The 114398-nt window shown below is 65.6% G+C and carries 100 protein-coding genes, 2 pseudogenes and 1 CRISPR repeat array (1 of these 103 cut by a window edge); of the genes and pseudogenes, 42 read left to right on the top strand and 60 right to left on the bottom strand.

Translation table 11 applies throughout. The annotated features are described in order from the left end of the window. Positions 1-47: 47 nt before the first annotated feature. Positions 48-326 carry a mycothiol system anti-sigma-R factor gene (gene rsrA / locus JZY91_RS02225; RefSeq protein ID WP_234948366.1) on the bottom strand — a complete coding sequence of 93 codons (279 nt, stop codon included), beginning with the start codon at positions 324-326 and terminating at the stop codon, positions 48-50. Then, entirely contained in the window at positions 326-910 is a 585-nt protein-coding gene (locus tag JZY91_RS02220) for a sigma-70 family RNA polymerase sigma factor (protein WP_304504131.1), read from the bottom strand. The genes rsrA and JZY91_RS02220 overlap by 1 nt, the downstream gene beginning before the upstream one ends. Positions 911-968: 58 nt before the next feature. On the opposite strand from JZY91_RS02220, the gene JZY91_RS02215 reads away from it, so the two are divergent. After that, positions 969-1442 (top strand): aminoacyl-tRNA deacylase, encoded by a 474-nt coding sequence (locus JZY91_RS02215; RefSeq protein WP_234948364.1) that lies wholly within the window; start codon positions 969-971, stop codon positions 1440-1442. Here JZY91_RS02215 and JZY91_RS02210 read toward each other — a convergent pair. Further along, on the bottom strand, positions 1415-2074 hold the full coding sequence (locus tag JZY91_RS02210; RefSeq protein ID WP_234948363.1) for an SOS response-associated peptidase: 660 nt from the start codon (positions 2072-2074) through the stop codon (positions 1415-1417). The two genes, JZY91_RS02215 and JZY91_RS02210, sit on opposite strands and share 28 nt — an antisense overlap. Positions 2075-2086: 12 nt before the next feature. On the opposite strand from JZY91_RS02210, the gene aroA reads away from it, so the two are divergent. Both aroA and rsgA read left to right on the top strand, forming a co-directional pair. Further along, entirely contained in the window at positions 2087-3367 is a 1281-nt protein-coding gene (gene aroA / locus JZY91_RS02205; protein WP_234948362.1) for a 3-phosphoshikimate 1-carboxyvinyltransferase, read from the top strand. Further along, positions 3367-4392 (top strand): ribosome small subunit-dependent GTPase A, encoded by a 1026-nt coding sequence (gene rsgA / locus JZY91_RS02200; protein ID WP_234948361.1) that lies wholly within the window; start codon positions 3367-3369, stop codon positions 4390-4392. Before aroA ends, rsgA begins: the two co-directional genes overlap by 1 nt. On the opposite strand, the gene JZY91_RS02195 is transcribed toward rsgA, so the two are convergent. Both JZY91_RS02195 and JZY91_RS02190 read right to left on the bottom strand, forming a co-directional pair. Next, positions 4366-4860: a hypothetical protein gene (locus tag JZY91_RS02195; protein WP_234948360.1), complete on the bottom strand. Its 495-nt coding sequence runs from the start codon at positions 4858-4860 to the stop codon at positions 4366-4368. The two genes, rsgA and JZY91_RS02195, sit on opposite strands and share 27 nt — an antisense overlap. Continuing rightward, the gene (locus tag JZY91_RS02190; protein ID WP_234949019.1) at positions 4860-5273 is read right to left on the bottom strand and encodes an HAD-IA family hydrolase; all 414 of its coding nucleotides are present in this window, start codon (positions 5271-5273) and stop codon (positions 4860-4862) included. Before JZY91_RS02190 ends, JZY91_RS02195 begins: the two co-directional genes overlap by 1 nt. Positions 5274-5423: 150 nt before the next feature. Between JZY91_RS02190 and JZY91_RS02185 the strand changes: the two genes are divergently transcribed. Further along, positions 5424-5801 carry a hypothetical protein gene (locus JZY91_RS02185; protein WP_234948359.1) on the top strand — a complete coding sequence of 126 codons (378 nt, stop codon included), beginning with the start codon at positions 5424-5426 and terminating at the stop codon, positions 5799-5801. Positions 5802-5828: 27 nt separating this feature from the next. Here JZY91_RS02185 and secA read toward each other — a convergent pair whose 3' ends face one another. From secA to JZY91_RS02140, 9 genes are all read right to left on the bottom strand, one after another. Next, on the bottom strand, positions 5829-8393 hold the full coding sequence (gene secA / locus JZY91_RS02180) for a preprotein translocase subunit SecA (RefSeq protein ID WP_234949018.1): 2565 nt from the start codon (positions 8391-8393) through the stop codon (positions 5829-5831). 146 nt (positions 8394-8539) lie between these two features. Then, the gene (gene hpf / locus JZY91_RS02175; RefSeq protein WP_234948358.1) at positions 8540-9250 is read right to left on the bottom strand and encodes a ribosome hibernation-promoting factor, HPF/YfiA family; all 711 of its coding nucleotides are present in this window, start codon (positions 9248-9250) and stop codon (positions 8540-8542) included. A 120-nt stretch (positions 9251-9370) separates the two neighbouring features. Next, the gene (locus tag JZY91_RS02170) at positions 9371-9874 is read right to left on the bottom strand and encodes a ComF family protein (protein WP_234948357.1); all 504 of its coding nucleotides are present in this window, start codon (positions 9872-9874) and stop codon (positions 9371-9373) included. A gap of 117 nt (positions 9875-9991) precedes the next feature. Beyond that, positions 9992-11707, bottom strand: a complete 1716-nt coding sequence (gene lpqB, locus JZY91_RS02165; protein WP_234948356.1) for an MtrAB system accessory lipoprotein LpqB — start codon at positions 11705-11707, stop codon at positions 9992-9994. Further along, the gene (gene mtrB, locus JZY91_RS02160; protein ID WP_370639237.1) at positions 11697-13352 is read right to left on the bottom strand and encodes an MtrAB system histidine kinase MtrB; all 1656 of its coding nucleotides are present in this window, start codon (positions 13350-13352) and stop codon (positions 11697-11699) included. The genes lpqB and mtrB overlap by 11 nt, the downstream gene beginning before the upstream one ends. A gap of 8 nt (positions 13353-13360) precedes the next feature. Next, entirely contained in the window at positions 13361-14044 is a 684-nt protein-coding gene (mtrA, locus tag JZY91_RS02155; RefSeq protein WP_234948355.1) for an MtrAB system response regulator MtrA, read from the bottom strand. A gap of 11 nt (positions 14045-14055) precedes the next feature. Further along, complete coding sequence (locus JZY91_RS02150) at positions 14056-14670, bottom strand: dTMP kinase (protein WP_234948354.1); 615 nt, start codon at positions 14668-14670, stop codon at positions 14056-14058. 27 nt (positions 14671-14697) lie between these two features. Continuing rightward, positions 14698-16131 (bottom strand): adenosylhomocysteinase, encoded by a 1434-nt coding sequence (ahcY, locus tag JZY91_RS02145; protein WP_234948353.1) that lies wholly within the window; start codon positions 16129-16131, stop codon positions 14698-14700. An 88-nt stretch (positions 16132-16219) separates the two neighbouring features. Then, positions 16220-16579, bottom strand: a complete 360-nt coding sequence (locus JZY91_RS02140; RefSeq protein ID WP_234948352.1) for a DUF4259 domain-containing protein — start codon at positions 16577-16579, stop codon at positions 16220-16222. 197 nt (positions 16580-16776) lie between these two features. Here JZY91_RS02140 and JZY91_RS02135 point away from each other — a divergent pair, with 197 nt between their 5' ends. After that, positions 16777-17538, top strand: a complete 762-nt coding sequence (locus JZY91_RS02135) for a hypothetical protein (protein WP_234948351.1) — start codon at positions 16777-16779, stop codon at positions 17536-17538. An 18-nt stretch (positions 17539-17556) separates the two neighbouring features. On the opposite strand, the gene manA is transcribed toward JZY91_RS02135, so the two are convergent. The 4 genes from manA to JZY91_RS02115 are packed head-to-tail and all read right to left on the bottom strand — an operon-like array spanning position 17557 to position 21683. Next, positions 17557-18774, bottom strand: coding sequence for a mannose-6-phosphate isomerase, class I (manA, locus tag JZY91_RS02130; RefSeq protein ID WP_234948350.1), 1218 nt, complete (start codon positions 18772-18774; stop codon positions 17557-17559). A 58-nt stretch (positions 18775-18832) separates the two neighbouring features. Further along, positions 18833-19840 (bottom strand): hypothetical protein, encoded by a 1008-nt coding sequence (locus JZY91_RS02125; RefSeq protein ID WP_234948349.1) that lies wholly within the window; start codon positions 19838-19840, stop codon positions 18833-18835. Positions 19841-19864: 24 nt separating this feature from the next. After that, a complete protein-coding gene (locus JZY91_RS02120) occupies positions 19865-21235 on the bottom strand; it encodes a phosphomannomutase/phosphoglucomutase (protein ID WP_234948348.1) in 1371 nt (456 codons plus the stop codon). A gap of 10 nt (positions 21236-21245) precedes the next feature. Continuing rightward, the gene (locus JZY91_RS02115) at positions 21246-21683 is read right to left on the bottom strand and encodes a DUF3499 family protein (protein WP_234948347.1); all 438 of its coding nucleotides are present in this window, start codon (positions 21681-21683) and stop codon (positions 21246-21248) included. Between the two features lie 285 nt (positions 21684-21968). Between JZY91_RS02115 and JZY91_RS02110 the strand changes: the two genes are divergently transcribed. Further along, positions 21969-22373 carry a metallopeptidase family protein gene (locus tag JZY91_RS02110; protein ID WP_234949016.1) on the top strand — a complete coding sequence of 135 codons (405 nt, stop codon included), beginning with the start codon at positions 21969-21971 and terminating at the stop codon, positions 22371-22373. A 67-nt stretch (positions 22374-22440) separates the two neighbouring features. On the opposite strand, the gene JZY91_RS02105 is transcribed toward JZY91_RS02110, so the two are convergent. The 3 genes from JZY91_RS02105 to JZY91_RS02095 all read right to left on the bottom strand — a co-directional run bounded on the left by JZY91_RS02105 (position 22441) and on the right by JZY91_RS02095 (position 25017). Continuing rightward, positions 22441-22689, bottom strand: a complete 249-nt coding sequence (locus JZY91_RS02105) for a WhiB family transcriptional regulator (protein WP_187370955.1) — start codon at positions 22687-22689, stop codon at positions 22441-22443. A 307-nt stretch (positions 22690-22996) separates the two neighbouring features. Beyond that, entirely contained in the window at positions 22997-24100 is a 1104-nt protein-coding gene (locus tag JZY91_RS02100; RefSeq protein ID WP_234948346.1) for a sugar phosphate nucleotidyltransferase, read from the bottom strand. An 11-nt stretch (positions 24101-24111) separates the two neighbouring features. Next, on the bottom strand, positions 24112-25017 hold the full coding sequence (locus tag JZY91_RS02095) for a glycosyltransferase family 2 protein (RefSeq protein WP_234948345.1): 906 nt from the start codon (positions 25015-25017) through the stop codon (positions 24112-24114). 98 nt (positions 25018-25115) lie between these two features. Between JZY91_RS02095 and JZY91_RS02090 the strand changes: the two genes are divergently transcribed. The 5 genes from JZY91_RS02090 (at position 25116) to JZY91_RS02070 (ending at position 30976) form a co-directional block, all read left to right on the top strand. After that, a complete protein-coding gene (locus JZY91_RS02090; protein WP_234948344.1) occupies positions 25116-26723 on the top strand; it encodes an LCP family protein in 1608 nt (535 codons plus the stop codon). Positions 26724-26743: 20 nt separating this feature from the next. Continuing rightward, positions 26744-27403, top strand: coding sequence for a TIGR03089 family protein (locus JZY91_RS02085; protein WP_234948343.1), 660 nt, complete (start codon positions 26744-26746; stop codon positions 27401-27403). 124 nt (positions 27404-27527) lie between these two features. Further along, the gene (locus tag JZY91_RS02080) at positions 27528-28838 is read left to right on the top strand and encodes an ABC transporter substrate-binding protein (protein ID WP_234948342.1); all 1311 of its coding nucleotides are present in this window, start codon (positions 27528-27530) and stop codon (positions 28836-28838) included. Positions 28839-28949: 111 nt separating this feature from the next. Beyond that, positions 28950-30158, top strand: a complete 1209-nt coding sequence (locus JZY91_RS02075) for a carbohydrate ABC transporter permease (RefSeq protein ID WP_234948341.1) — start codon at positions 28950-28952, stop codon at positions 30156-30158. Beyond that, positions 30155-30976, top strand: coding sequence for a carbohydrate ABC transporter permease (locus JZY91_RS02070; protein WP_234948340.1), 822 nt, complete (start codon positions 30155-30157; stop codon positions 30974-30976). Before JZY91_RS02075 ends, JZY91_RS02070 begins: the two co-directional genes overlap by 4 nt. Before the next feature lie 4 nt (positions 30977-30980). Here the strand turns inward: JZY91_RS02070 and JZY91_RS02065 are convergent, their stop codons facing one another. The 4 genes from JZY91_RS02065 to JZY91_RS02050 form a co-directional block, all read right to left on the bottom strand. Next, the gene (locus tag JZY91_RS02065) at positions 30981-32099 is read right to left on the bottom strand and encodes an HNH endonuclease signature motif containing protein (protein ID WP_234948339.1); all 1119 of its coding nucleotides are present in this window, start codon (positions 32097-32099) and stop codon (positions 30981-30983) included. Between the two features lie 158 nt (positions 32100-32257). Further along, positions 32258-32737 carry a YdcF family protein gene (locus JZY91_RS02060; protein ID WP_234948338.1) on the bottom strand — a complete coding sequence of 160 codons (480 nt, stop codon included), beginning with the start codon at positions 32735-32737 and terminating at the stop codon, positions 32258-32260. Continuing rightward, positions 32730-33230, bottom strand: a complete 501-nt coding sequence (purE, locus tag JZY91_RS02055; RefSeq protein ID WP_234948337.1) for a 5-(carboxyamino)imidazole ribonucleotide mutase — start codon at positions 33228-33230, stop codon at positions 32730-32732. The genes JZY91_RS02060 and purE overlap by 8 nt, the downstream gene beginning before the upstream one ends. Positions 33231-33234: 4 nt before the next feature. Further along, a complete protein-coding gene (locus tag JZY91_RS02050; protein ID WP_255695747.1) occupies positions 33235-34419 on the bottom strand; it encodes a 5-(carboxyamino)imidazole ribonucleotide synthase in 1185 nt (394 codons plus the stop codon). 97 nt (positions 34420-34516) lie between these two features. Between JZY91_RS02050 and budA the strand changes: the two genes are divergently transcribed. Then, positions 34517-35245 carry an acetolactate decarboxylase gene (gene budA, locus JZY91_RS02045; RefSeq protein ID WP_234948336.1) on the top strand — a complete coding sequence of 243 codons (729 nt, stop codon included), beginning with the start codon at positions 34517-34519 and terminating at the stop codon, positions 35243-35245. A gap of 11 nt (positions 35246-35256) precedes the next feature. Here budA and JZY91_RS02040 read toward each other — a convergent pair whose 3' ends face one another. The 3 genes from JZY91_RS02040 to JZY91_RS02030 are packed head-to-tail and all read right to left on the bottom strand — an operon-like array spanning position 35257 to position 36863. Next, positions 35257-35718 (bottom strand): hypothetical protein, encoded by a 462-nt coding sequence (locus JZY91_RS02040; protein WP_234948335.1) that lies wholly within the window; start codon positions 35716-35718, stop codon positions 35257-35259. Positions 35719-35732: 14 nt separating this feature from the next. Beyond that, entirely contained in the window at positions 35733-36455 is a 723-nt protein-coding gene (locus JZY91_RS02035; RefSeq protein ID WP_234948334.1) for a biotin--[acetyl-CoA-carboxylase] ligase, read from the bottom strand. A 30-nt stretch (positions 36456-36485) separates the two neighbouring features. Continuing rightward, the gene (locus JZY91_RS02030) at positions 36486-36863 is read right to left on the bottom strand and encodes a holo-ACP synthase (protein WP_234948333.1); all 378 of its coding nucleotides are present in this window, start codon (positions 36861-36863) and stop codon (positions 36486-36488) included. A 46-nt stretch (positions 36864-36909) separates the two neighbouring features. Between JZY91_RS02030 and JZY91_RS02025 the strand changes: the two genes are divergently transcribed. Both JZY91_RS02025 and JZY91_RS02020 read left to right on the top strand, forming a co-directional pair. Next, positions 36910-38493 carry an acyl-CoA carboxylase subunit beta gene (locus tag JZY91_RS02025; protein WP_234948332.1) on the top strand — a complete coding sequence of 528 codons (1584 nt, stop codon included), beginning with the start codon at positions 36910-36912 and terminating at the stop codon, positions 38491-38493. A gap of 19 nt (positions 38494-38512) precedes the next feature. Then, a complete protein-coding gene (locus tag JZY91_RS02020) occupies positions 38513-47599 on the top strand; it encodes a type I polyketide synthase (RefSeq protein ID WP_234948331.1) in 9087 nt (3028 codons plus the stop codon). A gap of 32 nt (positions 47600-47631) precedes the next feature. On the opposite strand, the gene JZY91_RS02015 is transcribed toward JZY91_RS02020, so the two are convergent. Continuing rightward, positions 47632-48648, bottom strand: a complete 1017-nt coding sequence (locus JZY91_RS02015) for a hypothetical protein (protein WP_234948330.1) — start codon at positions 48646-48648, stop codon at positions 47632-47634. Between the two features lie 65 nt (positions 48649-48713). Between JZY91_RS02015 and JZY91_RS02010 the strand changes: the two genes are divergently transcribed. Next, complete coding sequence (locus JZY91_RS02010) at positions 48714-49121, top strand: hypothetical protein (protein WP_234948329.1); 408 nt, start codon at positions 48714-48716, stop codon at positions 49119-49121. Further along, a complete protein-coding gene (locus JZY91_RS02005) occupies positions 49070-49558 on the top strand; it encodes a PD-(D/E)XK nuclease family protein (RefSeq protein ID WP_234948328.1) in 489 nt (162 codons plus the stop codon). Before JZY91_RS02010 ends, JZY91_RS02005 begins: the two co-directional genes overlap by 52 nt. Before the next feature lie 57 nt (positions 49559-49615). Here JZY91_RS02005 and JZY91_RS02000 read toward each other — a convergent pair whose 3' ends face one another. Next, positions 49616-50908, bottom strand: coding sequence for a hypothetical protein (locus JZY91_RS02000; RefSeq protein WP_234948327.1), 1293 nt, complete (start codon positions 50906-50908; stop codon positions 49616-49618). A gap of 152 nt (positions 50909-51060) precedes the next feature. On the opposite strand from JZY91_RS02000, the gene JZY91_RS01995 reads away from it, so the two are divergent. The 6 genes from JZY91_RS01995 to JZY91_RS01970 are packed head-to-tail and all read left to right on the top strand — an operon-like array spanning position 51061 to position 54862. Further along, positions 51061-51474: a hypothetical protein gene (locus JZY91_RS01995; protein WP_234948326.1), complete on the top strand. Its 414-nt coding sequence runs from the start codon at positions 51061-51063 to the stop codon at positions 51472-51474. Next, positions 51467-51730 carry a DUF3253 domain-containing protein gene (locus JZY91_RS01990; RefSeq protein ID WP_350354620.1) on the top strand — a complete coding sequence of 88 codons (264 nt, stop codon included), beginning with the start codon at positions 51467-51469 and terminating at the stop codon, positions 51728-51730. The genes JZY91_RS01995 and JZY91_RS01990 overlap by 8 nt, the downstream gene beginning before the upstream one ends. 32 nt (positions 51731-51762) lie before the next feature. Beyond that, positions 51763-53223: an acyl-CoA carboxylase subunit beta gene (locus JZY91_RS01985; protein ID WP_234948325.1), complete on the top strand. Its 1461-nt coding sequence runs from the start codon at positions 51763-51765 to the stop codon at positions 53221-53223. 17 nt (positions 53224-53240) lie between these two features. Further along, on the top strand, positions 53241-53486 hold the full coding sequence (locus JZY91_RS01980) for an acyl-CoA carboxylase subunit epsilon (RefSeq protein ID WP_234948324.1): 246 nt from the start codon (positions 53241-53243) through the stop codon (positions 53484-53486). 7 nt (positions 53487-53493) lie between these two features. After that, a complete protein-coding gene (locus JZY91_RS01975; protein ID WP_234948323.1) occupies positions 53494-54096 on the top strand; it encodes a nucleoside triphosphate pyrophosphatase in 603 nt (200 codons plus the stop codon). Between the two features lie 10 nt (positions 54097-54106). Beyond that, positions 54107-54862: a hypothetical protein gene (locus JZY91_RS01970; protein WP_234948322.1), complete on the top strand. Its 756-nt coding sequence runs from the start codon at positions 54107-54109 to the stop codon at positions 54860-54862. An 87-nt stretch (positions 54863-54949) separates the two neighbouring features. On the opposite strand, the gene JZY91_RS01965 is transcribed toward JZY91_RS01970, so the two are convergent. After that, positions 54950-56014: a Cj0069 family protein gene (locus tag JZY91_RS01965; protein ID WP_234948321.1), complete on the bottom strand. Its 1065-nt coding sequence runs from the start codon at positions 56012-56014 to the stop codon at positions 54950-54952. A 279-nt stretch (positions 56015-56293) separates the two neighbouring features. Here JZY91_RS01965 and JZY91_RS01960 point away from each other — a divergent pair, with 279 nt between their 5' ends. Together JZY91_RS01960 and JZY91_RS01955 are read left to right on the top strand one after the other, a co-directional pair. After that, complete coding sequence (locus JZY91_RS01960) at positions 56294-57187, top strand: sulfurtransferase (RefSeq protein ID WP_234948320.1); 894 nt, start codon at positions 56294-56296, stop codon at positions 57185-57187. Between the two features lie 89 nt (positions 57188-57276). After that, a complete protein-coding gene (locus tag JZY91_RS01955) occupies positions 57277-59055 on the top strand; it encodes a biotin carboxylase N-terminal domain-containing protein (protein WP_234948319.1) in 1779 nt (592 codons plus the stop codon). 6 nt (positions 59056-59061) lie between these two features. On the opposite strand, the gene JZY91_RS01950 is transcribed toward JZY91_RS01955, so the two are convergent. Continuing rightward, positions 59062-59970 carry a S1 family peptidase gene (locus JZY91_RS01950; RefSeq protein ID WP_234948318.1) on the bottom strand — a complete coding sequence of 303 codons (909 nt, stop codon included), beginning with the start codon at positions 59968-59970 and terminating at the stop codon, positions 59062-59064. A 36-nt stretch (positions 59971-60006) separates the two neighbouring features. On the opposite strand from JZY91_RS01950, the gene JZY91_RS01945 reads away from it, so the two are divergent. After that, positions 60007-60486, top strand: coding sequence for a GNAT family N-acetyltransferase (locus JZY91_RS01945; RefSeq protein WP_234948317.1), 480 nt, complete (start codon positions 60007-60009; stop codon positions 60484-60486). A gap of 62 nt (positions 60487-60548) precedes the next feature. Here the strand turns inward: JZY91_RS01945 and JZY91_RS01940 are convergent, their stop codons facing one another. The 4 genes from JZY91_RS01940 to prpD all read right to left on the bottom strand — a co-directional run bounded on the left by JZY91_RS01940 (position 60549) and on the right by prpD (position 67884). Continuing rightward, positions 60549-63971 carry a pyruvate carboxylase gene (locus JZY91_RS01940; protein ID WP_234948316.1) on the bottom strand — a complete coding sequence of 1141 codons (3423 nt, stop codon included), beginning with the start codon at positions 63969-63971 and terminating at the stop codon, positions 60549-60551. Positions 63972-64241: 270 nt separating this feature from the next. Beyond that, a complete protein-coding gene (locus JZY91_RS01935; protein ID WP_234948315.1) occupies positions 64242-65396 on the bottom strand; it encodes a bifunctional 2-methylcitrate synthase/citrate synthase in 1155 nt (384 codons plus the stop codon). Between the two features lie 35 nt (positions 65397-65431). Then, on the bottom strand, positions 65432-66373 hold the full coding sequence (gene prpB, locus JZY91_RS01930; protein WP_234948314.1) for a methylisocitrate lyase: 942 nt from the start codon (positions 66371-66373) through the stop codon (positions 65432-65434). After that, positions 66373-67884 carry a 2-methylcitrate dehydratase PrpD gene (gene prpD / locus JZY91_RS01925; RefSeq protein ID WP_234948313.1) on the bottom strand — a complete coding sequence of 504 codons (1512 nt, stop codon included), beginning with the start codon at positions 67882-67884 and terminating at the stop codon, positions 66373-66375. The genes prpB and prpD overlap by 1 nt, the downstream gene beginning before the upstream one ends. 191 nt (positions 67885-68075) lie before the next feature. On the opposite strand from prpD, the gene JZY91_RS01920 reads away from it, so the two are divergent. Next, positions 68076-69359, top strand: coding sequence for a short-chain fatty acyl-CoA regulator family protein (locus JZY91_RS01920; RefSeq protein ID WP_370639236.1), 1284 nt, complete (start codon positions 68076-68078; stop codon positions 69357-69359). A gap of 24 nt (positions 69360-69383) precedes the next feature. Here the strand turns inward: JZY91_RS01920 and JZY91_RS01915 are convergent, their stop codons facing one another. The 4 genes from JZY91_RS01915 to upp all read right to left on the bottom strand — a co-directional run bounded on the left by JZY91_RS01915 (position 69384) and on the right by upp (position 73306). Then, complete coding sequence (locus JZY91_RS01915) at positions 69384-70790, bottom strand: NAD(P)H-quinone dehydrogenase (RefSeq protein WP_234948311.1); 1407 nt, start codon at positions 70788-70790, stop codon at positions 69384-69386. A gap of 78 nt (positions 70791-70868) precedes the next feature. After that, positions 70869-72077: an amidohydrolase gene (locus JZY91_RS01910; protein ID WP_234948310.1), complete on the bottom strand. Its 1209-nt coding sequence runs from the start codon at positions 72075-72077 to the stop codon at positions 70869-70871. Positions 72078-72155: 78 nt separating this feature from the next. After that, on the bottom strand, positions 72156-72593 hold the full coding sequence (locus JZY91_RS01905) for a helix-turn-helix transcriptional regulator (protein WP_234948309.1): 438 nt from the start codon (positions 72591-72593) through the stop codon (positions 72156-72158). 77 nt (positions 72594-72670) lie between these two features. Then, positions 72671-73306: a uracil phosphoribosyltransferase gene (upp, locus tag JZY91_RS01900; RefSeq protein WP_234948308.1), complete on the bottom strand. Its 636-nt coding sequence runs from the start codon at positions 73304-73306 to the stop codon at positions 72671-72673. A gap of 56 nt (positions 73307-73362) precedes the next feature. On the opposite strand from upp, the gene JZY91_RS01895 reads away from it, so the two are divergent. Genes JZY91_RS01895 through JZY91_RS01875 form a run of 5 tightly spaced genes read left to right on the top strand, consistent with a single transcriptional unit; the run spans position 73363 to position 78399 of the window. Continuing rightward, positions 73363-73644, top strand: coding sequence for a hypothetical protein (locus JZY91_RS01895; RefSeq protein ID WP_234948307.1), 282 nt, complete (start codon positions 73363-73365; stop codon positions 73642-73644). 38 nt (positions 73645-73682) lie between these two features. Then, positions 73683-74828: a C40 family peptidase gene (locus JZY91_RS01890; protein ID WP_234948306.1), complete on the top strand. Its 1146-nt coding sequence runs from the start codon at positions 73683-73685 to the stop codon at positions 74826-74828. A gap of 22 nt (positions 74829-74850) precedes the next feature. Continuing rightward, complete coding sequence (locus JZY91_RS01885; protein ID WP_234948305.1) at positions 74851-76089, top strand: hypothetical protein; 1239 nt, start codon at positions 74851-74853, stop codon at positions 76087-76089. A 46-nt stretch (positions 76090-76135) separates the two neighbouring features. Continuing rightward, positions 76136-77131 carry a trimeric intracellular cation channel family protein gene (locus JZY91_RS01880; protein WP_234948304.1) on the top strand — a complete coding sequence of 332 codons (996 nt, stop codon included), beginning with the start codon at positions 76136-76138 and terminating at the stop codon, positions 77129-77131. A 2-nt stretch (positions 77132-77133) separates the two neighbouring features. Next, positions 77134-78399 (top strand): D-alanyl-D-alanine carboxypeptidase family protein, encoded by a 1266-nt coding sequence (locus tag JZY91_RS01875; RefSeq protein WP_370639235.1) that lies wholly within the window; start codon positions 77134-77136, stop codon positions 78397-78399. Here JZY91_RS01875 and JZY91_RS01870 read toward each other — a convergent pair. Together JZY91_RS01870 and trpS are read right to left on the bottom strand one after the other, a co-directional pair. Beyond that, positions 78396-79484 (bottom strand): YhjD/YihY/BrkB family envelope integrity protein, encoded by a 1089-nt coding sequence (locus tag JZY91_RS01870; RefSeq protein WP_234948303.1) that lies wholly within the window; start codon positions 79482-79484, stop codon positions 78396-78398. The genes JZY91_RS01875 and JZY91_RS01870 overlap by 4 nt on opposite strands. Positions 79485-79539: 55 nt before the next feature. Next, positions 79540-80547 (bottom strand): annotated as a pseudogene (trpS, locus tag JZY91_RS01865) (tryptophan--tRNA ligase). A 17-nt stretch (positions 80548-80564) separates the two neighbouring features. Between trpS and JZY91_RS01860 the strand changes: the two are divergent. From JZY91_RS01860 to JZY91_RS01835, 6 genes are all read left to right on the top strand, one after another. After that, positions 80565-81257, top strand: coding sequence for a type 1 glutamine amidotransferase (locus JZY91_RS01860; RefSeq protein ID WP_234948302.1), 693 nt, complete (start codon positions 80565-80567; stop codon positions 81255-81257). Between the two features lie 95 nt (positions 81258-81352). Next, complete coding sequence (locus JZY91_RS01855; RefSeq protein ID WP_234948301.1) at positions 81353-81850, top strand: CAP domain-containing protein; 498 nt, start codon at positions 81353-81355, stop codon at positions 81848-81850. 64 nt (positions 81851-81914) lie between these two features. After that, positions 81915-82268 carry a GntR family transcriptional regulator gene (locus JZY91_RS01850; protein ID WP_234948300.1) on the top strand — a complete coding sequence of 118 codons (354 nt, stop codon included), beginning with the start codon at positions 81915-81917 and terminating at the stop codon, positions 82266-82268. After that, positions 82265-82954 carry an ABC transporter ATP-binding protein gene (locus JZY91_RS01845; RefSeq protein WP_234948299.1) on the top strand — a complete coding sequence of 230 codons (690 nt, stop codon included), beginning with the start codon at positions 82265-82267 and terminating at the stop codon, positions 82952-82954. The genes JZY91_RS01850 and JZY91_RS01845 overlap by 4 nt, the downstream gene beginning before the upstream one ends. Then, positions 82951-83637, top strand: coding sequence for a hypothetical protein (locus tag JZY91_RS01840; protein WP_234948298.1), 687 nt, complete (start codon positions 82951-82953; stop codon positions 83635-83637). The genes JZY91_RS01845 and JZY91_RS01840 overlap by 4 nt, the downstream gene beginning before the upstream one ends. Positions 83638-83922: 285 nt before the next feature. Beyond that, positions 83923-84267: a type II toxin-antitoxin system PemK/MazF family toxin gene (locus tag JZY91_RS01835; RefSeq protein ID WP_234949012.1), complete on the top strand. Its 345-nt coding sequence runs from the start codon at positions 83923-83925 to the stop codon at positions 84265-84267. Between the two features lie 18 nt (positions 84268-84285). On the opposite strand, the gene JZY91_RS01830 is transcribed toward JZY91_RS01835, so the two are convergent. Together JZY91_RS01830 and bioB are read right to left on the bottom strand one after the other, a co-directional pair. Beyond that, positions 84286-84489 carry a hypothetical protein gene (locus JZY91_RS01830; protein WP_234948297.1) on the bottom strand — a complete coding sequence of 68 codons (204 nt, stop codon included), beginning with the start codon at positions 84487-84489 and terminating at the stop codon, positions 84286-84288. After that, positions 84489-85559, bottom strand: coding sequence for a biotin synthase BioB (bioB, locus tag JZY91_RS01825; protein ID WP_234948296.1), 1071 nt, complete (start codon positions 85557-85559; stop codon positions 84489-84491). Before bioB ends, JZY91_RS01830 begins: the two co-directional genes overlap by 1 nt. A 359-nt stretch (positions 85560-85918) precedes the next feature. On the opposite strand from bioB, the gene JZY91_RS01820 reads away from it, so the two are divergent. The 3 genes from JZY91_RS01820 to JZY91_RS01810 all read left to right on the top strand — a co-directional run bounded on the left by JZY91_RS01820 (position 85919) and on the right by JZY91_RS01810 (position 87063). Further along, positions 85919-86311, top strand: a complete 393-nt coding sequence (locus tag JZY91_RS01820) for a type II toxin-antitoxin system VapC family toxin (protein ID WP_234948295.1) — start codon at positions 85919-85921, stop codon at positions 86309-86311. Between the two features lie 82 nt (positions 86312-86393). Beyond that, on the top strand, positions 86394-86663 hold the full coding sequence (locus tag JZY91_RS01815) for a type II toxin-antitoxin system Phd/YefM family antitoxin (RefSeq protein WP_234948294.1): 270 nt from the start codon (positions 86394-86396) through the stop codon (positions 86661-86663). Further along, positions 86647-87063: a type II toxin-antitoxin system VapC family toxin gene (locus JZY91_RS01810; protein WP_234948293.1), complete on the top strand. Its 417-nt coding sequence runs from the start codon at positions 86647-86649 to the stop codon at positions 87061-87063. Before JZY91_RS01815 ends, JZY91_RS01810 begins: the two co-directional genes overlap by 17 nt. Here JZY91_RS01810 and JZY91_RS01805 read toward each other — a convergent pair. The 10 genes and pseudogenes from JZY91_RS01805 to JZY91_RS01760 form a co-directional block, all read right to left on the bottom strand. Further along, positions 87060-87407 (bottom strand): annotated as a pseudogene (locus JZY91_RS01805) (exodeoxyribonuclease III); the annotation flags it as partial. The gene JZY91_RS01810 and the pseudogene JZY91_RS01805 sit on opposite strands and share 4 nt — an antisense overlap. 30 nt (positions 87408-87437) lie before the next feature. After that, a CRISPR array of direct repeats spans positions 87438-92718; the repeat unit is 28 nt; unit sequence GGCTCATCCCCGCTAGCGCGGGGAGCAC. Positions 92719-92806: 88 nt separating this feature from the next. Further along, on the bottom strand, positions 92807-93175 hold the full coding sequence (gene cas2e / locus JZY91_RS01800; RefSeq protein ID WP_234948292.1) for a type I-E CRISPR-associated endoribonuclease Cas2e: 369 nt from the start codon (positions 93173-93175) through the stop codon (positions 92807-92809). Beyond that, positions 93172-94110 carry a type I-E CRISPR-associated endonuclease Cas1e gene (cas1e, locus tag JZY91_RS01795; RefSeq protein WP_234948291.1) on the bottom strand — a complete coding sequence of 313 codons (939 nt, stop codon included), beginning with the start codon at positions 94108-94110 and terminating at the stop codon, positions 93172-93174. Before cas1e ends, cas2e begins: the two co-directional genes overlap by 4 nt. Continuing rightward, a complete protein-coding gene (gene cas6e / locus JZY91_RS01790) occupies positions 94107-94793 on the bottom strand; it encodes a type I-E CRISPR-associated protein Cas6/Cse3/CasE (RefSeq protein WP_234948290.1) in 687 nt (228 codons plus the stop codon). The genes cas1e and cas6e overlap by 4 nt, the downstream gene beginning before the upstream one ends. Next, entirely contained in the window at positions 94790-95503 is a 714-nt protein-coding gene (gene cas5e / locus JZY91_RS01785) for a type I-E CRISPR-associated protein Cas5/CasD (RefSeq protein ID WP_234948289.1), read from the bottom strand. The genes cas6e and cas5e overlap by 4 nt, the downstream gene beginning before the upstream one ends. After that, positions 95503-96651: a type I-E CRISPR-associated protein Cas7/Cse4/CasC gene (gene cas7e / locus JZY91_RS01780; protein ID WP_234948288.1), complete on the bottom strand. Its 1149-nt coding sequence runs from the start codon at positions 96649-96651 to the stop codon at positions 95503-95505. Before cas7e ends, cas5e begins: the two co-directional genes overlap by 1 nt. Positions 96652-96681: 30 nt before the next feature. Continuing rightward, positions 96682-97338, bottom strand: coding sequence for a type I-E CRISPR-associated protein Cse2/CasB (gene casB / locus JZY91_RS01775; protein ID WP_234948287.1), 657 nt, complete (start codon positions 97336-97338; stop codon positions 96682-96684). After that, on the bottom strand, positions 97335-98999 hold the full coding sequence (gene casA / locus JZY91_RS01770; protein WP_234948286.1) for a type I-E CRISPR-associated protein Cse1/CasA: 1665 nt from the start codon (positions 98997-98999) through the stop codon (positions 97335-97337). Before casA ends, casB begins: the two co-directional genes overlap by 4 nt. Positions 99000-99038: 39 nt before the next feature. Continuing rightward, the gene (cas3, locus tag JZY91_RS01765) at positions 99039-101849 is read right to left on the bottom strand and encodes a CRISPR-associated helicase Cas3' (protein WP_234948285.1); all 2811 of its coding nucleotides are present in this window, start codon (positions 101847-101849) and stop codon (positions 99039-99041) included. Between the two features lie 280 nt (positions 101850-102129). Continuing rightward, positions 102130-103044, bottom strand: a complete 915-nt coding sequence (locus JZY91_RS01760; protein ID WP_234948284.1) for an exodeoxyribonuclease III — start codon at positions 103042-103044, stop codon at positions 102130-102132. Between the two features lie 77 nt (positions 103045-103121). Between JZY91_RS01760 and JZY91_RS01755 the strand changes: the two genes are divergently transcribed. Next, the gene (locus tag JZY91_RS01755) at positions 103122-105311 is read left to right on the top strand and encodes an NADP-dependent isocitrate dehydrogenase (protein ID WP_234948283.1); all 2190 of its coding nucleotides are present in this window, start codon (positions 103122-103124) and stop codon (positions 105309-105311) included. A 229-nt stretch (positions 105312-105540) separates the two neighbouring features. On the opposite strand, the gene JZY91_RS01750 is transcribed toward JZY91_RS01755, so the two are convergent. From JZY91_RS01750 to ppc, 4 genes are all read right to left on the bottom strand, one after another. Then, positions 105541-105789 carry a hypothetical protein gene (locus JZY91_RS01750; protein WP_234948282.1) on the bottom strand — a complete coding sequence of 83 codons (249 nt, stop codon included), beginning with the start codon at positions 105787-105789 and terminating at the stop codon, positions 105541-105543. A 114-nt stretch (positions 105790-105903) separates the two neighbouring features. Beyond that, positions 105904-106518, bottom strand: a complete 615-nt coding sequence (gene ccmA, locus JZY91_RS01745; RefSeq protein WP_234948281.1) for a heme ABC exporter ATP-binding protein CcmA — start codon at positions 106516-106518, stop codon at positions 105904-105906. Next, entirely contained in the window at positions 106515-108503 is a 1989-nt protein-coding gene (locus tag JZY91_RS01740) for a hypothetical protein (RefSeq protein WP_234948280.1), read from the bottom strand. The genes ccmA and JZY91_RS01740 overlap by 4 nt, the downstream gene beginning before the upstream one ends. A 587-nt stretch (positions 108504-109090) precedes the next feature. Further along, positions 109091-111745: a phosphoenolpyruvate carboxylase gene (gene ppc, locus JZY91_RS01735; RefSeq protein ID WP_234948279.1), complete on the bottom strand. Its 2655-nt coding sequence runs from the start codon at positions 111743-111745 to the stop codon at positions 109091-109093. 401 nt (positions 111746-112146) lie between these two features. Here ppc and JZY91_RS01730 point away from each other — a divergent pair, with 401 nt between their 5' ends. Continuing rightward, positions 112147-113304, top strand: a complete 1158-nt coding sequence (locus tag JZY91_RS01730; protein ID WP_234948278.1) for a homoserine O-acetyltransferase — start codon at positions 112147-112149, stop codon at positions 113302-113304. Here the strand turns inward: JZY91_RS01730 and JZY91_RS01725 are convergent. Both JZY91_RS01725 and JZY91_RS01720 read right to left on the bottom strand, forming a co-directional pair. Continuing rightward, the gene (locus tag JZY91_RS01725) at positions 113301-113960 is read right to left on the bottom strand and encodes a metallophosphoesterase (RefSeq protein WP_234948277.1); all 660 of its coding nucleotides are present in this window, start codon (positions 113958-113960) and stop codon (positions 113301-113303) included. The genes JZY91_RS01730 and JZY91_RS01725 overlap by 4 nt on opposite strands. Positions 113961-114060: 100 nt before the next feature. Further along, positions 114061-114398, bottom strand: the 3' portion of a protein-coding gene (locus JZY91_RS01720) for a DUF3017 domain-containing protein (protein WP_234948276.1). It continues 7 nt past the right edge of the window; the window shows 338 of its 345 coding nt (coding positions 8-345); its start codon lies beyond the right edge, outside the window; the stop codon is at positions 114061-114063.

The following is a 114398-nucleotide window of genomic DNA, read 5'->3' as shown; positions in this document are numbered from 1 at the left end:
CACCGCGCGCTGGCGAGCCGCAGCGGGGGCGCGGCAACGCGGCGGAGCTAACGGAACCTGATCTCCGTGTAGGTGACAGAGGTGATGGACGCGATAATGCGCTGGCGCAGCGGCTCCGGGGCGTGCGCGTTGCCGCAGCAGTCCCGCACCAGGTGGCGCACTGCCTGCTCGGACTCAAGCCGGCTCACGCAGTGCGGGCACCCGGCGAGCGTGGAGCGCACCTCGGTGGCGCGCTCTGCTGATGTCTCCGGATCAAAGAGCTCGCAGAGTAGATCCTGCGTGGTGTGGGACTTGCCGTTACCGCACGTACATTCTCCGGCGCCCATTACTTCTCCTCCGTATCACGGTCGAGTCCAATGCCTTGCTCATTAGCTACGTCCTTCAACATCTCCCGGAGTTGTTTTCTTCCCCGGTGGAGCCGACTCATCACCGTTCCCAAAGGAATGTCCATCACTTCCGCGATTTCCTTGTATGCGAGCCCCTCCACGTCGGCGTAGTAGACCACCATGCGGTAATCCTCGTTCAACGCGTTGAGCGCCTCGGAGATCCGTGAGTTTGGCATGAGTTTCAGCGCCTCCACCTCCGCGGACTCCAGCCCAGTAGAGTCGTGCGAGCTGGAGGTGTACAACTGCGAATCCGTGACGTCCTCCGCAGACGTCACCAGCGGGCGGCGCTGCTTCTTGCGGTAAGAGTTGATGTACGTGTTCGTCATAATGCGGTACAGCCACGCCTTCAGGTTGGTGCCTGGGGTGAAGCTATCGAACGCGTTGTACGCCTTGAGGTAGGTTTCCTGCACCAGGTCCTCCGCGTCCTGCGGGTTGCGGGTCATCCGCAGCGCGCCGCCATAGAGCTGATCCAAAAGCGGCATCGCTTCCTCGGTGAAGCGCGTTTTGAGGTCGGTGTCAGGCATAGTGGCCATTGTAAAGGCACCCGGTTGAGGTGCTCGCCCGCCCCCGAGAGGAGCCCCCATGGCCGCCCGCACCCGCGCCATCGCCGCAGTGGAAGATACGCCCCACCGTGTGTTGGAGTACGCGCCCAGCCAGGACCATTTCGGCGACCACGCCGCTGCCGAGCTGGGCATTGACCCCGCTGCAACGCTGAAGACACTGGTCATCGCCCGCGCTGGCGCGCCACGGGACATGGCGCTGTGCTGCGTGCCGGTCGCCGGCCACTTGGCGCTGAAGGCCGCGGCGAAGGCGCTCGGCTGGAAGCACGCGGAGATGGCGGACCCGGCGAAAGCCCAGCGCGCCACGGGCTACGTTGTCGGCGGCATCTCCCCCCTTGGCACGTTGAGCCCGCTTCCCACGCTTCTCGACGCCTCAATAGAGCACCTCGACGCCGTCTACGTCTCCGCCGGCCAGCGCGGCCTCTCGCTGGAAATCGCGCCGGCAGATCTGGCGCGCCTGGCGGGGGCTCAGTTCGCGGACATCAGCTCCGCGTAATCGTTGCGCACATTGCCCACGGCCTTGTCCGCTTCCTGCCAGCGCAGCGTGCCCGCCACCCGGGACGGCGTGAGCAGCTCGGCAGCGTCTTCCGGGCTGCCGTCTACCCACTGGCGGATCTCATCCTGTGCGAGGAAGAGCGGCAACCGGTGGTGCAGCCAGGCGGTTTCCTCGGGTGCGGCGGTGGTGACCATCGTCGTCGATAAGCGCGAAAGCCCCGTGTCCCAGAGCGCCGCAGCGTAGAGCAGACCCGACTCCGGCGCAACGTAGTAGGGCTGCTTGCCGTCATCGGTGGCCAGCCACTCGTAGTAGCCGTCCAGCACCATCAGGGCGCGGCGGGATTTGAACGCGGAGCGGAACGACGGCTTCTCCGCCACCGTCTCCCCGCGCGCGTTGAACAGCGGCGGGCCGGTCTCATCCTTCTTCCACGCTGGCAAAAGGCCCCAGCGGGCGGGGTTGAGGTGGGCCTCAGTGCCGTCGAAACGCACAAGCGGCACCTGCTGCGTGGGGGCGATGTTGTAGCGCGGCGGCGGGGTGCCGTCCGGCGCCACTACGGAGCCGACGCCGGGCAGGCCCGCAACCTCGTCGAAAAGGTCCTGGCCGGAAGTAAAGAGCACGAAACGTCCGCACATAGCTCCATTATGATGAAACGCATGACCAACCTGTGGCCGGCCCCGTACTCCCCGACCCCGATCACCCACACAGTTGCGGTACCGGGGTCGAAATCCATGACCAACCGGGCGTACATTCTCGCCGCCCTTGCGGACGGAGAATCCACCATCGTCGGCGCGCTACGCTCCCGCGACACCGACCTGATGGAAGCGGCGTTGGCCTCCATGGGCGTCGGATTCGCGCACGAGGACGGGCGCATCCGCGTCACCCCGGGCGAACTCACCGGCGCGAAGATCGACTGCGGGCTGGCGGGCACCGTCATGCGGTTCGTGCCGCCCGTTGCGGCGTTCGCCCAGGGCCCCGTGCTTTTCGACGGTGACCCTTACGCGCGCAACCGGCCCATGGCGACGATTTTGGAGGCCTTGCGCGCCCTCGGTGTCGCCGTTGCGGGCGATAGCTTGCCGTTCACGGTGCACGGGCGCGGCAGTGCGGAGGGCGGCGTGGTGGACATCGACGCGTCCGGCTCCTCCCAGTTCGTGTCCGGGCTGCTGCTGTCCGCCGCCCGCTTCGACCGTGGCGTGACCGTGCGCAACACGGGCGGGACGCTGCCGTCCATGCCGCACATCGAGATGACGGTGCAGATGCTGGAACAGGCCGGCGTTGCCGTGCAGGCGGAGGGCCACACCTGGCGGGTGGAGCCGCAGCCGATTCGCGCAACCAGGTTCACCATCGAGCCCGACCTGTCCAACGCCACCCCGTTCCTGGCGGCGGCGGCCGTGACCGGCGGTGTGGTGCGTGTGCCGCACTGGCCGGTGGACACCACGCAGCCGGGCGACGTGATCCGCCACATCCTGGAGCGCATGGGCTGCGAGGTGGAGCTGTGCGCCGACGGGGTCGGCCACACCCTCGAGGTGCGCGGTCCGGCGCGCGGCAACCTGCGCGGCATTCGCCTGGATATGAGCGATATCGGGGAGCTCACGCCCACCGTCGCCGCGCTGGCCACGCAGGCGTCGAGCGTCTCTGAGCTGACTGGCATCGCGCACCTGCGCGGCCACGAAACGGACCGGCTGGCGGCGCTGACCACGGAGATTAACAAGCTCGGCGGGCACTGCGAAGAGCTGGGCGACGGGCTGCGGATTCACCCCGCGCGGCTAAGCGGCGGCACCTGGGCTTCGTACGACGATCACCGCATGGCCACCGCCGGCGCCATCATCGGCTTGACGACGGAGGAGGTCGAGGTGGAGAACATCGGCACCACCGCGAAGACGCTGCCGGACTTCGAGCAGATGTGGGCTGAGATGGTGCGCGGCTAATGGCGGGACGCTCATTCGGGGACTACGACGAATCTGATGTCCGCGTCCGCCCCTCCAAGGGCTCGCGACCGCGGTCCAAGGATCGCCCGACGCACGACGACGCGGAGCACGGCATGGTCGTGTCCAAGGACCGCGGGCGCTGGGGCGTCATGCTGGATTCCGGCACGCTGGTGACCTGCATGCGGGCCCGCGAGCTGAAGCGCGTTTCCGTCGAGGTAGGCGACCGCGTGGGCGTGGTCGGCGACACGTCCGGGCAAAAGGACACCTTGGCGCGGATTGTGAAGCGCGAGGAACGCACCAGCGTGCTGCGGCGCACGGCGGATGACACCGACCCCTACGAGCGAATCATTGTGGCCAACGCAGAGCTGATGCTGATTGTGGTGGCGGCCGCCGACCCGCCTCCGCGCACCGGCTTTGTGGAGCGAGCGCTGGTTGCGGCGTTCGACGGCGGGGTGACCCCGGTCGTGTGCATGACCAAATCAGACCTCGCGGACCCGGCCGAATTCCAGCGCGAGATCACCGACTTGGACGTGGAGGTCTACGAGGTTGGCATCGAGGAGCCCATCGACGACCTGGTGGAGCGGATTGCCGGCCACGTTTCCGCGCTGATCGGCCACTCCGGCGTGGGTAAATCCACGCTGGTCAACCGCATCGTGCCGGATGCGGACCGCGCGACGGGGGAGGTCTCCGGCGTTGGCAAAGGCCGCCACACATCAACCCAGTCCGTGGCGCTTCCGCTTGCGGGCGGCGGCTGGGTCATCGACACCCCCGGCATCCGCTCCTTCGGCCTCGCCCACGTGTCACCCGGGGACATCATCGACGTGTTCCCCGAGCTCGCCGAAGCTGCGGAAGCGTGTCCGCGCGGCTGCACCCACCTCGGCCCGCCGGCGGACCCGGAGTGCGCCTGGGATCGGATCGACCCTGATTCCCCGCTCGGGCGCCGGGTTCAGGCGGTGAGGCGCCTACTCAGCGCACTGCACTCCAACAACGAGTGGGACTTAAAGCAGCTCGACGAGAAACGGTAGCTCGGACGGATCGTAAAACGCCATGTAATTGTCCTGCGCGTCCCCGACAGCAAGCTCCGCGTCCTCATCCCCCAAGTCCGCGGCGTCGATGTGCTCGATCGCGCGCGCCGTGGCCTCTTCCGCTTCCTTCACATCCACGTGGATGGCGGCAACGTCCTTCAGCTCGATCGGGCCGGCCAGCTTCACCACGGATTCCCCCATGTCCGGCGCACCCGTAGCTTCGGCGTCCGCGGACACCACGACGCGGCGGTGCGGGAAACGCTCCTCATCCCCGATCGCCAACAGGCGGATTGAGGCCAGCGAAGCATCGTCGAAAGCGATAGCCTCGATCTCCTCCTGATCGCCGGAGGTGAAAAACTCCGTCAGCTCCGGGGTTGCCGCGAATGCCCAGCCGTTGCGGGCGTGCAGCACGCCGTGGTCCTGCAACGATTCCAACATTGCGAACGTAGCCGGGATGTATACGCGCACTAGAATTCGCCCTCAACATCGAACAGGGACTGGATCTCCACCGCCGTGCGCTCGAACGCCGTGTGAAGGATGCCGATCATGCCGTATTCTACGGCGGCGCGGACGTTCATAATGTCATCGTCAATCATCACGCAGTCATTCAACGGCACATCGATCGCGTCCGCCGCAGCCTGGAACGCCTCCCGCTCCGGCTTATCCACCCCGACCTCGCCGCTGAGCACCACGGCATCCACGTCACCGCGGAACTCCCATTCACGGATCCGATCAGCCATCTCGCCTTCGGCGGCCTCGTTGGAGAGGATGCCGGTGGCAATGCCCTTCTCCTTTACTGCGGCGATCAGCGCCTGCCAGCGAGCCTGATCCTCAGGTTCAACATCCAGAACACCGGCATAGTCAAGGACAAGGCCCTCCATGCGGATCGCTCCCTTCACTTTCACTTCACGGTTCCCAGCCTGATGTGCATTGAAGTGTGCGCGCGAGGCTGGATCGCGCGCAGCGTGGACGTGCACAATACTACCGATCCCGCGCCCCACCCGCGCTCGCGCCAACACCCAGGAGGTCTATTGACGTACTACCCAGTCCCCGGCCACACCCACATGAAAGTGCTTGTGCCCCGGGCCACGTTTCCCAAGGTCGAGCGCGTGCAGGGTGTCAGGGCCGTCCCCACAGACCCCATGGCCCCGCTTGTGCGCCAGGCGCTCGACGCGACGTTTGGCAACCGAGACATTGCATCTCTCACCGGGGCGCTCTTTGACCTCGGCGTGCGCAGCCACATCAGGGCGAAACGCCACCAACCGCTGCCCAAGGGGGAGGTGCGCGTCCTCTCTTGCCACACAAGAGACAACGGAGAGGTGTTCGGCAGCATTGCCGTGGGCAGCAAACGCTACGGCTTCGCCGCGCGGATGCGCGGCGACCGGCTCGTGTCCTTTAAGGTGCTCTGAGGTGCTGTAAAGGTGTGTTAAGGCCCCTTAAGCCTCTACCGGCGCGTCCGCCGGCTGCTCAAACTGCTTGCGCATCATGAACAGCTGGCGCACCGTCTCCTCCTGGACGGCCTCATTCATGGCCTGGAACATGTCGCCGCCCTCCTTCTGGTACTCCACCAGCGGGTCGCGCTGTGCCATCGCGCGCAAGCCAATGCCCTCCTTGAGGTAGTCCATCTCGTAGAGGTGCTCGCGCCACTTCGTGTCGATGATCGGCAGGATCACCATGCGCTCGATGTTGCGCATCTGCTCCTCTCCACCGATCGCGGCCACGTTCTCCTCCAGCTTGTCGTACTGCGCCTGCGCGTCTCCGATCAGGGCCTCGCGCAGCTGATCTGCAGAAATCTCGCCCGGGCGGCCGTACCCGGTACCGTCGATAAGCTCTTGTGCAGAAACGGTCGGCCCGTAGAGGGAGTCGAGCGCGTTCCAGAGCTCGTCCAAATCCCAGTCCTCGACGTAGCCCTCGCGGGTAGCGCCGTCAACGTACGCCCCAACGGTCTCGTCGATCATGCGGCGGACCTGGCCCGCGATGTCCTTCGAGCCCAAGATCTCCTGGCGCTCGCGGTAGACCACCTTGCGCTGCTCGTTCAGCACCTCGTCATACTTCAGGACGTTCTTGCGCATCTCGAAGTTCTGGTTCTCCACGCGAGACTGCGCACTCTTGATGGCGTTGGACACCATCTTCGCCTCAATCGGCACATCGTCCGGCACGTTGAGGCGGTTCATCATGTTCTCCATGGACGTGCCCATGAAGCGCACCATCAGCTCATCGCGCATGGAGAGGTAGAAGCGGGTCTCGCCCGGGTCGCCCTGACGGCCGGAACGGCCGCGCAGCTGGTTGTCAATGCGGCGCGACTCGTGGCGCTCCGTACCGATCACGTACAGGCCGCCGGCCTCTCGCACCTCGTCGCCCAGCTGCTGCGAACGCTCCTTCGCCTTCGGCAGCTGCTCGTCCCACGCCTCCTGGTAGCGCTCCTCATCCTCGAACGGGTCGAGGCCCTGCTCCTGCAGCTTGGCGTCCAGGAGAATTTCCGGGTTGCCGCCCAGCACGATATCGGTACCGCGGCCGGCCATGTTGGTGGACACCGTCACCTTGCCGGGCAGACCGGCCTCCGCGATGATGCGGCCCTCTTCCTCGTGGTGCTTCGCATTCAGCACATTGTGCTTGATCCCCTTGCGGGTCAGCAGCTGGGAGAGATACTCCGAACGCTCCACGGACGTGGTACCCACCAGCACCGGCTGGCCCTTCTCCACGTGCTCCGCAATATCGTCGGCCACGGCGGAGAACTTGGCCTCCTGCGTCTTGTAAATCAGGTCGTCCCGGTCCCGGCGCTGGTTTGGCTTGTTCGGCGGGATGGCCACCACGTCCAGCTTGTAAATCTGGTGCAGCTCGCTCGCCTCAGTCTCAGCGGTACCAGTCATGCCCGCGAGCTTGTTGTACAGGCGGAAGTAGTTCTGCAGCGTCACCGTCGCCAGCGTCTGGTTTTCATTCTTGATCTCGACGTTTTCCTTCGCCTCGATCGCCTGGTGCATGCCTTCGTTGTAGCGGCGGCCAGGCAGGACGCGACCGGTGAAGCTATCCACAATCAGGACCTCGCCCTGGCGGATGATGTAATCCTTGTCGCGCTCGAACAGCTCCTTCGCCTTCAGCGCGTTGTTGAGGTAGCTCACCAGCTGGGAGTGCTCCGGCGCGTACAGGTTGTCAATGCCCAGCTGGTCTTCGACGTACTCAACGCCCTCCTCGGACACGCCGACGGTGCGCTTGCGGCGGTCCACCTCGTAGTGGATGCCCTCGCGCATACGCGGCGCCAGCTGGGAGAACACGGTGTAGAACTGGCTGGAACCATCCGCCGGACCGGAGATGATCAGCGGGGTGCGGGCCTCATCGATCAGGATGGAGTCCACCTCATCCACAATCGCGAAGTTGTGGCCGCGCTGCACCATCTCCTCCGGCGAGCGGGTCATGTTGTCGCGCAGGTAGTCGAAGCCCAGCTCATTGTTCGTGCCGTAGGTGATGTCCGCGGCGTACGCCTTCTTGCGCTCCGGCGGGCGCAGCTCGGAGAGGATCACGCCCACCTCGAGGCCCAGGAAGTGGTGCACGCGGCCCATCATCTCCGCGTCACGCTTTGCCAAGTAATCGTTCACCGTGACAATGTGGACGCCCTTGCCCTCGAGGGCGTTGAGGTACGCGGGCAGCACCGAGGTCAGGGTCTTGCCCTCACCGGTCTTCATCTCCGCGACGGAACCGAAGTGCAGCGCCGCACCACCCATGATCTGGACTTTGTAGTGCTTCTGCCCCAGCACGCGCCACGAAGCCTCACGTGCGGTGGCGAACGCGTCAAGCAAAATGTCGTCCAGCGAGGCACCGTCCGCGAGCTGCGCCCTGAACTGGTCGGTCTTGGCCTTCAGCTCGGCATCGGTCAGCTTCGAGTATTCCTCATCCAGCGCGATGACCTGGTCAGCGATCTTGCCGAGGCGCTTGACGGTGCGCCCTTCACCAGCGCGCAGCAGCTTGGACAGTCCTCCGAACACGTGCGATACGTCCTTCTCCATCGGGTAAGCAATCAACGGGCCATTGTACCCACACGCACTGTAAGACTCGCAGCTAGCCAGCTGGGAACTCCCTGTCCATCAGTGCAACGCAAAACCCGCCGCGGGAAACGAGTTCCGCACGGCGGGCGTTTTGAGCGACGGCAGATTTACTCCGCGTCCTCCGCGTCTGCCTCACCTTCCGGAGCGAGCGCGATCAGCCCGTAGTCGAACGCGTGGCGACGGTACACCACACTCGGGCGCTGCGTCTCCTGGTCAATGAAGAGGTAGAAGTCGTGCCCCACCAGCTCCATCTCGCTCAGCGCGTCATCCACGCTCATCGGGGTGTTGGGGTGGACCTTCCGGCGCACAATCTGGCCCGGCTCGAAATCTTCGAACTGGTCCGCGTACGGATCAACGTCGTACTTGCCCGGTGCCGGCTCCTGCGCCTGCGCGTCCTGCGCGGCCTGGTTCGCCAGCTCCGCGGCCATCACACCGGCGGACTTCGGGGCACGGTGGCCGGAGCGGGAGATCTCGCGGCGCACCTTCACCTTGCGCAGGGAGCGCTCCAGCTTGCCGACGGCAGATTCCAGCGCAGCGTAGAAGCTGTCCTCCTTCGCCTCCGCGCGGGCGAGGTGGCCCTTGCCGGTCGCGGTGATCTGGATGCGCTGCGCCTGCGCCTCGCGGCGCGGGTTCGGCTCGTGCTTGAGTTCAACGTGGAACGACGTCAGCGAAGGATCGAGCTTCTCAATCTTCGCCAACTTGGCGTTCACGCGTTCCTGGAAGTGTTCCGGTACCTCGACGTTTCGGCCAGTGATGGTGACCTGGGCGGACGGGCTCAGGCCTACCTCGGCGCCGTTGTCGTGCTCTGCAGAGGTCATCTGCTTCCTCCTTGGGTAGTAGGAACGGGTTCACCCCAAGTATACAACTGGTTATATCCAATCCGGGCGGGGTACCTGGGAACCTGCTGCCAGTTTCGCCGACGCCTCTAACTCCCCCTCTTACGCCGCACATATCGCCAGGCAGGCGGCTACTTCCGCACCGTGCGCCAGCAGCGTTTCGACGCTCGCCTGCAGCGTCGCACCCGTAGTCACCACATCGTCCACCACGATGCACCTGCCCCGCGGTACCGCGGCGATCCGGACCGCGCCCGCGAGGTTGGCCCGCCGCGCCGCCGCGTCCAGCTCACTCTGGTCCGCGGTACGCTTACCCAGCGAGAGCACGGAAGCCACCGGCCGCCCCGTCGCCTTGCAGCACGCTTCCACCGGGTCCCCGCCGCGCTCGCGTGCCGACGCTTCCCGCGTCGGTGCCGGCACCAGCACCGTGCCCTCCGGGATTTCGCCGCGCACCTCCAAATGCAACAGCGCGGCATCCACCACCGCGCCCACGTGGCGCCGCACCGCAAGGTTGGAACGCTCCTTCATCGCCAGCACCACCGAGCGGTGCGGGTCTGCGTAGGGCCCGAGCGCGAACACGGGCACGTGCGGCGAGGTCGGCGGAAACACGCGCGCCGGCGCCGTAGCCAACAGCAGGCGACACCGCGTGCACAATAGCTCCCCCGCAACGCCGCAGCCCGCACACCGCCGTGGCAGCAACAGTTCCCCCAACCCCGTCACAGCCGACTATTTTGCCACGATCGGCAGCGCGCGCACGCCCTCCAATCCGGGGACTTCGCGCCACAGCGGGTTGTCCGAACCCGTGCTGGGAAGCTGCAGCACCGCGTTCGCGTCAGTGACGTAGAGCATGCCCGGGGAAGCCGCCACCGCCACCACAGGCGCAGAAATGTTGCCCACGGAAAGCGCTGTCGCGCTGGAGCCGTCCTGCTCTACGCGAAGCACGGGCGAAACCGAGCTGGACGTGCCCACTATCAAGGACCCGTCCGGCTGCCAATCCGCCGCAACCACAGAACCGCCCAGCTCGGAGGCGTACTCCAGCACGTTCACAATTGCGCGCTCGCCCGTAGCGCGGCGCTCCACAATGCCGGTATACAGGTGCCCGTCCACCACCATCACCACGCGGGCGCCGGAGCGGGACAGCCGCAGCACTGAGATGTTGCCGGTCACCCCGTCGGGCATCTCGGCGAAGATTTCCTCCGTCGTCACTTCGCCGGTCGCGGCGGAGCGCACGCTGCGCAGGATGCGGGTGCCGTCCGCAACCGTCCACACCGCGGCCGCGCGGGCTTCGAACGACGGCCGGGTGAACGTGGTGGCCGTAATGAAGTCGCGGCCTTCGTCGCCCAGCACCCCGGCGCGTATCACCGCCGGGGCCTCGCCGGTCCCGCCGAGCACAGCCACCCAGTTCCCGGACGCCGTGATCTCCGCGGTTTGCACGCTGCCGGAGTTGCCCAGTTCTCCGTCGAGGGGGGTTGCAACGCCGCCGTCGATAAGCGAAATGCGCCCGTCGGTCAGTGAGTACAGCCGTGCGGTGCCCGCGGCCTGCACCAGCGGGCTAAGCTCGACGAAATCGTCCGTGGTGAGGGTTTCGGCGTTGGGTACCAGCGGCGCGCCGTCCGCCAGGAGGGTGTACGGGCCGGAGATGCCGGCGGATGCCAGGGTCCACACCACCTGCGCGGCGAACTGCGTGCGCTCGTCCTCGCGCACCGCGCCGAAGCCGGAGAATAGGTACGCGCCGTCCTCGTAGCCCGTGTAAGACACCTCGGCGGGCAGGGAGTCCGGCACCGCGGGCAACAGGCGTTTCGCCGGGCCCTCCAAGATCAGCGAAATCAGGGCGCTGGGCAGCGTCTCCCGGCGGGTGAACAGCCAGCGGCGGTCCGTCACCAGCTCCTGGCCGCGCGCGTCGAAGAAGTACAGGTTGAACGGCTGATACTGGTTGCGCAGCTCCGTGCGCTCCAGCACCACGCCGGCTGGCAGCGAAGAAATCCGCCACTGCCCGGCGACTTGCTCCATCTCAATGGTCGCCTCGTACGTGCCGCGCTCCGGGCGGAACGAGCCGCCCTGCCCCAGCACGCCCACCACATTGCCGTGCACCGAAAAACTGCGGCGGTTGAGCGTGCCGCCCGGCAGCGTGTTCACGCCGATGCGGTCCACCACCAGCGTCTCATCCGTCGGGTCCCAAGCGGCGCTGGCCTGCTGCGTCATGAACGCGCGCGCCGCCTCATAATCCGACGACGGGATGGCGGACGCCGCGTAGAAGTCGCGCAGCAGCAGATCGGGTTCCTTGCCGTCCTCCGGCGTGACCACCGGCGCGGCCGATGCCTGGGGCGTGTAGGGGCGCAGCACGTGCGGGTCCGAGGTGGACGGCAAGCTGGCGCAGCCTGCCGCGAGCGCGCCGGTGGTGGCCAGGGCGACCAGCGCGCCGGGGAGTCGCTTAAGGTTCACGGGGCACCTCGCTTGCCGACGATTGTTCCGTGCAATCCACCTCAGCCACAGCCTCATCAGCCCCTTCCGCCAACGCGCGGGCCTCCGCGACATCGTCCGGTTCGCCCGGCGCCTGCAGCTCCACCGGGGCGTGCGTGTACCCCTCCTCCGGGTGGCGCGGGAGGACCAGGCGGAACTGTGAGCCGACGCCCGGCACGCCAGCAGCGTCCAAGGTGCCGCGGTGCAGCTGGGCGTCCTCGCGGGCGATGGCCAGGCCCAAGCCCGTGCCGCCGGAGTGGCGCTTGCGGGACTTGTCCGCGCGCCAGAAGCGGTTGAACACCAACTCTTCCTGGCCGGGTTTCAGGCCCACGCCGCAGTCGGTGACGGTGACGGCCACGGCTTCCTCGTTTTCGAAGAGGGCCACGTGCACCGGGTTGCCCTCCGAGTGGTCGATGGCGTTGGCGATGAGGTTGCGCACAATGCGCTCGATGCGGCGCGGGTCTCCCTCAATCTCGACTTGGGTGTCCGGGATGTCGAACTGCACTTCGACGTTGAGCTCCTCCGCAAGGTGGTGCGTTTGTGCCCAGGCGGACTCGATCGGGCCGCGGGCGTCCATGCGGGTGCTGGCCAGGTCCGCCACGCCCGCGTCATGGCGGGAAATCTCCAGCAGATCGTTGAGCAGGGCCTCGAAGCGGTCCAGCTCGCGCGTCATCAGCTCGGAGGCGCGGCGGGCGGAGGGGTCGAGCGAGTCCTGGTCCGCGGCGATCAAGTCCGCGGCCATGCGCACCGTGGTCAGCGGCGTGCGCAGCTCATGCGACACGTCGGAGGTGAACTGGCGCTGCAAGTCGCCGTACTCCTCGAGCTGGTTGATCTGGCGCGAGAGCTTGTCCGCCATGTTGTTGAAGGAAAGGGCAAGCACCGCTATTTCGTCTTCGCCCTCGACCGGCATGCGTTCACGCAGGTGGCCGGCGGCGAAACGTTCCGCGGTGCGGGAGGCGGAGCGCACCGGGGCGACGATCTGCTGGGACGCCAGCCACGCAATGCCCACCAGTAGCACGATCACGATCAAGACGGCAGACGCCAGGATGCCGCGCATAAGCGCGAGCGTGGAGGCCTCATCGTCCATGTTGGTGACCAGGTAGAGCTGCAGGTTGGGCACGTCCGAATCGGTCGGTGTGCCGATGATCAGCGCGTTGTACGGCGACCCGTCCGGCCGCTCCACCACCGCGAATTGGTACGCCACGTTGCCTTGAGAGACGTACTCCACCAACCTGTCCGGCACCCGGTAGGACTCCGGCGAGGACGTGACCACACCCAGCGAACTTTGCACCAGCAGCACTGGCTCGTACACGTTGGCCACGTCGGAACCTTGCTGGGTGCGCTGGGTCAAGCTCGCGCGGGCGCTGTTCAGGCGCGCCTGGAGCGAAGACGTGGAGCTGGTGGTGTCAATCTGCTCCTCCACCACCACGCGGGCGCGGTCAATTTCCACACTCGCCGCGTCGATCTTGGATTGGGCGATGCGCTGGGACACAACGGTGGCCAGGGTGAACCCGAGGACCAGCATCACCACCGTCGATACGAGCAAGACGGTGCCCACGAAGCGCACCTGGAGGGAGGTGCGCCAAGATTCGGAGGCGCGCTCCCCCGCACGCTTCAGCCGGTTCACCGCCAGGGCTATGCCTCCGTCCGGCCGGTCTTGTAGCCCACGCCGCGCACGGTGAGGATGATCTCCGGGTTCTCCGGGTCATGTTCAATCTTGGAGCGCAGGCGCTGCACGTGGACGTTGACCAGACGGGTGTCGGACGCGTTGCGGTAACCCCACACGTTCTCCAGCAGCTCCTCGCGGGTGTGCACCTGGTTGGGGCGGCGCGCCATCTCCAGCAGCAGGTCGAACTCCAGCGGGGTGAGGCCGATCTCTTGGCCGTCGCGGGTGACCATGTGCTGCGGCACATCGATGGTCAAGTCACCGATGTGCAGGATCTCGGACGGTTCCTCGTCCGTGCGGCGCAGGCGGGCGCGGATTCGGGCCACCAGCTCCTTCGGCTTGAAGGGCTTGGTGATGTAGTCGTCCGCCCCGGATTCCAGGCCCAGAACCACATCCACCGTGTCCGTTTTCGCGGTGAGCATCACGATCGGCACGCCGGATTCCTTGCGGATTTCGCGGCAGATGTCAATGCCGTTCATGCCCGGCAGCATCAGGTCCAGCAGGATCAGGTCCGGGTTGGTGGAACGGAACGTGGGCACGGCCGCGGCGCCGTCGGTGACCGATTCCGTCGCAAAGCCTTCAGCCTCGAGCACGATGGTCAGCATCTCGTTGATTGCTGGATCGTCGTCTACAACCAAAATCTTCGGCGGCATGCGTTGGCTCCTTAGCAAGAATCGTTGATACTCCGCATGATAACGGCCGGATCAGTCGAAACCACCCAGGGACCCGCCCAGGAGCGCTCGGCCAGGCGCAGGTACGCCTCATACGTCGCCAGCTGGAGCCCGGCATCGCGCTCGTAGCGGTCGCGGGCCCGCTGCGGGTCATCCTCGGCGCGCTGCACCGCGCGTGCCGACGCCACCTCGGGCGGCGTATCGACGAACACTTGCAAATCCGGCCGCGGCAGCCCAAGCTTGGAAAACTCGAGCTCTTCTACCCAACGCACCGCGGTTTCGTCGCCGGAGCGCGCCCACGTGTACGCGGCGTTGGAGGCGGCGTAGCGGTCCAGGATCAGCACCTCGTCCGGGTTGTCCGCCGCGCGCAGAAGCGTGTCGCGCGCACCATGGCGGTCCAGCGCGAACATCGCCGCCATGGCGTACGGCGAGTCCGTCATATCGCCCATCGCGCCGTGCAGCGCGGCCTGGGCGAGCTGCGCCGCCGCGGACTCCTCGTAGCGCGGAAACGCCAAGGTGGCAACGCTTTCCGCGTTGAGGTCCTGCAAAATACCGTCGACAAGCGTGCGCTTACCAGCGCCGTCGATGCCCTCGACCGCAATGATCATGGAAATGCCCTGCCTAGTAGCGGTTGCCTAGTAGCGGTAGTGCTCGGGCTTGTACGGGCCGGCGACGTCGACGCCGATGTACTCGGCCTGCTCCTTGCTCAGCTCCGTGAGCGTGCCGCCGAGCGCCTCGACGTGGATGCGGGCCACCTTCTCGTCCAGGATCTTGGGCAGGCGGTACACCTCGTTATCGTAGTTGTCGCCGTTGGTGAAGAGCTCAATCTGCGCGATGGTCTGGTCCGCAAACGAGTTGGACATGACGAAGGACGGGTGGCCGGTCGCGTTACCCAGGTTCAGCAGGCGCCCCTCAGACAGCACAATGATGGCGTTGCCGCTCGGCAGGTCGAACAGGTCCACCTGCGGCTTGATGTTGGTGCGGGTGACATCGTCGCGGTGAATCAGCGAGTGCATGTCAATCTCGTTGTCGAAGTGGCCGATGTTGCCCAGGATCGCGTGGTCCTTCATCTGCAGCATGTGCTCGAAGGTGATAATGCCCAGGTTGCCGGTGGCCGTAATCACGATGTCCGCGTCCGCGATCGCGTCCTCCACCGTGACCACCTGGTAGCCGTCCATGAGCGCCTGCAGCGCGTTGATCGGGTCCACCTCGGTCACGGACACGATCGCGCCCTGGCCGTCCAGCGCTTCCGCAACGCCCTTGCCCACGTCGCCGTAGCCGCACACCAGCGCGCGCTTGCCGCCGATTAGCACGTCGGTCGCGCGGTTGATGCCGTCGATCACGGAGTGGCGGGTGCCGTAGCGGTTGTCAAACTTGGACTTGGTCACTGCGTCATTCACGTTCATCGCCGGGAACGGCAGCAGGCCCTCCTTGGCAAAGTGGTAGAGGCGGTGCACGCCGGTGGTGGTCTCCTCCGTCACGCCCTTGACGTGCTCCGCGGTTGTCGTCCAGCGGTCCTTGTCCTGCTCCAGCACCTCGCGCAGCATGGTGTAGAACGCGATCTGCTCGTCCGAGTCGCCCTCCTGCGGCTGCGGCACGGCACCCGCGCGCTCGAACTCGGAGCCCTTGATCACGGCCATGGTGGCGTCGCCGCCGTCGTCCAGGATCATGTTCGGGTACACGCCCTCACCCCAGTCGAACACCTGGTTCAGGCACCACCAGTACTCATCCAGGGTCTCACCCTTCCAGGCGAACACCGGCACACCCTGGGGATCTTCGGGGCTTCCTTGCTTGCCGACGACAACAGCAGCCGCCGCCGCATCCTCCGTCGAGAAAATGTTGCACGAAGCCCACCGGACCTCCGCACCCAGCGCCGTCAACGTCTCAATGAGCACGGCGGTCTGCGTGGTCATGTGGATGGAGCCCGCGATCCGCGCGCCGGCCAGCGGCTGCTCCTCGCGGTACTCCTCGCGCAGCGCCATGAGCCCCGGCATCTCGTACTCTGCAAGTTCAATCTGCTTGCGGCCGGACTCGTGCAGCGAGATGTCCGCGATCTTGTAGTTAGGCATTTGGTGCGCGCTCCTCGTAGGGGGTCGAATCACTGTGTGGCGCAGGCGCCGGTGGCGCGGGCGCTCGGACTCCCCCACTCTAGCCGGGTTAGGAAAGCGCCTCGATGAACTGGTCCACGTCCGTATCGCCGTTCGCGTCCGCGTTCTCCAGCACAGATACCGCAGCCTCCGCCAGTTTTTCGCTGATGTCGCCCGGGTTGGAGCGGATGAACGGGTAGGTCTCCGCGATCTCGCCCGCGGAGAACGGGGCGCCGGACCAGATGGCCGCGATCGTGGCGGCGGCGAGGCCGTTCAGGCGCTCCTCCTCGCTCGGCGACGCACCATCGGACGCCAGCAGCACCGCATCACGGACCGCTTCAAGGATTTCCTCCGGCTCCAATTCCGCCAGATCATCCAGAAAATCGGCGTTTTCCTCGGCGGAGAAGATCTCGGTCTCCCACGTGCTCATCGTGTCCATCCTTTCAGGGGCATCTCGTTGGGCTTTAGCCCTATATACGTCAGCCATTGCCCCGGTGCGGAGTATTTACCTGAAATTCACCGACGGGGTGGCTGTGTTTCCTCGCACAGGGTACTGAAAACCGCCTCCGGCGTGTTATAAACAGTCAACGGAGGGGCCGTTACCTATTTGTGACTTGTGGAGGCGAGATGGAGCAGAACCAACGCACCGTCGGCGCTTTCATGCTTGCCGGCCTGGCCCTCGCCGTTGTGGTGGGCGTGCTGGTGTGGAACGCATCCACGCCGGACCGCACGGTAACGGCGGGGTATACCTCCAATTCGCCCGCGCCGGTTGTCGCGCAGACGAGTTCGGCGTCGGGTGAAAGTGGACCGTCGTCACGCAAGAGCGAATCCCCCCAGCCGAGGTCCAGCCGCCCGCCGAGGCCAGCCGATGCCGGGCAGGCGCAGCACGCGAACCAGTACGGGGCCGGGGGCAGCGATGTTGCGCTGGCGCCTCAGGCCAACTCCAGCTACCGGATGGAGGCGGACCCGTACGCGCCTCCGCTGGCTGTGACATCCGCGCCGCGCTCCGTTGCGCCCACCGCGGTCTACCGGCCGACGAATGTGCGTCCGCCCTCGCAGGAGCAGCCCAGCCCGACCGGGGCTCCTGAGACTCCTGGTGTTCCTGGGGCAACGAATACGCCGGTCGCGCCGAGTCGCGTGCCCGAGCCGGAGAGCACCGTGCTGGAGCCGCAGACGACCCCGCCGAACAGCACCGAGGCCGTGACTACGGCCACCTCCGAGGCTCCGTCCCCGACCCCGGCGGAGGAGCCGGAGACCAGCGTGCGCACGCCAGCATCGCAGGAGGTGGCCACCGCGACGGCGACCACCGTGGCCACCCCCGAAACTGCCGAGTCCGTCGCGGTCGAGTCCGGGGCCGAGCTCACCCCCACCACCCCGGTTGAGCCCTAGCTTGACGACGGAGCGTTCTCACGCCCGCACGTAAAACAGCTCTGCAAACTGCTCAGCGCCCTCCCCGTCGGCCGCGGTGAAGGTCACGGCTGGGTCGGAGGCGGGGATCCACGCCGCTTGGCCCGGCGTGAGCGCGAACTCGCCGGAGCCGCTGGAGCCGCCGGAGCCGCCGGTTTGGGCGCGGCCAGCGGTGCACAGCACGACGGCGGGGCCGTCTGTATCTGCACGGAGCTCGCTACCTGCGCCAAGGCGGTGGCGGGAGACGGTGAAGGCGTCGATTGGCAAGTTGAACAACGTGGTGCCGTCCGCGACCTCCGCAGGCGCGTGCGGGTCCGACAGTTCGCTGAAGTCCAACACGCGGACCAGCTCCGGCACGTCCACATGCTTGGATGTCAGGCCGCCGCGGAGCACGTTGTCCGAGTTGGCCATCACCTCCACGCCGAGCCCCGAGAGGTAGGCGTGGAGCTGACCTGCGGCGAGGTACAGCGCGTCACCCGGCTGCAGGGTGACGTGGTTGAGTAGCAGCGCCGCAAGCGCGCCGACATCGCCCGGGTAGCGGTCGGCCAGCCGCAGAAACGTGCGTGCTACCTCGGCCATCCACGGCTCTGGGGCGGTCTCAGCCAGCTCTGCCGCGGCCGTGGCCACATCCTCCAGCAGGGCCAATCGCAGTGCCGACGGCAGCGAGATCAGCGTGGTGAAAATGGTCCGCAGGCTCTCGCTCGGCTGGGCGGGGTCTAGTACGCCGGCGTAGCGGCCGAGGCCACCCAGCACGGCGAACAGCTGCTGCGTTTGCGCCACCGGCCGGAAGCCGGCCAGCGCGTGGAATTTCGTCAACGCAACGATGAGCTCCGGCTTCGGGTTCGGATCCTTGTAATTGCGGCGGGAATCATTCAGGGCAATCCCCAGCGCGTTCTCGCGCTCGAAGCCTTCCCGCGCCTGCGCGGCGGACGGGTGCGCCTGGATGGAGAGCGGCTCCCCAGCAGCCAGCAGCTTGACCAGGAATGGGAGCTGCCCGTCAAAGTCGGCGGCGACCCGCGCGCCCAAGGCAGCCTCGGGGTCGTTGGAAATGACGGCGTCGAGCAAAGCGCCGTCGACACGCGAGGGTGCGGCAGGGTGCGCGCCGAACCAAAGCTCCGCCTCAGGCGTCGGTGCGGGAGCTGGCGTACCGCGTAAGGATGCGAGGAGCGTGCGCGACCCCCACGGGTACGTGCGCAGCGCCCCCTCGAGGTACTCCATCGAAGCGACTCCTCTTAGGCGGTAACGGGCGGCCCCGCGTGCTGACACATCATGGGCATCATGCCTGCAGATCGTCGAGGGCAGTGGCGGCGTAAGCGCGCGCGATCAAGCGCAACGCCTGGGCAGTGTCGCCCAGCCCCGCCGCCTCGACATACTCAGCGCGCGAGTTGGGCACGGCCGCCACGGAGTCATCCCCCGGCTGCTGTGCCCACAGAACGGTCTTTAACGGTACCAGTTCCAGCGGCCCGTCGATCAGCGGGTCGTAGAAGATGTCGGCCGCGTCCGGCGCCCCGGCAGGTCGGGCGAACTCCTGCGCAAGCGCGAGCTCTTCCGCGTCGACGAAGCCGGACGCCAGCCCGCGAGCGGACCACAGCTCAGCGATGAGCGGGGCGATCGCGCGGCCGCAGCGGGACAGGCCGGTGTGGATCACCCGCGCATCCGCCGCGAATGCTCGCAGCTGGTGGGCCGGGTTGACCGACTCATCCCGCTCCGGGGAAAGGGCGGTGAGCTCCGCGTCGACCTCTTCGGCGAGGACCTCCAGCTGGCCGGCAATCACGTCGCCGTCACCGGTGAGCGCGTCGAGCACAGCGGCCACTGCGGCCATCGTGCGCGCCGGCGACGCGCCAGCGGCCGTGGGGAGGGCAGGCAGGATGGTGGTTGGTTTCGGGGCATCGTCGATAAGCGGGCCGCGTGCAGGACCAGCAAGGATTGTCTCGGCGCCGCGGGAGGCTGCGGTGGCAAGACCACGCGCGTCCGCCTCGCGGGCGGCAGCGTCGCCGACCATGAGCACCACGTCCAGCGGCCCGACGTAGGTCGGCAGCGCCTCCGTCACCACAAGCGGCAGGTCAAGCGGCGTGCGCAGGCAGGCGACCGCCCGGGCAGCGGCGCGGGCGATCTGATCCGTGCCAACCACTACCACGGAGCGCGGATTCAACCCGCGCAACCGCTCCAAGCGGCCAACCGCCTGCGCCACGGCACGCAGCTGCGCGCCCTCGTGGGCGACATCGAAGAAGCGGACCGTTTCCCGGTCGTAGTGCCCGGCGCCGGTGTAGTACGTCTCGTCCATGCCTCCCGATCCTAGGCGCGGACGCTACGCGCGGATCGCACCCAGAATTTCCTCCACCAGCGCGTCCACCTCTGCCCGGGTCGGGGCCTCTACATTCAGGCGCAGCAGCGGCTCCGTGTTGGACGCGCGGACGTTGAACCACGCCTTGGAATCCTTGAGCTGCACCGTCACGCCGTCCAGGCGATCGACGCCCGCGGTCCGGTCCGCGAACGCGTCCAGCACCCGCTGCGTCGCCGCTGCCTGGTCCGCGACCTCGGAGTTAATCTCGCCGGACGCCTCGTAGCGCTCAAACTGCGCCATCAGCGCGCTCAGCGGCTGGTCCTGCTCCGCCAGGGCCGCAAGCACGTGCAGCGCCGCCACCAGGCCGGAATCCGCGTTGAAAAACTCGCTGAAGTAGTAGTGCGCGGAATGCTCGCCGCCGAACAGCGCCCCACGCTCGGCCATCTCCGCCTTGATGTAGGAGTGCCCGACGCGCGTGCGCACCGCGGTGCCGCCGCATTCCTCCACGATCTCCGGCACGGCGCGCGACGTAATCAGGTTGTGAATAATCGTCGCCCCAGGGTGCTCTGCCAGCGTGCGCGACGCAATCAGCGCCGTAATCGCGGACGGCGACACCGGCTTGCCCTGCTCATCCACCACGAAGCACCGGTCCGCGTCCCCGTCGAACGCGAGCCCGATGTCCGCACCCTGCTCGACGGTGAACTTCTGCAGGTCCACCAGGTTCTTCGGGTCCAGCGGGTTGGCTTCGTGGTTGGGGAATGTGCCGTCCAGCTCGAAGTACAGATCGCGCACGTCCATATCTCCCAGCACCGCCGGCACCGTCAGCCCGGCCATGCCGTTCGCGGCATCCACCGCGACAGTCAGGCTCCGAGTCGCGGGCACCGGCACCTGGGTGCGCAAAAACTCCGCGTACTGCCCGAGCACATTTTGCTTTTCGACGTTCCCTTTTTCCGCCGCGCTGTCCGGAGTGCCGTCGATAAGCATGCGCTTAATCTGGGCGAGCCCGGTGTCGGTGGAGACCGGGGTGGCGCCCGCGCGGCAGAGCTTGATGCCGTTGTACTGCGCCGGGTTGTGGGAGGCAGTGAACATCGCGCCCGCGCAGTTGAGGGTGCCGGCGGCAAAGTAGAGCTCGTCGGTGGAGGTGAGGCCGAGGTCGATGACGTCGAGCCCCTGCGACGCGGCACCGGCGGCGAACGCGGCGGCGAGCTGCGGGGAGGACGGGCGCATGTCGTAGCCCACCGCGATGCGGCGCTCCCCCTCGCCGTACAGGATGTGCGCGAACGCGGCACCGATGCGCTCGGCGACACCTTCATCGATGCTCTCCCCGACAACCCCGCGGATGTCGTACGCCTTGATGAGTTTGTCCAGGGATTCGCTGGTGTGCGTGATAGCCATGCGGGCTATCTTAAGGCTGCGACGTGCTGTGGTTCGCCTCAGGCTCCGGCACCACGCGCAGGTGCGAGCGGCGCTGGGCGCGCTCCGCGGCGGCCTGCTGCTCCACGCGCTTCGTGCGGTGAACCGGGTGGTTGGACGTTGCTGGATCGTTGAAATCGTGGGACGCGCCGTAATCGATCGGGTCGGCCGACGTGTCCACCAAGCCGGTGGTGACGCGGCCGGCTTCGCGCACCGCTTCCGCAAGGGCGGTGAGTTCGTCCTCGTCCAGCTCCTCCAGCTCATCGTCCGTGATGTCGACCTGCTCCACGCGCACCATTTCCCACCCCACCGGGGCGGTGATGTGGGCGGAGTGGCGCTCGCACAAGTCCCAGGCGTGCGGGTCCGCCACCGGCGCGAGCGGGCCAACCACCGCCGTCGACTCCGCGTAGGCGTACACGAGCGTAGCCACGGCGGGTCTTCCGCAGCCCGGCCGGCAACAACGACGGAAAGTATTCACGGCGAGTAAGTGTAAACCCCTACTTGAGTTTTGGGTAGGGCGAGGCGCGGCGTGGGTGGGCCGAAAGCGGCGCGCGCGGCCTTACACTGTGGGGCCATGGAGAGGCAGGATGCGAGTAGGCCGGAGCGGGCGGGTGGCGATGCTAATCCGGCGCGCTCGGCTGATCCGCTGAGCGCGGCGGGGCCGTTGCATCTGCGTCCCGGGCGGGACCGGCACGGCCGCGGCGCGCGCGGGCCGATGCTGCCCGTCGGCGTGCCGCGCTACCGCACCCGCTCCATGGCGTTTGACCAGCTCGTGCTGGAGAACTACGCGCCGCTGCACAACGCCTACTTCGAACAACTCTCTGGCGTTGACCTTGCGGTGGACACGATTCCACGTATGCGCTTGCGTGCCGACGCCGACGTGCTCCCCGACGAGATCGTCGCCGACGGGCCCGTTCCGCTCGGGCGCGTTTTGGAGGCGGGCGTGGACCGTTATGGCAACCCGACGCGGGCGCGGTTTGTAGTGTTCCGGCGGCCGGTGGAACAGAGGGCCAAGACTTTGGAGGAGCGCTCCGAGCTGATCACCTGGATCTTGACGGCGTTGGTGGCGTACTACCTAAACCTCGACCCGCGGGACGTGGACCCGGATTTCCCCTGGTAGCGATTTCTACTGGCCGACGGTGCTCGTCCCGGCGGAATGGGTTTCCGCCCCGGCTTGTGCAGGAGGTTTAGCCGAGCTGCTTCTTCAGACGGCGGCGCTCACGGTCGGAGAGACCGCCCCAGATACCGAAACGCTCGTCATGCTCGAGGGCGTATTCCAGGCATTCATCCCGGACTGCGCAGGCCTTGCAGATCCGCTTGGCCTCGCGGGTTGAACCACCCTTCTCAGGGAAGAAGGCCTCCGGGTCGGTCTGTGCGCAGAGCGCTTGGTCCTGCCACTCCTGCTCGACGGTGCCGAACAGTTCGTCGAGGGTCATGCCTCCCGCGGCAGCGCCTCGGAGAATGGCGTCATCTGCCATAGCCCCCACGCCTCCTTCCTCAGTGATAGTGGTTCTTCGCTGTGTGTAACTTACACCAATGCGATTAGACACCGAACCACTAAATAGCCGCAACCTCCTGCCCTCGATCAGGTGGCAAACTTATGGTTTTGGCCCGTAAAACGCCTCACCAGTCACAGAAGTTTGCGGACGTTTCAGGGGGCCCCTGCCGGGGGTGAAGTGAGGGGGTACTAGATGTTGTATGGGGGTGTCGCGCGAGTAACAAGTTGGCCGATTCGGCGTGTCGCTACGCGTCCGGGGAGAAGCGGATGCCGGTATCCGGGATCTCCACACCCGGCCACACGCGCATGCCGCCCTGCAGCTCGCAGCGGGCGCCGATGCGCGCACCTTCGCCGATCACGCAATCCTGGATGCGCACATTCGCGCCGATCCGCGCGCCCGAGGCGATGATGGAGTTACGAACAATCGCGCCCGGTTCGACGGTGACACCGTCGAAGATCACGGAATCGTCGATACGCGAGCCCGCGCCAATCACCGACCCGCGGCCCACCGCCGTGCCGCCCATGAGAATCACCCCGCCCGCAACTCCCGCGGACGGATCCACCAGCGACTCTCCCGTGCGCCCCTCCAAGAGCGGCGAGTACGCAATCCCGCGCACCAAGTCCGACGAGCCCTGTACAAAATCACTCGGGCGGCCCATATCCCGCCAGTAGGAGGAATCGACGTGGCCGAGCACCCGTGCACCGTCGGAAAGCAAGCCCGGGAAAACCTCCCGCTCAACAGACACCACACGCCCGGCAGGGATGCGCTCGATGATCTCGCGGTTGAACACGTAGCAGCCGGCATTGATCTGGTCCGTCGGTGGATCCTCCGTCTTCTCCAAAAACGCCAGCACCCGGCCGTCCTCGTCCGTGGGCACCGAGCCGAACGCGCGCGGGTCCGGCACGCGCACCAGGTGCAGCGTCACATCCGCCTCGCCGGCGTGGTGGGTGTCCAAGATCGCGCCGAGGTCCGCGCCGGAGAGGACATCGCCGTTGAACACCATCGCGGTGTCGAAGCGCAGCTTGTCGTACACGTTGCGGATCGCGCCGCCGGTGCCCAGCGCCTCTTCCTCCACCACGTACTCAATCTCGAGGCCGAACTCCGCGCCGTCGCCGAAGTACGCCTCGAACACCTCCGCCTTATACGACGTGCCCAACACCACGTGCCGCATCCCCGCCGCCGCGATGCGCGCCAGCAGGTGGCTCAAAAACGGGTAGCCCGCAGTGGGCAGCATCGGCTTCGGCGTCGCCACCGTGAGCGGCCGCAGGCGCGTGCCCTGGCCGCCGACCAAAATCACGGCGTCCGTGTGCGCCGCCCGCTCAGTACCCGGCGCGGAGTGAAGTTCCATACTGTATTCCTTTACGTTCTTTTCCGTGCGCGGGCGGCCTGCCGCAGCGCAACCGCCGAGCGCACCTGCAACCCGCCCCACAGTACGGCCCGCAGCGGTGCCTGCCACCAGTGCGGGTGCCGGTCGCGCTGGAAACGGTAGGCGGAAGCGTGGTGCGCGGGCACGGTCACGCGCTTGTGCTTGCCGGCAACGTGCCCTTGGTCGTGATGAATGACCGACGACGGGCAGTAGAGGTTGTCCCACCCCGCCCGCGAAAGCCGATCGCCGAAATCAATGTCCTCGAGATACATGAAGTAGCGTTCATCGAATCCGCCGACGGCCTCGAACGCTTCCCACCGCACCATCAGGCACGCGCCCGATAGCCAGCCGGCGTTTCGCTGCGTGCTCATGTCGTTAGCCGCGCGGTACGCCACCGAGAACGGGTTGTTCGGCCACACGTTGCCCAGCAGCGCGTGCCCGATTCCGCTGACAAGGCCAGGCACCTCCCGGGCGCTGGGGTACACGGAACCGTCCGCTTCCTCGATCCGCGGACCGACGGCACCCGCTTTCGGCGCGGCATCCAGGCATTGCAGGAGCGTATCGACGCTCGCTTGATCAAACGTCACATCCGGATTCACGATGAGGAAGCAGTGCGGGTCAATCTCCCCCGCGGCGCGGCGCGGTTTCAGCGCGCGTGCCGCCGCGTTGATTGCCGCGCCGTAGCCGATGTTGCCGCCGGTGGGCAGAAACTCCACGTTTTCGTGCTCCCGGGCAGCCGCCTCCGGCACACCGTCGGTGGAGCCGTTATCGGCGCACAGTAATACAGTGCGCCGCGAGGTTGCCTGGGCGAGGCTTTCGATGAGCTCGCCAAGATGGCGCCCGGGCGAGTACGTCACCGTCACCACGGCAAGCGGAAGATTCGAAACATCGGATTTCACAATGGGCCACAGCTTACCCAGCCGTATCGCGCTCACACGGCAGCCACACGCACGCTATCGGCGGAGGTGAGGGCCACGGTGCCGTATACTTTCCCGCTGTGACTGACAACTACAGGCGCGCCCGGGACATCCAGCCGGCCCCCTCCCGTGTGAGGGACGTCAGCCAAGCCGGGCACCCCGTAGTGAAAGGGGTGCTGGCATTCCTTTCGGCAGCTGTTCTGGTCACGTCGGGTGTGGGTTACCTGGCGGTTGGCCGGATTGGGGACCAGCTGAGTGCTTCCGAGTTGGAGTTGAAGCCGCCGTCGAAAAGCAAAGAAAAGAAGAGCGAGGAAACGCTGGACGGCGCGGTAGACATCCTGCTTGTGGGGTCGGACTCGCGCACCGATGCCCAGGGCCAGCCGTTGTCCGAGGAGGAGCTCGCGCGGCTGAACGCCGGCATCGCGGACGGCGAGGTGAACACCGACACGATCATGGTGGTGCGCATTCCGGCCGACGGGTCTCGCGCCACCGCCGTGTCCATCCCGCGCGACACGTATGTGCACACCGAGGAATACGGCAACCTCAAAATCAACGGCGTGTACGGCGCGCACGCGGCGGAGAAGCGCGAAGAGCTGGTGGAGCGCGGCATGGCCCCCGGCCAGCAGATGGAGCAGCAGGTCGCGCGCGCCGGCCAAGAGGGGCTGATCCAGGCGGTTGCGGACCTGACCGGCGTGGAGGTGGACCACTTCGCGCAGGTGGGCCTGCTCGGTTTCGTGCTGCTCACCGACGCGGTGGGCGGCGTTGAGGTGTGCCTGAACGAGGCGGTTAACGAGCCCCTTTCCGGCGCGAATTTCCCCGCCGGCGTGCAGACGCTGGACGGTGCGCAGGCGTTGTCGTTCGTGCGCCAGCGCCACGACTTGCCGCGCGGCGACCTGGACCGCATCGTGCGGCAGCAGGCGTACATGGCGTCGCTGGTGCGCAAAATGCTCTCCGCCGGCACGCTGGCCAACCCCGCGCGGCTGCGCGACCTGGCGAATGCGGCCGAGCGTTCCGTGACCATCGACCAGGGGTGGGACGTGATGGGCCTGGCGCAGCAGATGTCCGGCCTGGCCGGCGGTAACGTCACGTTCACCACCATCCCGGTCACCTCCGTCAATGGCGTGGGCGACTACGGCGAATCCATCGTGACCGTGGATGTGGCAGAAGTGCACCGCTTCATGGCCGACCAGCTTGCGCAGGAGGAGGACGCCGAGGACGCCGACGCCACGCCGACCGACGGCGCCCTGCCGGAACTCAGCGCCGCGCTGACAGCTGCCGAGGCGTACGTGCTCAACTCCGAAGCTCCCCCGCGCCAGGCCACCGCGGTTGCCGGGTTCCTTACTGACGCCGGCATGACCGTCGCCAACGTGTCCAACGCTATGGAGGGCGTATACAGCCGCTCCCAGATCGTGGCCGCGAACCCGGAGGATCCCGCCGCGCTCGAGCTCGCGGAGTTGCTCGGCGGGCTCCCCGTCACAGCGAACGACGGTCTGGAGCCGAACAGCCTCATCGTGGTCGTCGCCGCCGATTACATGGGACCAGCGGCGTTCGAGGACGGTGCGGGCCAGGATGGCGCAGGCGATGAGGTTGAACAACCGAACGTCGGCACGCCTGGCTCCGATTTCGGTGCCACCGACGCCGCGCCGGAGCTGAACGCGGGCGGCACGGGCCCGCGCTGCGTGAACTAATTGGCCTAGTCTGGGCGGGCATGAACATGCTTTCGCCGCTTATCGCCAGCGATCCGGCCAGCCCGCGCCTCACCGTCTACGACGAGGCGCGCGACACCCGCATGGAGTTTTCCGCCCTCACGCTGGACAACTGGGCGTGCAAGGTGGCGAACATGCTCGACGAGGAGTTCGAGCTCGAACCGGACGCAACCGTACTCATCGATCTGCCCGCGTCCTGGCAGGCCGCAGTCATCGCGCTTGGCACGTACGCTTCCGGACGGCGGCCGGCGTTCGGGGGCACGTTGCTTGCCGACGTCGTGTTTACCAGCCCCGAACGCTTCGAGCTATGGGCAGATGTGCCGGACTGCGCCGTGGTTTCCGCCGACCCGTTTGGGCGCGGCGTAGTCGAATCCGGGGGCGAGTTACCCCTCGGCGCGGTGGATTTTGGCCCGACCGTGCGGTTCTACGGCGACCAGTACCTGGGCGCGAGCCCGGAGTTGGCGCAGTGGATGCGCGACGGAATCGACGCGGCGCGGTACCTGATTCCCGCGTGGGAGGACGCGGAGCAGTTCGAGGAGTACGTGCTCGCGCCGCTGGCTGCCGGGGGCTCGGTCGTGCTTGCGTCCGGGCTGATGTCAGCGGAACGGCGCGAGCAGATTATGGCTTCGGAGAAGGTAACGAGTGTCTTAACAGCACGTTAAGCTGCCGTTGTTTTGCCCGCATTACCCCTGCTCTACCCCCGATGATGGGTAAACACGCAGAATTGCAGTTTTCGCTGTGTGGTTCTTTTAAATTGTAGGCACCTCCGATTTGAAAGGCCTGTGTATGAACCTGCACGCAACCCGTAGGACCGGCGCCGCACTGTGCGCCCTCGCCCTGTCCTCCGTCGCCCTGGTGGCTTGCTCGAACGGCAACGACAACACCGCGGCGACCTCCGCTGCAACCTCGGCCTCCGAGGCTGCAACCTCCGCAGCTGATTCCTCCGCCGCTGGCTCCGACAAGGCAGCCGCCGAGGACCGTGGCCCGATCACCTTCGCCATGGGCCGCAACGACACCGACAAGATCATCCCGATCATTGAGAAGTGGAACGCCGAGCACGCAGACGAGCAGGTGACCCTGAAGGAGCTCGCCGGTGAAGCCGACGACCAGCGCGACACCCTCGTGCAGTCCCTCCAGGCAGGCAACTCAGACTACGACGTCATGGCGCTCGACGTGGTGTGGACCGCGGACTTCGCCGCCAACCAGTGGCTGGAGCCGCTCGAGGGCGACTACGCAGTGGACACCTCTAAGCTGCTGCAGTCCACCGTTGACTCCGCCACCTACAACGGCAAGCTCTACGCCCTGCCGCAGAACACCAACGGCCAGCTGCTGTTCCGCAACGTCGATGTCATCCCGGACGCCCCGGACACCTTCGCCGACATCAAGTCTGCTTGCGAAGCCATCGAGACCGACTGCCTGACCACCCAGCTGAAGCAGTACGAAGGCCTGACCGTGAACACCCTCGGCTTCATCCACGGCTGGGGCGGCGAGGTCATTGACTCCTCCGGCGAGCCGACCGTCGAGTCCGCAGAGGCGAAGGCCGGCCTGCAGGCGCTTGTCGACGCTTACGCAGACGGCACCATCGCCAAGGGTTCCACCGCCGCAACCGAGGAGGAGACCAACCTCGCGTTCACCGAGGGCAAGACCGCTTTCGCGATCAACTGGCCGTACATGTACTCCAACGCTGAGGAAGCTGGCCTGAACTTCGAGGTGCAGCCGCTCGTTGGCGAGAAGGGCGTGGGCGCCTCCACCCTCGGCGGCTACAACAACGGCATCAACATCAACTCGAAGCACAAGGCAACTGCCCGCGACTTCATCGAGTTCATCGTCTCCGAGGAGAACCAGCTCTCCTTCGCGGAGGCGTCCTTCCCGCCGGTGCTGGCCTCCATCTACGACGATGCCGACCTGATCAAGGAGCACCCGTACCTCCCGGCGCTCAAGGAGTCCCTGGAGAACGCGAAGCCGCGTCCGGTTTCCCCGTTCTACCCGGCCATCTCCAAGGCGATCCAGGACAACGCTTACGCAGCCCTGACCTCCGGCAAGAGCGTCGACGACGCAACCAAGGACATGGCTGCTGCCATCAAGCAGGCCCAGTAACACTCCCCGCGCAAACGCCCGCCACGGATCTCTTCCGTCAGCGGGCGTTCGCCCGTTTTCCCCCACCTCCAATCTCCAAAGCAATCTCCAAAGCAGCAAGGGAACTCGCTCATGAGCACAGCCCTCACTCCCCGGGCTTCCGGGGAAGAACCGAGCAGGAACGGTGCCAGCCGCGGCGGTGCCAACCGCGGCGATGACAGCCGCGGCGTCGCAGCACGTCGCGACGGCACTGGCAGCGTTGGCACTGGCAGCGTTGGCACCGGCAGCGTTGGCAAGCGCAAGCGCAGCAGACAAGACGCGGGCAAGGCCTACGCGCTGGTCGCGCCGGCGTTGGCGGTGCTTGCCATCGTCATCGGATACCCGATCCTGCGCGCGATCTGGCTTTCGTTCCAGGCCAACCGTCACCTCGACCCGAAAACAGGCGTGTTCGTGGATGGCGGTTTCGCTGGGCTGGATAACTACCTTTATTGGATCACAAACCGGTGCATGAGCCCGTCGGGAGTTGTCGGCACCTGCCCGCCCGGCGTGCTGGCCACGGACTTCTGGCCCGCGGTCCGCATCACCCTCTTCTTCACCGTGGTCACGGTGGCGCTCGAAGCGGTGCTGGGCATGGCGATGGCGCTGATCATGAATCATCCGTCGAGAGTCCGGGCGCTCATCCGCGCAGCGGTGCTCATCCCTTGGGCGATTCCGACCGCTGTGACCGCGAAGTTGTGGCAGTTCATGTTCGCCCCGAACGGCATCGTCAACTCTCTGCTGGGGCAAAACATCGCGTGGACCACCGACCCCTGGGCCGCCAGGTTTGCGGTGATCATCGCCGACGTGTGGAAGACCACCCCGTTCATGGCCCTGCTCATCCTCGCCGGTCTGCAAATGATCCCGAAGGACGTGTACGAAGCAGCTCGTGTCGACGGCGCCTCGGCATGGCAATCCTTCACCCGCATCACCCTGCCGCTAGTGCGACCGGCACTGATGGTGGCGGTGCTCTTCCGCACCCTTGACGCGCTGCGCATGTACGACCTGCCGGTGATCATGATCTCCGGGTCCTCCAACTCCCCCACCGCAACGATCTCGCAGCTTGTGGTCGAGGACATGCGCCAAGGCAACTTCAATTCGGCTTCTGCGCTGTCGACGCTCATCTTCCTGCTCATCTTCGCCGTGGCGTTCATCATGATCCGCTTCCTCGGCGCCGACGTGGGAGGTGCGGTGCGCGAACCGAAGGCGACCAAGGGGGCGAAGGCGCGGGGAAGGAAGCGTCGTAAAGCAACGGCCCAAGACGCGGAACCAATGGACGCTCGACTGCAGGAGGCAGCGCGATGAAGAAAATCGGACACTACCTGGGCGTCATCTTCATCATGATTTGGGGGCTCGCCCCGTTCTATTGGATGCTGGTGACCGCGCTGCGCGACAAGCGCTACACGTTTGACACCACGCCGTGGCCCACGCACGTGACGCTGGACAACTTCCGCGACGCGCTGGCGACCGACAAAGGCAACGATTTTCTCGGGGCGATCGGTAACTCGCTGATCATCTCGCTGTCCACCACTGCGCTGGCCGTGCTCGTCGGCGTGTTCACCGCGTACGCGCTCGCGCGGCTGGATTTCCCCGGCAAGGGCATTATCACCGGCATCATTCTCGCGGCGTCGATGTTCCCGGGCATCGCGCTGGTCACGCCGCTGTTCCAACTGTTCGGCGACCTGAACTGGATTGGCACCTACCGCGCGATGATCATCCCCAACATCTCCTTCGCGCTGCCGCTGACGGTGTACACCCTGATCTCGTTCTTCCAGCAACTGCCGTGGGAGCTCGAAGAAGCAGCGCGTGTCGACGGCGCCACCCGCGGCCAAGCCTTCCGCCTCGTGCTGCTGCCACTCGCGGCGCCGGCGATTTTCACGACCGCGATCATCGCGTTCATCACCACGTGGAACGAGTTCATGCTGGCGCGCCAGCTTTCCACGACGGCGACGGAGCCGGTCACCGTGGCAATCGCGCGTTTCAGCGGTCCGAGTGCTTTCGAGTACCCGTACGCCGCGATCATGGCTGCCGGCTCGCTGGTGACCATTCCGCTGATCATCATGGTGCTGGTGTTCCAGCGCCGCATTGTGTCCGGTCTGACCGCCGGCGGTGTGAAGGGCTAGCCAGTTAGCGGGCGAACAGGGACTGCATCGCACCCTGCGGGTGCACCGAGTTGCTCACCAGGTACCCGCGGGGCGAACGCCACACCGGCATCCCGTTCATGAACACGATCCGGCCGCGGCGGTGCACGCCGGGGTCATCGTCATTCGTGCCGTTGTGGTAGCTGCACACCGGCGCGAGGTTATCTAGGTTAGTCTCACCGCCGTGCTTCCACGCTGTGATGTGGTGGATCTCGCACGCGTCCGCGCCGTGGCGGCACCCGGGCAGCGGGCAACCCGGGTTGACCATCCGCGCCAGGTCGCGCTGCTTCTGGTTTGCAAACCGCTGGGTCCGGTACAGGTTCACCGCGCCCTCCTTCGGGTGGAACAGCGCGGCCTCGAGATGGTTCTCCACCGTCGCCGCGTAGTGGTTCAGATACTCGGCACCCGTCATCGTTGTCCCGTCGGTGAGGGTGAGGGCGACCTCATCGCCCTGGCCCTGCTGAATCTTGACCCAATCCGGCAACGGGATCGCGATAATCGGGCGCGGCGCGGCTTCGGGCACCGCCCCTGCGCTGCCGCCACCGCCTCCTCCGCCGTCGTCAAGCTCAAGCTTGCCCCGCACGAACGCGGTAAACCGTTCGAGCATGTGCTCCGCCATCGACGTGCCCTTTTCGTGCTTCTGGCGCAGGAAGTGCTCCAAGTCCGCGATGAAGCGCTCCGGCGCGCTGATCACCATCCGGCGCTTGCCCTGGCGTGAAGAAGACACCCAAATCGAGTCGCGCGGTGGATCCTTCGGCTTCGGCGGAATGATCGCCTTCAGCTTCTCGACGAAACTCTTGTAGCGCCCCCGTACACTGAGCGCCTCCAAACGCAGCTTGTTCCGCGTCCGGGTGTGTTTGATTGCCTTGAGCCGCCGCTCTAGGGCCACAAGTTGGTCGAGGGACAGTTCCTGCCGAATCGCGGCCTCGCGGGCGAGGCGCTGCTTGCCGGCGGCGTGCGTCGGCGCGTAATACACCTCGTGGAGTTCTTTCCACGCGCGCACTCGCGCAGGGTCCACCCCTGCGTCGAGTGCCTTCTCCTGATTGAACCCAGCCAGGGACCGGAGGGTGGCTACAAACTTGATGAGTTGGTCGAAATCGTTCATACCCCGCACGCTAGGCAAAGGCAAACGATTGGCCAAGCGCGCGCCGCTGTTGCCTGTGGATAACTGATCCGCTTTCCACAGCTTATTGAAAATGCCCAGCTCACGCGCATGGCGAGCGGGGCCGACGGAACACGGGAGCGCCGGGACTCGGGCGCGCTCTAAGGGCGCTCGAACCGGCGCTTCGCTCGGCGCCACGCCACCCGCGCGAGCGAATGCGGCACGGCGGAAATCTCGCGCGCATACTGTTTCAGGTTCATCAGCGGCCGACCGGCCGGCATCGGCGCCGCGACCACGTCGATCGGAATGCCCAAATGCCGCGCCCAAATCCTGGTGCGCGGCACGTGGAAACGATTGGTCACCACCGTCAGACGCGGCGCGTCCGGAAACAGCGCCCGGGCGCGCTCCAGATTCTCATTCGTCGAGGTCGCCGCAGGTTCGACAACAATTCCCTCCGGCTCTACACCGTGTTCCACGAGCCAGGCGGCCATCGGCTCCGCCTCGCCGCGCCCAGTGACGACGATTGGCCCGGGGTGGGCGAGTTGGTGGGACGCAGCCGTCGATAAGCGTGAAGCAAGCATGCGGGAGGGGCGCCCGTCGACGATACGGGCGCCGAGCACCACGATGGGCTGGTTACCCACCAAGCAGGCGCTCGCGCAGCGCGGCGTCCTTGCGCTCTACCTCGGCCGCGAGATCCGCCTGGTACGTCGCCATCTTCTCCACCAGCGCCGGGTCGCCGGCGCCCAGGATGCGCACGGCAAGCAGGCCCGCGTTCTTCGCGCCGCCGATAGAGACGGTGGCAACCGGCACGCCGCCCGGCATCTGCACGATAGACAGCAGCGAATCGAGCCCGTCGAGGTCAGCCAGCGCGCGCGGGATGCCGATCACCGGCAGGGGCGTCGCCGCCGCGACCATGCCAGGCAGGTGCGCCGCGCCGCCTGCACACGCGATAATCGCCTTCAGCCCGCGCGTGTGCGCCTGCTTCGCGTACGCCAGCATTTTCTCCGGCGTGCGGTGCGCGGAAACCACGCCCACCTCGAACGGCACCTCGAAGTCGCGCAGCACCTCGGCGGCGGGGGCGACGGTGTCCCAGTCGGAATCGGAGCCCATAATCAGGCCGACGAGCGGTTGCATATCCCTATTCTCCTTCGCTGCGCTTGTCGCGCCACGTTGCGTTGACCAGGAACTCGGCAGCGTCCTCCGCCACCGCGAGTGCCTCCTCGAGCGTATCCGCGGTGACGTTCACGTGCCCCATCTTGCGCCCCGCGCGGTACGTCTTGCCGTAGAGGTGCACCTTGACCTGCGGGTAGCGGCGCATGACTTCGGCGACGCGCGCCGCGACCGGCATCTCGGGCCGCTGCTCGCCGCCGAGCGTGTTCACCATCACCGTCACCGGCGCGGTGGGCTCAGTCGAACCGAGCGGCCAGTCCAGCACGGCGCGCAGGTGCTGCTCGAACTGCGAGGTCACGCAGCCGTCCTGCGTCCAGTGCCCGGTGTTGTGCGGGCGCATTGCAAGCTCGTTGACCTGCACCTTTCCGCCGGCTTCGAACAGCTCGACCGCGAGCACACCGGTCACGTCCAGCTCTTCCGCAATCCTGCACGCAAGCTCGCGGCACTCCCGCTCCAGCTCGGGCGCGAGCCCCGGCGCGGGCGAAATCGCCACGCGGCAAATCCCGTTCTCCTGCTGCGATTCCACCACCGGCCACGCGCGCACCTCGCCGGATCGCGTGCGCGCGACCATCGCGGACAGCTCGCGGTCGAACGCAATCTTGCGCTCCGCCATCAGCGGCACGTCCCGCCCGAGCAGGTCCGCGACCAGCTCGGAGCACTCGCTTTTCGACGACGGAAACCACACCCCGTGGCCGTCATACCCACCGCGAGTGGCTTTCAGGCACACCGCTCCGTCGACCTGGTCCCAGAAAGCTTCGGCGTCGGCCGTGGACGTGATCGGGGCGAACTCCGGCACCGGGGCGCCGAGGTCTTTAAGGCGGCGGCGCTGCTCCAGCTTGTCCTGGGCGAAAATCAGGGCGCCGGGGCGGGGTTCGACGGTGATGCCGTCGTCGATAAGCGTCTGCGCGTACTCGTTGGGCACGTGCTCGTGGTCGAAGGTGACTGCGTCCGCGCCGGCGGCGATCGCTTCCAAGTCAGCGAGGTCGGTGTAGTCGCCGATGCGCACGTCGCCGAATACCTGCGCCGCGGATTCATCGGGCGCGCCGGCGAGCACGCGCGTCTCGATGCCCAGCTCGATTGCCTCAGTCTGCATCATCCGTGCCAGCTGGCCGTCGCCAACCACGGCGACCACCGGCATCCCATAGCTATTCACCCCCCACACTGTAGTCTCCGGACACGGCGGTCTCCGGACACGGCAATCTCCGGGCACGGCGGTCTCCGGGCACGGTGTCTGTGGCTACGATGGCGGCATGGCGGAGAGTATCCAGCGGCACACCATCTTCCAGAACTCGCTCATGACCGCGCTCCTCGACGGTATTTATGACGGCGAGCTCACCATCGGAGAGATCTTGTCCAAGGGCAACTTTGGATTGGGCACGTTCGACGGGCTCGACGGGGAGATGCTGATCCTGGACGGCGTGTGCCACCAGCTCACCAGCGACGGCAAGGCGCGCGTGGCGGACCTGGACCAACGGACCCCGTTCACGGTGGTGACCAACTTTGTCCCCCGCATTCGCGTTGACGCGCCGCGCGGGATGGTGCGCAGCGATTTGTCCTCGTTCATCGACAGCTTGGAGCCGAGCGCGAACTTCTTCTACGCCGTGCGCATCACCGGCCGGTTCAGCGAAGTGGTGACCCGGACAGTGTCCAAGCAAACAAAGCCGTACCCGCCGATGGCTGAGGCCGTGGGCGACGATCAGGAGCACCGCTTCACGGACATCGAGGGCGTGATCGGCGGATTCCGCACCCCGGGCTACGCGAAAGGCATCGGTGTGCCCGGGTGCCACGTGCATTTCATCACCGCCGACCACACGAGCGGCGGCCACGTGCTCGATTACACGGTGGAGGACGCCGTGATCGAACTCTGCCCGGGCACCGATATGGAATTGCACCTGCCGATCACGGCCGAGTTCCAAAACAGCGACCTCGCCCCGGAAGACCTCGACGCGCAGATCCACGCGACGGAAGTCAAAAGCTAAGGGGTGAAAAGTTAGCGTCGATAAGCAAGCTGCTCCCCGATAACGCGCTCCACCGCGCGCGTTTTGCCCACTTGCTCGAAGTGGATTGGGCGCTCGTAGCCGTAGATGGCGACGGTGATGCCGCCGTGCTCCCTGCCCACGGAGTGGATCTGGCGGTGCGGGATGGAATCCACCCCGCCGCTGCGACCGCGGGCGAGGATGCGGTGATCCGTGACCAAGAACCGGCGGCGGCGAGAACGCACAACAGGCACGCCGAAACGCCAAAGGGCGAGTAGCAGCCACACAAGCACTACCGCGTTGCGCACGAAGGGCTCGACGCCGGGCGTGACATCCATCCAGCCGATTGCGATCCAGGCGATGCCCGTGATCACGATGAGCTCCAGCAGCGGGAAGATTAGCGTGCTCAGCGGTGCGGAAACGTCGGCGAGGACTACTTCCCCCTCGCCGAGTGCAAATCCGGGCCTGCGCGCCATAGCTGGATCCGGCCCTACTCGCTCGGGCGCAGGTGGAACACGTCGCCGACGGCGTAGGCGGTGCCGTCGATGATTACTTCGCCCGCATCGTTGACATCGTCGACGACGCCGGTCACGACACCGTCGTGAAGCTCAATGCGCACCGGCTGGCCGATGGTGGAGCAGACGGCCCGGTAGTCGGCGAGCAGCTGCGGGTCGCCCGTCTGCCACTGCTGGAGGCGGCGGCCCATGGCGGTGAGGATGTCGATGGTGAAATCGTCGAAATCCACGTCGATGCCCTCGAGGTTGAGCGCCGTGGAGGTGTCCGTGGGCAGATCCTCCTCGCGCATGACTACGTTGATGCCGATGCCGACGACAACCTTCGGCATCGCGAGCCCAGAGAGGATGCCGGCGATCTTCTTGCCGCGGATCTGCACGTCGTTCGGCCACTTCAGACGCGCCTCCGGCACGATGTCGGTGACCGCTACGCCCGGCGCGATGGACAATAGGCCGAAATCGCCCGGGTGTTTCGACGCGTCGAGCACCATGCTCATCGCCAGCTGCGCGCCTTTCGGCGACACCCAGTGGCGGCCCAGGCGGCCTTTGCCGTCGGTTTGCTCGTCCGCGATGAGTACCGTGCCGGGCTCGCCGTCCGCGAGCATGTCCGCGTTCGTGGAACCGGTGGATTCCACCCAGCGCACGTCCGGCCAATACTCGGCGACGGCGTCTTGGATGCGTTGGATGTCGGAAACTGTCATGGTTTCCAAGGGTAGCCCGCCGCCCGCGCGTTAGGGCACTTCGCAGACGGCGATCGCGTAGTCGCCGTCGTGGCTCAGAGACAGCGACGCGGCCGGCGGCGCGATCTCCGCGAGACTCCCACGCAGCGCGATGGCGACACGCCCGTGCGCGTCCGCCACCACCTCAATTTCCGCGAAGTTCACCGCGTCGCGCGCGACCACGGGCGCCGCACCGTACGCCGTGTTGGACCACGCTTTCAGGTACGCCTCCTTCGCGGCCCAGCGCGCGGCCAGCGACGCCTCCCGGTCCGGCTTCTCGGCGCAGGTGCGGAGCTCGCGGGGTGTGAAGGAAGCGTCGAAAAGCGTGCCCGGAATGCGCAACTGAGCCGCAAACGCCGGGACGTGCACGATGTCTACCCCTACCGCCACCTGCCCCGCCCTTCTTCAAAGTCTCCGGACAGCCTAGAGTAGCCCCATGACCGTCTCGCGCGAGGGCAGCCCGTCTCACACCACGGCGGGGAAGCTGGAAGATTTGCGGCGCCGCAGGCTCGAAGCCCGCACCCAGGTCCGGGAGGGTGAGCGGCTCACGGCGCGCGAGCGGCTGAGCTATTTGCTTGACGACGGCTCTTTTGTCGAAACCGACATGCTGGCCCGCCACCGCACGCACGGGTTCGGGATGGAGGAGAAACGCCCGGTCACGGACGGCATTGTCACGGGCTGGGGGACTATCGACGGCCGCGAAGTGTGCGTGTTCTCCCAGGACGGCACCATTTTCGGTGGCGCGCTGGGCGAAGTGTACGGCGAGAAGATGGTGAAAATTCAGGAGCTCGCGGTGACCACCGGCCGCCCGCTGATCGGCCTGTATGAAGGCGCGGGCGCGCGGATTCAGGACGGCGCGGTCTCACTGGATTGGATTTCGCGCACGTTTTATCAGAACATTCGCGCGTCCGGCGTGGTCCCGCAGATTTCCGCGGTGCTGGGCGCGTGCGCGGGCGGCAACGCGTACTCCCCCGCGCTGACGGATTTTGTGGTGATGGTGGATCAGACGTCGCGGATGTTTGTCACCGGCCCGGAAGTGATCAAGACCGTGACCGGCGAGGAGATCACCCAGGAAGAGCTCGGCGGCGCGTGGACGCACATGACCACCGCCGGCACCTGCCACTACGTCGCGGCAACGGAGCGGGAGGCGCTGGATTGGGTGAGCGATGTGGTGGGGTACTTGCCGTCGAATAGCAAGCAAGCTCCCCCGGCGCTCCCCTGCCGCGAGCCGCAGAGCGTGACCAATGCGGACCGGGAGCTGGACACCGTGATCCCGGATGCGGCGAGCGAGCCGTACGACGTGCACGAGGTGATCGCTCGCATCACGGACGGCGGCGAGTACCTGGAAATTATGCAGCAGCGCGCGGGCAACGTGATCACGGCGCTCGGCCGGGTGGACGGGCAGACCGTGGGCATTGTGGCCAATCAGCCGAGCGTGTACGCGGGGTGCCTGGACATCGACGCTTCTGAAAAAGCCGCCCGGTTCGTGCGCACGTGCGACGCGTTCAACATCCCGATTGTGATGCTGGTGGACGTGCCCGGGTTCCTCCCCGGCCCGGACCAGGAACACGACGGTCTGCTGCGGCGCGGCGCGAAGCTGCTGTACGCGTACGGCGAGGCGACGGTGCCGAAGATCACGGTGATTCTGCGCAAGGCGTACGGCGGCGCGTATTGCGCGATGGGTTCGAAGGGGCTCGGCGCGGACGTGAACCTCGCGTGGCCGACGGCGCAGATCGCGGTGATGGGCGCCGCGGGCGCGGTGAGCTTCATCCACCGCCGCGAGATCGCCGCGGCGCGCGATGGCGGGCTGAGCGGCGCGGCGCTGGCCGAACTCGTCGCCGGTTTCGAGCGCGAGTACGAAGACGCGATTCTGAACCCGTACGTCGCCGCGGAGCGCGGCTTGATCGACGCCGTGATCCTCCCCCACGAAACCCGCACTCACATCGCGGCGAGCCTGCGCCTCTACCGAGACAAGGCCGTCGCCCGCCCGGCGCGCAAGCACGGCAACATTCCGCTCTGACACTTAGCAAAGGCCCCCGATGCACCTCACCCCGCTTCGCTCCATGTCACGCCCCGCACTGCTTTTCCCCGGCCAGGCCAGCGGGTGGCAGGCCGCGCTCGCCGACACCACCGCTGTTTTGGGGCCTTTGCTTGACGACGCTTACCTGCTCACCGCCCCAGTCACCCGCCACCTGAGCACGGCGGTGCCCGGCGCGGAAGGGCGGCTGCGCGACCTGATCGGTGCTGCGTCGGGCGGTGCTGCATCGGGCGGTGCGGTGGCGCGGACGGTGGGCATGGACGCGCTGCCGGCGGTGAGCGTGCCGGGCATCGTGCTGGCGCAGATTGCCGCTGTGGCGCAGCTGCGGGAGCTCGGCATGGACGTAGACGGCGCCGTGCTGGAGGGACACTCCCAGGGTGTGTTGGGCGTTGTTGCCGTGCAGGATCCGGTCTCTGCGTTGGCGTTTGCGCTGGTGTTGGGTGCGGCGGCATCTGCGGCATCGGTGCAGTACGGCGCTGTGGATACCGCGTCCCGCATGCTGTCGGTGCGCGGCATGCCCGCTGGCGAAATCGTGCAGCGTTTCCCGGTGGGGTTGATCAACGCGCCGCGGCACGTGGTCCTGTCAGGCGAGCCGGTGGAGCTGGCGCACGCCCGCGCGGCGATCGAGGCCGACGCGGAGGCGCACAACGCGCGGATCGCCGCAGGAGAGGTCGGCGGCGCTGAGCTGCGCCCGGTGTTCGACGAGTTGGACGTCGCCTACCCCTTCCACCGCCCGGGCAACCGCGGCGCGGTGGAGCTGGCGGTGGCGTGGGCGGAGGCGTGCGGGATTGCGCTTCCCGGCACCACCCCGCGCGAGCTCGCGGAGACGATTTTGGTGGACCAGTTCGACTTTCCGCAGCGCGTGAACCGGATGCTCGAGGCGGGCGCGACGCACATCGTCACGTTCGACCGCGGGACCGCGAACATTGTTCGCTCGCTGGTTGCGGGCGCGGGCGTGCCGGTCATCGCGGCGGATACGGAGCGTGCGCGCGACCGCCTCGCCACCCCCGGCGCGGAGCTCCCGGGGGCGGTCAATTACGCGGACTTCGCGCCGCGCCTCGTCCGCCTTCCCGGCGGCGACGTGCGCACGCAGACGCGCTTTTCCGCGCTCACCGGCCTCTCCCCCATCATTTTGGGCGGCATGACGCCGACGACGGTCGACGGCGAGATCGTCGCCGCCGCGGCGAACGCCGGGCACTGGGCGGAGCTGGCCGGCGGCGGCATGTACTCCGCGGCGTCGGTGGCCCAGCACGTTGCCACGTTGCACCAGCACCTCGAGCCGGGCCGCACCGCCCAGTTCAACACCATGTTCTTCGACCGCTTCCTGTGGAACCTCCACTTCGCCGACAAACGCGTCGTGCCCAAGGCCCGCGCTTCCGGCGCCCCGCTCAACGGGGTCTGCATCTCCGCCGGCATCCCTGAGGTGGACGAGGCAACCGAGCTCTTGGGACGCTTGCGTGCCGACGGCTTCCCCTACGTCGCATTCAAACCGGGCACCGAGCAGCAGATCCGCAGCGTCCTCGCGATCGCCGACGCGAACCCGGATACCCCGGTGATTCTGATGGTCGAGGGCGGGCACGCGGGCGGCCACCACTCGTGGTCGGGCCTCGAGGAGTTGTTGCTGGCCACGTACGCGGAGGTGCGCGCCCGCGCGAACGTCGTGCTGGCAGTCGGCGGCGGTGTGGACTCGCCCGAGCGTGCCGCCGAGCTGCTGACCGGCGCTTGGTCCACCGGCGCTTGGTCCACCAGTGCTGCGTCCACCAGTGCTGCGTCCACCAGTGCTGCGTCCACCGGCTGCGGGCGCAGACCTATGCCGGTGGACGGCGTGATCATCGGCACCGCAGCCATGGCCACCAAGGAAGCGAAGGCGACCGACAGCGTCAAGGACCTGCTGGTCAGCACCCCCGGCCTCACGCCCGCGGACAACGGCGGCTGGGTCGCCCGCGGCACTGGGCGCGGCGGCATCGCCTCCAGCCAGTCCCACCTGGGCGCGGACATCCACGACATCGACAACGCTTTCGCCCACGCCGCCCGCCTGATCGCCGGCCTCACGCCAGAGGAGTACCCGGCGCACCGCGCGGAGATCATCGACGCCCTCGCGCGCACCGCCAAACCCTATTTCGGCGACCTGGAAACCATGACGTACGCGCAGTGGGCGCAGCGCTTTGTGGACCTCGCGCATCCGTTCATCGACAGCAGTTGGCAGGAGCGCTTCACCGCCACGCTGCGCCGCATCGAAGCACGCCTGCACCCTCGCGACCACGGCGAGATAACGACGATGTTCGCGGAAGATATTGGTGAGCCTCAGGCGGCCGTCGATAAGCTTTTGCTCGCGTACCCCCAGGCCGCGGAGCTGCACGTGTCCCCGCGCGACGCGGCGTGGTGGATCCAGCTGCACCACGAGTACCCGAAGCCGATGCCGTGGGTGCCCGCGATCGACGCGGACCTGGCCGCGTGGTTCACCAAGGACACGCTGTGGCAGGCGCAGGACGCGCGCTACACCGCTGACCAGGTGCGCATCATCCCCGGCCCCCTCGCGGTGGCTGGCATTACGCGGAAAAACGAGCCCGTGGCGGACCTCCTCGCCCGCTTCGAGGCCGCCACGACGCAATTGCTTATCGACGACAGCCCCCACCCAACCGACATCTTCTCCCGCCTCGCGGACGCCACGAGCGCGGAGGAATTCATCGCCGCCGCCCCGACGATCATGTGGCGCGGCCGGCTGACCGCGAACCCGGCGCACGTGCTGGACCCGTCTGCGTACGCCATCGAGCGCGATGGCGACGGATGGGTGATCCGCGTGTTCGCCGATTCCGCGTGGGACCACCTGCCGGAGGCGCAACGCCCGTACTACGTCCGCGAGATCACGATTCCGATCGACCTGCCTGCGGGTGTTGAGGCGGGTGCTTCGCCCGTCGTCAGTGATGCGTGCCTGCCGGAAGCGATGCGGGAGGCGGCCGCGGGCTTCGCCGGGGTGGGAAGCGTGTCCGAGGCAGGGGACGCGGTTGCGGAGGGGCAGCCGTCGTTCCACCTGCCGGCATCGCTGCTCGCGGCCCACACAGCGGCCACCGGCGCGGCGCTGGGCGCGGGGGTAACGGCGGGGACACCGGACGTGCTCGTGGGCCCGTGCTGGCCGGCGATCTACGGCGCGTTCAGCGCTGCTGAGGCGGACGGTTTCCCCGTCGCGGAGGGCCTACTCAACCTGGTGCACCTGGATTACGCGCTTGACCTGCGCGCGGACCTGCGCGAGATTGCGGACGGCCGGCGCATCGACGTCACCACGCAGCGCGTCGCCGTCGCCGAATCTTCCGCCGGGCGCCTGGTCACCGTGGAGCTTGCATTGCTTGACGACGACACCTTGGTGGCCACCCAGCAGCACCGCTTCGCCCTGCGTGGGCGGGCCACCCCGGGGCGTTCGCCGGGCCCGGCGCCTGCGTACGGCGGCGTGGCGGACGCGGGCGCCGTGGTGGAGACGCCGCGCAGCTTTGTGGACCGCGCGGTGGTGCGCGCACCGCGGGACATGACGCCGTTCGCGATGGTGTCCGGCGACTACAACCCGCTGCACACCTCCCGGAATGTGGCCGCGCTGGTGGGGCTGGATGCGCCGATCACGCACGGCATGTGGCTTTCCGCCACCGCGCAGCACCTCGTTGGCCGGCACGGGGACGTGGTGGGCTGGACGTACTCCATGTACCGGATGGTGCAGTTGGAGGACGAGGTGGAGATCACCGTCGAGCGTGTCGGCCGCGTGGGGGTGCGGCCGGCGCTTGAGGTGACGTGCCGCGTGGACGGGCAGGTGGTGTCGCGGGCGCAGGCGCTCCTGTGCGAGCCGCGCACCGCCTACGTGTACCCGGGCCAGGGCGTGCAAGCTGTGGGCATGGGTGCGGGCGACCGCGAGGCATCCCGAGCTGCGCGCGAGGTGTGGTGCCGGGCGGACCGTCACACACGCGAGAAATACGGGTTCTCTGTGCGGCGCATTGTGGACGAGAATCCCACCGAGGTGACGGTGGACGGCACCGTGCACCGCCACCCGGACGGCGTGCTGCACCTGACCCAGTTCACGCAGGTTGCGCTGGCCGTGATGGCGTACGCGCAGACGGCGCGGCTGCGGGAGGCGGACGCGGTTGCGGCGGATGCGATGTTCGCGGGCCACTCGCTGGGCGAGTACACCGCCCTGGCGGCCATGGGCGAAGTCTTCGACCTGGAGACGGTGATCGACATCGTCTACTCCCGCGGCTCCACCATGGATGCCTTGGTGCCGCGCGACAAAGACGGCATGTCCAACTACGCCATGGGCGCCCTCCGCCCGAACATGATCGGCGTGGCAGGCGAGGAGGTGGCCTCGTACGTTGCCAAGGTAGCCGCGGACACCGGCGAGTTCCTCGAGATTGTGAACTACAACGTCTCGGGCCAGCAGTATTCCGTCGCCGGTACGAAGGCGGGGCTCGACGCGCTGCAGCTGCGGGCGAACGCGGTTCACCCGAGGGCGTTCGTGCCCATTCCCGGGGTCGACGTGCCCTTCCACTCCCGCGTGCTGCGCGCCGGGGTGCCTGAGTTCCGGGCGAAGCTGGACGAGCTGCTGCCCGCACACATCGATCCAGATGTCTTAGTGGGCCGCTACGTGCCCAATTTGGTCGCGCGTCCATTCGAGCTCTCGGAGGAGTTCATCGACGCGGTGCGGGCTCAGGTGCCCGCCGGTTCGCTCGACAGCCTCGACCGTGCGGGCATCGACCCAGCGAGCCTCGACCCCGCAAACATGGACCCGGCTGCTCTCACCCGCGCGCTGTTGATCGAGCTCCTGGCATGGCAGTTCGCCTCGCCGGTGCGCTGGATTGAAACGCAGAACCTGCTGTTTGCGCAGGTCGATCAGGTCGTCGAAGTCGGCCTGGCCGCGTCGCCCACGCTCACGAACTTGGCCACGCGCCAGATGGACGCCACCGGGATCCGCATCCCAGTGCTGAACGTCGAGGCGAGCCAGGATGCCGTGTTGCTGCAGGACGCCGTGCCGGTACCGGAAGCCGAGCCCGGGGCCGAAGCAGCGCCCGCAGCACCGGCACCGCAGCCGGAGCCCGCCGCCTCTGCCCTCACAACCTCGCAGGCACCGCAGCCCGCGCCGGCACCGTCCTCCGCCGCACCCGCCCTCGCAACCCCGCGGGTACCGCAGCCGGAGCCCGCCGCGCCGACAGCCGGGCCGGCACCGGCCGCGTCCGCCAAGCCCGCATCGGAGCTTCCGTTCACGGCGGCGCACGCCATCACGGTCCTCCTCGCGCTGCAGACCAAGCTGCGCCCGGAGCAGATCACCGACACAGACACGATCGAGGAGCTCACGGGTGGGGTGTCGAGTCGTCGCAACCAGTTACTCATGGACATTTCGGGGGAGCTCAGCGTGCCGGCGATTGAGGGGGCGGCGGAGATGAGCGTCGCCACGCTGCGCGAGCGCGCGACCACCGCGGCGCCGACATACGCGGCGTTCGGCCCGGTGCTCGGCCAGGCCGCGGCTGCGCGGCTGCGCCAGGTCCTCGGCGCAGCGGGGACCTCCCCTGCGTTCGCGGCGGCGCGCATGGCAGACGAGTGGCGCCTGCCCGCGTCGTGGACCCCGCACGTCGAGGCCGCGCTGCTGCTTGGCACCCGCGACGGCGATTCGGTCCGCGGCGGCAGCCTCACCACTCTGCCTGCTGCCACGAACCGCACGGAGGCTGAGGCACTCATCGACGCCGCAATTCAGCAGGTGGCGGGGGTGCATGGAGAGGTGCTTGAGCGGGCGTCGATAAGCGTGGTGCCCGTGGTGGCGGACAGCGGGGAGCTCACTGAGGCCGTGGCGGACGCGGCGCGCGCGTTGCTGCGCAGGCTGGGTGCGGACGAGCCGCCCGCCGAGGCCGCACTTCCCGACACCGCCGCGCACGAGGCCGTCGATGCTGAGCTTGGCGACGGTTGGCTGAGCACAGTCGCGCCCGTCTTCGATCCGCGCAGGGCCATGCTTTTCGACGATCACTGGGCCACCTCCCGCGAACTCCTCGCCCGCGTGGCGCTTGGCGTGGCGGAAGTGCCGGTGGCGCGGTTCGAGGGTGCGGGAGAGGTGGTCGCGGAACAGGCGGCGTGGTACAGCGAGCACGGTTTTGCCGGGCCGTTGGAGGCTATCGCCGCCGCGGCTGAGCGGGAGCCGGTGCTGGAATTTGCGGACGATGTTGCGCTGGTGACGGGGGCTGCCCCGGGGTCGATTGCGACGGCCGTGGTGGAGCGGCTATTGGCTGGCGGGGCGACGGTGATTATGACGGCGTCGCGCGTGGACCAGGAGCGGAAGGAGTTCGCGCGCGCGCTGTACCGCGATCATGCGGCGGCGGGCGCGGCGCTGTGGCTGGTGCCGGTGAACCTGGCCAGCTACCGGGATATCGACGCGCTGCTGGAGTGGATCGGGCGCGAGCAGAAAGAGCGCGCGGGCGGCGACGTTCGCGTGACCAAACCGGTGCTCACCCCCACCTTGGCGTTCCCGTTCGCCGCCCCGAGTGTGTCCGGCACGCTCGAGGATGCCGGGGCAGACGCGGAGGCGCAAGCGCGTGTGCTGCTGTGGGGTGTGGAGCGGACAATCGCCGGGCTGTCCCGCCTCGCGCTGGCGGGCGATGCGCCGACCCGCACGCACGTGGTGTTGCCGGGCAGCCCCAACCGCGGCACGTTCGGCGGCGACGGCGCCTACGGCGAGGTCAAGGCCGCGATGGACGCCATTGTGCACAAGTGGTCCGCCGAAACCGGCTGGCCGGACGGTGTCACGCTCGCGCACGCGCGCATTGGCTGGGTCGCGGGCACGAACCTCATGAGCGGCAACGACGGGCTCATCCCCGCCGCGCGCGAGGCGGGAATCCGCGTGTGGGAGCCGGAGGAGATCGCGGACGAACTGGTTGCGCTCGCCTCCCGCGAGGCTCGGGCCTGTGCCGCGGAGACGCCGCTGGATGCGGACCTCACCGGCGGTCTCGGCGACGCGAACATCAGTCTCGCCGAGCTCTCGCGCCGCGCGCCGAGCGCCCGACCCGGCAACCAACCCGGCGACCAGGCGCAAACGATCAAGGCGCTGCCGAACCTCGCCGCCCCGACCCAGCCGGCCAGCGTCGACGTGGGCGAGGTCACGTGCGCGTTGGAAGACATGGTCGTCATCTGCGGCATCGGTGAAGTGTCTTCCTGGGGCTCGGGGCGCACCCGCCGCGAGGCGGAGTACGGCATCAGCCGCACCGGCGACGTAGACCTCACCGCTGCCGGCGTACTCGAACTGGCCTGGATGACCGGGCTGGTGCGCTGGGCGGAACACCCCACGCCGGGCTGGTACGACAAGGACGGCACGCACGTAGCGGAAGAGGACATTTTCGACCGCTTCCGCAACGAGGTGGTCGCCCGCGCCGGCGTGCGCCAGCTCACGGACAAATACTTCCTCACCGACGGCGGCTCGATCGACATGGTCGAGGTGTTTTTGGATGAGGACGTGGTGTTCAAGGTGGCGTCGGAAAGCGAAGCCCAAGCTATCGCGGCGGCGGACCCGGAGAAGACCGTGGTGCGCGCGGACGGCGGCGAGTGGACCGTGACCCGGCTGGCGGGCGCGAAGGCTGCGGTGCCGCGGAAGGCGACGCTCAGCCGCACCGTGGCGGGCCAGATGCCAGACGATTTCGATCCCGCGGCGTGGGGCATCCCGCCGCAGATGATCGACGGGATGGACCGCCTCGCCGTGTGGAACCTGGTCACGGCCGTCGACGCGTTCGTGGGCGCCGGGTTCACGCCTGCGGAGCTGCTGCGCGCCGTGCACCCGGCGGATGTGGCGTCGACGCAAGGCACCGGGCTCGGCGGGCTGGAGAGCCTGCACAAGGTGTTCGTCTCGCGGTTCCTCGGCGAGGCGCGCCAGCCGGATATCCTGCAGGAATCGCTGCTGAACGTGGTGGCGGCGCACACCATGCAGTCGCTGGTGGGCGGTTACGGCCCGATGGTGCACCCGGTCGGCGCGTGCGCCACTGCCGCGGTGAGCGTTGAGGAGGCCGTGGACAAGATTGCGCTGGGCAAGGCGGATTTCGTGGTCGCCGGCGGCATCGATGACGTTCAGGTGGAGTCTCTCGCGGGCTTCGGCGACATGAACGCCACCGCCGAGACCGCCGCCATGCGCGCGCAGGGCATCGCGGACCGCTTCATCTCCCGCGCCAACGACCGTCGCCGCGGCGGCTTCCTCGAGGCGGAGGGCGGCGGCACGGTGCTGGTCGCGCGCGCCTCCCTCGCGTTTGAGCTGGGCCTGCCGGTGCACGCCGTGATCGCGTACGCGGCTTCCTTCGGCGACGGCGCGCACACCTCCATCCCCGCGCCGGGCCTGGGCGTGCTTGCGGCCGCGCGCGGGGGTGAGCGGTCGCGGCTTGCACGCTCGCTGCGCTCGCTGGGGCTTTCGCTTGACGACGTCCGCGTCATCAGCAAACACGACACCTCCACTAACGCGAACGACCCAAACGAGTCGGAGCTGCATTCGATTTTGTGGCCGGCGGCCGGGCGCGATCCGCGCGCGCCGATGTTCGTGATCTCGCAGAAGACGGTGGTTGGGCATGCCAAAGGCGGCGCGGCGCTGCTGCAGATTGGCGGGCTGATCGATGTGCTGCACACCGGCGAGTTACCGCCGAACGCGTCGCTGGACTGCCTCGACCCGCTCATCGAGCCGAAGGCGAAGAACTTGGTGTGGCTGCGCGAGGGGTTGGATCTCGGGGCGGGCGCCGTGAAGGCCGCGGCGCTGACCTCGCTCGGGTTCGGGCACGTCGGCGCGCTGGTGGTACTTGCGCACCCGGGCGTGTTCGAGGCGGCGGTGCGGGCCGCCGCCAGCGACGCGGCTAGCGACGCGGCGGCAGGCGGTGGCGCTGCAGGCGATGCCGCGGTGGAAGTCTGGCGAGCGCGGGCGACCCAGCGGCTGCGTGCCGGCGCGGCCCATCTGGATGCCGGCATGCTGGGCCGCCGCACGCTGTTCGTTCCGTTGGAGAACCGCCGGTTCCAGACCGGCGATGCCCACGACGGCGAGATCGCCTTGCTCCTCGACCCGGATGCGCGCCTCGGCGAAGACGGGGTTTACCCGCGCGGGTAGGTGTCGGCTCCGGCCGACCTCGATGACCGCGGTTAGATTTTGGCGCGGTAAAGCTGCGTCCCCGGGGCGAGGCCGGCGAGATCTGCGCCCGAGATCGCCGCTCCGAGGTCCACGGCAATGACGCCGCGCGAACTGGCGGCGTCGGCTTCGGGGGCGGCGTCGGCTTCTGGTGCGGCGTGGGCATCTGGGGTGGCGTCAGTTTCAGCCGCGTTGACAGCTACGAACCGGCGCCCCGGCAGCGCGTTGAGCCCATCGACGGCAACCTGCTGCCACGTCTCCCCCAGCTCAGCGAACCCGTGCACGGGCGCCACCGCGGCCAGGTCTCGCGGTAACCAGGCCAAGACTTCCCCGGCCACACGCGCGGCCTCTTCTTCTCGTCCCTCTACGTTCAAGCCCAGCGCCATCGCGGCGAGGTCGGTGGCTACCGCGCACTCGGGGCTGAAGGGTGCGAGGCGGGCGGTGGTGGGCAGGAGATCGTCGTAAAGCAAATGCTCAATGCAGTGCCGAGCGTGCGCGAGGTCCGCGTAGAAGTTCACGGGGTGCAACGTGCTGGTGGCGCGTTCAGCGGCGGCGGCAAGTCGGTGCAGCACCCCACTGTCGGCGCCGGTAAACGTGCAGGTCACGCGCGCGCTGTGCGCTTCGCCGGCGGTGGCCACCCGGTGCGGGTCCGCCGGGTACTGCCACAGCAACTCGCGCGCGGCGGGCACGTTGAAGTCCCCCGCGAGGGCCTCGGCGCGGCGCAGAAGGTGGTAATCCGCGGCGTGCGCAGGTTCATCGGCGATTGCCTCCGCGGCGGCGGCGAGGGTGGCCACGGCGGTCGCGGGGTCGTCGGCAAGCTTCGGCGCGGCGGGGGCGTGTTCTGCGGTGTGCGCGGTTTCCGCGGTACCCGGCACGTACTCGGCCGAAATGTCCATGAACCGTCTCAGCAGCGCGCGGGCGAACGACTCCTGCGCGCGGGTCACCGCACCGGCCAGCGGCGCGACCTCCACAGTCGCAGTCAGCGGCGCGCCCGCCACCGTGGTGGAAAAGGAAACGGTCTTGGTGGCCATGGGCGAGAGTGTACGGGCGGCACTTTCGGGGCGCGGGCTCGAGCTTGGCAACGTAGCCTCAAAACATGGGAGACAATCACCTGCCGGAACACCCTGTAGCCGGTGCGATCCGGAACATCCAGGGGGCTAATCCCCTGGCGCCGGTCACTGTACTTTGCGGGCCCGAGGCCCTGGACGACATCACGTCCGCAGTCGCGACAGGAGGCGCGTTTGCCAACGTGGAGGTCAGCCCGCTGCGCGCGTTCGTTGAGGACGCGGCGAGGGTGCTCGGCAGGGAGCCGCTGACGCTTGACGACGTCCGCTCCGAAGTCAGCGCCTTCCTTGCCCCCGACGCTGCGCCCACGGTGTTCCACGACAAGCACCTCAACGAATCCCCCGCCACCCTGGAGGGGCTCACCGATTCGGCCCCGTGGACAGCGGCGTGCAGCGCGAGGAAAAGGACACAAGTTTCGGCTCTGCGGTCCACGAGGTGATGGAGCGTCTGCCGGTTTCACCTGAAGCTTCGGTGGAGGAGCTGGCCAAGATCGCTGCTGCCCGTTACGACGTTCCGCAGGAGCAGGTAGCTGCCGTTGCCCGGGCCGCCGCGCAGTTCGCGCAGTCGACACCGTACCAGGCCGCGGCGGCGCCGGCCGCCTACCGGGAGGTGCCGGTGGTAGGCCGCGTCGGCGGCAACGAAACCACCGCTGTGAACGGGTACATCGACCTGCTCTACCGGGAGGAGGACGGCTGGGTCATCGCCGACTACAAGACGGACGTGTACGCGCCGCGGGAGATGGTGGAAAGCTACTTCCTCCAGCTCGAGCTGTACGCCCGTCTCATGGGCCCCTCCCTAGACGCGGACGTCACCCGGTTGGAGCTGATTTTCCTCCGCGGGGACGAAACCCAAGTGGTTGCGCACCCGCGCGGTTAGCGGGTGGTGCCCCGCGGGTAGCGCCCCGCTGCGGTGGCCCCGGGTGGCGCCGCGCGGCTAAATCCAGCAGCGGAAAATCTGGAGGTTATGCGCGCGGAGAATGTCCGCCTCAATCTCCACCCCGATGGGGATGGGGCTGAGCAAGTCCTTATCCGGCAAGCCCTTTGCGTCGAAGGCCTCCTGCGTCTGGGTGTCAAGGACACCGATGAAGTGGGCGCCGGGGAGGGCATTGAGGCCATCGACAAGTGGTTCGGGGAGCTGGTCGTTGAGTTCCTCGCTCCACTGGTCCGGGATGTACTCCTGGATGTCGCGCGGCAACCAGGCTTCAACCGCGTGAACCAAGTGCATCGCGGTCTGGCTCGTCATGTCCTCGTTCTTGGTCTCCGCGAGCTGGGTGAAGTACATCGGCATGGCATACTGCACGTCGAAAAGCGACATCACGATAAGGGACGGGTAAAGCTCATCGATGATGTTGCGGCGGTACACGCCATCCTCTTCGAAGCGCACGGTGCGCGACAGCGAGCAGAGCTGCTTGGCGTAAGCCAACTCGGTGTAGAAATCCAAGGGCGTGGAGCCGCGGCGCTCCGACGTGTAGACCAAGAACGCCTCATCCAACTTGTGCAGTAGGTGGAAAGCCTCGCGGTCGGTGCGGAACCTGAATTGGATAACCATGTCGCGCGTAAAGGCATACGACCTGCAGCGGGTCTCAAGCGTTCCCTCCGGGAACATCGGCACGGGAAGAACGGTGCGGCCGGTTTCGGCGCTGTGGTCCAACTCCGCGTCCTCCACCATCCTCACCTTCACCGCGGTGTGGTCCGGGGTGCGGGTGGCGGCGAAGTCCTCCGGGTCCTGGATGTCATCCACCACCATGCGGCGCGGAGTGAAACCGGGCCCGGCATAGCGCTGCGGCATCCAGGATTCCACCCCCTCCAAAATGTCCTCGATTTCATGGAGCATGAAGTGGCCGACCCTATCCTCCGCGTAGCGGGCCAAAGCGAGTGCGGGGGTGAACCGCGGGTCCCACATCGCGAGGACATCGAGGTTCGACGTTGTGAGGAAGAGGTACTCCTTGAGCTGCTTCGGCAGCCCATCCGTGGATGCCTTCGCGAGGTCAAGGACCTGGAAGGTGTTGGCCAAGACCACGTAGGCGTCGAGGCTTTCGTTGCGCACGTCCGCTTCCGGCTGGTACTCCGCCGCAACGTCGACCAAGTGCGCGGCTAAATCGTGGACGTATGCAATCTGCGCGTCAGTAGGGTGCTCGCCGCTGAGGGGTTGTACCAAAATCTCGGCCTCCAGCGCCGTGTTGCCGATGGTGGTGGAAAAAGTGACTACTTGCTGAATGTTTGCCATGTTGGCCTCCTGAAAGTGGGTGGGAAAACTACCGAGCCTCCTGCGGAAATAGGTGGAGCTTGCGGGGGCGTTCATGAGTGTAGGAAGCCCGCCCCACCTCGCCCCGCCCGAGCTCGAACACCCTTTCGCTACAAATGCCCTATGCTGGCCGTATGCGATTCCCGTCCCGTTTCCTGATCCCGCTTTTCGCCGGCGCAGGCGCGCTGCATTTTGCCAAGCCAGCACCGTTTGACGGCATCGTGCCGCCGCAGCTGCCCGGCCGTCCGCGCACGTACACCTACGCCTCCGGGGCAGCTGAGATCGCCGCCGCTACCCTGCTCGCGGCACCCTGGCTCGGGCCTCGCAACCACGCTGGCCACCGGCGCAGGTCGCGGAAGATGCAGCGTTTCGGCGGCCTGTTCGCGGCGGTGCTCCTCGCGGCCGTCTGGCCCGCGAATTTCTACATGGCGTGGCAGTGGCGCGACCAACCGCCGGCCAAGCGCGCGCTGGCTATCGGGAGGTTGCCGCTGCAGCTCCCGCTCATCGGCGCGGCGCGGCGCGTGCACAAGGAGGGGCGCCTTGACTGAGGTTGGGGAGGCGGAAATTCGAACGTCGATAAGCAAAATGCTCCAGGCGCGGAAGGAGGAGTCCTCGATCTGCCCCTCCGAGGTCGCGCGCGCCCTGTTCAGCGCCGACGAGTGGCGCGGGCACATGGACGCGGTGCGGGCGGTGGCGGCGCAGATGGCGGACGCCGGAACCGTGCGCATCACGCAGGGCGATTCGGAGGTGGACATCGCGACTGTGAAGGGCCCGATTCGCATCCGCCGCGGGCCGGAGTGGTAGAGCCCTAGCGGGGCGAATTAGACTAAAGCCTCATGACTGCAAAGCCCGACCTGACCACCACCGCCGGCCGAATCGAGGACCTGCGTAATCGCCTGGCCGAATCGCAGGCCCCGGCGGGTCAGGATGTGGCGTCGCCGGCGCGCGCTCGCCTCGAGCAGCTGCTGGACGCTGGGACGTTTGTGGAGACGGACGCGCTCGCGCGCCACCGGGTCGAGGCTTTCAAGATGTACCGCACCAAGCCCGCCACGGATGGTGTGGTGACGGGCTACGGGCTTATCGACGGTCGCAGGGTCTGCGTATTCGCCCAGGACGGCACGATCTTCGACGGCGCGGTCGGCGAGGTTTACGCCGAGAAGATGTTGAAGATCTACGACCTTGCAATGAAGACCGGCGTGCCGGTGGTGGGCATCTACGATTCTGCGGGCCCGCGCTGGCAGGAGGGCATTGTGACTGCGCACATGCAGGCCAAGATCTTGCGCGAGGCGTCCGTGGCTTCCGGGCTGATCCCGCAGATTGCCGTGGTGGCGGGCGACACGAGCGCGCTGGCGGCGACGACGGTGCCGCTGGCGGATGTCACCGTGATGGTGGAGGGTGCGTCGCTGCAGATCACCGGTGCCGCCGCGGGGGCTGAGGTCCACGCGGGCAACACCGGACTAGCGCACATCACCGCCGCGGACGATGCTGAGGCGACCCAGCTTGTCCGCACCCTGCTGGGCTACCTGCCGCTGAACAACCAGGCGGGCTCGCCGCTTGGCGTCAAGGCCCAGGACGCTGCGGAGGCGGACGGCGCGGACGTGAACCTGGACGAGTTCATGCCGGACGACGATGCCGCGCCGTACGACGTCACCAAGATCATCGCGGCCGTCACCGACGGAGACTTCTTCGAGCTGGGTGCCGCGTTCGCGCCGAATGTGCTGACAGGGTTGTCGCATGTTGGGGGGCGGGCGGTAGGAATCGTCGCAACGCAGCCCAGCGTCGATGAGGGCCGGCTGACTGCCAGCGGCGCTAAGAAGGCAGCCCGCTTCATCCGTACGTGCGACGCGTTCAACCTGCCGATTCTCCACCTGGTGGACTGCCCCGGCTTCGTGGCCACGGCGGAGGAAGAGGCCGCAGGTTCCGCTGCCGGCGCCGCCGCCCTGGCCTACGCCTTCGCCGAGGCCCAGGTGGGCACCATCACCGTGATCACGCGGAAGGCCCTCGGCGTGGCGTACACGCTCCTCGGCTCCAAGGGCCTGGGCGCGGACCTGGTGTACGCCTGGCCTACGGCGCAGATCGCGCTTGCCGACGCCGCAACAGCAGCCACCGCCATAGGCACCGACGTGGCGGAGTACGAGGCCGAGAATTTGAACCCCTACGTGGCCACTGAGCGCGGCCTTGTGGATGCGGTGCTGGAGCCGAGCCACACGCGCGCACAGGTGTTGGAGGGCCTGAGGTTACTGGAGCGTAAGGTGGTGTACCCTACCCCGAAGAAACACGGCAACATGCCGCTCTAAGTGGAAGGAGACCGGCAGTGACCACTGTGCACATCCAGCACATCCAGCACACCCAGGCTGATGCGCCGCTGTTCACCGTTACCAAGGGCGCCCCGACGGAAGATGAGATCGCGGCGCTTACCGCGGTGCTCAACGACCTGCGCGCATCGCAGCAAGCCGCCGCCACCCCGGCGGACCGCAACGGCTGGGGTGCCCAGCGCCCAGCGAACCACAATGCTGCGCTGTACAACCCGCACGCCTTCGGCAACGTTGCCTATTTCTAGCTCATACATGCGCATTGTTTTAGCGTCCCAGTCCCCTTCGCGGCGCATGCTGCTGGAGCAGGGCGGGGTGGAGCCCGTGCTGCGGCCGGCTGATATTGACGAAGACGCGCTGATCGCCGGGATGCCGGGCGCGGACCCAGCGGAGATCGTCGTCGCGCTCGCCCGCGCGAAAGCTGAGGCGGTGGCCGGCCAGTTCGCCGAAGACGTGGTGATCGGCTGCGATTCCATGCTGCTGCTGGACGGCGAACTACTGGGCAAGCCCCACACCGTCGAGGCGACCATTGAGAGGTGGAAGGCGCAGCGGGGCCGCACCGCGCACCTGATTACCGGCCACGCCGCGACGTACCACGGCGAGTGGGTGGTGTCGCCGGTGCGCACCGCGGTGACATTCGGCGAGGTGTCCGATGCGGACATCGAGGCCTACGCACGATCCGGCCAGCCGCTGGAATGCGCCGGCGCGTTCACGCTGGAAGGGTTGGGAAGCTGGTTCATCGACAAGGTCGACGGGGACCCGACCAGCGTTATCGGCCTGTCAATGCCGTTTCTGCGCCGCTGCCTGTACCACTTCGGCCTCAACGTGAGCGACTTCTGGGAGGCCGGAGGCCGGTAACATCTCCGGCATGGAAACTACTTCACCCCGCGCGCCCCGGTCCGGCCGCCGCGCCGCGGTGGCAGCAGCCCTCGCCGCCGCGGTGGCAGCAGCCCTCGCCGCCGCGCCGCCGCTGTTCGGCGCCGCCGGCTGCGCGCAGCAGCAGCCGGTGCCGGAGCCCTCGTTCACGTCCGCGGCGGCGCCCGCGCCCAGCACGGTCTCCGAGACTACGAAGGAAACCGCGACAACCCCGCCGCCGGAAGAAGCCGCACCGTCCAGCCCCTCGACCAAGCCGGCGCCGGAACCCGAATGCGCCTCCCTGCCCAAGGACCCGCTCCAGCAGTACCCCTCAGGCACCGCACCCGGCCGCATGCCCAACGTGGACGGCACCGATTACAACTACTGGATCGCGGACATTGAGAACCACTACGACCCGTGCGCACCGGTGAGCTGGATTATCTTCCGCGGCTCGCTTGGCGACGAACGGGGTCCAGCCGGCACCGGCGCCTCAATCACGGACGGCATCGCGTTCTACATCAATGGCAAACCTGACGGGGAAATGCGCACGTTCACCAGCATTGAGAACGTGGCGCTCGCCGGGCCGAACACCGTGATCATGACCTGGGGCGAGCGCACCGGCGCCACCGCAGAGGGCATCACCGCGCACTACTCCGTCACCCTTGAAGCAGACCCAGGCGGCATCCAGGCCATCGGCGGCGAATTGCTCGAGTTCACGGACCGCTGGTACTCCCCCTACGGCATGTACATGCTGGGCACCTACGACTAGGGCGACTCGGGCGACTCGGGCGACTCGGGCACAAAAGAACCCCGGCCGCGAGGCCGGGGTTAGCTTTCGTCGTCAAGCAAAGAGCGCTTAGGAAGCGTTCTTCTCCTCAACGCGCTTGATAGCCTCTTCCGCCACGAGCTCCTGGATGCCCATGTCCAGCTCGGAGGTGAAGCCGACGCAGGAGCAGTTGATCTCGCCGAGCACGTAGGTGTCCTCGCCGGTCTCATCGTCGTCAGCCAGCATGAAGTCAGCGGTCCAGATCAGCGGGATGTTGTCGCCGCCAAGGTTCTCAGCGATGACCGGGCGGACCTCAGCGAACATGTCGACGAGCTCCTGCCACTCCTCCGGCTTCTGGTAGGTGTACTGCGCACCGGAGAACAGGGTTGCGGAGAATGCGTCGCCGCCAGCGGCCGGCTTCTTGTGCACAACGAAGACCGGGTGCGGGCCGACGAGGAGGATGCGGATCTCGCCCTCGACGATGCGCGGCATGAAGCGCATGTCAACCAGCATGCCGTTGTCGCCCACGATGTACTGGTCGCAGAAGTCCATGAACTCGCCCAGCTCGCGGTCCTCGGTGTGGTTGTCCACAGCCTCGGTGCACTTGAGCTTGGTGTCAAGCGGCAGTGCGGTGCCCGGCTCGACGGAGTTCGCCAGCTCCTCGTCTGCGAGGCGCACGCGCCAGATGCCGGAGCCGGTGGAGCCGCGGTTCTGCTTCAGCACGCGCTCGCCGTAGGACAGGGAGGTCGGGAAGGTGTTGTGGAAGGTCTCTACGTCGTAGTACGCAGCGGTGTCGGACGGAACCAGGTCGGTCTGGTTCAGCTTCACCAGGGCGTCCTTCGCACCGTAGGAGACCATCTCCTCCGGGGTGGACATGCCCACAAGGCCTGCCTCGGAGAGGCGGGTCAGCAGGTCGAAGTAGCCCTTCTCGCCGCCCGGCACGTTGCCCGGGTTCACGCGGGAGATGTAGCCGTCGAAGTTCTCGGACACGTAGGTGAACAGGTCGCCGGCCCACTCCGGACGGAAGTAGACAACCTCAGCGTGCCAGCCCTTGTCCTTGATCGCGTTGACGATCGGCATGGTGTCCTTGCGGTGGCCGTCAATGTACTTGTCGGAGCCGCCCTCAACCTCGAAAACAACAATTGCCTTGTGCACTTGAGATCCCTTTCGGTGTAGATCGTTAGCGTGTTTGCCGCGCTTAGCGGCACCGGGAGTGCCCCGGCGGAACTGCAGACAATTCCGCCGGTTCCTACCCTGAAACTGTAGGGCTTCACGGGTGAGTCCACTGGCCGAGCCGGGTCTTAAGTGGTTAACCTCACACCCGTTTTGGTTCGCGCTAAAGCCAAACCGCGGGGCGCGTGCGGCGGTATCGTTGACGGTGATGCTGCCCGCGCCGTGGCTACCCCCGCCGCGTCGACCGAAGGAGACACCGCAGTGGGAATTGAGCTGGAGAACAACCCGCACTTTCAGGCGTTTGCGCACCCGGAGAAGTTTGTTTCCGCTGCGTGGCTGTCTGCGCGGCTGGGCACTGAGGGCCTGCGTGTGGTGGAGAGCGATGAGGACGCGTATCTCTACGACATCGGCCACATCCCGGGGGCGGTGCGCATTGACTGGACGCGCGATTTGAATGATCCGGTGGTGCGGGACCTGATTGACGGGGAGGCGTTCGCGGCGTTGATGCGCGAGCGCGGTATTTCCCGCGATGACACGGTGGTGATCTACGGCGATCATGCGAACTGGTGGGCTGCGTACACTGCCTGGGTTTTCGAGCTCTTCGGCCACCCTGATGTGCGCTTGCTGGACGGCGGGCGCGACGCTTGGATGGGCGAGGAGCGCGACACGTCGTACGCCGTGCCGGAGTATCCGGCGGGTGATTATCCCGTCGTCGAGCGCCGGGATGCCCCGTTGCGCACCTTCGCTTCGGAGCTGCTGGGCTCGCAGGAGCTCCAGCTTATCGACGCTCGAACGCCCGACCTCTACGCCGGAGAAACCACCCCAACCCCAGCTGGGGCCGCGGGAAAGAGCGGCCCGATTGCGCAACGCAGCGGCCACATCCCCGGTGCGGTGAACGTGCCGTGGGGCCGGTCGGTGCACCCGAACGCACTGTTCAGAGGCGTCGAGGACATCGCCGCCATCTACGAGGACTTCGACCCGGAGACGCGCACCGTGGTGTACTGCCAGCTGGGCGAAAGCTCCGCGCACACGTGGTTTGTGCTGCAGCACGTCCTGGGTTTCAAGGACGTGTCGCTGTACGACGGCTCTTGGGCCGAGTGGGGCAACATGATCCGCGTGCCAATTGAGAAGGGCATGGGCGTAGAGGCGGAGTAGCGGCGCGGGAGCCGTCGGAATCGGAGGTGGCGCACCTCCCGCTGTACTATGTAGCGAACCATCGACGTGAGGAGAGACGGGGAGTTTTCGTGGCTACAGCACACACCCAGACGGCCAAGCTGACCAAGGTTTTGGTGGCAAACCGCGGGGAGATCGCGGTGCGCGTCATTCGTGCGGCGAAGGACGCGGGGCTGGCCTCAGTGGCGGTGTATGCCGAGCCGGACGCGGATGCGCCGTTCGTCTCGATGGCGGACGAGGCTTTCGCTCTTGGCGGCACCACGGCTGCGGAGTCCTACCTTGATATGGACAAGGTGCTCAAGGCCGCGGCTGACGCCGGCGCGGACGCCATCCACCCCGGCTACGGCTTCCTCTCGGAGAACGCGGACTTTGCGCGCAAGGTGATTGACGCGGGCTTGACCTGGATCGGCCCCTCCCCCGAGGCAATCGCCGCCTTGGGCGACAAGGTCACCGCACGCCAGATCGCGCACAAGGTGGACGCCCCAATGGCCCCCGGCACCGAGGAGCCGGTGGCTAGCGCGGAAGAGGTCCTCGCGTTTGCGGACAAGCACGGGCTGCCAGTTGCCATCAAGGCGGCGTTCGGCGGCGGCGGGCGCGGCATGAAGGTTGCCTACACGCGCGAGGAGATACCGGAACTGTTCGAATCCGCCACGCGCGAAGCTACCGCGTCCTTTGGGCGCGGCGAATGCTTCGTGGAGCGCTACCTGGACCGCGCCCGCCACGTGGAAGCGCAGGTCTTGGCGGATAGCCACGGCAACGTGGTCGTTGTGGGCACCCGCGATTGTTCTTTGCAGCGCCGGTTCCAGAAGCTAGTGGAGGAAGCGCCGGCGCCGTTCTTGAGCGACGAGCAGCGGAGCCGCATCCACGAAAGCGCAAAGGCGATTTGCAAGGAAGCTGGGTACACCGGCGCCGGCACCGTGGAATATCTCGTGGGCGCGGACGGGCTGATCTCCTTCCTCGAGGTGAATACCCGCCTGCAGGTGGAGCACCCTGTGACCGAGGTGACCTCCGGCGTGGATTTGGTGCGCGAGCAGTTCCGTATCGCCGCCGGTGAGCCGCTGCGCTTCACCGAGGATCCGGCTCCGCGCGGCCATGCCATTGAGTTCCGCATCAACGGCGAGGATGCGGCTGCCGGGTTCATGCCGGCGCCGGGCACCATCCGCGCCTACGCTGAACCGGCCGGGCCCGGCGTGCGCGTGGATTCCGGGGTGCGCGCCGGCTCCGTTGTCGGCGGCCAGTTTGATTCCATGTTGGCCAAGCTCATCGTTTCCGGCGAGGACCGGACGGAGGCGCTCGAACGTTCGCGCCGCGCACTCAGCGAGTACGTAGTCACCGGCATCCCGACCGTGATTCCGTTCCACCAGGCGATGGTGGAGGATCCGGCCTTTGTGGGTGACGGCGAAGGCTTCGATGTCTACACCCGCTGGATCGAGGAAGCGTGGGTGAACACCCTCCCGGCGGCCGAGGAAGACGCGGCGGATGACGCAGACGGGGACGAAGACGGCAACCGCGTCTTCGCCGTCGAGGTCAACGGCCGCCGCGTGGAGGTTGCGCTCCCCCACGCGCTGCTCTTCGGAGGGGCGCAGCGCCCGCGCCAGCGCCGCCGTCGTCAAGCGCAGTCCACTGCCGCAGCTTCCGGCGACACTGTGGCCGCACCGATGCAGGGAACCGTGGTGAAGGTGAACGTCGCGGAGGGCGACGAGGTCGCAGAAGGAGATGTCCTGCTGGTCCTTGAGGCCATGAAGATGGAGAACCCGGTCAAGGCCCACAAGGCAGGCACCGTGACGGGGCTTACCGCCGAGGCCGGCGCACAGGTGAATAAGGGCGCGGCACTGCTTGAGCTGAAGTAGCGCCCGTTACCGCGCCCGCAACGCGCGGGAGAAATCGATGATCTCCACCAGCGCGGGAGTGGCGGCAACCAGTACACCGACCAAAATCGTCGCGATCACGGACAGCGTCCCGGCTTCCCAGCCGCTGGATGTCGCCGTGCCGCGTTCGGAGGAAGATTCCATCAACCGCTCCTCCACCCTGCCGGCGATGTTGCCGGCGGCCTGCGTCGCGTTGACCATGGGCGTGCTCACGATAAGGCCCATCGGCTGGTTATCGCGGTAGAAGTCGGAGATGAGCGTGATCTCAGCCTCCGCAGTCGGCGCCGGCAGATTCTCCGGTACTGACGCGCGCAGCACCGTGTGCTCGCCTTGCCGTCCAGCCACCACGCTGTGGCCCGACAGCACGCCGACAAAGCCGCGACGCCCATCGACGAAGACGGCGCCGCCCGAGTCGCCCACCATTGCCGGGGATTGATCCCAGTACACGTTGCCGCCTAGCGCGCCCGCGTAGGTGCCGCAGCTCGGCGCGCCGGTCGCGGCGCCATACGTGCAGATCCTGTCGCCCGGTTGCAGCTGATTGGCGGGCAGGCGATCGTCGCCAGTAAAGCGGTTCTCCCCCAGGCGCACGCCGGCATCCCACTGGATCATCGCCCAGTCATTGCCGGAGACCGATTCGCCGTACGCCGTCGACGGGTAGAACGTGCCGGCCTCCACGAATTCGTCGCCAACCTGCACCGCCACCCGATCCCCGCCTCGACCGCAGTGCGCCGCCGTGTATCCCACCGACGCCTGCCTGTCGTTGAATCCGAGCGTGCAGTACGTGTACTCGCCCACCCGGACCCGGTCCCCCTGGCGCACCTGCACCTCCGCCGCGAGCGCGGGCACGTTCGCACTGGCGAGCACCGCCGCCGCGACCATCAGGGCTGTCTTCCGCATGGGGGCTACCCTACCGCGTCCGTTACTATCGGCCGCATGTCGCACTTTGCTTTACGACGAGCAGTTGAATCCGACCGCACCTACCTCCAGCGCCTCAACTTTTTGGCCGATGTGTTCGGGGACGAGACCGCCGAGATCGGCCCCGACGAACGCGAAGGGGTGGTGCCCTATATCGACGGCTGGGACCCTGACCGCGACGGTGGCGTCATCGCGTTCGACGAGTGGCGCACCCCGGCCGGGGGCGTGTGGCTGCGGTACTGGGAGAAGCCGGAGGACGGCCACGTGAACTTGGGCCCGGACGTGCCGGAAATTGCGATCGCGGTGGAAAACCGTTTCGCCGGGAACCGGCTCGCGGCGCGGCTGTTGGACGAGGTCGCGGAACTTGCTCGCGAGCAGGGAGCAACGCGGATTGCGCTGTGGGTTGATCCGGACAACGCTCGCGCCCGACACCGGTATGAAGAGTTCGGATTTGTCGGCATCGAGGACGATCCGAATGTGATGGTGTTTGAGCTTTAATCGCGAACCCCCGGGCAGTCTCTCGCAACTGCCCGGGGTCCGGTTATCCATTGGGTTTGCTCTTAGGCGATGACCACCACCAGGTCGCCGCCCTCAACCTTGGTCGCCTGGGAAAGCGCGACGCGCTCAACCTTGCCGTCCTTGGTTGCGGAAATGTTCGCCTCCATCTTCATAGCCTCGATGGTGGCAACCGGGTCGCCGGCCTTCACCTCGTCGCCAACCTTGACGGTCACGTTCACCACACCGGCGAACGGTGCAGCGACGTGGCCCGGGTTGGAAGCGTCGGCCTTCTCAACCTCGGCGACGGTGGATTCCGCGTTGGTGTCGCGCACCAGTATCGGGCGGACCTGGCCGTTGACGGTGAGGATCACCTGGCGCATGCCCTTCTCGTCCGGTTCGCCGACAGCGTCCAGGCGCACTACCAGCGGCGGGATGTTCGCGTCGATCTCGCCGTAGTAGATCATCGTCTCCTCGCCCTCTTCGAGGCCGTAGAAGAACGTCTTGTCGCCGAGCTGGTCGGTGATGCCGTACATGCGCTCGTGCTCCAGGAACTCCGCGTACTGCTTCGGGAACAGCAGCTTGTCCAGGGCAACGCGGCGGGTCTCGTGGTCGTCGCTCTCCAAATCCGGAGCGAGCTCGGCCGGCACCTCAACGGTGTGGTCGACCTCGCCGCGGTTCTCCAGCGCCTTCTCGCGCAGCAGCGGCCAGCCGCCCGGAGGCGTACCCAGCTCACCCTGCAGGAAGCCGATCACGGACTCCGGGATGTCGTACTTGCGCGGGTTCTCGGCGAACTCCTGCGGGGTGACACCCTGGCCCACGAGCTGCAGTGCCAGGTCGCCGACGACCTTGGAGGATGGGGTCACCTTGGTCGGGCGGCCCAGGATCTCGTTCACGCCGGCGTAGTAGTCCTCCACCAGCTCGAACTGGTTGGCCAGGCCAAGAGCCTTGGCCTGCGTGCGCAGGTTGGACAGCTGGCCGCCCGGGATCTCGTGCTTGTACACGCGGCCGGTCGGGCCCGGGATGCCGGACTCGAACGGGGCGTAGACCTGGCGGACAGCCTCCCAGTACGGCTCCATGTCGGAGACAGCCTGCAGGGAGATGCCGGTGTCGCGCTCCGTGTTGGCGAATGCCGCGACCAGCGCGGACATGGACGGCTGGGAGGTGGTGCCGGCCAGCGGCGCGGATGCGACGTCGACAACGTCGGCGCCGGCTTGGGCAGCGGCCAAGTAGGTGGCCAGCTGGCCGCCGGCGGTGTCGTGGGTGTGCACGTGCACCGGCAGGTCGAAGCGCTCACGCAGGGCCGTGACCAGCTTGGAGGCCGCCATCGGGCGCAGCAGGCCAGCCATGTCCTTGATGGCCAGGACGTGGGCGCCCGCCTCGACGATCTCCTCGGCAAGCTTGAGGTAGTAATCCAGGGTGTACAGGTCCTCGGCCGGGTCCAGCAGGTTGCCGGAGTAAGCCATGGCTACCTCGGCAACGGTGGTGTTGGTCTCCAGCACCGCGTCGATCGCCGGGCGCATCTGGGAGACGTCGTTCAGCGCGTCGAAGATGCGGAAGATGTCGATGCCGGAAGTCGCAGCCTCGTTCACGAACGCGCGGGTGACCGACTCCGGGTACGGGATGTAGCCGACGGTGTTGCGGCCGCGCAGCAGCATCTGGATGTTCACGTTCGGCATCGCCTCACGCAGTTCATCCAGGCGCATCCACGGGGACTCGTGCAGGAAGCGCATGCCCACGTCGAAGGTTGCGCCGCCCCAGGCCTCCACGGAGACCAGTTCCGGGGTCAGGTGGCCGACGTGCTTCGCCGCTGCGACCAGGGTGTTGGTGCGCACGCGGGTTGCCAGCAGGGACTGGTGCGCGTCACGGAACGTGGTCTCGGTGACACCGAGCGCCGTCTGGTTGCGCAGCTTCTCAGCCCACTTCTTCGGGCCGAGCTCCAGCAGCTCATCGCGGGAACCGCGCGGGGTCTCGCCGTAGTCAAACTTTGGCAGCTTCTTCGACGGCTGGATGTTGGTCGGGCGCGGGCCGTTCGGCTTGTTAACGGTCACCTCGGCCAGGTAGTTCAGGATCTTGCCGGCGTCGTCAGCCGCGTCCGGCGCATCCAGCAGGTGCGGGTGATCAGCGATAAAGCCGGTGTTGATGCGGTCGTTGCGGAACTCCGGCTCGGAGAGCAGGGCGCGCAGGAAGCCGATGTTGGTGGAGACACCGTCGATGGCGAACTCGTTCAGTGCGCGCAGAGCACGGTCCACTGCAACCTGGAAGTTGCGGCCGCGGCAGGTCATCTTGACCAGCAGCGAGTCGAAGTTCGGGGTGATGGTGGTACCGACGTGGACGTTGCCGTCCAGACGAACGCCGGCACCGCCCGGGGAGCGATAGCCGGTGATGGTGCCGGCATCCGGGCGGAAGCCGTTCTTCGGATCCTCGGTGGTGATACGGCACTGCAGTGCGGCGCCGTGGACCTCGATCTGCTCCTGCTGCAGGTTGAGGTCAGCGAGGTTCGCACCGGCGGCGATGTACATCTGGTTCTTCACGATGTCGATGCCGGTGACTTCCTCGGTGACGGTGTGCTCCACCTGCACACGCGGGTTCATCTCGATGAAGACGTGGTTACCCTTCTCGTCAACAAGGAACTCGACGGTGCCGGCACCCTCGTAGTTGATCTCCTTGCAGAAGTTCACCGCGTCCTGGCAGATGCGCTGGCGCTGCTCCTCCGTGATGTGCTGCGCCGGAGCAATCTCCACAACCTTCTGGTGGCGGCGCTGCACGGAGCAGTCACGCTCGAAGAGGTGGACAACGTTGCCGTGGGAGTCCGCCATAATCTGCACCTCAATGTGCTGCGGCTTGATCACGGCGCGCTCGATGTACACGCTCGGGTCGCCGAACGCGGCCTCCGCCTCACGGGATGCCTCGGCTGCCAGGCGCTCAACGTCCTCGATCTTCTCGACAAAGCGCATACCGCGGCCGCCGCCGCCGGCCACAGCCTTGACGAACACCGGGAACTCGAAGTCCTTCGCGAACTCGGCGAGCTCCTGCGGGTCGGAGGACGGCTTGGAGTCCTTCAGCGTCGGCAAGCCGGCGCGCTCAGCTGCGTGTACGGCCGCGGACTTGTCGCCGGTGAGATCGAGGGTCTCGGCGGACGGGCCGATGAACTTAATGCCCTCCTCCGCGCAGCGGCGAGCAAGCTGAGCACGCTCGGAGAGGAAGCCGTAGCCCGGGTAGACAGCGTCCGCGCCGGTCTGCTTGGCGGCGCGGATGATTTCCTCGATGTCCAGGTACGCCTTGACCGGCTGGCCCTCAACACCAATCTGCACTGCCTCATCCGCGAACGGGCGGTGGAAGGAGTTGCGGTCCTCGCGGGGGTACACGGCGACAGTCTTCGCACCGGTTTCAAACGCGGCGCGGAACGCGCGCACGGCGATCTCGCCGCGGTTAGCTACCAAGATTTTCTTGAAAGCAGGAAGGTTGTCGACAAGGCGATCTTCCACGGTTAGTCCTTTCGCAGGAACGTAATCCCACAGGTCAGCATGTGACCTGGGCAACGTTTGGGTCAGTTTGGCGGACGATATAACTTTATCGCACGCAGTGTGCGATATTTCTGGTATCACCAAGGTTGATTGTTTGGGCGGGTACCCCCTACCCCCGCCACAGGAGGTACAGCCGGTGACCGGGGCGGGGGTATCAGGGTCAGAAACACCGCAGCCCGGCCGGCTCGTGTGCGAGCAGACCGGGCTAGCGAACGTCGATAAGCAAAAAGCTTAAGCTTCGACGCCTGGTACGTGGCGCTCGTCCGGGCCGTTGTAGGCGGACAGCGGGCGGATCAGGGAGTTGTTCTCGAACTGCTCGATGATGTGCGCGGTCCAGCCGGTGATGCGGGACATGACGAACAGCGGAGTGAAGAACTCGATGTCGAAGCCCAGGATGTAGTACGCCGGGCCGGACGGGAAGTCCAGGTTCGGGCGGATGTTGATGGAGGTGTTCTCGTACATGGTCTTCGCCATGATGTCGTACATCTCCACCCACTTCTGGGAGTCCTTCTCCGGGTGCTCGGCGGCGAGCTTCTTGAAGGCCGCTTCCATCGTCGGCACGCGGGAGTCGCCCTTCTTGTACACGCGGTGGCCGAAGCCCATCACAAGCTCCTTGTTCTTGAGCTTGTTCAGGCACCACTCCTCAGCCTTCGCCGGGTCGCCGATCTCCTCCATGTGGTGCATGACGAACTCGTTCGCGCCGCCGTGCAGCGGGCCCTTCAGGGCGCCGATTGCGCCGGTGATGGCGGACCAGCCGTCCGACATGGTGGACGCGATGGTGCGGGCGGTGAAGGTGGAGGCGTTGAAGGAGTGCTCAGCGTAGAGAATCATGGTCTTCTCAAACGCCTCGATGTCGGACGGGATGTTGGCCGGGGACTTCTCGTCGTCGCCGAAGACCATCCAGAGGAAGTTCTCGGAGAAACCCTTCTCCTTGCTCGGCGCAATGTACTCCTTGCCCTGGCGGCGGCGGATGTCCGTGGCCACGATGGTCGGCAGCTTAGCCAGCAGCTGGCGGCCGATGGACTGCAGGTGCGCGGCATCGGTGGTGAACTTCTCCGGGTCGTGCGTGCCCAGGTAGCTCACTGCGGTGCGCAGCACGTCCATCGGGTGGCAATCCTTCGGCAGGAAGTTGATGATCTGGATGAGCTCCTCGTCGATGTCGCGGTTAGCCATGCAGCCGCCGCGGAACTCCTCCAGTTGCTCCTCGTTTGGCAGCTCGCCGTTCCACAGCAGGTAGGCAACTTCTTCGAAGGTGCAGTGCTCTGCCAGTTCCTGCACCGGGTAGCCGCGGTACAGCAGGGAGTTGGTCTCCGGGTTCACCTTGGACACTGCGGTGTAGTCCGCGACGACACCGTTCAAGCCCTTGCGGACGTCCTGCTCAGTCATGATGTGTGTGCTCCTTGTCTTAATGGTGTGGGGGTTTACTCAACGTCGTCGCTGTTGGCAACGAAGGTCTGCTGGTACGTGTCCTTGGAGTAGGTGAACACGGACTGGTCGAACTGGTTGTATTCGTCGTAACGCACCAGCTCGTAGAGGCGGGAGCGGTGCTGCATCTTGTCCAGCCACGGCTCCTGGGTGCCGGTCTGAGCGATGTCGCGCAGCATCTCCTCGGTCTGGCCCATGGCCAGGCGGAAAGTGGTCACCGGCCAGATCACGGCGTTGTAGCCCAGCTCTTCCAGGCGCGGCGCGGGGATGAGGTCGGTCTTGCCGAACTCGGTCATGTTGGCCAGAAGCGGGATGTCCACGGCGGCGCGGAACTTCTCAAAGTCCGCCTCGCTGTACAGGGCCTCGGTGAAAATGAGGTCCGCGCCCGCGTCGGCGTAGGCCTTCGCACGCTCGATAGCCTCGTCGATGCCCTCGATGCCGGCGGCGTCGGTGCGGGCGCAGATGACAAAGGCATCGTCGTGGCGCTCGCGGACGGCGGCGGTAATGCGGCGGACCATGAGGTCGCGCGGCACCACTTCTTTGCCGTCCAGGTGGCCGCAGCGCTTCGGGTTGACCTGGTCCTCCAGGTGCAGCGCGGACAGGCCGGCCGCTTCGAACTCCGCGACGGTGCGGGCTGCGGACATCGGCTCGCCGAAACCGGTGTCCGCGTCAATCAGCACCGGCAGGTTGGTGGCGCGGGCGATCTGGCCGCCGCGGTGCGCAACCTCGGTGAGCGTGGTCAGGCCGATGTCAGGCAGGCCGAGGTCGTTGGCCAGCACGGCGCCGGAGACGTAGACGCCCTCGAAGCCGCCGATATCCTCGATCAAGCGCGCGGTGAGCGGGTTGAACGCGCCCGGCAGCTTGGTGATGGTCTCGGACGTGAGGGACTCGCGCAGCGCAACGCGGCGCTCGTGCGGGGTCTTCTCAGGGGCGAACATTAGAAGATGCCCCCCGGGATCTCCGGAGCCTGCTCGCGGGCAGCGTCGTTGACCACGATGTTCAGCTCGGTCAGGTCGGTGAGGTTCTCCAGGTTCTGCACTGCTTCCAGGAAGCGGTCCTGCTCAGCCTGGTCGACGATGCCCTCTGCCAGGGTGCGGAACTTCTGGATGTAGTTCTCGCGGACGAACGGGCGGGCGCCGAGCGGGTGCGCGTCCGCCACTGCCATCTCGTCCTCGATCACGGTGCCGTCGTTAAAGGTGATGACGGCCTTGGCGCCGAACGCCTTCTCGTTCGGGTCGGTGGAGTGGTAGCGGCGGGTCCACTCCTCATCCTCGACGGTGGAGATCTTGTGCCACAGTTCCACGGTCTCAGGGCGGCCGGCGCGCTCCGGCAGGTAGGAGTCCACGTGGTGCCAGGTGCCGTCCTCGAGCGCCACGGCGAACATGTACATGATGGAGTGGTCCAGGGTCTCGCGGGAGGCCTTCGGGTCCATCTTCTGCGGGTCGTTCGCGCCGGTACCGATCACGTAGTGGGTGTGGTGGGAGGTGTGCAGCACGATGGACTCGATGTCCGCGGTGGACTTGCCCATCTCCTCGATGGTGGCCTTGATGCGGCGGGCCAGGTCGATCGGGGCCTGCGCCTGGTACTCCGCGGAGTGCTCCTTGGTGTAGGTGTCCAGGATCGCGCGCTTCTCCTCGCCCTCAGCCGGCAGCGGCACGGTGTAGGTGCGCTCCGGGGAGTGCAGCATCCAGGCGATAACGCCGTCCTCGCCCTCCCAGATCGGGGCCGGTGCGCCCTCGCCGCGCATCGCGCGGTCAACTGCTTCGATGGCCATCTTGCCGGCGAACGCCGGGGCGGATGCCTTCCAGGAGGAGATCAGGCCCTTGCGGGACTGTCGCGTTGCGGTGGTGGTGTGCAGCGCCTGGCCAACGGCCTGGTAGATGGTGTCCACATCCAGGTCGAGCATGGTGCCGATGCCGGCCGCGGCGGACGGGCCGAGGTGCGCGACGTGGTCGATCTTGAACTCGTGCAGGGAGATGCCCTTGACCAGGTTCACCTGGATCTCGTAGCCGGTTGCGATGCCGCGGATGAGCGCCTTGCCGTCCAGGCCCTTGTGCTGCGCCACGGCCAGGATCGGCGGGATGTTGTCGCCCGGGTGGGAGTACTCGGCTGCGAGGAAGGTGTCGTGGTAGTCCAGCTCGCGCACTGCGGTGCCGTTGGCAAACGCTGCCCACTCTGCGGAGTAAGCACCGTCGATGCCGAAGACCTGTGCGCCGTTCTCATCCACCGGGTGCGCCTGCGCCATCACGCGCGCGGTGGTGACCGGGCGGCGGGCGTAGGAAGCGACCGCCACCGACGCGTTGTCGATGATGCGGTTGATGATCATTTCCTTGGTGTCTTCCGGAACCTCGACCGGGTCCGCGGCGACCTTGGCGATCTTGTACGCCAAGTGCTCCTCGATCGGGAAGTCCTCGGCGGACTTGTGTGTGCGTACTTCGTGCTCAATCATGCAGCGATCAGCTCCTCACGTATTCGCTTGTCTACGCCCGGCCCCATCCGCCGGATGTTGCAGCTCATACTAAGGGCATTCATGTGTGCTAGGTCATGATCCAGACTGTGTAAATATGTGTCGCGCTCAGTTACACTTTGCAAAACTTGCAAATTCCGCAGCTTAGACGAACTTCTCCAGGAGGTTCACAGGTGGCCAAACACTTCGCGGGGGCACAGATTCACACTCTGCGCACGGGCCGCGGGCTCACACAAGTGGAAATGGCCCGCAAACTCGGCATCTCCACGAGTTACCTCAACCAGCTGGAGAACGATCAGCGCCCCCTGACCGTCACGGTGCTGCTCCAACTCACGCGCGTCTTCGGCATCGACGCTTCCTACTTCTCCCCCGACGCGCAGCAGCGCACCATTCGGGAACTCGCCGAGCTGCTCCCCGGCATCAGCGACGGGGAGCTCGCCGAGTTCGCACTCCGCTTCCCCGCCGTCGCTCAGGGGGTGCGGGACATTCCTTCGCTTTTAGACGCTTCTTTTACCAACCCCCACATCATCGTCCGCGACTTTTTCCAAGCGAACGAGAACTACTTCGATGACCTGGACACTGCCGCGGAGCGGTTTGCCCTGAAGGCGCCGTCGCGGCAGCTGCGGCTGACCCGCTTAGCGGCCGCGTTCGATCGGGAGCATGGTTATACAGTGCGGTTCAACCAGTTGCCGGCGGGTGCCCGATCGGTCGTCGATACGCAAACCCGGGAAATCCGCCTGCGTACCGGGCTCACCGAGGCCCAGCAGTGCTTCGAGCTCTCCTACCACTACGGGTTGATTGCGCACAGCGACGCGGTGGACACGCACCTGCGGCCTATTTCGGATGAGCAGGCGCGGGCAGTGGCGCGGCACGGGCTTGGCCAGTATTTCGCGGCGGCGGTGACCATGCCCTACGGCGAAATTCTCGCCGCTGCGGAGGCGACGCGGTACGACATCGACATGATTGCCGCGCAGTTCGGCACCGGGTTCGAGTCCACGTGCCAGCGCTTGGGTACCCTGCAACGCCCAGGCGAGCGGGCGGTGCCTTTCGCGTTTGTGCGGACGGACCGTGCAGGCAACATCTCGAAGCGGCAGTCCACCACCGCGTTCCACTTCGCCCAGCGCGGCGGGACGTGCCCGCTGTGGGTGGTGCACCGCGCGTTTGAAACCCCGAACCGTGTGACACGGCAGTTGTCGATCATGCCGGACGGGCGCACGTACCTGTGGGTCGCGCGGATGGTGCAGGGATCGGCGGTGGGGTTTGGCACGCCGCGCCAGGAAAACGCAGTGGCGCTGGGCTGCGACGCTGCCTACGCAGAGCGGCTGGTCTATGCGGACGGGCTCGATCTCGCGCCGGAATCCGCCACCCCGATCGGGCCGGGGTGCGAAACCTGCCCGCGCGTGGAGTGCCGACAGCGCGCGTTTCCGGCGCTGGCACCAGCCGCGCGCCTCACCTAGAGCGGGCTAAGACTTAGTCCAGCCCTAGTCCAGGTCGGAGTGCGCGATCAGGCGGCGGGCAGCCTCGGTGATGGAGCCGGACAGAGACGGGTAGACCGCCATCGAGTCCGCCAACTGGCGCACGGTCAGATTATTGGTCACCGCGATGGTGATGGAGTGGATCAGCTCAGACGCGGTCGGGGCGACGATCACACCGCCGATTACCTGGCCGGACCCCTTGCGGGCGAAGATCTTCACAAAACCGTGCTGCAGGGAGCGCATCTTTGCGCGCGCGTTGGTTGCCAACGGCAGCTTGTACACGTCTGCCTCGATCTCGCCGTCCTTGATCTGCTGCTCGGTCACACCAACAGCGGCGATCTCCGGGCGGGTGAACACCGCGTTGCCCACCGTCTTCAACCGGATCGGGGCCACGCCTTCACCCAGCGCGTGGTCCACCGCAATGCGGCCCTGCTGCGCGGCCACCGATGCCAGTGGCATGAGATCCGTGCAGTCGCCCGCGGCGTAGATGCCGGCGACGTTGGTGCGGGACACGCGGTCCACGTGGATGTGGCCGGACGGCGTGGTTTCCACCCCGGCGGCCTCGAGGTTCAGGTCCGCGGTGTTGGGGACGGAACCGATGGACATCATGACGTGGGAGCCGCGGATCTCGCGCCCGTCGGTGGTGCGCACCACCACACCGTCGCCGGTGTTCTCCACCGAATCCACGCGCGCGTCCTTTTCCAGGTGCACGCCAAGGCCCTCCAGCACGGTCTCCAGCACATCCGCCGCATCCGCGTCGTCGTGCGGGAGGATGCGGTCGCGGGAAGCGACCATGGTTACCTCCACGCCGAGCTCCGCAAACGCGGAGACGAACTCTGCACCAGTCACACCAGAGCCGACCACGATGAGGTGGGTCGGCAGCTCGATCAGGTCATACATCTGGCGCCAGTTCAAAATGCGCTGGCCATCCGGTTCCGCGCCCTTGAGCACGCGCGGGCTCGCGCCGGTGCAGACCAGCACCATGTCGCAGTCAATGCGCTCCTCTTCACCGCCCGCCAACTCCGCTACAACACGGTGGGTGGTGTGGCCCGTCTGCTCGCCGGAGAACCGCGCGCGGCCGTTGAGAATGCGCACGCCGGCGCGCTCCAACTGCGCGTGAATGTCGCGGGACTGCTCGGAGGCGAGGGCAACCACACGGTTGTTCAGAGCACTCAGCGCAAGGTGAGCGTTGCCCAAGTTGTGGTTGAGGCCCATCGCATCAGCGCGGCGCAAGTCGGTCTTGATGTTCGCACCCGCGATGAAGCTCTTGGACGGCACAACGTCCTTGCGAATAGCCGAGCCACCCGCACCGTTATCCTCAATCAGCGTGATATCCGCCCCGTACTTGGAGGCGACCAACGCTGCCTCATAGCCGCCGGGGCCACCACCCATGATGACGATCTTCTTGGACACGTAACGCTGCCTTTCCTCGGTCGATCCCGGCGCGGGTGCGCACCTGCAAATACGCCGGCCAGTGTACAGGCTTCCGCGCTACCGCAGCTCGGGGGCCACATCCCCCGCAACCGCGGCGATGTAGCGTTCGGCGATCGCGCCGAAGAGACGGATACCCACGTCGAGCGAGCGTTCGTCGATAACCAAGTTGCCCTGGTGGAGGTCGGGCTTCTCCCCCACTCCGCTCCAGGCGCCGAGCCGCACCATGGTGCCGGGGATGTGCTCGAGATACCAGGAGAAATCCTCGCCGCCGGAGGACTGCGGGGCGGTGACGATGGCGTGCGGGTCAATCGAGCGGCCGGCTTCGACTGCGAGGGCGGTAGCTGCATCGTCGTTAAGCACGGGCGGCACTCCGCGGATGTAGTTGAGCTGGTAGGTGCAGCCGGTGGGCGCGACGATGAGGTCGATGAAGTCCGTGAGCATCTCTTCGAGCGCGCGCCACGTGCTGATGTCCGCAGTGCGCACAGTGCCGTCGAGCAGGCCCCGTTTCGGGATGGCGTTGGCCGCGTCGCCGGCTTCGATCCGGCCGAACACGAGCACGGTGCCGGTGCGCGGGTCCACGCGGCGCGACAGCAGCGCCGGCAGCTGCGTGGCCACCGCCCCCAGCGCGTACACCACGTCCGCAGTCAAGTGCGGCCGCGCGGTGTGCCCGCCCGGGCCCTCTATCTGCAACTTGATCACGTCCGCGGCAGAGGTGATGGCACCTGCGCGCACGCCAACCTGTCCCACGCGCAGCTTCGGCTCCACATGCAGGGCGAAGATGGTAGCCACACCGTTCAGGCCACCCCACTCGATAACATCCAGCGCGCCGCCGCCCATCACTTCTTCGGCGGGTTGGAAGATGCAGCGCACGCCGATCGGCAGAGCGCCTTCCGGCAGGGTGGACAGCGCACAGGCCAGCGCGAGTACCACCGTCGTGTGCACATCGTGCCCGCACGCGTGGGAGACACCGGGGACGACGGAGGCGAACTCAAGCCCGGTCTGCTCCGGCACCCGCAGCGCATCCAGGTCGGCGCGAAACGCCATCCGCTGGCCGTCCTCGGGGCCAAGGTCCACGTAGCACCCGGTCCCCGGGAAGCGCACCGCTTCCAAGCCGTGTTCCGCAAGCACGCGCACCACAAGGTTGGTGGTCTCGATCTCCTCGTTAGACAGCTCCGGATGGGCGTGGAGGTGACGGCGCCACGCAACTACCGTCTCCCGGTTGTCCCGCAACCACGCATCCACATGTGCCGAGATCGCGCTTGCCACGCCCCTTGTCCTCCCACTGTCGTCTCCAGCGCAAGCCACCCCGGCCCGCCTGCTGGCCAGCAGTGTACGCCGGTGGGGCTACCCCAGCTCAAACAGGGAGCGCTGAAACCTGGGCACTTCCTCCGGAGCTCCACGCGCGAGATATTCATCGTCGAAACGCGCAGTGTCCAACGGCACGTTCGGCCACCGCAAGGCTATGGCCACGCTGGCGGGACCACTGCCCAGTTCCGGTCCGGCAAATGGCCGTTCCACCAAATCCCCCGCGCCGGGCAAAAGCACCGCGGGAGGAACGTAGAGCGCGGCGGCGAGCCGGTACACAGTTGAGAGTGTCGGGTCAGCACATTTCAGGCCGTTATATTCATTGCGTTCCATGTTGGAAATTAACGTGCGGCTCACCCCCGCCAGTTCCGCAAGCCGCGCTTGGGTCAGGCCCCGCATCACGCGCATGACGCGCACGCGGTGCCCAAGCCCCAACGCATAACTGGCCCAATACGCCTGCGGCAGCATGTCCGCCATGCAATCTTCCCCCTCGAACGCCCCCCGGCATCGTGACAGGGCCCAACGTTAGCGCACGCCGCCTCCTCCCGCCACGGCTACAGGTCGATGTTGCGGGGGCCGTACAAACGGTCGCCCGCATCGCCCAGGCCAGGCACGATGTACGCATCCTCGTTCAACGCCGGATCAATGGTCGCCGTAATCAGTCGCACCGGCGCATCGTGGGCTGCGAGCTTATCGACGCCGGGCTGAGCACTCACCATGCACACACACGTGATGTCGTCCGCCCCGCGCTCCACAAGGAGATCGATGGCGTGGATGAGGGAACCGCCAGTTGCCAGCATCGGGTCCACCAAGAACACCGGCTGGCCGGCCAGGTTATCCGGCAGCGCCTCCAAGTACGGCACCGGCAGGTGCGTCTTCTCATCTCGCGCCATGCCGATGAAACCCACCTGCGCGTCCGGGATCATGGACAGCGCAGGATCAATCATGCCCAGCCCGGCGCGAATGATGGGGACGATGATCGGCGGCGTCTGCAGACGCACACCCGTCGCGGTGCCCACCGGGGTGGCCGTGTCGAATGTCTCTACCGGCAAGTCGCGGGAAGCTTCGTAGATGAGCATGGCACCCAAGTCCGCGAGTGCGGCGCGGAACGTGGCGTTGTTGCTGCGCTCGTCGCGCATGATGGTCAAACGCGACGCGGCAAGCGGGTGGTCGACAACCTTAATCTCCATGCGCCCCATGGTAGGCGGGGATGGAACCGAAACGGGTTACTCAACGTCTAATACCCATGACTGTCTTTGTGCTCGATGCTTCTACTGTTTCCACGTTCACCGATGACCTGCGGGCTGATGCCGCGTCCTTAACCCTGCTTGGTAATCCACCGTTTCCTTGCGGTGGGCCATTCGCCGCGTTCCGTGCTGCCGTTGACGAAGCGGTGACCTGCGCGAACCGGCGGGCCGAAGAGGTACGCGCCGATGCCCGCCGCGTTGCAGCCGCCATGGATCTCACCGTTCACGCGGCCGCTGCGGTGGACGGCTGCATGTGCGAGGCGCTGGAGGCAGTGCTGTGACGGCGGCGCTGTCTTCAATGTCCTCAACTGCAGGAAACGTGGCGAAAGTGTACAGCGACGCGATTTTCAACCCACGCGTAGACGGGATCTATGACCCGTTGACCGCCGCAATGAAGATCCTTGCGGCGCGCCCGCAAATCATTCCGACCTTGTCCACGTTCCGGGTCCCCGATTTCGCGGCGTTTGTCCCCTTGGCGCACGTGGTGGGGGCCGATGCGCAGCCGCGTCTCGACGCGATCGCCGCATTGGAAGCACACCGCGCGGCAATCAGCGACGAGCTTGCTTCGGCGGCGCTATTTACCGCCGCGGCCGGAATAGAGCTGACCAAAATCGCGATGGGGTTAGGGCCCAGCGTTGCTTCCGCAGTAGCCGCGGCAACTCCGGCGGGACCGGTTGCACAGATGGCAGCGGCCGCTGGCCTCATCGGGTTGGCCTTCACCAATGCGCAAAGTGCGCTCGACGACATGCGTGCAGGTCTCGATGCCGCTGCCCAGCGCCTCGCCGCAGCAACTGCGCAGGCCATCACTGTGGCGTTCCCAACAGCAACGGGAAAGACCGACAATGCCGAGGCGGAACTATCCGCCTACGCCGCCCAGACTGCTTTGGGGACTCCACCTGCGCCTGCCGCGAGTGCGCCCCCGCAGGCGACTCCGACCCCGCCGCCGCCACCCGCCGCATTCCGGGACGCCCCGCCAGTCGCCGCTGTGCCGCAGCTCAGCGGCGGTGCGAGCGCGCCTATAAGGAGCGCGGAGACAGTGCCGGTGAGCATTACTGCCGGGCCGGTGAGCGAAGCCCCGCCGCCTACTCCCGCGGTGGTGCCCGCCGCCCCGCCTAATCCCTCTGCGGTGGCGGCCGCAGCCGTTACCGCTGCCAAGTCCCAGCTGGGAACCCCGTACTTGTGGGGAGGCACGCAACCGGGCGGTTTCGACTGCTCCGGGCTGACGTCGTGGGCGTACCGCCAGGCCGGGTTTGAGATCCCGCGGATCGCAGCCGATCAAGCGGTGGGCATGCAGGTGACATTCGAGGAGCTGCAACCGGGTGATCTTGTGATCTGGTCTGGGCATGCCGCGATGTACGTGGGGGACGGCATGATGATCGAGGCTGGCGATCCGGTGCAGATCAACCCTGTTCGGACCTCCAATATGGGGATGGCCTTTATGGGGTTCTGGCGGCCGACCGCGTAGGTGCAACGTACAGTTACCCACCATGAGCACCCGCGCGATTCTTCCCGTCAAGCTGTCCCTGACCCAGGGCGATTTCTACACGCTCTGGGCCCCGACCTGGAAGGAGAAGGGCTCCGAGTGGCAGGCCTTCCTTGGTGATGATGAAGCGATTCTTGTGTTCCACTCACCCGAAGAGCTGCTGGCTTACCTGCAGTCCACCCCGCGCCACGATCTCACGGACCATCCCAAGTGGGCGGCGTTTGAGGCGCAGGGCGAGGACCGTGTCGTTCCTTCGGAGAAGCAGTACATCGACATCATCGGCGCACCGGACTTCCTGGCGGGGCGCCCGAGCCACGAGAACGTGTCCGCCGTCTCCCGCGTATTCCAAATCTCCCGTTCGCTCGCCGATGTGGCCAGTGCGGAGCAAGCGCAAATCTTCTTCGCCTCGCACTCCGTGTTGAACAGCGTCGCCCGCGGCTCTGACCACTTCTCTGGGGACACCGGGCTCGACGAGTGGTCCAGCATCGGTCACGTTGTGCTTGCTAACTGGGCATCCGTGGTGCAATCGCTGGACAGCGCCGTGAGTGTGGTGGACTCCGCAAGCCTTGACGCTGGTGCAGTGAGCGCGGCTGCCGCAGCCATTGCTTCGGCCACGGATTCCCGCGCCCAGGCGAAGGAGGCCGAGACGCAGCGCGAGGCCGCGCGCATGGCGGAGCAGGACCCGTACGACGCATCCTCGTGGGCACGCGCCGGCATCGACCCAGTGAAGATCTCTATCCAGGGCAAGACCGTGTACACGTTGCGCACTTACCTGGGTAGCTCCCCGGTGTTCCTGGGCAAGTACGGCGAGATCTTTACCTTCCCCACCGCGAAGCACCTCGGCCGCTGGATCCTGGAGAACGACGAGCACGATCTCGCAGGCGTTTCCACCTGGCAGGATCTGATGAACGAGGCTAACGCCGGCGAGCTGAAGGTAGAAGTGCACCCGGACAACGCGTACTCCTTCAACGGCATCGCGGAAGACATTGCCAAGGGCGTTGACGCGGTGGACACCAAGCAGATGGCAAAGGCGTACGAGCTGTTGGCGGATGCCGCGGACTGGGCGCGCGATGACTCGCTGAACTCTCTTTTGCTGGCGAACCCGCGTATGCAGGACTACCTGGCGTTCATGCTCGGCTCCACAGAAGCGGCCGGCTACGTCCCCTCCGCGCCGTTCAACGACAAGGCGCAGGCGTGGAAGGACATGGAAGACCAGCTGATCAAGCGCTTCTCCAAGTTCTAACCCGCGGTCCGGCCGGCACCACAGGTCCGCCCTAGAATGACCGGCTATGACCGTGGACCAAGTCGATCCCCTGATCGCGTCAATTTATCGGTGGTTCGATGTCTCCGGCGTGCTCATCATGAGCATCATCGGAGGCACCATCGCCCGCCAGCGTGGCTATGACATTGTCGGGTTCTTCTTCATCGCGATGCTCTCCGCCCTCGGCGGCGGCATGCTTCGCGACGTGTTGATTAACCAAGGCAGCGTCGCCGCCATGCGCGAGCCGGAATACCTCATCTTGGCGCTGACAGGTGCGTTGATTGCCCGCTTCACTTACTTCAGCGGCCGCACGTGGCACTTTGTGGAGACGCATGGTGACGCGTTGATTTCCGCGCTGTGGGCGTCCACGGGCACCACCAAAGCCATCGCCTACAACCTGCCGGTGCTGCCCTCCATCCTGATGGGCGTGCTCACTGCCACCGGAGGCAGCATGATCCGCGACGTGGTCACCGGCCGTGAGCCGGCAGTGTTCGGCAACAACCAGCCCACAGTTGTCCCCGCCGTCGCCTGCTCCATCGTGGCGCTGGTAGGCAACGCGACCGGCTACGCTGCCTGGGGTTTGGTGCTGGGGCCAGTTGTCAGCTTCGCGCTCTTCCTGGTCGGCTACTACGGCAACTGGCGCATGTCCACCACCCAGGTCGCCCCGATCAATGAGACAGCGGCCCAGGTGACCAAGCTCGCCCGCATCGCGGAGCGCCGTTCCCGCGCCGTTGCCCGCGGGTTGGAGCCGAAGGCCATGCGCGCGTGGCGCCACCGCCAGATGGAGAAGGCTCTTGCCCGCCGCATTGAGGCGGAAGTGCAGCGAGGCAAACGCCGGGAGCAGGCAGAAAGCGACGCGGATGAGTTCCTGGCAGAGTTCACCGACGACTTGGCGGAGCAGGAACTTGTAGAGGGCAAGGATGCGTCGAAAAGCGAAATGCTCGATATGATCCTGAGCGATGATGTGCTCACGGACGAGCTGATCGAACGCCTTGTGGCCCGCTACCAGGCGAGGGGGAAGTAGACGTGAAATTCGCAGCAGCGGCGGTGGCCGGGGCGGCACTCCTGGCGCAGGCAGGCACGACGGAGCCTCCGGTATTGCCGACGTCGGGATATTACGACGCGAACGGCATGTGGATCCCGCCGAGCCGCGACCGCGCTCCTGATACGGATCACTGCCCGCAGTCCTTGGTGCCGCCGGAGCCGGTGAGTACGTCGGAGCGGCGCCCCGACGGCTCCACGCCGACGCCGCTGCCGCAGGTGTACACCGGCCCGTGCGGGGTCATTGCACCGGCCGGGTACGAGGTGAACCCCGGCGTGGTCGCGTCCGCATGGTTGGTGACAGACCTGGATTCCGGCGAAGTGATCGCCATGAAGGATCCGCACGGGCGCTACCGGCCGGCCAGCATCATCAAGGTGCTGCTGGCCATGGTGGCAATTGAGGAGCTGGACTTGGACGCGGAGGTTCCGGTCTCCGAAGAATCCGCGGGGCAGGAGGGCTCCGCCGCCGGCATTGGGGCGGAGGGCACGTACACCACGCGGGATTTGCTGCACGGGCTGATCCTCAACTCCGGCAACGACACCGCGCACGCACTAGCGCAGGCGCTTGGCGGCGATGCCGTGACGCTGCTCAAGGTGAACCAGAAGGCGCAAGACTTGGGCATGTTGGACACCCACGCCGCCTCCTACTCCGGCCTCGATGCCGCAGGCATGTCCACCTCAGCCTGGGACATGGCGCTGGCGTACCGCGCGGCGTTTGCAAACCCCACGTTCGCCGCCATTGCAAACACCGAGCACTACGACTTCCCGGGGTTCGGGGATTTGCCGGGGTTCCAGCTGTGGAACGACAACAAGCTGTTCATGTTCGACCCGGACGGCATCGGCGGCAAGACGGGGTACACCGACGACGCGAACCACACCTTCGTCGGCGCCGTGGACCACGAAGGCCGCCGCCTGATGGCGGTTGTGCTGGACACTTCGTCGTGGGACATGGCCCCGTGGCAGCAGGCGCAGGCCCTGTTGCACGCGGCGTACCCGCTGCACGCCGGGAGCGGCGTGGCCGAGCTGGAGCCGCTCACCGCCCCGACCACGGTCACCCCCACGCCCACCGCGGAAACAGCGACGGCCGCGCCAACCACCTCGTCTCCGGCCCCGGGCGGGGTGGAGGAGGCGGCCGACGCGGCCGGGAGGCAGCCGCGCGAGCGGTTCATCGCTGTTGCGGCTGTGGCCGGTGTGCTCGCACTCGCCGGCCTAGTCGCCTGGTTCAGCCGGCGGTTTGCAAAGCGCCGCTAGCTGCGGGTGAGCAGCGAGGCAATGCCCACGCCGATGGCGCCCAGGGCCGCGCCTACGCCGACTGCCTTACCAGTGTTGTCCTTGCTGCTGGACGCGGCACCCGCGCGCACGTTGATCACGGCTGGAGGTGGCACGTCCGCGGGCTGCATCTTGAGCGATTCCTCGGTGGTAGCCGTCCACGCGGAGACGTACAGCACCACGCGCCAGACCAGGTAGAGCACAACCATGAGCGAGATGATCGGGCCGAACACTGCGCCGGCCGGGTTGCCCGTTGCGGATCCGATGATCAGGCCGGCGAACTGCTGAATCAGGGCGAAGATGATCGCACCTAGCAGCGCGCCCTTTAGGCCGGATTTCACCGGGACCTTGGTGCGCGGCATGTACATCACGACCCACAACATGACCAGGAAGCTGGCCAGGACAGAGACCAAGAACCCGACAAACCACACGAGCGCGCGGGAGCCCGGGAAGTCGCCGAGGCCGAAGTACTCCATCACCTGGGACGTCCACCCGGACACGCCGATGGCAGTCACGCCGAACGCCAGAAGGAGCAGCGCAATCAGGCCGATCAGCCCAAGCAGGTCACGCAGCTTCTTCACCACGAAGTTGCCGCCCTCGTTCGCGTCCAGGCCCCACATGGTGGTGACACCCGCCCGCAGGTGGTTCATCCAGTTCAGGCCGGACCACAGGGTGGTCAGCAAACCTACACCCGCGACGGCGCCGCGCTGGTCAATCGCAGCCTCGAGGATGCTGTTAACTAAATCGCCCAGGTCACCCTCCAGGTTCTGGGTGATCTGGTCCTGGATCTGCTGCATCAGTTCCGGTCGAGCGTTCAGGAAGAAACCGGCGGCCGCGAACAGCAGCATCGCCAGCGGGAAGATCGCCAGCACGGAGAAGTAGGTGATGCCGGCGGCGAACTGGTTGCCGCCCTGCTCCGCAAAGCGCTCCTGCATCCGCATCAGGTGCGCCGCAGCCGGGGCCTTTCTCTCTAGCTTGTCTTCCAAGTCTGGCTGCTGCTGCTTGGTGGCGCGCTCGATGCCCTGCTGGTCAGTGTAGGCCTTGCGCGGCGATGTCGAGGTTGCCATCGACCGTCCCTTCCTCATTCCGATGTGGTCCAGCCCCTCATCGTAGAGGAAGTGCTTAGCGGCGGGGAGTGAGGAAGCCGACCTTGGAGTACACGTCGGCAAGCAGGGGCCCCGCGACTTCGCGGGCGCGCTCAGCGCCGCGGGCGAGGATGGACTCCAGCTCGCCGCGGTCCGCCATCAACTCGTCGAAGCGGGCGCGCAGCGGGGTGGTGAATGCCTCGAGCGCGTCCGCGGTGTCCACCTTGAGCGCGCCCTAGCCCTGGCCCTCGTATCCCGCGACAATCTCGTCCACAGGGCGGCCGGTGAGCGCGGACTGGATGACCAGGAGGTTGGACACGCCCGGCTTGTTCTCCTTGTCGTACGCGATCACGCCGTCCGCGTCCGTCACGGCGGAGCGGATGCGCTTGGCGGACACCTTCGGCTCATCCAGCAAGTTGATCAAGCCCTTCGGGTTAGTGCCGGACTTGCTCATCTTCGCCGTCGGCTCCTGCAAGTCGTAGATCTTGGCCGCGCCCTCCGGGATCATGCCCTCCGGCACCACGAACGTCTCGCCGTACTTGGCGTTGAAACGCTCCGCCAGGTTGCGGGTGAGCTCAAGGTGCTGGCGCTGATCCTCCCCCACCGGCACGAGCTGCGGGGAGTACAGCAGAATGTCCGCCGCCATCAGGATCGGGTAGGTGAACAGGCCCACCGAGGTGCGGTCCTGGCCGTGCTTGGCGGATTTGTCCTTGAACTGCGTCATGCGCCCGGCCTCGCCGAAACCGGTGAGGCATTGCAGCACCCAGGTCAGCTCCGCGTGCTCCGGCACGTGGGACTGCACGAACAGCGTGGACTTGTCCGGGTCGATGCCCAGCGCGATCAGCTGCGCGCAGCCCGCGATGGTGCGGTTACGCAGCTCCTCCGGGTCCTGCTCCACCGTGATCGCGTGCAGGTCCGGGATGAAGTAGAACGCGTCGTACCCGTCCTGCAGGTCGATCCACTGCTTCAGCGCACCCAGGTAGTTACCCAGATGGTAGGAGTCCGCGGTGGGTTGAATGCCGGAAAGAACGCGCTGCAAAGCCATGGGGTTAGTGTACGTCCATGCCCCACATCACCATCCTCCAGCCGGACCCGATCGTGCCGCCCCAGCGCCTCAGCGGCTGGCTGGCGCAGGCTGGGGCTCACACGCGGACCGTGGATCTCACCTGCGAGCCGGTGCCGCCGCTCGCGGACTGCGGTGACGGCATCATCCTCCTCGGCGGGCGCGCCGATGCCCTGGACTACGAGGCCTCCCCGTGGATCCCGCAGGTGCACGAGCTGCTGCGCGCCGTCCACGCCGCGCAGGTCCCCGTCCTGGGCATCTGCCTGGGCCACCAGATCGTCGCGGACTGCTTCGGCGGCGAGGTTGCGGTGGGGCTTACCCCGCAGGACGAGGAGGGCGCGACCCGCATCACGCTTACGGACACCGGCAAAAGCGACCCGATCTTAGGCGCGCTCGGCCCCGCGCCCATCGTCGCGCAGTCGCACCACGACGCCGTCACAGCACTCCCACCCGGCGCGACACTGCTCGCATCCAGCGACCGCTGCCCCATCCAAGCGATGCGGCTCGGCCCCATCCTCACCGTCCAGTTCCACCCGGAGGTCACGCCCGCCGTCGCCGGCGAGTGGGCGGAACGCAGCGGGCATGACGGCGCCGCCATCGCACAGGAGCTTTTGCTTTACGACGATTCCTTGCAGCGCAACGGCCAATCCCTGATCGCCGCATTCGTGAAAACTGCCCTAAACCGCCCCTAAACCGCCCGCGCGCTGGTTTTGTGATTTAGATTGCATGTAACGTCGTTAAGCTTTTTCCAGCCCCGAACGGAGCACCTATGCCACCCTTGCCCAACATGAACCCGCAGCAACTGATTGGCGCGATCATCGCGTTCTTGACGGCGCTGAGCGCGCTTGTTGGTGTTCCGCTGACGCCGGGCAGCAGCTCTCCGGTGCACGTGGTGTCGCGCGCGGAGGGCTCGGTGAGCGTGTCGCAGCAGGAGCTCATCGACGCCACGAACCGCTTCCGCGAGCGCAACGGCCTGCACGCGCTTGAGCCGATGCCGGAGCTGAACAACCTCGCCCAGGATTGGTCGGAGCGGCTTGCGCGCGAGGGGCGCCTCTACCACCGCCCGAGCTTCACCTCGTACTACCCGGCCGGGTGGCGCTATGCGTCGGAGAACGTGCTGCAGAACTGGTCCGACGCGAACGCGGACGTGCTGGTGAACCAGTGGGCGACGTCCCCGGGCCACCGCAAGAACATGCTTGATCCGACGATCACCCACATCGGCGTGGGCGTTGCTGACGCGCCGAATGGCAAGCGCTACGCCACCCAGAACTTCGCCCGGTACTAGCCCACCCCGGATTTTTCAGCGCTGCCCTTGACGGCAGCGCTTTTCTAGTTATATGGTTACCCACATGAGTGGTAAACCCATATACCAAGCGATCGCGGACGAGCTCCGCGACATGATCGGGGCCGGCACGCTCGCTCCGGGCGACCGCGTGCCGTCCACCAACGAGCTCTCCGCCTACCACTCTGTGAACCCCACCACCTCGGCCAAAGCGCTCACCGAGCTGTTCAACGAGGGCCTGTTGGAAAAGCGTCGCGGCCTCGGCATGTTCGTGCTGGATTCGGCGCGGGAGCAGGTGTTAAGCACTCGTCGTGAAGCGTTTGCCCGGGATTTCGTCGAACCCTTTGTCCACGCCGCCGACCAGCTCGGATTCACTACGGAAGAACTGGCCGACATGATTGCCAAGGAGCGCAACCGATGAACTTGGAACCCGGTTTTTACGCCCTGGTCGGGCCTAATGCCGCAGGCAAAACCCACTACCTCCATTCGCTGATGGGCCCGCACGCCGCGTTCGTCCCCGCGGGTGCGGATGCAAAGTTCGCGGGCTCCACCGTGCGCGATCACCTGCGCGCCGCGCGCGCCGTCAGGCCGCTCGGAGCGGTGGACTTCCACGACGCTCGCATCAAGAACCTCTCCGTGGGCCAGCGGCGGCTGCTCACCGTTTCGGTCGCGCTTGCCACCGGGGCACCCCTGCTGCTTCTCGACGAACCCTTCGACGGCATCGACGTCGCTACGCGCAAACAGGTCCGTCAACGCCTTATCGATTATTTGGCGGAAAGCCCGGAACGCACCGTGATTATGGCATCGCACCGGCCGGAGGACTTCGCGGGCCTGGCCACGCACGTGATTCAGGTGTTCGGCCGTGAGGTCTCGCGCCCGGTGGCGCTGGATGACGCGCGGGTGTGCTTCCCCACGGTCACTGGCCCCACCGCCGAGATAGAGGAGCTGGCCGCTCGCTTCCCCGTCGCCGAATCGTCCAGCCTCGGCCCAACAACGCGCGCCACGTTCGCCGAACCCCTCCGCGAAGAGGAGTGCCACCTGCCCATTTCTTACCCGGACGACGCCGAACTGATTGACCTCCTGGCCACCGAAAGGACCGCACGATGAAACTCTTCCTCAGCCCCTTCAAACCGGCGATCTACTTGGGCGGGTTCGTGCTGCTGTGCCTGGTGACTCCCCTCGGCCGCCTCGAGTTCGGCGACGGAGGCCTGTGGACCATGGCGAGCGCCGCCGCCCTGTGCCTGTTCTTCGCGGCCGGCGCAGCGAATTGGCCAGCGTTGAATCAGCTCGGCGCCAGCTTCAACCGCTGGATGAACTCGGCGGTGTTGACGGCGCTGGTGGCGGCGGTTGTGCTCGCGCCGCTAACGGCCGCATCCGCGGTGTACCACCAAGCGCACAGTCCGTATTACTTGTGGTACGACCCGTTCATCATCACCAACGGCGAGCCGATGCCCTGGATTGACGAGTACGGCGAGCCCCACCTCGTCGAAGGGGCGGCGCAGGACGCATCCTCGGCCGCGCTGACCCTGCTGTTCCACTTCGTCATCTTTCTCACGATTTCGCTGGTCGGCCTCGCAATCGGTCTTGCAAAAGACACTCGCATGCTGTGGCTACTGATGGGCGCGCTGTTCATCGGCAGCTTCGTCGGTGTCTTAGTCGGTGTGGTAACGGAAGATCCGTTCGCCCCGTTCCACACCACCAGCTACATCATTGCCGTCACGCTCGGTGGAAGCATCGTGCTGGCGGCGTGTGCGATTGTCTTCGCCCGTACGCGCCGGTTCGTGCGGTAGGAGCGAGCGCGTGCAGCCCTAGATCGCAGTTTTCGGAAGCGGGTACGATTTTTGGTATGACTGACGTTGCCAAGATTAGTGTGAGTTTGCCTCGCTCCGATGTGGAAACGCTCGATGCTCTGGTCTCGGAATATAAGTTTCAAACTCGCTCCCAGGGGGTGAGAGCAGCAATCCGGGCGCTCCAACGCGAATCCCTAGCTCGTGCCTACGATTCCTGCTTCAGCGATCCCACGTGGAAAGCCGAAGCGGAACAATGGGATGCCGTATCCGGAGATGGACTCGCAGATGCTAAGGGGTGAAATCTATCTGGTGGACTTCGAGCCGACCGTTGGGCACGAGGCCAACAAAACCCGGCCAGCTGTCGTAATAAGCAACGATCTTGCCAACCAGAGTGCAGCCATCCACGGAGGCGTGGTGACGGTGGTGCCGATTACTTCGAACACCACCAACGTCTACCCGTTCCAAACGCTACTTAAGGCTGACGAAACGGGCCTCCGGCTGGACTCGAAAACTCAACCGGAGCAAATCCGAGCGGTTTCCGTGCACCGGCTTAGCCGGCGCATCGCACAACTCTCCCAGCAGCAAATATCTGAGCTTGATAGGGCCCTTCGGATCCAGTTGGACCTTTAACTGTGAAGAGGCTTGGTCCTACCGCTCCAGCCACTCCGAGCGCAGCAGGCCGTGGCGGGAGCAGGCGGCTTCCCACGCCATCGGGCTGATCTTCACCACCATGCGGCGCTCGCAGATCGGGCAGATCCGCGGCGCGTCGTAGGGGCGGGCCGGGTTGATCGGCCAGGCGATCTCGCCGCTGAGGATGGCGTCGGCCAGCTCCGTCGAATCGGGGACGCGCATTAGAGGGACTTGAGGGTGTCGTACAGCGCGCCGTGGCCGGAATTCTGCTTCTGGCCAACCGGAGTGATGGTGAGATTCAGGTTGGAATCCATCACCCGGTCCACCGCCTCGCGGTCCTTCTCCATCGGGCGGCCGAAGGTGGTCAGGTAGTTGCCGCCGATGATGGCGTTGGCGCCGCCGAGGAGGCCCTGCTCCGTGCCGTCGTCGCCAAGCGCAAGCTCCGTGCCGCCGGCGAAACGCAGCTGGGTTGACGGCATGGCCAGGCGGAACGCGGCAACTGCGCGCAGCGCTTCGCCCTGCGGGACCAGCGGACGGTCCGCGAACGGGGTGCCCGGACGCGGGTCGAGGAAGTTCATGGGCACCTCGTGCGGGGTGATCTCGGCGAGCTGGGCGGCGAATTCTGCGCGCTGCTCGATAGTCTCGCCGAGGCCGATGATGCCGCCACAGCAGGTCTCCATGCCCTCTGCCAGCACGTGCTCGAGGGTGTCCTTGCGCTCCTGCCAGGTGTGGGTGGTCACCACGTTGGGGAAGAAAGACTTCGCGGTTTCGAAGTTGTGGTTGTAGCGCATCACGCCCATCTGGGCGAGGCGGTGCGCCTGCTCGCGGGTGAGGATGCCCAGCGACGCGGAGATGGAGATGTCCACCTCTTCCGTAATCGCGGTGACGGCCTCTGCGACCTGGTCCAGCAGCTCATCCGTTGGGCCCTTCACGGCGGCGACGATGCAGAACTCGCTCGCGCCCATCTTCTCGGACTGCTTCGCAGCCTCGACCAGCTCAGCGATGTTCAGGGTCACGGCGCGCACCGGGGACTCGAAGAGGCCGGACTGGGAGCAGAAGCTGCAGTCTTCGGGGCAGCCGCCCGTCTTCAGCGAGATGATGCCCTCGAGGGAGACGTCAACGCCGCAGTGCTTGATGCGCACCTGGTGGGCGAGGTCGAGCAGCTCCTGGAGGCGCTCATCCTCGATCTGCAGGACCTGCAGGATTTCGTCCTGGGTCAGGCCCTCGCCGCGCTCGAGGCACTTTTCGCGCGCGATGTCGAGGATGTCTTTGGTTTCAACTGGTGCAGTCATGGGTACTCCTGAACGCCGTTCAACAACAGGGAATGTGTGGCAGTGTAGTGCCTTAGTTGAACAATGTTCAGGGATTGGCTCCCGCAGTTACTATTCTCTCCGCGCCGGCTTGGCCATACCCTGTGCATATGAACAACAGGTCGGTAAAGCCTGTGTCGGGAACGTACCGCGCTAGCCGGACTGTGGCTAGGCGAGCTGGGGCACGGGCAGGTAAGGAAGCGCGCGATGTGCGAACGAGCCGCCTCGTGATCACGCCACCAACGGAGCCCGCCAGTTTCAGTGTCGACGACATGGTCGACGGCGAACGCAGTTCCGAAGAAATTCTGGCAGCACTGCGGAGCGATTAGCAGCTGGAAGCTATGGCCGCCTGGTACTTTGACACGACCGGCGCCCTGAAACTGCTGCTGAGAGAGGCCGAGTCTCCGCAATTGGTTGCAGCGATACGAAACATCAATCCGCAGCTTTACATCTCTGACCTAGGCGTGACCGAGTTGCGACGTGCGGCGCAGCGCGAAACGAATCTCACCCAGCAGCTCGTCTCCAACCTGCTGCGGAAGTTTCACGTCGTTCAGATCGACCGACCTGTTTTCAACCAAGCCGGATTACTTCCGGGCCGGCATCTCAGATCCCTGGATGCCCTACACGTCGCGATTGCCCTGGATATGCAGGCGGACGCCCTCATTGCCTACGACAAGCGCATGTTGGTGGCAGCTAACGAAGCCGGGTTGCAGATACTATCCCCCGGCGCCTAGCGGTACTCCACCACGTGTACCCCGCGTCCTCCGGGTTCAAACGCCGCGCCACACGGGAAAGTTTCGGCGCTACGCTCGTAGCATGACCATGGCGGAGCACATCTCTCAGCGGGAATTGCGAAACGATAGCGGGAAAATTCTGCGCGCGGTTGAGGCGGGCGAAGAGTTTGTGATTACGAACCGGGGGCGCCCAGTCGCGCGGCTAGTCGGCGTGGAAGATGGTGCCGAAAGGCGCTGCATCCTTCCTGTGCAGAAGCCGAGCCGCCCGCTCCGGATTGGGAAGCAGTACCGCCGGAAACTCTCGGCCACCACGGATGAACTCCTCGAGGGCTACCGTGACGAGCGTATTTGAGCCTGTCCACCGCTGGTACCTGGATACCTCGGCTGCCCTTAAGTTCTTCGCGGATGAGGCCGAATCGGATGCCTTGGAGCAGGCGATTCTAGAGAGCTCTCCACAAATCTTTTCCTCGACGTTGCTCGAGACTGAACTGCGCCGTGTTGCCGTCCGGCATCCGGAGATTGCGCAGAGCGAGATCTCAGACTTTCTCCAGTCGATCGAGTTGGTCACGTTGACCCAAGCGGCGTTTCGCCTAGCGGGGCAATTGCCCGGCGCGACGCTGAGGTCCCTCGACGCACTGCACTTAACCGCGGCCCTCCTCGGCGGCGCTAGCGCGATTGTCACCTACGATCGCCGTCTTCAGGAGGCCGCGAAGAGCGCAGGTCTCACAGCTCTCGCCCCGGGGCAGAGCTAGCGGTACTCCACCACCAGCGGCGAGTGGTCTGACCAGCGCTCTTCCACCGACGGCACCTTGTCCACCCACGCCCGCTGCGCCCGCTCGAGCAAGTTCGCGTCCTCCGGGTTCAGCCGCCGCGCGACATCGAAACAGGCCGGGGCTTCGCATGCTTTTCGACGCTTCCCGGAAACGTAATCCACCGCACCAGCCGAACCCGGTAGATCCTTAAGCTCTGCATCTTGCGCCACGTCGTCTGGGTAGCAGCCGAACACGGCATCCATGAACGCGCGCTCGTGCGGCAGGAAGCCGGACTTCTTGTGGTTCGTCTTCCAGTTTTTCAGATCCTCACGGCGGACACACATACGGGTGTACAAAATTAGCCTCGGTTGAGGGGCTCATCCCCGCTAGCGCGGGGAGCACCACCGCGCCTACGTGGTGGCGCTTGGCCCGTTCGGCTCATCCCCGCTAGCGCGGGGAGCACCAGACCGTCCGGAGCAGGGCAAGACCGTGCTCGGGCTCATCCCCGCTAGCGCGGGGAGCGCTTCACCCCTCCGTGACGTTTCGGTTGGCGGGAGGGCTCATCCCCGCTAGCGCGGGGAGCACTGCGACCAGGCAGACGGGAACGTACCCGGCTTGGGCTCATCCCCGCTAGCGCGGGGAGCACGGTGCGGCCGTCGGAGAGGGTGACCGTCTTCGGGGGCTCATCCCCGCTAGCGCGGGGAGCACGTGTCTGTGCACTCCGACCGGGTGGTGCGGGAGGGCTCATCCCCGCTAGCGCGGGGAGCACGTTTCGGGGCTGGTGCTTGGCGACGGTCGCCAGGGCTCATCCCCGCTAGCGCGGGGAGCACATTGAGGCGATTGGTGGGTACCGTCAAGACTCGGGCTCATCCCCGCTAGCGCGGGGAGCACGGGTGACGGATTTTGGGGCACCTGTGGTGGAGGGGCTCATCCCCGCTAGCGCGGGGAGCACCAAACCTGGGAGCAGCGCAAGCTCCTCGAAGCCGGCTCATCCCCGCTAGCGCGGGGAGCACAGAATGAGCTCAGCGCAGACACCGTGATCAAGCGGCTCATCCCCGCTAGCGCGGGGAGCACAGCCAATCCGAGAAGAACCGCACCGTCGACGAGGGTTCATCCCCGCTAGCGCGGGGAGCACGTGTGGCAGGTCATTGGCCCCGGTAATGCGCTGGCTCATCCCCGCTAGCGCGGGGAGCACGTGCCGTCCCAGTAGGGGCTGGGGTCGATGGGGGGCTCATCCCCGCTAGCGCGGGGAGCACATGATCGCATTCGCCATGTAGCCGAACTTCTCGGGCTCATCCCCGCTAGCGCGGGGAGCACGAGCCGGTCACGCCGAGCGAGACCAGCAGTGCGGGCTCATCCCCGCTAGCGCGGGGAGCACACCTCCACCCGCCCGGAGATCCACCACGTCACCGGCTCATCCCCGCTAGCGCGGGGAGCACGTCGGTGATCTGCATGAGCTGAACATCTTCGGGGGCTCATCCCCGCTAGCGCGGGGAGCACGTAGTCGCCGCACGATTCCTCTCGCGCCGGAACGGCTCATCCCCGCTAGCGCGGGGAGCACATAGTGTCTTGGGCCGGATTGATGGGGTTGAGGGGCTCATCCCCGCTAGCGCGGGGAGCACCCTGTGCTTGGCGGAGGCTAAACGTCTTGCGCCGGCTCATCCCCGCTAGCGCGGGGAGCACCAGGCCCAGTTCCTCAATAGCCTTCTGCGCCGGGGCTCATCCCCGCTAGCGCGGGGAGCACGCCCACATGATCAGCGGGGTGGTCCAACGCGGGGGCTCATCCCCGCTAGCGCGGGGAGCACCTCGAATTCTTCCGGCATGTGTTCCTGCAACGGGGCTCATCCCCGCTAGCGCGGGGAGCACGAACGTTATTTGACGGTGGGAGAGTTCGCGGAGGGCTCATCCCCGCTAGCGCGGGGAGCACCTTCGCGGCAATCATGTCGCGGGCAATCTCCGGGGCTCATCCCCGCTAGCGCGGGGAGTACCACGTCATGGAGTTGGCGTTGGTGCCGTATTGGGGCTCATCCCCGCTAGCGCGGGGAGCACTGACCGGCAAGGCTGACGTGGTGGCCGTTGCGGGGCTCATCCCCGCTAGCGCGGGGAGCACTCTCGCAGAGGCAGCGCTGCCCGCCGCCGCCTCGGCTCATCCCCGCTAGCGCGGGGAGCACCACCAATCGTCGTGGCCCCGACAGGCTCCGGCCGGCTCATCCCCGCTAGCGCGGGGAGCACTGGGGAAGTAGCGCGGCGGGCGGCCACCCCGTGGGCTCATCCCCGCTAGCGCGGGGAGCACTCATCGGCATTGGTCTGCCGCCACTCGTTCGTGGGCTCATCCCCGCTAGCGCGGGGAGCACAGGTCGACCTGTGGTGGCCGGGCGACGCTCCTGGGCTCATCCCCGCTAGCGCGGGGAGCACGTTGACGTTAAAGCCTTCAATATCGACATAACCGGCTCATCCCCGCTAGCGCGGGGAGCACTCCGGAGCAGGGCAAGACCGTGCTCGTCGATCTGGGCTCATCCCCGCTAGCGCGGGGAGCACAGGGCATGGCTATCAACTACGCAGGCAAGCGGAGGCTCATCCCCGCTAGCGCGGGGAGCACCAATTCTGCTTCTAGCTGGTGGATACGGGTCTGGGCTCATCCCCGCTAGCGCGGGGAGCACGCGCTGAAGCTCGTAAGCAGTGGGCGCGACAGAGGCTCATCCCCGCTAGCGCGGGGAGCACCTCAATCTGCGGCAGCGCAGCACGGCGCGGCAGGGCTCATCCCCGCTAGCGCGGGGAGCACTCGATGTACTGCATTGTGGGTTAGTCCTCGATCGGCTCATCCCCGCTAGCGCGGGGAGCACGCACACCGTTCCTCGAGGCTCGGCGGCACCCCGGGCTCATCCCCGCTAGCGCGGGGAGCACAGCAAGGAGTAGCACCAAATGGCTAACAACCCGGGCTCATCCCCGCTAGCGCGGGGAGCACGGCGGCTGCGAAGTCGGAGTCAGCAGCTGCGGGGGCTCATCCCCGCTAGCGCGGGGAGCACAGGAACTCGTACTCGCCCTGCTCAAAGTTGCCCGGCTCATCCCCGCTAGCGCGGGGAGCACTCGCCCTTCAGCGACTCCGGCGACCGTTTACCGGGCTCATCCCCGCTAGCGCGGGGAGCACCGCGAATCGTTCAGCTTCAAACACGTTGCCGCGGGCTCATCCCCGCTAGCGCGGGGAGCACCCGTCCTCGTACCGCTTCACCAACGTGTTCGGGGGCTCATCCCCGCTAGCGCGGGGAGCACCGCAGCCCCGCAGACCCGCGTCCCGGCGCGTCCGGCTCATCCCCGCTAGCGCGGGGAGCACGCGTTTTCGCCGTCTCCGCCTGCGTCCGTTGCGGGCTCATCCCCGCTAGCGCGGGGAGCACGCCGAGAACGAGGACCGCGACCGTGAAGCGATCGGCTCATCCCCGCTAGCGCGGGGAGCACTTCTCCGGCGGTTTCAGCACGTCGCGCCCCCAAGGCTCATCCCCGCTAGCGCGGGGAGCACAACACGGCATCACTGGTGGTGGCAACGTGCACAGGCTCATCCCCGCTAGCGCGGGGAGCACGCGGAGCTCATGGGTGAAGCGAAGTTCCTCAAGGGCTCATCCCCGCTAGCGCGGGGAGCACGACCTCCCCGGTGCGGGTGTTTGTGCAAGCGCGGGCTCATCCCCGCTAGCGCGGGGAGCACACGAACGCAAGCGCGGACCACGGGTTGTCGACGGGCTCATCCCCGCTAGCGCGGGGAGCACATGGCAGCAAGTTTCCGGCTGATGGGCAGGGTGGGCTCATCCCCGCTAGCGCGGGGAGCACTCCCGCTGCCCCTCCGTCGTGACCGTGCGCGTGGGCTCATCCCCGCTAGCGCGGGGAGCACAGCTCGCGGCTCGGCGGCACCCCGTTCGTCACGGGCTCATCCCCGCTAGCGCGGGGAGCACGTGTGGAGGTGGATGGTGACGCTGCCGGACGGGGGCTCATCCCCGCTAGCGCGGGGAGCACAGCTCGCGGCTCGGCGGCACCCCGTTCGTCACGGGCTCATCCCCGCTAGCGCGGGGAGCACGTGTGGAGGTGGATGGTGACGCTGCCGGACGGGGGCTCATCCCCGCTAGCGCGGGGAGCACGGCCTGAACCAAGGAGGTCCCCTGTGACCGCTGGGCTCATCCCCGCTAGCGTGGGGAGCACTTTGATAGGCCAGAGGTTTCAATACCCATGCCCGGCTCATCCCCGCTAGCGCGGGGAGCACCTGTGCTGCCTTATCGGCCTTACAGGTATTAAGGGCTCATCCCCGCTAGCGCGGGGAGCACTTCACCTGCTCCACAGGCGTGTAGGTGAACACCGGCTCATCCCCGCTAGCGCGGGGAGCACTCGCTCGAGTACGACCGCTTCCGTTGGAACGAGGGCTCATCCCCGCTAGCGCGGGGAGCACACCATCATTGGTGCCGCCGTAGCGGAAGATAGCGGCTCATCCCCGCTAGCGCGGGGAGCACGCACCGCCACGCGCGGCCCGCCGCGTTGCACGAGGCTCATCCCCGCTAGCGCGGGGAGCACGAGGCCTCCGCACGCGTCTCGGGAGAGGCCCTGGGCTCATCCCCGCTAGCGCGGGGAGCACCGTATCGCGACGGCGGGTGAGCTCGCGCTCCTAGGCTCATCCCCGCTAGCGCGGGGAGCACCACGCAGATTCTCCGCAACCTCCAACGCAACCTGGCTCATCCCCGCTAGCGCGGGGAGCACTGAACTAAGCCCCCCCCCCCCGCTGTTGGGTGGTAGGGCTCATCCCCGCTAGCGCGGGGAGCACTCGCTGGAGTACGACCGCTTCCGCTGGAACGAGGGCTCATCCCCGCTAGCGCGGGGAGCACGATTCTCCTTCGTGTGTGAGGACGGGGATGGTGGGCTCATCCCCGCTAGCGCGGGGAGCACTTACTTCTGCCTATGGCCACGACACGCTCACGGGGCTCATCCCCGCTAGCGCGGGGAGCACAAGGAGCTTAAGCGCTCGCAGCAGGGTAAGGCGGGCTCATCCCCGCTAGCGCGGGGAGCACGTTCACGCACGGGCGCGGTTTCGGCTTGGCGGGGGCTCATCCCCGCTAGCGCGGGGAGCACGCCCGGGTAGAGGGTGGCCTCTTGCCCGCCGATCGGCTCATCCCCGCTAGCGCAGGGAGCACACGAAGCGCGGTCAGAATGAAATGCGGGGGCTAGTGGCTCATCCCCGCTAGCGCGGGGAGCACTCCACCGACACCACAATGGTGGACACCCCCGTGGGCTCATCCCCGCTAGCGCGGGGAGCACAATCACTGGTGGTGGCAACGTGCGCATTGTGGGGGCTCATCCCCGCTAGCGCGGGGAGCACCGTGCGCAGACCTCGAAGCAGGCGATCTACGACGGCTCATCCCCGCTAGCGCGGGGAGCACATTCTCCCACGCCCGCCTCCGCGAGTACACCACGGCTCATCCCCGCTAGCGCGGGGAGCACACCTCGGACGGTTTGATGGTGGAGACCTTGCGGGGCTCATCCCCGCTAGCGCGGGGAGCACGACACACGCCCCTTGTCGGGCTGCACCGTATCGGGCTCATCCCCGCTAGCGCGGGGAGCACTTTACCTCCTGACCTTGGTGCTTTCGCCCGATGGGCTCATCCCCGCTAGCGCGGGGAGCACACTCAGTGAGCAGCCCGTTTGCCACTCTAACACGGTCTAGAGATTCAACTGCTTGCCGGACGCAACTGTTGGGTTGAACCCAATCCGATCACAACTTGTCGCCTTGAGGTCCCCAATGAGCGTCGTACGCTGCGCGTTGACGCCTTGCCTTGCTCCAACCCTTCCTGCGTTTCGCTTCCGAGGGCGGGTGCTTTCGCATCATCAGCGTAATCCCGTCGAAATCGGTGGGCACCCAGCTGTGTCGATGGGTCCGAAACTCCATCCCTTGCTCCGAATTGGAGGAGTACACCAGTAGCGCACGCCCGTCTTTACACAGCGCTACTGTGCGATCCCAAAGAAGATCGCGAATTCGCGCGCTCGGGGTTCCAACGAAGACACCAGGGGTAACCTCAAGGAGCCACTTAGTTAAATCACCTCGCAATCCGGCTGGGCAAGCAGTGACAACGAGGACAATCACTGCTTGAGCTCCTTTTCAGACCAGTTAACTCCGGCTGCAATCAGCTCGAGCTCGCTCCAAAGGAAGAGTTCGGCATCGGATGGCAAGACCTCGTCGTCCACGTCCATTACGTACTTGATGTCTTTCACCATTCGAGGCATGAGACGCGTGCTCACGACCAAGTCGCGAACTAACCGCCTGACTTCAACTGAGGGTTGGCCACAATTTGCAGCGACGGCGTCAAATGCCGCGGGAATCGCAATCTCAGCCTTGTAGAGGTCTGCAATGTCGTACACAAACGAACGATCAGTTCCGGTGTGCACTACCCCAAGCGCGGGTACGAATCCGAGGCCCGCAACAACAGCATGCGCTACCCCGTACAGCGCAGCGCTCGCTGCAGTTAGTGCTTGATTAATCGGATTCGAAGATTCGAAGTCATTCGGGTCATAGCTTCTTCGATCCCAATAAACTCCGGTTCGTTGCGCTTCAGCTGCGTAAATGCGCTTCATCCGCGCGCCCTCCCGGCTGCGGAGCTGCGACATCGAAAGACCTTCGAGGTCCTCACCGGGAAAACGCAGGGAGTACATCCGCTTGGCACAATCCAGACGCTTTCTCTGGTGTGTCACTATCTCCGCCTGCTTTTCCGCGCATCGCGATGACTTCGCAGGCGGACGGCCCTGCGCGTAGAAGCGCACACCGCGCTCCCCGACCCACACAACGCTCGTCCCAGCATCTCCCAGCAATGCCATCGCCGCATAGGTAGCCCGTGTGCCTGGCCCGAGGAGAAGCGCTGCCAGGGCGGTTGCGGGAACGTGAGCGATGCCTCTGTCGTCGGTAATCGTAAGTGCATTACCGTCCCGATTCACTGTTGCTCTCTCGACGTAGAGAAATGAGATCCGGTTCTCTAAACGCGAGAGAGCGAGGCGCGTGATGGGAACTTCACTGGGGGTGCTCACTGAATCTGGCCCAACGGTGCAAGCGTCAGCAATCCACAGCCGTACCCTTTCGCGCGGCCAATCCCTTGCTGGAGACTCGTCCGCAGCAGCGCTGCATCTGAAACTTGGAGCGTCCCAGAGAAACGTGCCTTGGCCACGCGCACGGGTTGTTTGCGTGCACCAGCAGCCCTATCGCGATGGAACACGTCAGTCCACCGCTCGGTGATCTGGGGGACAGCACCCAGCGCGTCAGTCGCGTCGCGCTGGGCGAGAGCGAACCCGCACCCCGGAGCCTTCTTGTACAACCAATCGAGTTGGTGCACCGGAGACACATGCGCTTTCACCTTCCCGCGCTTTCCCTTTTCAAAGACGGAATATGTAGGGTTCGCCACAAGTTCGAAGTGCCACCGTTGGCCTTTCATCAAGCTGCCAAGAAGGCGATCGTAGTTTGCTGTCTCTCCCGGCCGTTCCGGCCACCCTGCCTGATCGACAATGTGGTCCACAGTGGGAACTTCAGGCCCCACGATGTAAAGCACACTGTGATGCTCATGCGGATCCACTCGCCATAGCACCCGGGAGTCCGTCTCGTCTATGTCCGGGGGAAACGCGCTGCGAACTGCGGCGTGCATCGACTGAGCGTCGGAAAGCAAACGAGCTCCACCGCGCCGCTTTGGATTAATGAGAACCCTGGTCATCGTTGTCATGCCCACACCACCGCATCAAAGAAGGGATCCGACGCTTCTGCGCCGTCGGGATTATTCATGTCGACGTAGCTCGACTGGATTACGTTGCGCCACCCGTACTGGCGGTGGCGGGGGTCGAACGAAAGCGGGACATCCTGCCTTGCCACCCCACCGCTTTCTCCAGGCAGCGCATCCCGGTAGATCGGGAGGCGCACTTGGCGGGGCGACCGGGACTTGTGTGCCGTGGTAGCATGCCACGATTTGTGCTCATGGAGCGCCTCTTCTGCAGGCTTATCAACGATTCCCAGCACCAAGCCGGGGTGCACGGGACACGACCGACGGCCCATGAACAGCGGGTAGGCGGGCTGCCGAAGCGCGGATTCAAGGCCTTCGACGACCTCCCGGTGCTCGGATTCCACAGCGGCGACAAACGCGGCATCTGCCAGGTAGTACCGCGTGACCAGGGATGCAGAACTGCCGGGCTTTCTGATCCAGTCCTGCGCTGTTTGATAGTCACGCAGGAGGCTCCCGGATTGGTCTACCCGGACCGCGAGGGTCAGCGCCGCCAGGTCTTCGACGGGATCACTGCGACGCCTGCCCTCGGCTGCGGCGAGTAAGCCGACAATGCCGGATTTGGAGGGGGTGGGAGCGGTTGCGCGGACTTTGAACCTCGATTCGTCGCCCCACGACTGCATTGGCCCCTTGAGGAGTAGTAACAGAGAGTGAGCCATTACTTCGCCTCTGCTGCAGCCAGATCAGCACGGATCTTTTCAGCGAGTTCCGGAAGCGTGACGCGATCCGCTATCCCCTTAAAGGCATCGGCGGACGTTCCGAGACCGACTACGTACGACGCTAGCGGCTGGAAACCGTATGCCTCGCGCACGTTGGTAGCCTCCTCCGCGAGGCGGCGAGTGGCAACCTCGCGGCGGCCAGCCCCGTCTTTCGCTTCCACCGCGTGCTCAAACGCGGTAACGAGGGAGATTGGACGGGTATCACGGACCGTGACGTAGAGCAGCTCCGGCACCGTCTGGTTTGCGAAGGTGTTGATTTTGCCGGTCGGCATCGAGCAGGCAAACGCTTCGATGAAGCGGGACGCTGCTTCATGCGCGGCCTCGGTCGATCCGAGGTTCTTCGCGAGACCCTCAACGTTGACGGTTGCGTATCGGTAGAGGGTGGACGACATCATCTGGGTGGTGCCAATCATGCCTGCGCCAGTTTCATGTCCGTCGGCCGCAAGGTCGTCGACGGCAGTGAAGTAGTCGAATTCCGGTGCGCTCGTGTGAACGCCAATGGCGTGTGCAACCTGAACGGCAGCGTCGATGTTGAACGATGCGTCATCTGCGACCATCCGGCCGAACATTGCCATATCCACAGAAGCGTCGGAGTTAAGAATCTCTTTCGCGGTGTTCTTATCCACCTTCTCCCCCTCCTCCAGGGCAGCAAGCGTGGCTACGGCGCGATCAATCTGCTGCTGACTGAAGAAGAATAGGTACCCGGTTTCGGGGTACTTGGTTTCTGTGTTCTCGTTCTGGGACTCAGCCTCGGCCTTTTTCTTCGGCTTCTTTTCTTCCACAAGCCCGATCTTTGCTGCGGCAAACAGCTCGCGGACGCGCTGCAGTGCGGTTACCTCATCCCAGCCGGTTGCCTTAGCGAGCTGTTTCGTGATCTTTTCGGGAAGGCGCTTCGACCGCGCACCGATTGCTTCAGTTTCAAAGTTCTCACGGTAGTAGCTGCGAATCGCCCGCTTCCATGCCTGCGAGGAGACGCGCTGGCGCGGGGTGCCACCGTAGATCGCGGACTTCGGCGAGCCAGTGTCATCGCGGTTGATCAGTGACGGGGGCACGGTCTGCAGGGCGTGGATATCGATGGTGAGGGTCATGGTGTGTTCCTTTCAAAAAAAGGCGGGTGGCTAGTTCGTGTTGGTGGTGGTGTCGACGTCTTCTGGGGGCGGTGCGTCTTGAAGCTGGCGTGCACCTCGAGCAAAGTCGCGGCCCCAACGAAGGAGCACTCCCGGCTTTCGGTTCGGGTTCGCCAGCGCGCGCAGGTCCTCGGAGAACCGTCCGTAATCAAATGCCAGCTCGTAGTTCCGCAGAAGCGAGACGAGTGAGCGCAAGTGGACTGCGCGAGAAGCATCGTCCGTCGCCAGCTGAAGTGCGTCGAAACGGTGCTTGAAAGATTTCGATTCAGTTCGGGGCATAAGCTGACCACAAGCCTGAGCGAACGAGACTTCACTCGTATGCATCGGCTTCTTGGCGCTCTGCATATGCACCCCAAAGAGCGAGAGCGATCGGTAGAGCGCAACTTCCGACGCTGATAGACGATCGTCATGGCCCATGAAATCCTCGTTGAGCGGCGGGTTCAGCATGCCGATGATTTTCTGCAACCCCATGGGGTTTTTCGCAGGTTCTAACGCCGATGCCTTACGGAGTTCTGCTAGCGCCGCCCGAGCATCCGCGGCATCACGCCCATACGGGTTGTCTAGGTAGTCGCGCTGCAGCTTGTCGGCAGTTCGAGCAACGCTCTTGCACAACGGTGCACCGCTCGGTGGCACTGATGGTTGTGTCATTCGTTCATTCCTTTCTCGCTTTGGGTGACGGAGTCTTTCTGCACGCTCAACGGGAGGTCCTTATCCAAACGTCGACGCAGCTGACGCTCAGCGGTGCCGGCATTGAGGATTCGTCCGTCTCCCCCGTCCTGTCCCGCCCCCTCCAGACGTCCGATGAGTGCTCTCGGACCTGCACCGACGATCAGTTCGTGAGCTGTTTCGAGCACCACCTGGCGGACCGTACGTTGCCAGTCGACTGATTTCTCCTCTATGTTTTCCGCCGTCACTCCACGGAGCCACGCAACGAACTGCGGCTCCAACTCAGCGAAAAGTCTGTCTGCGGGCTCTTGGCTAAAGGCATACTCACCGCCCGCCGCCTGCAAGAGCTGACCAGCGAAGCGACCGAGGGAATATCTGGCCGCTGCAGCGGCGGCCGCAGCGTTGCGCACGTCGCGGCGCATCTCAGCACCTAGGGCATCCCCTCGCAATACCACGAGCGGAAGGCCAATACTTGCACTCATCGTGACTGCAACGGAAGACGACTGGGCCCCGTATTCCATGGACACAAGTGCGACATCGAAGACGTCATCCTGGCCGGTTTCGGCTGCAATCTCCGCGAGGTTCGTAAGCGTCTCGGGACGCTTCGGCGCAGTCTCGGCCCCGTCGTACTGGGCATCCTTGTCCACGGCGATCAAGGGGTCGAGCGAGCGCCACATTGTCTGCCGCATATCGTGCGGACGCGGGTAGAAGGCCGGCTTCCCCTTTTTTGACTTGTTCGGGCTGTATCGGTACGGAGTCATCGGGTCGCCGAAAGCGTTAAGGCCAGCATCCGGGATTCCATCCCCGTTGCTCACAAGAACCTTCGTTACCAGACCGTTTTCTTCATAAAGACGGATCCGTCGGGCCTGCCAGGTAGCAAATTCCGCAGCGCCGCTGGGCGAGACCAGACGCGGGGCCGCAGTGTCTTGGTCTCGCTCCCACACGGGCAAGCTGTCCTCCAACACCGAAGAGGCCGTGGTGTTGAGAATGAGTGTCTCCAGCAACGTAGAGCCCACGATGACGGTACCGCCCGTCATCCCGCTCCAGCCGGTTCCGATCGGGTAGCCTTTTCCGCCCTTGACGCGAGGGTCACCGACAGCACCCGTCTTGATGCCGGAATAGTCGTAGGCCTGACAGTGAATAAGCCACCGAGCCGCCTCAGCGAGACCGAGCGCTTCGCGTCCATCGCCGGTACGCATAGTGAAGTAATCGTGCTCCGCCTCTGGAACTATGCGAGAAACCGATTGCGTCGTCCCGTTGCATGCAACTAGATCTCCTACCTGCATGAATGGTTGTTCCGAGTCAAGCAGATCAAACCTGTCGTAGTGCGTATCCAGGTAGCTGAGGACCGCTTCGTCCCTCCCAGTGGCAAGCAGCGCGGTTCGCGTATCCACGAACCATTCTTCCCACTCAAAGTCATCGCGGGCGCGTTTCGATGTCAGAGTTTCAGCGAGCTCAGCATGATGAGCCCTCCAAAACACCGCAAGGAGCACTCGCAGTACCGCGTAGTCCTGCGTCGGCGAATCACCCATAACCGCCGTCGCGTGAGTCGATCCGTCGAACAGCTCGCGCAAGCTCGCAATCCGTTTCTCGCCATTGACGTGGCACGCTACCCATTCGTGGTCAACCAAGTTGAATGTCATGGCAAATCTCCTTTCTAATTCCGAGTAGCAATTGGGACACTATCCGCCGCCTCCGACAGCACGAGAGGTGTTGTCGCTCAAAATTTCGAGTCCGAGCTCTGACGAATACCTCACCTGGAACCTGCCCAGCTGCGCTACCCAACCGGCGTTGAGAGGGAGCGCCAGCTGTCCGCGGAGGAGATAATTTCCGTCCCAGGTTTTCGGCGTGGATTCCTCCAGCTGGCCAACCACTGCCTCGAAGTCAGCGAGTGCACGCGTCATACGGACAGGCAGGCGAACAGTGCTCGCCGCAAGGTGGCGCGCAACCCGAGGCTCTGGGTCCGCATCCCACAGGACCTCCCCGTTCGGTTGCCCAAGAGGGAAATAACCGAATTCCGTGAGCTCAATGGGGATGACCTCGACCGTTGGTTCGGCATCGCGAACCTGTGCGGTGCCGCGCTCCTCCCCTTTATCCAGAGTCCGGAGGGCCTGATCAGTCAGCGTGAAAAGCTCGCGGAGATGCTTTGCGTCCTCTGGAGCTGCAATTCGGAAATCGCGGGACCGTCTAGCTGCACTTTCCTCCCGTAACCTGGACGCTTCTTTCGCCTCCTCGTAGATCGGAAGCCACGCAGGCGGCACGTCGACGCTCCCTCTGTAGGTTGCGTGGACCAGCGGGGCGATATCGCCAGGGCGCTGAAACGCATCGGGCAGCAGAGCTGCGGTGTGGAGAAGGATTTTGGGGTCGTAGATTGCCGCCGTACCGGAATCAAATATCGGGCAAGGTTCCCGCTGCACGAACCCTCGGATGTAGATCCGCGGCGAACTGACTTGGCCCGGGCGATCGGTGACAGGACGCAGATGGCGGTGCAGACGCCCCGCACGTTGGATAACAAGGTCCATTGGCGCAATGTCCGAGTACAGCACGTCCACGTCGATGTCGAGGCTCTGTTCAGCGACCTGTGTCGCGACGACCACTTTGCGCAGCGGGCGACCTGCGCCCCTGCGGGCATCTGGACCTAGCTCAGCGCGCAGCTCATCTTCTCTCTCGACTCGCTCCCAGGACATGAATCCGGCGTGATGCAAGGTGACCTCTTCGGGGAAAGCATCGCTGAGGACCCGATACGCGTCTTGGGCGCGGGCAATCGTGTTGCAAAGGACGAGCGCGCAGCCGCCATCCGCCAAGTTGTTCTCCAGGCTGGCACGCAGCGTGTCAGTATCGTCCGCGATCACCTCGATCGTGGCTGTCAGCGTGGTCGGGGACGGTTCCGGGGTATGGAACCGAACGTGCTCATCAGTTGCAACCGTGACAAGCGGGTATGCAACTCCAGGGTCCTCGTTTGGTCTCGCATCCGTGTAGGCAGAGATCATGGCGTTGCGGCGGTCTGGTGGCAGCGTTGCGCTCATCACAATGGTGCTTGCGCCGTAATAGTGCAGCCATTCGAGGGTGGTCAGCAGGTACTCCGAGGTGTACGCGTCGTACGCGTGCACCTCATCGAAAATCACCACTTTGCCTGCTAGCGCTGCATGCCGCAGCATCGAGTACCGCTGTGTCAGCGCAAGCATCAGCACTTGGTCGACGGTGCCAACAACGATGTTGGAAAGCAGGCCTTTTCGCCTCCCGCTCATCCATTCCTTCGCCACAACACTGCCGTGTTCAAGGTCCTCCCCAATGCCTTGAAATCGCAGAGACTGATACGGCTCAACCAGGGAGTTCTTCGAGTGGGCAAGGTACATGGAAGCAACGCTTCCACTCTCCCCAGCCCGTGAGGCCCAGTCGAGGGTGCGCTCCAGCAGCCCATTCGCTGTAGCCATTGTGGGGGCCGCGAAATACACACCTTGCGCCTCGCTTTTCGCGACCATGAGTCCCGCACCAGCAAGAGCCGCTTCTGTCTTACCGACTCCGGTTTCCGCCTCGACAATCACCAGGCAAGGGCCATCAACTTCGCGTACCGCATCGACAACCGCCCGTTGCACAGAGCGCGGCGTGCGTTCACTTCCCCACCCGAAGAATTCTGCAAATACCTGATCAACACCCCCTTCGACCGCCCTGGTGCGCAACGGCCCAGTAAGTTCGATCGCTGCAAGACCGCGAACAGCACGGTCGACCTGCGATCCGCCACTGCCCATTGGAAATGCATCCGCGTTGGAGGCGATCCAGTCAGCCATCACAACAAGCCCGGAGAGGACTTGCGCGGGCGCGGTTCGCACCCTGCGGATGCGGCTCACTACAGATTCAAACCCAGTTAGTTGAGCCATAGCGTCGACAAGCTCTTCTTGAACCTTGCCCCACTCCGGCGGATACATAGTTGCTGCGTGCGCCGCTGCGCTACTGGCCTCTTCTTGGGACGCTATTCCGTGGTGCGCGTCCACGATTGCAGCGAGCCTCCTGGCCACGGAGCGGGCCATGCCGCGCCCCACGAGCCACTCAGAGAGGATCACCCCCGAGGCGACACCATGCGGAATCTTCTGCTCTTGCTGCTCGCGGTTAGCGGCATCGAGCGAAAGACCTGCGTCGCGCACTCCGGAAACAATGTGCGCATATTCTCCTCGATCGATTTGGCGCTGGAATTGAGGGATCGCCTTTCCAACGTCGTGAACCCCTGCCAGGAAGATGTACAACAACCTGACTTCGTCAGAAGTGAGGTGGAGCCTATCTGAGAGGAACCGAACCATAGCGCCGGAAATCCAGACATCGAACACACCAGCGGCAACACAAGCCGTGTCGACGAGGTGCTGAGGTAAAGAAAGATGACCGGAGTCATCTCCAGACTTCGCCCACAGCGCCCTCGCTTGCGCCGAGCGCGCCGCAACCCACCCTTCGGCATCTGACGCAAACTCAAGGGTAGAGGCCGGAAGCTCAGGGATGTTCACGCTGAACCACTCCTTCCCTCCAATTCATCGATACTCTCCAAGAATAATAGCGTTCATGAATTATCGCCAGAGATACCGAAAAATCCTGAATACCCAGTGGCACCGGTTGATTTGTAAAGTCAATCCGGAGATCCCAGGCTGGCTCCCCGCGCCCGCGGGGATGAGCCCGCTATCATTCTGGGATCCTCATCCTCCCCGCGCTAGCGGGGTTCCAGGGCTGGCCAGTCTTTCAAGGCCAGCCCCTTTTTAGCGCTACCCCCTCCCCCGAAAAGGTTCCGAGCTACCGGTACTCCACCACCAGCGGAGAGTGATCTGACCAGCGCTCTTCCACAGTCGCCACGCGGTCCACCCACGCGCGCTGCGCCCGCTCAAGCATGTTGGCCGTAGCCGCCTGCACGTCGATGCGCCAGCCCGCGTTGTTGTTGAACGCCTGCCCGCGGAACGTCCACCACGTGTACCCCGCGTCCTCCGGGTTCAAGCGCCGCGCCACATCGAACCATCCAGGGTCCGCGCATGCTTCTCGACGCTTCTTTGAGACGTACTCGACCGCACCAGCCCAACCCGGCAGGTTCTTAAGCTCTGCATCCTGCGCCTCCTCGTCCGGGAAGCAACCGAACACGGCATCCATGAACGCGCGCTCGTGCGGCAGGAAGCCGGATTTTTTGTGGTTCGTCTTCCAATTCTTCAAGTCTTCGCGGCGGTGGCAGATGTTCCAGTCGCCGCCGATCACCATGTCGGGCTCCTCCTCGGCCCACTGGGCGAGCAGCGGCTCGAACTCGTCCAGGAAGCGGTACTTCTCGTCCTGTTTCGCCGTACCGGCCGACCCGCTGGGGAGGTAAAGGGAGGCGACAACGGTACCGTCGTGAAGTGTGGCCCTGATGAAACGGCCGGCGTCTTCGAAGGTGGGGATGCCCACGCGGACGTCGGCAAGCGGGGTGCGCGAAAGAATGCCCACCCCGGCGCGGCCCTTGGCCCCGGGCGCGGTGGCGGGGGCGACGGCGAGGTGCCAGCCGGCCTCGAGCGCGGGGGCGAGTGCGGCGGTGGCCTCGGCCTCGGTGGCGCGGACCTCCTGCATCAGCACCACGTCCGCCGTGGTCCCGGCGAGCCACGCGAGCATGCCGAGGTTGTCCTCGCTGCGGATCTTGGTGGCGGCGCGGATGCCGTTGACGTTGACGCTAGCGATGGTAAGGCTCATGGGTTTGCACCATACCGGCATGCGTGAGGCGGTACGCTGGGAGGTTGAAGTCTGACACCTTACTTATAAGGAGCACTATGTCTACGATCATCTGGACCCGCACCGACGAGGCGCCGCTGCTGGCGACGTACTCCCTGAAGCCGATCGTGGAGGCATTCGCTTCCCAGGCCGGCATCGACGTGGAAACCGCCGATATTTCCCTGGCTGGTCGCATCCTGGCGCAGTTCCCGGATCGCCTGACCGATGAGCAGCGGATGGATGACGCACTGGCGCAGCTCGGTGAGCTGGCGAAGACGCCGGAAGCCAACATCATCAAGCTGCCGAACATCTCCGCTTCCCTGGTGCAGCTGAAGAAGGCTATCGCCGAGCTGCAGGCGGCTGGCTTCGACATCCCGGATTACGAGGATGCGCAGGAGAAGTACGACGCGGTGAAGGGCTCCGCCGTGAACCCGGTGCTGCGTGAGGGCAACTCTGACCGCCGCGCGCCGGAGGCTGTGAAGAACTACACCAAGAAGCACCCGCACTCCATGGGCGCATGGTCCCCGGAGTCAAAGACCAACGTGGCCACCATGGACGCGAATGACTTCCGCCACAACGAGAAGTCCGTCATCATGCCGTCCGAGGACACGCTGACCATCAAGCTGGTGAAGGCTGACGGAACCGAGGAGGTGCTGAAGGACGGCCTCAAGGTGCTTGAGGGCGAGGTTGTGGACGGCACCTTCATGTCCGCGAGGGCGCTGGACTCTTTCCTCCTGGACGCCGTGAAGCGCGCCAAGGAGGAGGGTGTGCTCTTCTCCGCGCACCTGAAGGCCACCATGATGAAGGTCTCTGACCCGATCATCTTCGGCCACGTTGTGCGCGCCTACTTCAAGGATGTGTATGACAAGTACGGCCAGGAGCTGCTGGACGCCGGCCTGAACGGCGAGAACGGCCTGGGCGCCATCTTCGAGGGCCTGTCCGAGCTGGGTAACGGCGAGGAGATCCGCGCTGCGTTCGACCAGGCGCTGGCAGATGGCCCGGACCTGGCGATGGTGAACTCCCACAAGGGCATCACCAACCTGCACGTGCCGTCCGACGTGATCATTGACGCTTCCATGCCGGCTATGATCCGCACCTCCGGCCACATGTGGAACGCAGATGACCAGGAGCAGGACACCCTGGCTGTCATCCCGGATTCCTCCTACGCGGGCGTGTACCAGACCGTGATCGACGACTGCCGCGCGAACGGCGCGTACGACCCGACCACCATGGGCACTGTGCCGAACGTGGGCCTGATGGCGAAGAAGGCTGAGGAGTACGGCTCCCACGACAAGACTTTCAAGATCCCGGCCGACGGCACCGTCCAGGTGGTCAACTCCGCAGGCGACGTACTGATTGAGCACCACGTGGAGGAGGGCGACATCTGGCGTGCATGCCAGACCAAGGATGCCCCGATCCAGGACTGGGTCAAGCTGGCCGTGAACCGTGCACGCCTGTCCGGCATGAAGACCATCTTCTGGCTGGATGAGGAGCGCGCGCACGACCGCAACCTGATCGAGCTGGTGAACAAGTACCTGGCGGACCACGATACCGAGGGCCTGGACATCTCCATCGCTTCCCCGGTTGAGGCCACCCGCACCTCCGTGGAGCGCATCCGCCGCGGCGAGGACACCATCTCCGTGACCGGTAACGTGCTGCGTGACTACAACACGGACCTGTTCCCGATCCTGGAGCTGGGCACCTCCGCGAAGATGCTCTCCGTGGTGCCGCTGATGGCTGGCGGCGGACTGTTCGAGACCGGTGCCGGCGGCTCCGCCCCGAAGCACGTCCAGCAGGTGCAGGAGGAGAACCACCTCCGCTGGGATTCCCTGGGCGAGTACCTGGCGCTGGCGGAGTCCTTCCGCCACGAGCTGAACCAGAACGGCAACCAGCGCGCCGGCGTGCTGGGCGACACCCTGGACCGCGCGACTGAGACCCTGCTGAACGAGGGCAAGTCCCCGTCCCGCAAGGTCGGCGAGATCGATGACCGCGGTTCCCACTTCTGGCTGGCCACCTACTGGGCAGAGGAGCTGGCGAAGCAGACCGAGGATGCGGAGCTGGCTGAGAAGTTCGCTCCGGTGGCTGAGGCACTGCGCGCTAACGCCGACGCGATCAACCAGGAGCTGATCGACGCACAGGGCGGCGCTGTTGACCTGGGCGGCTACTACTGGCCGGACGAGGAGAAGACCTCCGCGGTCATGCGCCCGTCCGCAACCTTCAACAAGATCATCGACGCACTGGAGAAGTAGCTCGCTGATCTGAAATCGACCGGTGTCGGGGTTTCGCGCCCCGACACCGGCCGTTTTTGTTTGGTCAGGCTGGGCAGCGCTGTGCCCAGCCCGGTACCTCCGCCCCACTTACCGCAAACGCTTACCCGACGAACTAGACCACCTAGATCAGATCAGAAGAGCGATTTTTTCTTGCTCCGTAACCAGAAAAAGATGCCAAAACAGCCCTTAAACTCTTCAAAAAACTCCCTTACCTGCGGAATCGTTTTCTTGCCTGTTTCTTGCTTCTCGGGCGCGTTTTAGGTTGGATCCACCTCTCCGGCTCCGAGGCGTCGAAGCCGACAACCTCCCCGGCGTTGCGCAGGGCGATGGCGAGCCCGTTCATGGTGACCTGGATCGTCTCGGGTACGAGGAAGGTCTCGCCACCGGCGTTAGCCGGCTGGGAAGCGCTGTGCCCGACCGAGACAGCCACGTTGATCAGCCCAGTTTCGCCTTCCATCCCCAAACGCCACCCCTCCCGTAGTCGCTGGGTGCTGCCTACGCGTCACCAAACGACTGCGCATCCGACAAGTACAGGGGTGACGCTCGATCCCAGCTATATTTTTCCGCTACATCAGAGCTCCACTACCTCATCTGAATTATTGGAGATAAACGCAGAATGGGTGGCTACGACGACTACTGCGCCTTTCTGAGCAAAATGGCGTAGATGCTTAAGAACGAGTTGCGCATTTGCTTTATCGAGGGCTCCGGTTGGCTCATCTGCTAACACTATTTTCGGCTGCGCGAGAATGACTCGTGCCAAAGCGATGCGTTGTTGTTCACCACCAGAAAGTTCGCTCACCGTTCGCTTCTCGGATCCGCCAAGTCCGACTTCATTCAGCGCCGCCTCCATTGTTTCGCGGGAGACGCGGGGGACAGCGATCTTGATGTTCTCCATCACAGAGAGATCGGAGACCAAACCGTAGTCCTGAAACAGATATCCGACGTTTGATCGCCGAAATTTGCGACGTGCGCGCGAATTCATAGATGCGATGTCGAGCCCCTCGAACTCGATCGTCCCCGAATCCGGCGTGGTCAGCCCACCTAACATATTGAGCAAGGTTGTCTTGCCGCTGCCGGAGGGCCCTGTGAGCGCCGTGATTCGACCTGCCCTAAACGTGGCTGTGAAAGCTTGCAAAACCGTCCGCTCGCCAAATGCGCAGGATACTTCGTTTACCTGAATTGTCATTGCGGTTCCGTACCTCCTCTTGCATCCCACCGCGAAGCAGCTTTGAGCATCAACCCCACAGAAACCATGAACCATACTGCGCCGAAACCTACTACTGCGACGATGGTGGATGGCGACCATTGATGTTCAAACCCGATACTCCAGGTTGACGGCACGCGGCTCTCGGCTTGAATCCAATGATCGCGAACCTTATAAAGCAGCCAACCAATCGTGGCTAGGAAGAATGCAACTTCGATAGCTACTGCTTCTTTTGCAACCCACCAAGGGCTTCGCCCACAAACATAGGCAACGTGGATTTTGCGCCGGTAGGTGACGCGAAAAGTAAGGACCGTGGCTCCGACCAAGACCGTCACAAGCAGGACTGATGCAAAACCATTCAGCCCCCACAGAGCCACATTCTGCTCGGCGGTGCGAATGCTCGCCTGCCATGAGTCTTCACGCGGTCTAAAGAAAGCAAGTGTGTTCCCAGTAGCGCCCTTCAACATTTGCGAAGGTACGTCAGGGGAGACAGTTAGAAGGACTTGCTGGGATACCTTTGACATCAAGTTGTGGTCGCCCAACGGAGCGAGGCCACGCGGGAGTATGACGAGAATCGGGTTATCGACTTGCGGACGGTAGTTAACGTCATAGGTGAATACCGAGCCTAAGCTGCAACCGTCCCGCCACTCTATGTCGGGCGCTGGTTCATTGGCATAGCCGGCCTCGAATTCGAGCGAATCCTCGATCACGTTTCTCGAGTGCACCGACGTTTCTCCCGGCGAGCAGACCGTCACTGCAGCACCATCCAACATCGACACTCCCGCCTGTCTCGCGAATTCCTGGTTCGCTAATAGGACTGGTGCCTCTAATTCCACGGGCCATGTAATCCAATAAGGATCAACGAGGAGCACGTCTCCCGCCTCGTCGGCAACCCGGAATGGCGCTGCGGTCTCTGTATCTGACCAGTCTTCGAAAGCCGTGTTGACGTTCAACGCCAACTCTTGCGGCCCACGGTGAGCATCCCACAGCCCCTGCAAGCGGTGACGCGCCTCGAGTTCCGCAGAAAACCCAACCAAGGTTGCAACCACACTGAGCGCAGCAACCAGGGTCACTCCGCGGACGGCAGTCAGGGAATAGAGAATTGGCCGCGCGTGGATCTTGCCCTTGATGGATTGCGGTATCGATGTCCTGCGAACCAGAAACTGCCCACCTAGGTAGCCAACGAGCAAACACACAGACAGAATCACGCTGATCGTGAAATACATTCTCCAAAATACCCAGCTCTCCGCCCACCCGTTGTAGGCATAAAGAAGGCCAGCAACAATCAGTGGGCTTCCGAGGTAGGCGATCGTAAGGGCAACGCTTTGGCGCTGAATTTCAATACGGGTCGTTTCTGCGACGCTGAGCCCAAGCAGTCGATGAACACCGACCTCCCGCGAGCGGGCAATGACATGGCCCGCGCCTAGTACCAGACACAGGAGCACAGATAGGATCAGCAGAATGGGAATTGTCGAAGATGCAAAGATTTCGGAGAAGTAACTGGTAAGAGGCACCGCGTCGAGCCCCTGTTCGGCTAACCACCGCAGCAAGTGTTGCTCGTCCGTCGCAGACCCTTTGAGATGGAGAGGTTGCCTTGGATCAGAGTATGGAAAGTCTTCCAGCGGATAAAATATGTCAACTTCCCCGCGTTCAAAGCGCGGCCGTTCCATCCGACCGCCGTTAGGCGGAAGCGAGGATGAGTAGACTCGCTGCTCACCACCAGAGGCAGCGAGCGACGAGTAGTTAATCGCGATATCGAAGTCATTGCTTCGCGCAAACTCGGCCAGCTCGGAATAGAAACTCGCACGCTCCGAAGCGGTGCGATCTGATTCCACCTGTACCCCGTACTCACCCAGGTGACCATCGATCGCTGAGTAAAGCCTCGCGCCGAGGAAAGCCACGGTAGTCGCCAGAATGGCCGTGGCGACTATCCCCACGGCTAATAGGCCTGATTTCAGAAGAGACATGCTCTAGCAATGGCGGTAGAAGGACTCATTGCCCAGTTCATGGTTCCCCCCATCGGTAGGCATTCAGCGGCGAAGGGGCTTTCGCCGTGTGGTAATTATCACACTCAGATTTATGTTACACAAGTAGGAAAACCTACCTATGTGACTTACGGCACTAACCGATTTCAATCGTTGCCAGTTTGGGCTTCCCAGGCACGGTGGAGCGACAGCTGCTCACGCATGGTCGCGTCCTTTAGCGCGGGATACCGCCTTCACGATTGCTCATCGGTACATCCCTCCATCATCGACCGGTGTGACTGATTGTCATCTACGTTTCGCCCCTTCCTGAAAGAACCTCGCGGCCAAAAGAGGCCGCCAATACGGACAACTTCCCAAAACCGAACAGGAGCACCCAAAGCAGATCAGTCACACGTTCATCCCTGGGCCCGTAGGCTCAAAATCTTTATTGCTCCGTAACCGGAAAAGGGCGCCAGAACAGCCCTAAAACCGCTCGAAAGATTCTCCTACCTGGAGAAACTTTTTCTTGCCTCTTTCTTGCTTCTGAAGCGGGTTGCAGGGGATCCACCCCGCGCCCCAGCCGCAGAAACCTACCCCGCGTTGCGCAGGGCGGTGGCGAGCCCGTTCATGGTGACCTGAATCGTCTTGGAGACGAGGAAGGTCTCGTCGCCGGCGCGGTAGCGGCGAAGCAGCTCGAGCTGGATAGCGTTGAGCGGCAGGAGGTAGGGGTAGCGACGTTTCAGGGATCGGGCCTGGCGCTGGTTTTCGGCTACAAGGTCCGTATGCCCGGTGATGCGGAAGTAAACCACCTTGGTGCGCTGGAATTCATCGGCGATGAGCGTGTAAATGCGTTCGGCTACCTCGCGGTCCTCCACTAGGTCGGCATAGAGGCGGGCTAGCGACATCTCCGCCTTGGCCATGACTTGGGCCATGTTGGACAGCACGGAGCGGAAAAAAGGCCAGTCGCGGTAGAGCTCGCGCAGGTCCTCCCAGCGCTCTTCACTCTCGCCCGCCCAGCGCTCGACCGCGGTGCCGACGCCGAACCAGCCCGGCACGTTGGTGCGCGACTGCGCCCAGGACAGCACCCAAGGGATGGCGCGAAGGTCGGAGATCGCCGTGGTCTGTTTGCGCGACGCCGGGCGGGAGCCGAGGTTGAGCTCGCCGATCTCGTGCAACGGGGTGGACTGGGTGAAATAGCCAATAAAGCCAGGGTCGCCGATGAGTTCTTTGTACTTTTCGCCGGAGTAGGCGGCAAGCGTACGCATGATGTCGTAAGCGCGGGTCGGGTCTTCGATAGGTTCGGTATCCAGGAGGGAGGCCTCAAGAGTGCCGGCAACCAAAGCCTCGAGGTGGCGGCGCGCGGTCTCGGGCGAGCCGTACTTGGCGGAGATGATCTCGCCTTGTTCGGTGATTCGGATGGAGCCGGCGACAGCGCCCTTGGGTTGGGCGAGGATGGCGTCGTACGTGGGCCCGCCGCCGCGGCCGACTGCCCCGCCGCGGCCGTGCGCGAGTCGAAGGTGGATGCCGTGGCGGTTGCAGAGTTCGACGAGGGCGAGTTCGGCGTCGTAAAGAGCCCAGTTCGCTTGCAAATAGCCGCCGTCCTTGTTGGAGTCGGAGTAACCGAGCATGACCTCCTGGACATCGCCGCGGGCGCGGAGGTGTTCGCGGTAGAACGGGAGCGACCAAAGGTCTTCGAGGATGCGGGCGCCGTGCGCAAGGTCTTCGATGGTTTCAAACAACGGGACGACGTTGACACCATTCAGACCAACTTCCTTAAGCAGGACCATGGGTTCGAGGATGTCGGAGACGGCCCCGGTCATGGCGATAATGCACTGCGCGATCGCGCCCTGGCCGAGGTCTTGCACGGCGCGGGCAGCGGCGGCGAGGATGCCCATTTCCTTGCGTGTGTCATCACTAAGCTGGGCCTCGGCGCGCAGCAGCGGGCGCGGGGTGCGCAGCTCCTCGACGAGCACCTCCACGCGGTCTTCCTCCATAAGCGACGCGTAGTCCTCGCACACGCCGGCAACGCTCAGTACTTCAGCCACGACCTTTTCAAAGGATTCGGAGTTTTGGCGCAGGTCTAGCGTGTACAGGTGGAAACCGAAGGTGGTCACCGCAGAGCGCAGGCGGCCCAGCCGGTCGTCTGCAATAATGGCGCCGCCGTGCGCACGCAGGGAGGCATCGATCACGTCCAAGTCTGCAAGCAGCTCACCCGGGTCCGCATACGGCAGATGTTCGCCGGTTCTCGGCTCGCCGGCGAGTACTTCGCGGGTCGCGGCGACGCGGTGGCGGATGCCGTAAATGGCGCGGCGGTAGGGCTCGTCGACGCGGGACTCGGCGGTGTTGTTCGCGGACTCGGCAAGCTTGGAAAGCTCCTCCGATGAGGTGGAGTAGCGGTCTGAGAGGGACAGCTCGCGCTCCAACTCGCCCAGCTCGTCGACGTAGTAGCCGAGCACGGCATCGGCGGCTTGGCGGGTGGCATACGTGAGAGTGTCTGCATTCACGTACGGGTTGCCGTCATGGTCGCCGCCGATCCAGGAGCCGGGGCGCACGACGGGGGTGAGCTCGAGGTCGCGTTCGAAGGTGTCGCGCAGCTCGTAGCGGATCGCGCGGTTGAGGGCCGGGATCTGCTCAAGCAGAGAGAGCTTGTAGTAGCGCAGGCCGACATCAATTTCGTCCTCGAGGCGCGGGCGCGCGATGCGGATAAGCGCGGTCTGCCACATCAGGGTCATGCGCAGCTCCATCTCGCGTTCGATGGCTGCCGGGTCGGCACCGGCATGGAGTTCACTCAGCAGGCGTTTGATGTGGGTCTGGGTGTCGAAGACGGTGCGGCGACGGGTCTCAGTCGGGTGTGCGGTGAGCACCGGGGAGACCTGCGCCCCGCTGATGAGTTCGGCGACCTTGTCAGCGTCCACACCACTGTCTTTGAGGTGGGCGAAGCTGGTGCGCAACGAGACCGGTGCGGCAACTTTCTCGTCATCTAAGTCCTCAACCAAGTTGGTCAGCAGCGCGAAGTGGCTGAAAGCGCGTGCAACGAGGTTCATTTTGGTGATGTCCATGTCGTGGAAGACTGCGAGCAGATCTTCCGGGGCGGCATCCCCGTGGGAGATGTCGAAGGCGGCGCGGCGGGTGGATTCGACCAAGTCGAAGATCTCCTGCCCTTCCTGCTTGGCGATCACACGGCCGAGCACCCGGCCAAGGAGTCGGATGTCTTCACGGACGTGATCGGCGGGCTGGACAGACACGGAGGCTTCCTTCAAGTACGGCGCGACAAGACGTCATGGGTGTGACGTGCTAGTCAAAGTAGCCAAGTTCCACTCCCCTGTCTCGGAATCGGAGGTCACACTATCGTGAGCTGGGGCATTTGCACTATTCTTCAGCCCCCAACCCGCAAGATAGACCGCTTGCTGCAAAACGGCAGACAAAACGGACGGTCTCCAAGTGGGAACGTCCCCGCCTGGGGTGAAAGCATTGAGCCCGTTGAGCTTGCTCCTTTGATTCTGAACGAACGTTACGGCGGCGCCTAGCGCGCTAGATCAATGCACAGGGACGGCCACCATTTCGGTGGCCGTTTTCTGGTTCTGGACTAGGAATATAATATAGACAGCTTTGTTCACTATCTGGCAAATTGCCTACGATTAGCCCCATGACTACACCTGCACTGCATACCATTCCCGATGGGGAAGGCCCGGTAGTCGTTTCCATCGGCGATGTGCGGACCGAGGCTGGCGCCACCATCACCGGCGTGGAGATTGCGTACCGCCGCTGGGGGGAGCTGCGCGGCAAGCCGGACGGTGAGAACAACGTGCTCTTGGTGGAGCACGCGCTGACGGGCGATGCCAGCGCGGACGAATGGTGGTGCGAGGTCGTAGGCCCCGGCAAGGCGCTGGACACGGACCGCTGGTGCGTGGTGTGCACCAACGCCATCGGCTCCTGCTACGGCTCAACCGGCCCGGCCAGCGAACACCCGGACGGAGGAAAATGGGGGTCGCGCTTCCCCGCCATCTCCATCCGGGACATGGTGGCGGCCGAAGCCATGGCGCTCGACGCAATCGGTATCGGCCGCGTGCACGCGGTGCTGGGCGGATCCATGGGTGGGGCCCGCACGCTTGAGTGGACCCTGCTCTACCCGGACCGTGTGGGCTTCGCGCTGGTCATCGCCGTCTCCGCCCGTGCGAGCGCGTGGCAGATCGGCATCCAGTCCGCCCAGATCGGCGCCATTACGCGCGACCCGGACTGGCACGGCGGCGACTACTTCGCGGCCGGTGTTTCCCCCGATGCGGGTCTAGCCGCAGCGCGCCGCATCGCCCACCTCACCTACCGCGGCGAGCTGGAGATCGACGAACGCTTCGGCACATCCTCCCAACCCGGCGAGAACCCGCTCGGGGCGTTCCGCGCAGACGACCAGCGCTTCGCCGTCCAGAGCTACCTCGAGCACCAGGGCAGGAAGCTCACCGAGCGTTTCGACGCCGCCTGCTACGTCGCCCTCACCGAGGCGCTGAACCGCCACGACGTGGGGCGCGGCCGCGGGGGCTTGAACAAGGCGCTGCACTCCATCAACGTGCCCACCATGGTGGTGGGCGTGGATACGGACATCCTCTACCCCTACCACCAGCAGGAACACCTTTCCCGCAACCTGGGCAACCTGCTGGCGATGGCCAAGCTCTCCTCCCCCGTCGGCCACGACGCGTTCTTGGTGGAGGCGCGGCAGATGGACCGCATACTGCGCAACTTCATCACGCTGACGGAGCAGACCCCGTCCGGACGCGAGGTCGACGCGGTCCGCGGCGTTTACGCGATCTAGCGATCGAGGGGCGTAACCTTCACCCGCGTTCCGCTCGCCGAGGCAATGTAGGCCTTGCCCATGCCGACCCAGCCAATAAAAGGATCGCTAGCAAGCGTGACCTGCTGGTGCACGTGACCGAGAAGCCAGGCACCGTATTCGCACTGCTCCAGCTCCTCCAGCGTGCAAGGCAGGCAGTCGTGGTTGGAATATTCCCCTGTCACCGAGGTATGCAGCAGGCCAAGATTCGGTGCCCCCTCGACGGCTGCCGGAAATTCCGGAACCAAGCGTCGCGGATCTCGATCGATTTCAACTGCGGCGGTGTGCAGCGCCCACTCGCCTGCCCTCACGGTCTGCGGTTGGATCCCTGCGACCACCACGCCGCCTGGAATCACGCCGGAGAGATCGTGGTGCACGTCGTGGTTGCCGGAGATGAACAAGGAGTCGTCGAAAAGCGAAAGCCCCCGCTCGAAGAAGCAGGTGACCTCGCCGTAGGTGGCGTCGGTGAAGCGCTTGCGGTCGATGATGTCTCCCAACATCACCATGTGCTGGGCACCGGAGGCGGCACCCCGCTCGAGTGCGTCAAGCGCCCATTCGATGCCGGGGCCGGTCTTTTTGTCGCCGTGCTGCTTGCGGCCGAGGTGGATGTCGGCGAGGACGAGGACGGGTTCGCTCATCGTTCCACCATTACCACTCTTAGCGGTGCGCGCGTCCCTGCCACAGGTGTTGATGTTTTGCCATCAAAAGCTGTGCCGGGGTGGCTGCGAGCAACCGGTGCTAGGACCCCAGCGAGTCCACGGAGTACGCGAGCCACATCATGCCTGCGCCTACGGCGGTGCAAAAGAGCACGTCGAAGCGCCGGGAGCGCACCGCAAGCAGGCCGATCACCTTCGAATCGCAGGTCAGGCGCATGAGCGCCACCCACACCATGGTCGCCCCAAGTGTGAAGGTGGCGCGGCGCCAGTGCTCCGTCGCAGAAAACAAGGAGGCCGCGATGAACCCGGCGGCGAACACCACGATCATCGCGTACTGCACCCACCGCGGCAGCGGGGAGGGACGGTTACGCAAGTCATGGGGGTTGTCCAATGACAACCCCTGCGGCAACTCGCGCGTTG

The organism is Corynebacterium sp. CNCTC7651, from assembly GCF_021496665.1.
Classification (GTDB): Bacteria; Actinomycetota; Actinomycetes; order Mycobacteriales; family Mycobacteriaceae; genus Corynebacterium.
Note: the sequence above shows the minus strand (reverse complement) of the source record. Positions and strands in the feature narration are given on the sequence as shown.

Excerpts from the sequence above, each read along its gene's own strand:
- JZY91_RS01970 (WP_234948322.1), top strand. The coding sequence starts at position 54,107 with ATGGAAACTACTTCACCCCGCGCGCCCCGGTCCGGCCGCCGCGCCGCG.
- upp (WP_234948308.1), bottom strand. The coding sequence starts at position 73,306 with ATGGAGATTAAGGTTGTCGACCACCCGCTTGCCGCGTCGCGTTTGACC.
- cas7e (WP_234948288.1), bottom strand. The coding sequence starts at position 96,651 with ATGACCCTCACCATCGATATCCACGCCCTGCAGACCGTGCCCCCGTCA.
- JZY91_RS01855 (WP_234948301.1), top strand. The coding sequence starts at position 81,353 with ATGAACCCGCAGCAACTGATTGGCGCGATCATCGCGTTCTTGACGGCG.
- JZY91_RS02035 (WP_234948334.1), bottom strand. The coding sequence starts at position 36,455 with ATGACAGTTTCCGACATCCAACGCATCCAAGACGCCGTCGCCGAGTAT.
- JZY91_RS01755 (WP_234948283.1), top strand. The coding sequence starts at position 103,122 with ATGTCTACGATCATCTGGACCCGCACCGACGAGGCGCCGCTGCTGGCG.
- JZY91_RS02080 (WP_234948342.1), top strand. The coding sequence starts at position 27,528 with ATGAACCTGCACGCAACCCGTAGGACCGGCGCCGCACTGTGCGCCCTC.
- JZY91_RS01725 (WP_234948277.1), bottom strand. The coding sequence starts at position 113,960 with ATGAGCGAACCCGTCCTCGTCCTCGCCGACATCCACCTCGGCCGCAAG.
- casA (WP_234948286.1), bottom strand. The coding sequence starts at position 98,999 with ATGACATTCAACTTGGTTGACCACGAATGGGTAGCGTGCCACGTCAAT.
- JZY91_RS01995 (WP_234948326.1), top strand. The coding sequence starts at position 51,061 with ATGCGATTCCCGTCCCGTTTCCTGATCCCGCTTTTCGCCGGCGCAGGC.
- JZY91_RS02010 (WP_234948329.1), top strand. The coding sequence starts at position 48,714 with ATGGGAGACAATCACCTGCCGGAACACCCTGTAGCCGGTGCGATCCGG.
- JZY91_RS02150 (WP_234948354.1), bottom strand. The coding sequence starts at position 14,670 with ATGATCATTGCGGTCGAGGGCATCGACGGCGCTGGTAAGCGCACGCTT.
- cas6e (WP_234948290.1), bottom strand. The coding sequence starts at position 94,793 with ATGACAACGATGACCAGGGTTCTCATTAATCCAAAGCGGCGCGGTGGA.
- JZY91_RS01975 (WP_234948323.1), top strand. The coding sequence starts at position 53,494 with ATGCGCATTGTTTTAGCGTCCCAGTCCCCTTCGCGGCGCATGCTGCTG.
- JZY91_RS01945 (WP_234948317.1), top strand. The coding sequence starts at position 60,007 with ATGTCGCACTTTGCTTTACGACGAGCAGTTGAATCCGACCGCACCTAC.
- JZY91_RS02135 (WP_234948351.1), top strand. The coding sequence starts at position 16,777 with ATGGAGCAGAACCAACGCACCGTCGGCGCTTTCATGCTTGCCGGCCTG.
- JZY91_RS02210 (WP_234948363.1), bottom strand. The coding sequence starts at position 2,074 with ATGTGCGGACGTTTCGTGCTCTTTACTTCCGGCCAGGACCTTTTCGAC.
- JZY91_RS01895 (WP_234948307.1), top strand. The coding sequence starts at position 73,363 with ATGACTGTCTTTGTGCTCGATGCTTCTACTGTTTCCACGTTCACCGAT.
- JZY91_RS02025 (WP_234948332.1), top strand. The coding sequence starts at position 36,910 with ATGACCGTCTCGCGCGAGGGCAGCCCGTCTCACACCACGGCGGGGAAG.
- JZY91_RS01950 (WP_234948318.1), bottom strand. The coding sequence starts at position 59,970 with ATGCGGAAGACAGCCCTGATGGTCGCGGCGGCGGTGCTCGCCAGTGCG.
- JZY91_RS02140 (WP_234948352.1), bottom strand. The coding sequence starts at position 16,579 with ATGAGCACGTGGGAGACCGAGATCTTCTCCGCCGAGGAAAACGCCGAT.
- purE (WP_234948337.1), bottom strand. The coding sequence starts at position 33,230 with ATGCAACCGCTCGTCGGCCTGATTATGGGCTCCGATTCCGACTGGGAC.
- JZY91_RS01835 (WP_234949012.1), top strand. The coding sequence starts at position 83,923 with ATGCTAAGGGGTGAAATCTATCTGGTGGACTTCGAGCCGACCGTTGGG.
- JZY91_RS01880 (WP_234948304.1), top strand. The coding sequence starts at position 76,136 with ATGACCGTGGACCAAGTCGATCCCCTGATCGCGTCAATTTATCGGTGG.
- JZY91_RS02125 (WP_234948349.1), bottom strand. The coding sequence starts at position 19,840 with ATGGACGAGACGTACTACACCGGCGCCGGGCACTACGACCGGGAAACG.
- JZY91_RS02040 (WP_234948335.1), bottom strand. The coding sequence starts at position 35,718 with ATGGCGCGCAGGCCCGGATTTGCACTCGGCGAGGGGGAAGTAGTCCTC.
- JZY91_RS01820 (WP_234948295.1), top strand. The coding sequence starts at position 85,919 with ATGGCCGCCTGGTACTTTGACACGACCGGCGCCCTGAAACTGCTGCTG.
- JZY91_RS01845 (WP_234948299.1), top strand. The coding sequence starts at position 82,265 with ATGAACTTGGAACCCGGTTTTTACGCCCTGGTCGGGCCTAATGCCGCA.
- JZY91_RS01870 (WP_234948303.1), bottom strand. The coding sequence starts at position 79,484 with ATGGCAACCTCGACATCGCCGCGCAAGGCCTACACTGACCAGCAGGGC.
- secA (WP_234949018.1), bottom strand. The coding sequence starts at position 8,393 with ATGGAGAAGGACGTATCGCACGTGTTCGGAGGACTGTCCAAGCTGCTG.
- JZY91_RS01760 (WP_234948284.1), bottom strand. The coding sequence starts at position 103,044 with ATGAGCCTTACCATCGCTAGCGTCAACGTCAACGGCATCCGCGCCGCC.
- aroA (WP_234948362.1), top strand. The coding sequence starts at position 2,087 with ATGAAACGCATGACCAACCTGTGGCCGGCCCCGTACTCCCCGACCCCG.
- prpD (WP_234948313.1), bottom strand. The coding sequence starts at position 67,884 with ATGATTGAGCACGAAGTACGCACACACAAGTCCGCCGAGGACTTCCCG.
- mtrA (WP_234948355.1), bottom strand. The coding sequence starts at position 14,044 with ATGCCGCCGAAGATTTTGGTTGTAGACGACGATCCAGCAATCAACGAG.
- JZY91_RS01885 (WP_234948305.1), top strand. The coding sequence starts at position 74,851 with ATGAGCACCCGCGCGATTCTTCCCGTCAAGCTGTCCCTGACCCAGGGC.
- JZY91_RS01935 (WP_234948315.1), bottom strand. The coding sequence starts at position 65,396 with ATGACTGAGCAGGACGTCCGCAAGGGCTTGAACGGTGTCGTCGCGGAC.
- JZY91_RS01815 (WP_234948294.1), top strand. The coding sequence starts at position 86,394 with ATGACCATGGCGGAGCACATCTCTCAGCGGGAATTGCGAAACGATAGC.
- JZY91_RS01985 (WP_234948325.1), top strand. The coding sequence starts at position 51,763 with ATGACTGCAAAGCCCGACCTGACCACCACCGCCGGCCGAATCGAGGAC.
- hpf (WP_234948358.1), bottom strand. The coding sequence starts at position 9,250 with ATGACCTCTGCAGAGCACGACAACGGCGCCGAGGTAGGCCTGAGCCCG.
- JZY91_RS02100 (WP_234948346.1), bottom strand. The coding sequence starts at position 24,100 with ATGGAACTTCACTCCGCGCCGGGTACTGAGCGGGCGGCGCACACGGAC.
- JZY91_RS02020 (WP_234948331.1), top strand. The coding sequence starts at position 38,513 with ATGCACCTCACCCCGCTTCGCTCCATGTCACGCCCCGCACTGCTTTTC.
- JZY91_RS01860 (WP_234948302.1), top strand. The coding sequence starts at position 80,565 with ATGCCCCACATCACCATCCTCCAGCCGGACCCGATCGTGCCGCCCCAG.
- JZY91_RS01840 (WP_234948298.1), top strand. The coding sequence starts at position 82,951 with ATGAAACTCTTCCTCAGCCCCTTCAAACCGGCGATCTACTTGGGCGGG.
- ccmA (WP_234948281.1), bottom strand. The coding sequence starts at position 106,518 with ATGACAATTCAGGTAAACGAAGTATCCTGCGCATTTGGCGAGCGGACG.
- rsgA (WP_234948361.1), top strand. The coding sequence starts at position 3,367 with ATGGCGGGACGCTCATTCGGGGACTACGACGAATCTGATGTCCGCGTC.
- bioB (WP_234948296.1), bottom strand. The coding sequence starts at position 85,559 with ATGACTGCACCAGTTGAAACCAAAGACATCCTCGACATCGCGCGCGAA.
- JZY91_RS02065 (WP_234948339.1), bottom strand. The coding sequence starts at position 32,099 with ATGAACGATTTCGACCAACTCATCAAGTTTGTAGCCACCCTCCGGTCC.
- JZY91_RS02015 (WP_234948330.1), bottom strand. The coding sequence starts at position 48,648 with ATGGCCACCAAGACCGTTTCCTTTTCCACCACGGTGGCGGGCGCGCCG.
- JZY91_RS01750 (WP_234948282.1), bottom strand. The coding sequence starts at position 105,789 with ATGGAAGGCGAAACTGGGCTGATCAACGTGGCTGTCTCGGTCGGGCAC.
- ahcY (WP_234948353.1), bottom strand. The coding sequence starts at position 16,131 with ATGCCTAACTACAAGATCGCGGACATCTCGCTGCACGAGTCCGGCCGC.
- JZY91_RS02190 (WP_234949019.1), bottom strand. The coding sequence starts at position 5,273 with ATGGAGGGCCTTGTCCTTGACTATGCCGGTGTTCTGGATGTTGAACCT.
- JZY91_RS02000 (WP_234948327.1), bottom strand. The coding sequence starts at position 50,908 with ATGGCAAACATTCAGCAAGTAGTCACTTTTTCCACCACCATCGGCAAC.
- rsrA (WP_234948366.1), bottom strand. The coding sequence starts at position 326 with ATGGGCGCCGGAGAATGTACGTGCGGTAACGGCAAGTCCCACACCACG.
- manA (WP_234948350.1), bottom strand. The coding sequence starts at position 18,774 with ATGGAGTACCTCGAGGGGGCGCTGCGCACGTACCCGTGGGGGTCGCGC.
- JZY91_RS02085 (WP_234948343.1), top strand. The coding sequence starts at position 26,744 with ATGAACATGCTTTCGCCGCTTATCGCCAGCGATCCGGCCAGCCCGCGC.
- cas5e (WP_234948289.1), bottom strand. The coding sequence starts at position 95,503 with ATGGCTCACTCTCTGTTACTACTCCTCAAGGGGCCAATGCAGTCGTGG.
- JZY91_RS02120 (WP_234948348.1), bottom strand. The coding sequence starts at position 21,235 with ATGGCTATCACGCACACCAGCGAATCCCTGGACAAACTCATCAAGGCG.
- JZY91_RS02215 (WP_234948364.1), top strand. The coding sequence starts at position 969 with ATGGCCGCCCGCACCCGCGCCATCGCCGCAGTGGAAGATACGCCCCAC.
- JZY91_RS01730 (WP_234948278.1), top strand. The coding sequence starts at position 112,147 with ATGACTACACCTGCACTGCATACCATTCCCGATGGGGAAGGCCCGGTA.
- JZY91_RS02075 (WP_234948341.1), top strand. The coding sequence starts at position 28,950 with ATGAGCACAGCCCTCACTCCCCGGGCTTCCGGGGAAGAACCGAGCAGG.
- prpB (WP_234948314.1), bottom strand. The coding sequence starts at position 66,373 with ATGTTCGCCCCTGAGAAGACCCCGCACGAGCGCCGCGTTGCGCTGCGC.
- casB (WP_234948287.1), bottom strand. The coding sequence starts at position 97,338 with ATGACACAACCATCAGTGCCACCGAGCGGTGCACCGTTGTGCAAGAGC.
- JZY91_RS02105 (WP_187370955.1), bottom strand. The coding sequence starts at position 22,689 with ATGACCCTCGACGAACTGTTCGGCACCGTCGAGCAGGAGTGGCAGGAC.
- JZY91_RS02070 (WP_234948340.1), top strand. The coding sequence starts at position 30,155 with ATGAAGAAAATCGGACACTACCTGGGCGTCATCTTCATCATGATTTGG.
- JZY91_RS02220 (WP_304504131.1), bottom strand. The coding sequence starts at position 910 with ATGCCTGACACCGACCTCAAAACGCGCTTCACCGAGGAAGCGATGCCG.
- budA (WP_234948336.1), top strand. The coding sequence starts at position 34,517 with ATGGCGGAGAGTATCCAGCGGCACACCATCTTCCAGAACTCGCTCATG.
- JZY91_RS02110 (WP_234949016.1), top strand. The coding sequence starts at position 21,969 with ATGCTGCCCGTCGGCGTGCCGCGCTACCGCACCCGCTCCATGGCGTTT.
- JZY91_RS01905 (WP_234948309.1), bottom strand. The coding sequence starts at position 72,593 with ATGGCGGACATGCTGCCGCAGGCGTATTGGGCCAGTTATGCGTTGGGG.
- JZY91_RS01740 (WP_234948280.1), bottom strand. The coding sequence starts at position 108,503 with ATGTCTCTTCTGAAATCAGGCCTATTAGCCGTGGGGATAGTCGCCACG.
- JZY91_RS01850 (WP_234948300.1), top strand. The coding sequence starts at position 81,915 with ATGAGTGGTAAACCCATATACCAAGCGATCGCGGACGAGCTCCGCGAC.
- JZY91_RS01830 (WP_234948297.1), bottom strand. The coding sequence starts at position 84,489 with ATGCGCGTCCCCGATTCGACGGAGCTGGCCGACGCCATCCTCAGCGGC.